At 58.4% G+C, this 115,343-nt stretch carries 84 protein-coding genes, 2 tRNA genes, 1 other RNA gene and 24 pseudogenes (2 of these 111 cut by a window edge); 55 read left to right on the top strand and 56 right to left on the bottom strand.

The window, feature by feature from the left end; genetic code table 11:
- Positions 1 to 2,615 (top strand): annotated as a pseudogene (gene rne, locus ABOC21_RS14955) (ribonuclease E); it begins 762 nt to the left of the window's first position.
- A 39-nt stretch (positions 2,616 to 2,654) separates the two neighbouring features.
- Here rne and ABOC21_RS14960 read toward each other — a convergent pair.
- Positions 2,655 to 3,684: pseudogene (locus ABOC21_RS14960) on the bottom strand (LysR family transcriptional regulator).
- A 16-nt stretch (positions 3,685 to 3,700) separates the two neighbouring features.
- On the opposite strand from ABOC21_RS14960, the gene ABOC21_RS14965 reads away from it, so the two are divergent.
- On the top strand, positions 3,701 to 4,915 hold the full coding sequence (locus ABOC21_RS14965) for an MFS transporter (protein ID WP_426815112.1): 1,215 nt from the start codon (positions 3,701 to 3,703) through the stop codon (positions 4,913 to 4,915).
- A gap of 53 nt (positions 4,916 to 4,968) precedes the next feature.
- Here the strand turns inward: ABOC21_RS14965 and murJ are convergent.
- The 4 genes and pseudogenes from murJ to rimJ all read right to left on the bottom strand — a co-directional run bounded on the left by murJ (position 4,969) and on the right by rimJ (position 8,785).
- Positions 4,969 to 6,506, bottom strand: a pseudogene (murJ, locus tag ABOC21_RS14970) (murein biosynthesis integral membrane protein MurJ).
- A 111-nt stretch (positions 6,507 to 6,617) separates the two neighbouring features.
- On the bottom strand, positions 6,618 to 7,541 hold the full coding sequence (locus tag ABOC21_RS14975; RefSeq protein WP_426815113.1) for a Gfo/Idh/MocA family protein: 924 nt from the start codon (positions 7,539 to 7,541) through the stop codon (positions 6,618 to 6,620).
- Between the two features lie 2 nt (positions 7,542 to 7,543).
- On the bottom strand, positions 7,544 to 8,191 hold the full coding sequence (locus tag ABOC21_RS14980; RefSeq protein ID WP_426815114.1) for a YceH family protein: 648 nt from the start codon (positions 8,189 to 8,191) through the stop codon (positions 7,544 to 7,546).
- Positions 8,192 to 8,200: 9 nt separating this feature from the next.
- Positions 8,201 to 8,785 carry a ribosomal protein S5-alanine N-acetyltransferase gene (rimJ, locus tag ABOC21_RS14985; protein ID WP_426815115.1) on the bottom strand — a complete coding sequence of 195 codons (585 nt, stop codon included), beginning with the start codon at positions 8,783 to 8,785 and terminating at the stop codon, positions 8,201 to 8,203.
- Positions 8,786 to 9,014: 229 nt separating this feature from the next.
- On the opposite strand from rimJ, the pseudogene mdtH reads away from it, so the two are divergent.
- The 7 genes and pseudogenes from mdtH to ABOC21_RS15020 all read left to right on the top strand — a co-directional run bounded on the left by mdtH (position 9,015) and on the right by ABOC21_RS15020 (position 14,469).
- Positions 9,015 to 10,224, top strand: a pseudogene (mdtH, locus tag ABOC21_RS14990) (multidrug efflux MFS transporter MdtH).
- A gap of 113 nt (positions 10,225 to 10,337) precedes the next feature.
- On the top strand, positions 10,338 to 10,898 hold the full coding sequence (locus ABOC21_RS14995; RefSeq protein WP_426815116.1) for a lipoprotein: 561 nt from the start codon (positions 10,338 to 10,340) through the stop codon (positions 10,896 to 10,898).
- A gap of 123 nt (positions 10,899 to 11,021) precedes the next feature.
- Positions 11,022 to 12,068: a dihydroorotase gene (gene pyrC / locus ABOC21_RS15000; RefSeq protein WP_426815117.1), complete on the top strand. Its 1,047-nt coding sequence runs from the start codon at positions 11,022 to 11,024 to the stop codon at positions 12,066 to 12,068.
- 71 nt (positions 12,069 to 12,139) lie between these two features.
- Positions 12,140 to 12,391 (top strand): DNA damage-inducible protein I, encoded by a 252-nt coding sequence (gene dinI, locus ABOC21_RS15005; RefSeq protein ID WP_426815118.1) that lies wholly within the window; start codon positions 12,140 to 12,142, stop codon positions 12,389 to 12,391.
- A gap of 390 nt (positions 12,392 to 12,781) precedes the next feature.
- Complete coding sequence (gene bssS, locus ABOC21_RS15010) at positions 12,782 to 13,036, top strand: biofilm formation regulator BssS (protein ID WP_041144949.1); 255 nt, start codon at positions 12,782 to 12,784, stop codon at positions 13,034 to 13,036.
- A 126-nt stretch (positions 13,037 to 13,162) separates the two neighbouring features.
- Positions 13,163 to 14,282, top strand: a pseudogene (gene solA, locus ABOC21_RS15015) (N-methyl-L-tryptophan oxidase).
- 73 nt (positions 14,283 to 14,355) lie between these two features.
- Positions 14,356 to 14,469 carry a YceO family protein gene (locus ABOC21_RS15020; protein ID WP_426815119.1) on the top strand — a complete coding sequence of 38 codons (114 nt, stop codon included), beginning with the start codon at positions 14,356 to 14,358 and terminating at the stop codon, positions 14,467 to 14,469.
- Here the strand turns inward: ABOC21_RS15020 and ABOC21_RS15025 are convergent.
- On the bottom strand, positions 14,455 to 15,519 hold the full coding sequence (locus tag ABOC21_RS15025; RefSeq protein WP_426815120.1) for an oxygen-dependent tRNA uridine(34) hydroxylase TrhO: 1,065 nt from the start codon (positions 15,517 to 15,519) through the stop codon (positions 14,455 to 14,457). The two genes, ABOC21_RS15020 and ABOC21_RS15025, sit on opposite strands and share 15 nt — an antisense overlap.
- Positions 15,520 to 15,728: 209 nt before the next feature.
- Here ABOC21_RS15025 and ABOC21_RS15030 point away from each other — a divergent pair, with 209 nt between their 5' ends.
- The 3 genes from ABOC21_RS15030 to ABOC21_RS15040 all read left to right on the top strand — a co-directional run bounded on the left by ABOC21_RS15030 (position 15,729) and on the right by ABOC21_RS15040 (position 18,519).
- Positions 15,729 to 16,652, top strand: coding sequence for a Kdo(2)-lipid IV(A) acyltransferase (locus ABOC21_RS15030; RefSeq protein WP_426815121.1), 924 nt, complete (start codon positions 15,729 to 15,731; stop codon positions 16,650 to 16,652).
- A gap of 138 nt (positions 16,653 to 16,790) precedes the next feature.
- Positions 16,791 to 18,041, top strand: a complete 1,251-nt coding sequence (gene mdtG, locus ABOC21_RS15035) for a multidrug efflux MFS transporter MdtG (RefSeq protein ID WP_426815122.1) — start codon at positions 16,791 to 16,793, stop codon at positions 18,039 to 18,041.
- Between the two features lie 91 nt (positions 18,042 to 18,132).
- Entirely contained in the window at positions 18,133 to 18,519 is a 387-nt protein-coding gene (locus ABOC21_RS15040; protein ID WP_426815123.1) for a MysB family protein, read from the top strand.
- Here the strand turns inward: ABOC21_RS15040 and ABOC21_RS15045 are convergent, their stop codons facing one another.
- From ABOC21_RS15045 to mdoG, 3 genes are all read right to left on the bottom strand, one after another.
- The gene (locus ABOC21_RS15045; RefSeq protein ID WP_426815124.1) at positions 18,520 to 18,747 is read right to left on the bottom strand and encodes a YceK/YidQ family lipoprotein; all 228 of its coding nucleotides are present in this window, start codon (positions 18,745 to 18,747) and stop codon (positions 18,520 to 18,522) included. It abuts the gene before it with no gap.
- A gap of 66 nt (positions 18,748 to 18,813) precedes the next feature.
- Entirely contained in the window at positions 18,814 to 21,342 is a 2,529-nt protein-coding gene (gene mdoH / locus ABOC21_RS15050; RefSeq protein WP_426815125.1) for a glucans biosynthesis glucosyltransferase MdoH, read from the bottom strand.
- Complete coding sequence (gene mdoG, locus ABOC21_RS15055; RefSeq protein ID WP_426815126.1) at positions 21,335 to 22,888, bottom strand: glucans biosynthesis protein MdoG; 1,554 nt, start codon at positions 22,886 to 22,888, stop codon at positions 21,335 to 21,337. The genes mdoH and mdoG overlap by 8 nt, the downstream gene beginning before the upstream one ends.
- Positions 22,889 to 23,140: 252 nt before the next feature.
- Between mdoG and mdoC the strand changes: the two genes are divergently transcribed.
- A complete protein-coding gene (gene mdoC / locus ABOC21_RS15060) occupies positions 23,141 to 24,304 on the top strand; it encodes a glucans biosynthesis protein MdoC (protein WP_426815127.1) in 1,164 nt (387 codons plus the stop codon).
- Between the two features lie 87 nt (positions 24,305 to 24,391).
- Here mdoC and ymdB read toward each other — a convergent pair whose 3' ends face one another.
- The 5 genes and pseudogenes from ymdB to ghrA form a co-directional block, all read right to left on the bottom strand.
- Entirely contained in the window at positions 24,392 to 24,916 is a 525-nt protein-coding gene (ymdB, locus tag ABOC21_RS15065; protein WP_426815128.1) for an O-acetyl-ADP-ribose deacetylase, read from the bottom strand.
- Between the two features lie 392 nt (positions 24,917 to 25,308).
- A complete protein-coding gene (locus ABOC21_RS15070) occupies positions 25,309 to 25,800 on the bottom strand; it encodes a DUF1097 domain-containing protein (RefSeq protein ID WP_426815129.1) in 492 nt (163 codons plus the stop codon).
- 102 nt (positions 25,801 to 25,902) lie between these two features.
- Positions 25,903 to 26,457, bottom strand: coding sequence for a TorD/DmsD family molecular chaperone (locus tag ABOC21_RS15075; protein ID WP_426815130.1), 555 nt, complete (start codon positions 26,455 to 26,457; stop codon positions 25,903 to 25,905).
- 22 nt (positions 26,458 to 26,479) lie between these two features.
- Entirely contained in the window at positions 26,480 to 27,217 is a 738-nt protein-coding gene (locus ABOC21_RS15080; RefSeq protein WP_426815131.1) for a phosphatase, read from the bottom strand.
- Positions 27,218 to 27,303: 86 nt separating this feature from the next.
- Positions 27,304 to 28,243, bottom strand: a pseudogene (gene ghrA, locus ABOC21_RS15085) (glyoxylate/hydroxypyruvate reductase GhrA).
- A 268-nt stretch (positions 28,244 to 28,511) separates the two neighbouring features.
- Between ghrA and ABOC21_RS15090 the strand changes: the two are divergent.
- Positions 28,512 to 28,599 (top strand) — tRNA-Ser (locus ABOC21_RS15090).
- 46 nt (positions 28,600 to 28,645) lie between these two features.
- A non-coding RNA gene (locus tag ABOC21_RS15095) (RtT sRNA) lies at positions 28,646 to 28,782 on the top strand.
- Positions 28,783 to 29,400: 618 nt separating this feature from the next.
- Here the strand turns inward: ABOC21_RS15095 and ABOC21_RS15100 are convergent.
- Positions 29,401 to 30,354: a LysR family transcriptional regulator gene (locus ABOC21_RS15100; RefSeq protein WP_426815132.1), complete on the bottom strand. Its 954-nt coding sequence runs from the start codon at positions 30,352 to 30,354 to the stop codon at positions 29,401 to 29,403.
- A gap of 396 nt (positions 30,355 to 30,750) precedes the next feature.
- Here ABOC21_RS15100 and ABOC21_RS15105 point away from each other — a divergent pair, with 396 nt between their 5' ends.
- Positions 30,751 to 31,590: an oxidoreductase gene (locus ABOC21_RS15105; protein ID WP_426815133.1), complete on the top strand. Its 840-nt coding sequence runs from the start codon at positions 30,751 to 30,753 to the stop codon at positions 31,588 to 31,590.
- 110 nt (positions 31,591 to 31,700) lie between these two features.
- On the opposite strand, the pseudogene ABOC21_RS15110 reads toward ABOC21_RS15105, so the two are convergent.
- Together ABOC21_RS15110 and ABOC21_RS15115 are read right to left on the bottom strand one after the other, a co-directional pair.
- Positions 31,701 to 31,895 (bottom strand): annotated as a pseudogene (locus ABOC21_RS15110) (transposase); the annotation flags it as partial.
- Positions 31,892 to 32,029 (bottom strand): annotated as a pseudogene (locus ABOC21_RS15115) (integrase); the annotation flags it as partial. The pseudogenes ABOC21_RS15110 and ABOC21_RS15115, both read right to left, overlap by 4 nt.
- Positions 32,030 to 32,504: 475 nt before the next feature.
- On the opposite strand from ABOC21_RS15115, the gene ABOC21_RS15120 reads away from it, so the two are divergent.
- The 9 genes and pseudogenes from ABOC21_RS15120 to ABOC21_RS15160 all read left to right on the top strand — a co-directional run.
- A complete protein-coding gene (locus ABOC21_RS15120) occupies positions 32,505 to 33,377 on the top strand; it encodes a MurR/RpiR family transcriptional regulator (RefSeq protein WP_426815134.1) in 873 nt (290 codons plus the stop codon).
- A gap of 26 nt (positions 33,378 to 33,403) precedes the next feature.
- Positions 33,404 to 34,390, top strand: a complete 987-nt coding sequence (locus tag ABOC21_RS15125; protein ID WP_426815135.1) for an agmatinase — start codon at positions 33,404 to 33,406, stop codon at positions 34,388 to 34,390.
- Positions 34,391 to 34,432: 42 nt separating this feature from the next.
- Positions 34,433 to 35,221 carry a transporter substrate-binding domain-containing protein gene (locus ABOC21_RS15130; protein ID WP_426815136.1) on the top strand — a complete coding sequence of 263 codons (789 nt, stop codon included), beginning with the start codon at positions 34,433 to 34,435 and terminating at the stop codon, positions 35,219 to 35,221.
- Positions 35,222 to 35,271: 50 nt separating this feature from the next.
- Positions 35,272 to 36,642 (top strand): MmgE/PrpD family protein, encoded by a 1,371-nt coding sequence (locus tag ABOC21_RS15135; protein ID WP_426815137.1) that lies wholly within the window; start codon positions 35,272 to 35,274, stop codon positions 36,640 to 36,642.
- The gene (locus tag ABOC21_RS15140; RefSeq protein WP_375215139.1) at positions 36,632 to 37,291 is read left to right on the top strand and encodes an amino acid ABC transporter permease; all 660 of its coding nucleotides are present in this window, start codon (positions 36,632 to 36,634) and stop codon (positions 37,289 to 37,291) included. Before ABOC21_RS15135 ends, ABOC21_RS15140 begins: the two co-directional genes overlap by 11 nt.
- 9 nt (positions 37,292 to 37,300) lie before the next feature.
- Positions 37,301 to 37,954 (top strand): amino acid ABC transporter permease, encoded by a 654-nt coding sequence (locus ABOC21_RS15145; protein ID WP_426815503.1) that lies wholly within the window; start codon positions 37,301 to 37,303, stop codon positions 37,952 to 37,954.
- A pseudogene (locus ABOC21_RS15150) lies at positions 37,954 to 38,695 on the top strand (amino acid ABC transporter ATP-binding protein). The gene ABOC21_RS15145 and the pseudogene ABOC21_RS15150 overlap by 1 nt, the downstream one beginning before the upstream one ends.
- Positions 38,696 to 38,722: 27 nt before the next feature.
- Complete coding sequence (locus ABOC21_RS15155; RefSeq protein WP_426815138.1) at positions 38,723 to 39,133, top strand: RidA family protein; 411 nt, start codon at positions 38,723 to 38,725, stop codon at positions 39,131 to 39,133.
- 381 nt (positions 39,134 to 39,514) lie between these two features.
- A pseudogene (locus ABOC21_RS15160) lies at positions 39,515 to 40,254 on the top strand (TonB-dependent receptor plug domain-containing protein); the annotation flags it as partial.
- 12 nt (positions 40,255 to 40,266) lie between these two features.
- Here the strand turns inward: ABOC21_RS15160 and ABOC21_RS15165 are convergent.
- Positions 40,267 to 41,111, bottom strand: a protein-coding gene (locus ABOC21_RS15165; protein ID WP_426815139.1) for an IS5 family transposase whose coding sequence is annotated in 2 segments (ribosomal slippage) — positions 40,267 to 40,766 and positions 40,766 to 41,111 — 846 coding nt in all. Because the reading frame shifts where the segments join, the coding sequence is not laid out codon by codon here.
- A 61-nt stretch (positions 41,112 to 41,172) separates the two neighbouring features.
- Here ABOC21_RS15165 and ABOC21_RS15170 point away from each other — a divergent pair.
- Positions 41,173 to 42,714 (top strand): annotated as a pseudogene (locus ABOC21_RS15170) (FepA family TonB-dependent siderophore receptor); the annotation flags it as partial.
- Positions 42,715 to 42,785: 71 nt separating this feature from the next.
- On the opposite strand, the gene ABOC21_RS15175 reads toward ABOC21_RS15170, so the two are convergent.
- The 7 genes and pseudogenes from ABOC21_RS15175 to dcuC all read right to left on the bottom strand — a co-directional run bounded on the left by ABOC21_RS15175 (position 42,786) and on the right by dcuC (position 54,130).
- On the bottom strand, positions 42,786 to 43,751 hold the full coding sequence (locus ABOC21_RS15175; protein WP_426815140.1) for an alpha/beta hydrolase: 966 nt from the start codon (positions 43,749 to 43,751) through the stop codon (positions 42,786 to 42,788).
- A gap of 80 nt (positions 43,752 to 43,831) precedes the next feature.
- Entirely contained in the window at positions 43,832 to 44,956 is a 1,125-nt protein-coding gene (locus tag ABOC21_RS15180) for an alpha/beta hydrolase-fold protein (protein WP_426815141.1), read from the bottom strand.
- Between the two features lie 248 nt (positions 44,957 to 45,204).
- Positions 45,205 to 48,874, bottom strand: a pseudogene (iroC, locus tag ABOC21_RS15185) (salmochelin/enterobactin export ABC transporter IroC).
- Positions 48,874 to 49,029, bottom strand: a complete 156-nt coding sequence (locus tag ABOC21_RS15190; protein ID WP_426815142.1) for a hypothetical protein — start codon at positions 49,027 to 49,029, stop codon at positions 48,874 to 48,876. The pseudogene iroC and the gene ABOC21_RS15190 overlap by 1 nt, the downstream one beginning before the upstream one ends.
- Before the next feature lie 13 nt (positions 49,030 to 49,042).
- Positions 49,043 to 50,158: a salmochelin biosynthesis C-glycosyltransferase IroB gene (gene iroB, locus ABOC21_RS15195; RefSeq protein ID WP_426815143.1), complete on the bottom strand. Its 1,116-nt coding sequence runs from the start codon at positions 50,156 to 50,158 to the stop codon at positions 49,043 to 49,045.
- Between the two features lie 865 nt (positions 50,159 to 51,023).
- Entirely contained in the window at positions 51,024 to 52,718 is a 1,695-nt protein-coding gene (locus ABOC21_RS15200; protein WP_426815144.1) for an NAD-dependent malic enzyme, read from the bottom strand.
- A gap of 38 nt (positions 52,719 to 52,756) precedes the next feature.
- The gene (gene dcuC, locus ABOC21_RS15205) at positions 52,757 to 54,130 is read right to left on the bottom strand and encodes a C4-dicarboxylate transporter DcuC (protein WP_426815145.1); all 1,374 of its coding nucleotides are present in this window, start codon (positions 54,128 to 54,130) and stop codon (positions 52,757 to 52,759) included.
- Between the two features lie 248 nt (positions 54,131 to 54,378).
- On the opposite strand from dcuC, the gene ABOC21_RS15210 reads away from it, so the two are divergent.
- Entirely contained in the window at positions 54,379 to 55,263 is an 885-nt protein-coding gene (locus ABOC21_RS15210) for a MurR/RpiR family transcriptional regulator (protein WP_426815146.1), read from the top strand.
- 29 nt (positions 55,264 to 55,292) lie between these two features.
- Here the strand turns inward: ABOC21_RS15210 and ABOC21_RS15215 are convergent.
- Positions 55,293 to 56,659 (bottom strand): annotated as a pseudogene (locus tag ABOC21_RS15215) (class-II fumarase/aspartase family protein).
- Between the two features lie 412 nt (positions 56,660 to 57,071).
- Here ABOC21_RS15215 and ABOC21_RS15220 point away from each other — a divergent pair.
- From ABOC21_RS15220 to ABOC21_RS15230, 3 genes are read left to right on the top strand one after another with little or no spacing between them, the layout of a single operon-like run.
- Entirely contained in the window at positions 57,072 to 57,863 is a 792-nt protein-coding gene (locus ABOC21_RS15220; protein ID WP_426815147.1) for a porin, read from the top strand.
- Positions 57,844 to 58,119, top strand: a complete 276-nt coding sequence (locus tag ABOC21_RS15225) for a hypothetical protein (protein ID WP_426815148.1) — start codon at positions 57,844 to 57,846, stop codon at positions 58,117 to 58,119. Before ABOC21_RS15220 ends, ABOC21_RS15225 begins: the two co-directional genes overlap by 20 nt.
- A gap of 11 nt (positions 58,120 to 58,130) precedes the next feature.
- The gene (locus ABOC21_RS15230; RefSeq protein ID WP_426815149.1) at positions 58,131 to 58,907 is read left to right on the top strand and encodes an SGNH/GDSL hydrolase family protein; all 777 of its coding nucleotides are present in this window, start codon (positions 58,131 to 58,133) and stop codon (positions 58,905 to 58,907) included.
- Positions 58,908 to 58,941: 34 nt separating this feature from the next.
- Here ABOC21_RS15230 and ABOC21_RS15235 read toward each other — a convergent pair whose 3' ends face one another.
- Positions 58,942 to 59,847, bottom strand: a complete 906-nt coding sequence (locus ABOC21_RS15235) for a LysR family transcriptional regulator (RefSeq protein WP_426815150.1) — start codon at positions 59,845 to 59,847, stop codon at positions 58,942 to 58,944.
- A 113-nt stretch (positions 59,848 to 59,960) separates the two neighbouring features.
- Between ABOC21_RS15235 and ABOC21_RS15240 the strand changes: the two are divergent.
- Positions 59,961 to 60,822, top strand: a pseudogene (locus ABOC21_RS15240) (pirin family protein).
- Positions 60,823 to 61,083: 261 nt separating this feature from the next.
- A tRNA-Ser gene (locus tag ABOC21_RS15245) sits at positions 61,084 to 61,171 on the top strand.
- A 403-nt stretch (positions 61,172 to 61,574) separates the two neighbouring features.
- Here the strand turns inward: ABOC21_RS15245 and ABOC21_RS15250 are convergent.
- From ABOC21_RS15250 to ABOC21_RS15290, 9 genes and pseudogenes are all read right to left on the bottom strand, one after another.
- Positions 61,575 to 63,724, bottom strand: a pseudogene (locus ABOC21_RS15250) (TonB-dependent receptor family protein).
- Positions 63,725 to 64,113: 389 nt separating this feature from the next.
- Complete coding sequence (locus tag ABOC21_RS15255; RefSeq protein ID WP_426815151.1) at positions 64,114 to 64,440, bottom strand: aromatic amino acid lyase; 327 nt, start codon at positions 64,438 to 64,440, stop codon at positions 64,114 to 64,116.
- A complete protein-coding gene (locus tag ABOC21_RS15260) occupies positions 64,397 to 65,779 on the bottom strand; it encodes an aromatic amino acid ammonia-lyase (protein ID WP_426815152.1) in 1,383 nt (460 codons plus the stop codon). Before ABOC21_RS15260 ends, ABOC21_RS15255 begins: the two co-directional genes overlap by 44 nt.
- Positions 65,780 to 65,865: 86 nt before the next feature.
- Positions 65,866 to 66,285: an MFS transporter gene (locus tag ABOC21_RS15265; protein WP_426815153.1), complete on the bottom strand. Its 420-nt coding sequence runs from the start codon at positions 66,283 to 66,285 to the stop codon at positions 65,866 to 65,868.
- A complete protein-coding gene (locus ABOC21_RS15270) occupies positions 66,236 to 67,267 on the bottom strand; it encodes an MFS transporter (RefSeq protein WP_426815154.1) in 1,032 nt (343 codons plus the stop codon). Before ABOC21_RS15270 ends, ABOC21_RS15265 begins: the two co-directional genes overlap by 50 nt.
- Before the next feature lie 19 nt (positions 67,268 to 67,286).
- Complete coding sequence (locus ABOC21_RS15275) at positions 67,287 to 67,988, bottom strand: hypothetical protein (protein WP_426815504.1); 702 nt, start codon at positions 67,986 to 67,988, stop codon at positions 67,287 to 67,289.
- Positions 67,980 to 68,938, bottom strand: a pseudogene (locus ABOC21_RS15280) (urocanate hydratase); the annotation flags it as partial. The gene ABOC21_RS15275 and the pseudogene ABOC21_RS15280, both read right to left, overlap by 9 nt.
- The gene (locus ABOC21_RS15285) at positions 68,935 to 70,035 is read right to left on the bottom strand and encodes a DUF917 domain-containing protein (protein WP_426815155.1); all 1,101 of its coding nucleotides are present in this window, start codon (positions 70,033 to 70,035) and stop codon (positions 68,935 to 68,937) included. The pseudogene ABOC21_RS15280 and the gene ABOC21_RS15285, both read right to left, overlap by 4 nt.
- A gap of 225 nt (positions 70,036 to 70,260) precedes the next feature.
- On the bottom strand, positions 70,261 to 71,157 hold the full coding sequence (locus tag ABOC21_RS15290; RefSeq protein WP_133597412.1) for a LysR family transcriptional regulator: 897 nt from the start codon (positions 71,155 to 71,157) through the stop codon (positions 70,261 to 70,263).
- Between the two features lie 174 nt (positions 71,158 to 71,331).
- On the opposite strand from ABOC21_RS15290, the gene ABOC21_RS15295 reads away from it, so the two are divergent.
- From ABOC21_RS15295 to ABOC21_RS15310, 4 genes are all read left to right on the top strand, one after another.
- On the top strand, positions 71,332 to 72,147 hold the full coding sequence (locus ABOC21_RS15295) for a hypothetical protein (protein WP_426815156.1): 816 nt from the start codon (positions 71,332 to 71,334) through the stop codon (positions 72,145 to 72,147).
- Entirely contained in the window at positions 72,093 to 72,701 is a 609-nt protein-coding gene (locus ABOC21_RS15300) for an amidohydrolase family protein (protein WP_426815157.1), read from the top strand. Before ABOC21_RS15295 ends, ABOC21_RS15300 begins: the two co-directional genes overlap by 55 nt.
- Positions 72,702 to 72,714: 13 nt before the next feature.
- Positions 72,715 to 73,998, top strand: coding sequence for a Zn-dependent hydrolase (locus ABOC21_RS15305; protein ID WP_426815158.1), 1,284 nt, complete (start codon positions 72,715 to 72,717; stop codon positions 73,996 to 73,998).
- 204 nt (positions 73,999 to 74,202) lie between these two features.
- Positions 74,203 to 75,444, top strand: coding sequence for an MFS transporter (locus ABOC21_RS15310; protein WP_426815159.1), 1,242 nt, complete (start codon positions 74,203 to 74,205; stop codon positions 75,442 to 75,444).
- Between the two features lie 74 nt (positions 75,445 to 75,518).
- Here ABOC21_RS15310 and phoH read toward each other — a convergent pair whose 3' ends face one another.
- The 4 genes and pseudogenes from phoH to efeU all read right to left on the bottom strand — a co-directional run bounded on the left by phoH (position 75,519) and on the right by efeU (position 80,126).
- The gene (gene phoH, locus ABOC21_RS15315) at positions 75,519 to 76,307 is read right to left on the bottom strand and encodes a phosphate starvation-inducible protein PhoH (protein ID WP_283825819.1); all 789 of its coding nucleotides are present in this window, start codon (positions 76,305 to 76,307) and stop codon (positions 75,519 to 75,521) included.
- A gap of 510 nt (positions 76,308 to 76,817) precedes the next feature.
- On the bottom strand, positions 76,818 to 78,104 hold the full coding sequence (efeB, locus tag ABOC21_RS15320; RefSeq protein ID WP_426815160.1) for an iron uptake transporter deferrochelatase/peroxidase subunit: 1,287 nt from the start codon (positions 78,102 to 78,104) through the stop codon (positions 76,818 to 76,820).
- A 4-nt stretch (positions 78,105 to 78,108) separates the two neighbouring features.
- Positions 78,109 to 79,237 (bottom strand): annotated as a pseudogene (efeO, locus tag ABOC21_RS15325) (iron uptake system protein EfeO).
- A 48-nt stretch (positions 79,238 to 79,285) separates the two neighbouring features.
- Positions 79,286 to 80,126: pseudogene (gene efeU, locus ABOC21_RS15330) on the bottom strand (iron uptake transporter permease EfeU).
- 274 nt (positions 80,127 to 80,400) lie between these two features.
- Between efeU and ABOC21_RS15335 the strand changes: the two are divergent.
- Entirely contained in the window at positions 80,401 to 81,585 is a 1,185-nt protein-coding gene (locus ABOC21_RS15335) for a NupC/NupG family nucleoside CNT transporter (RefSeq protein WP_426815161.1), read from the top strand.
- Positions 81,586 to 81,679: 94 nt separating this feature from the next.
- Here the strand turns inward: ABOC21_RS15335 and ABOC21_RS15340 are convergent, their stop codons facing one another.
- Both ABOC21_RS15340 and putP read right to left on the bottom strand, forming a co-directional pair.
- Positions 81,680 to 82,114, bottom strand: coding sequence for a DUF3574 domain-containing protein (locus ABOC21_RS15340; RefSeq protein WP_426815162.1), 435 nt, complete (start codon positions 82,112 to 82,114; stop codon positions 81,680 to 81,682).
- 146 nt (positions 82,115 to 82,260) lie between these two features.
- Positions 82,261 to 83,769 carry a sodium/proline symporter PutP gene (gene putP, locus ABOC21_RS15345; RefSeq protein WP_426815163.1) on the bottom strand — a complete coding sequence of 503 codons (1,509 nt, stop codon included), beginning with the start codon at positions 83,767 to 83,769 and terminating at the stop codon, positions 82,261 to 82,263.
- Between the two features lie 480 nt (positions 83,770 to 84,249).
- Here putP and putA point away from each other — a divergent pair.
- Both putA and ABOC21_RS15355 read left to right on the top strand, forming a co-directional pair.
- Positions 84,250 to 88,213: pseudogene (gene putA / locus ABOC21_RS15350) on the top strand (trifunctional transcriptional regulator/proline dehydrogenase/L-glutamate gamma-semialdehyde dehydrogenase).
- 146 nt (positions 88,214 to 88,359) lie between these two features.
- Positions 88,360 to 88,755, top strand: coding sequence for a lysozyme inhibitor LprI family protein (locus ABOC21_RS15355; RefSeq protein WP_426815164.1), 396 nt, complete (start codon positions 88,360 to 88,362; stop codon positions 88,753 to 88,755).
- On the opposite strand, the gene rutR is transcribed toward ABOC21_RS15355, so the two are convergent.
- Entirely contained in the window at positions 88,752 to 89,390 is a 639-nt protein-coding gene (gene rutR / locus ABOC21_RS15360; RefSeq protein WP_426815165.1) for an HTH-type transcriptional regulator RutR, read from the bottom strand. The two genes, ABOC21_RS15355 and rutR, sit on opposite strands and share 4 nt — an antisense overlap.
- A gap of 285 nt (positions 89,391 to 89,675) precedes the next feature.
- Between rutR and rutA the strand changes: the two genes are divergently transcribed.
- From rutA to rutG, 7 genes and pseudogenes are all read left to right on the top strand, one after another.
- Positions 89,676 to 90,767 (top strand): pyrimidine utilization protein A, encoded by a 1,092-nt coding sequence (rutA, locus tag ABOC21_RS15365; protein ID WP_180554079.1) that lies wholly within the window; start codon positions 89,676 to 89,678, stop codon positions 90,765 to 90,767.
- Positions 90,767 to 91,478, top strand: a pseudogene (rutB, locus tag ABOC21_RS15370) (pyrimidine utilization protein B). The gene rutA and the pseudogene rutB overlap by 1 nt, the downstream one beginning before the upstream one ends.
- Entirely contained in the window at positions 91,471 to 91,866 is a 396-nt protein-coding gene (gene rutC / locus ABOC21_RS15375) for a pyrimidine utilization protein C (RefSeq protein WP_180553986.1), read from the top strand. The pseudogene rutB and the gene rutC overlap by 8 nt, the downstream one beginning before the upstream one ends.
- Positions 91,863 to 92,663, top strand: a complete 801-nt coding sequence (rutD, locus tag ABOC21_RS15380) for a pyrimidine utilization protein D (RefSeq protein ID WP_180553987.1) — start codon at positions 91,863 to 91,865, stop codon at positions 92,661 to 92,663. Before rutC ends, rutD begins: the two co-directional genes overlap by 4 nt.
- Positions 92,660 to 93,250 (top strand): malonic semialdehyde reductase, encoded by a 591-nt coding sequence (locus ABOC21_RS15385; RefSeq protein WP_180553988.1) that lies wholly within the window; start codon positions 92,660 to 92,662, stop codon positions 93,248 to 93,250. Before rutD ends, ABOC21_RS15385 begins: the two co-directional genes overlap by 4 nt.
- Before the next feature lie 9 nt (positions 93,251 to 93,259).
- Positions 93,260 to 93,754 carry an NADH-dependent FMN reductase RutF gene (gene rutF / locus ABOC21_RS15390; RefSeq protein WP_180553989.1) on the top strand — a complete coding sequence of 165 codons (495 nt, stop codon included), beginning with the start codon at positions 93,260 to 93,262 and terminating at the stop codon, positions 93,752 to 93,754.
- 21 nt (positions 93,755 to 93,775) lie between these two features.
- Positions 93,776 to 95,095 carry a pyrimidine utilization transport protein G gene (gene rutG / locus ABOC21_RS15395; RefSeq protein ID WP_426815166.1) on the top strand — a complete coding sequence of 440 codons (1,320 nt, stop codon included), beginning with the start codon at positions 93,776 to 93,778 and terminating at the stop codon, positions 95,093 to 95,095.
- Between the two features lie 20 nt (positions 95,096 to 95,115).
- Here rutG and ABOC21_RS15400 read toward each other — a convergent pair whose 3' ends face one another.
- Positions 95,116 to 96,072: a DMT family transporter gene (locus tag ABOC21_RS15400; RefSeq protein ID WP_426815167.1), complete on the bottom strand. Its 957-nt coding sequence runs from the start codon at positions 96,070 to 96,072 to the stop codon at positions 95,116 to 95,118.
- Positions 96,073 to 96,244: 172 nt separating this feature from the next.
- Positions 96,245 to 96,418 (bottom strand): general stress protein, encoded by a 174-nt coding sequence (locus ABOC21_RS15405; protein WP_041144912.1) that lies wholly within the window; start codon positions 96,416 to 96,418, stop codon positions 96,245 to 96,247.
- Positions 96,419 to 96,800: 382 nt separating this feature from the next.
- Between ABOC21_RS15405 and wrbA the strand changes: the two genes are divergently transcribed.
- Entirely contained in the window at positions 96,801 to 97,397 is a 597-nt protein-coding gene (wrbA, locus tag ABOC21_RS15410; RefSeq protein ID WP_426815168.1) for an NAD(P)H:quinone oxidoreductase, read from the top strand.
- A gap of 20 nt (positions 97,398 to 97,417) precedes the next feature.
- On the top strand, positions 97,418 to 97,645 hold the full coding sequence (locus ABOC21_RS15415; protein ID WP_426815169.1) for a YccJ family protein: 228 nt from the start codon (positions 97,418 to 97,420) through the stop codon (positions 97,643 to 97,645).
- A 48-nt stretch (positions 97,646 to 97,693) separates the two neighbouring features.
- Here the strand turns inward: ABOC21_RS15415 and agp are convergent, their stop codons facing one another.
- Entirely contained in the window at positions 97,694 to 98,941 is a 1,248-nt protein-coding gene (agp, locus tag ABOC21_RS15420; RefSeq protein ID WP_426815170.1) for a bifunctional glucose-1-phosphatase/inositol phosphatase, read from the bottom strand.
- A gap of 133 nt (positions 98,942 to 99,074) precedes the next feature.
- A complete protein-coding gene (locus tag ABOC21_RS15425) occupies positions 99,075 to 99,299 on the bottom strand; it encodes a hypothetical protein (RefSeq protein WP_426815171.1) in 225 nt (74 codons plus the stop codon).
- A gap of 230 nt (positions 99,300 to 99,529) precedes the next feature.
- Here ABOC21_RS15425 and ABOC21_RS15430 point away from each other — a divergent pair.
- Positions 99,530 to 99,651 (top strand): annotated as a pseudogene (locus ABOC21_RS15430) (small membrane protein).
- Between the two features lie 87 nt (positions 99,652 to 99,738).
- On the opposite strand, the gene ABOC21_RS15435 reads toward ABOC21_RS15430, so the two are convergent.
- Both ABOC21_RS15435 and puuA read right to left on the bottom strand, forming a co-directional pair.
- Complete coding sequence (locus ABOC21_RS15435) at positions 99,739 to 101,130, bottom strand: APC family permease (RefSeq protein ID WP_426815172.1); 1,392 nt, start codon at positions 101,128 to 101,130, stop codon at positions 99,739 to 99,741.
- Between the two features lie 354 nt (positions 101,131 to 101,484).
- Complete coding sequence (gene puuA, locus ABOC21_RS15440; RefSeq protein ID WP_426815505.1) at positions 101,485 to 102,903, bottom strand: glutamate-putrescine ligase; 1,419 nt, start codon at positions 102,901 to 102,903, stop codon at positions 101,485 to 101,487.
- Positions 102,904 to 103,127: 224 nt separating this feature from the next.
- Here puuA and puuD point away from each other — a divergent pair, with 224 nt between their 5' ends.
- From puuD to puuE, 5 genes and pseudogenes are all read left to right on the top strand, one after another.
- Entirely contained in the window at positions 103,128 to 103,880 is a 753-nt protein-coding gene (gene puuD, locus ABOC21_RS15445; protein ID WP_426815173.1) for a gamma-glutamyl-gamma-aminobutyrate hydrolase, read from the top strand.
- A 25-nt stretch (positions 103,881 to 103,905) separates the two neighbouring features.
- Entirely contained in the window at positions 103,906 to 104,463 is a 558-nt protein-coding gene (gene puuR, locus ABOC21_RS15450; protein WP_426815174.1) for an HTH-type transcriptional regulator PuuR, read from the top strand.
- A 304-nt stretch (positions 104,464 to 104,767) separates the two neighbouring features.
- The gene (gene puuC, locus ABOC21_RS15455; RefSeq protein WP_426815175.1) at positions 104,768 to 106,255 is read left to right on the top strand and encodes an aldehyde dehydrogenase PuuC; all 1,488 of its coding nucleotides are present in this window, start codon (positions 104,768 to 104,770) and stop codon (positions 106,253 to 106,255) included.
- Positions 106,256 to 106,257: 2 nt separating this feature from the next.
- Positions 106,258 to 107,539, top strand: a pseudogene (locus tag ABOC21_RS15460) (NAD(P)/FAD-dependent oxidoreductase).
- Between the two features lie 49 nt (positions 107,540 to 107,588).
- Positions 107,589 to 108,854, top strand: a complete 1,266-nt coding sequence (gene puuE / locus ABOC21_RS15465; protein ID WP_426815176.1) for a 4-aminobutyrate transaminase — start codon at positions 107,589 to 107,591, stop codon at positions 108,852 to 108,854.
- 29 nt (positions 108,855 to 108,883) lie between these two features.
- Here the strand turns inward: puuE and ABOC21_RS15470 are convergent, their stop codons facing one another.
- A complete protein-coding gene (locus ABOC21_RS15470) occupies positions 108,884 to 109,837 on the bottom strand; it encodes a LysR substrate-binding domain-containing protein (RefSeq protein WP_426815177.1) in 954 nt (317 codons plus the stop codon).
- An 82-nt stretch (positions 109,838 to 109,919) separates the two neighbouring features.
- Here ABOC21_RS15470 and ABOC21_RS15475 point away from each other — a divergent pair, with 82 nt between their 5' ends.
- Positions 109,920 to 111,005, top strand: coding sequence for a tartrate dehydrogenase (locus ABOC21_RS15475; RefSeq protein WP_426815178.1), 1,086 nt, complete (start codon positions 109,920 to 109,922; stop codon positions 111,003 to 111,005).
- Between the two features lie 241 nt (positions 111,006 to 111,246).
- Here the strand turns inward: ABOC21_RS15475 and ABOC21_RS15480 are convergent.
- The 6 genes and pseudogenes from ABOC21_RS15480 to ABOC21_RS15505 all read right to left on the bottom strand — a co-directional run.
- Positions 111,247 to 111,453: pseudogene (locus tag ABOC21_RS15480) on the bottom strand (hypothetical protein); the annotation flags it as partial.
- Between the two features lie 171 nt (positions 111,454 to 111,624).
- Positions 111,625 to 111,873 carry a DUF2442 domain-containing protein gene (locus ABOC21_RS15485; RefSeq protein ID WP_426815179.1) on the bottom strand — a complete coding sequence of 83 codons (249 nt, stop codon included), beginning with the start codon at positions 111,871 to 111,873 and terminating at the stop codon, positions 111,625 to 111,627.
- Position 111,874: 1 nt separating this feature from the next.
- Positions 111,875 to 112,099, bottom strand: a pseudogene (locus tag ABOC21_RS15490) (DUF4160 domain-containing protein).
- 114 nt (positions 112,100 to 112,213) lie between these two features.
- The gene (locus ABOC21_RS15495) at positions 112,214 to 113,119 is read right to left on the bottom strand and encodes a diguanylate cyclase domain-containing protein (RefSeq protein ID WP_426815180.1); all 906 of its coding nucleotides are present in this window, start codon (positions 113,117 to 113,119) and stop codon (positions 112,214 to 112,216) included.
- Positions 113,120 to 113,412: 293 nt separating this feature from the next.
- A complete protein-coding gene (hpxK, locus tag ABOC21_RS15500) occupies positions 113,413 to 114,675 on the bottom strand; it encodes an allantoate amidohydrolase (protein ID WP_426815181.1) in 1,263 nt (420 codons plus the stop codon).
- A protein-coding gene (locus ABOC21_RS15505) for a pyridoxal-phosphate-dependent aminotransferase family protein (RefSeq protein ID WP_426815182.1) crosses the window boundary here: on the bottom strand, positions 114,672 to 115,343 show its 3' portion. The gene runs 570 nt beyond the window's last position; only the last 672 of its 1,242 coding nucleotides appear in the window; its start codon lies beyond the right edge, outside the window; it ends in the stop codon at positions 114,672 to 114,674. Before ABOC21_RS15505 ends, hpxK begins: the two co-directional genes overlap by 4 nt.

Genomic DNA, 115,343 nt, shown 5'->3' on the forward strand with positions numbered 1-115,343 from the left:
AAAATTAAGCTCTACACCGGTGAAATCCCGCTGTTCAGCCACTACCAAATCGAATCGCAGATCGAATCCGCTTTCCAGCGCGAAGTGCGCCTGCCGTCCGGCGGCTCTATCGTTATCGATAGCACCGAGGCGTTGACCGCAATCGATATCAACTCCGCGCGCGCAACCCGCGGCGGCGACATCGAAGAAACCGCCTTCAATACCAACCTGGAAGCGGCCGACGAGATTGCCCGTCAGCCTGCGCCTGCGTGACCTCGGCGGTCTGATCGTTATCGACTTTATCGATATGACCCCGGTACGCCACCAGCGTGCGGTAGAAAACCGCCTGCGCGAAGCCGTCCGTCAGGATCGCGCGCGCATCCAGATCAGCCATATTTCTCGCTTTGGCCTGCTCGAAATGTCGCGTCAGCGCCTGAGCCCATCGCTCGGAGAATCCAGCCATCACGTTTGTCCGCGCTGCAGCGGTACCGGCACCGTGCGCGATAACGAATCCCTGTCGCTCTCCATTCTGCGCCTGATTGAAGAAGAAGCGCTGAAAGAGAACACCAAAGAAGTTCACGCGATCGTTCCGGTGCCAATCGCCTCCTATCTGCTGAACGAGAAGCGCGCGGCGGTAAGTGCAATCGAGACCCGTCAGAGCGACGTGCGCGTCATCATCGTGCCAAACGATCAGATGGAAACCCCGCACTACTCCGTGCTGCGCGTGCGCAAAGGCGAAGAGACCTCGACCCTGAGCTATCTGCTGCCGAAGCTGCATGAAGAAGAGATGGCTCTGCCGACCGATGAAGAACCGGCGGAACGTAAACGTCAGGAACAGCCGGCCCTGGCGACCTTCGTGATGCCGGATGCTCCGCCGGCGCCGGCGCATGAAGTGCCTGCGGCCGTCGCCGCAGCCGCCAGCGCACCGACCGCGGTAGTTGCCTCTGCTCCGGCCCAGCCAGGCCTGCTCTCTCGCTTCTTTGGCGCGTTGAAAAACATCTTCTCTGGTGCGGAAGAAGCCAAACCGGCTGAAGTCCAGGAAGAGAAGAAAGCCGAAGAGAAGCCGGAACGTCCGCAGGAGCGCCGTAAACCGCGCGCGAATAACCGCCGCGATCGCAACGATCGTCGTGACAATCGCGAAGGCCGTGATAGTCGCGATAACCGCGAAAATCGTGACAACCGCGAAAATCGTGACAACCGCGCAGAACGCGATAACCGTGCCGACCGCGACAACCGCGTCGAAAATGGCGAAGGCCGTGAATCTCGTGAATCTCGCGAAGAGAACCGCCGTAACCGTCGTGAGAAACAGCAGCAGAACGCTGAGCAGCGCGAACCGCGCCAGGCGACCGGCGACGAAGCGGAGAAAGCGAAGTCCCGCGACGAGCAGCAGCCGCGCCGTGAGCGTAACCGTCGTCGTAATAATGACGATAAGCGTCAGGCGCCGCTGGAAGCCGTTAAGGCGCAGGATGAGCCGGTTGCTCTGCAGGAAACCGAGCAGGAAGAGCGCGTTCAGAACATGCCGCGTCGTAAACCTCGCCAGCTGGCCCAGAAGGTTCGCATCGAGTCCGGGGTAGCGGAAGTCGCCGTACAGGCCGCTGAAGCCGTGGTTGAGAAAGCGAAGCCTGAACCGCGTACTGAACTGGCGAAGGTTGACCTGCCGGCGGTGGTTGAGGCCCCGGTCGAGCAAGAAGAGAACAGCGAATCTCGCGATGCTAACGGGATGCCGCGTCGCTCCCGTCGCTCTCCGCGCCATCTGCGCGTAAGCGGCCAGCGTCGTCGTCGTTACCGCGACGAGCGTTATCCGACCCAATCGCCGATGCCGCTGGCCATAGCCTGCGCATCGCCGGAAATGGCTTCGGGTAAAGTGTGGATCCGTTACCCGGTAGTCCGTCCGCAGGAACAGCAGCAGGAAGAGCAACAGGTTCAGGCTTTCGTTGCCGAAGCCGCAGCGCCGGTTGCCGTCGCTGAGCCGGTAATTGCTGAGCAGACCGTTAGCGAACCGGCCGTTGCTGAAGCCAGCGCTCCGGTAGTGGCTGAAGTCGCCGCCAGCGAAGCTGAAGCGTCACAACCGGCTCCGCAGGCCGCTGCCAGCGAACCGCAGGCGGCCCCTGAGGAAGTCGTAGCTGAAACCGTAGCTGAACCCGAAACCGTAGCCGAGCCGGCTATCGCCGCTGAATCTGCAGCCGCAGACGAAGCCGCCGAGGTTGAGCAGGCTGCCGCCGAGCCTGAAGCCGCCGTCGTTGACGAAGCACCGGCAATCCAGACAGCCGCACCGGCTGAAGTGGAAGAAACCGTAGCAGCGCAGGGCGTTGACGAAGCGCCGACTGCAGCAGCGGTGGTTGAAGCGGAAGAAGCGGCAGCGCCGCAGGTTGTTGACGAAACGCCGGCAGCAGCAGCGCCGGCCCCTGTTGCCGCGGTGGCGCCAGACTCCCGTCGCCGCAGCGGTTATCGTTTCTGAGCGTCACGCGACCGCGCCGATGACCCGCGCCCCGGCTCCGGCTTACGAACCGGAAGCGCCGCGTCGCAGCGACTGGGTTCGTCCGTCGTTCGCGTTCGATGGCAAAGGTTCTGCCGGCGGCCATAGCGCAACGCATCAGGCGACTGCGGAACCTACCCGCCCACAGCCCGTCGAGTAAGCGTTAAGCCTAAAAAACCGGCCTCTCTGGCCGGTTTTTTTATTCCCTTTCCGGATGCTGCATGCCGGCAACCTGCGGCATGACCTCGCGCATCAGATCGAGAAACTTGCGTAAACGGGTCGGATAGTACCGCGCCCACGGATAGACCAGATGGACCGGCAGGGACGAGGCTCGCCACTGCGGGAAAAGCTCAACCAGCCGCCCGGCGGCGATATCCTCCCCCACAGCCCAGCTTGAAACGATAGCTACTCCCAATCCCGCCAGCGCGGTATTGCGCGCCACGTATACGCTGTCGGTGCTCAGGCACGGCACGATGCCGAAAACCTGCTGCTGATTACACTCCTGATGGAGTAACTTCACCTCATGCTGATAAAAGGTGCTGATCGCCACCCACGGCAGCTGCGACATCTCCTGCGGCGTTTCTAATGTCGGGTAGCGCGCCAGCAGCGAGGGAGCGGCAACCACGCTGCGCGGTACCTCAGCCAGCAGCACCGATACCGTCTCCGGGTCCACTTCGGCCCCCACGCGAATCGCACAATCGATATTATCGCTGAGAAAATCGACGTTTTTATCATTCAGCATCCACTCGACGGACAGCTGCGGATAGCGCTGCAGGAAGCTGACCAGCGGCCCCAGCAGTTGCTGCTGACCAAAAGCGTGCGGCGCGCGTACCCGCAGCACGCCGACGGGCCGGTCATCGGCAATGCGCAGATCGTCCTCCAGCGCCAGCCACGCATCGACCACCCGACGCGCATGCTGATAGCAGCGCTCGCCGTCGTCGGTCAGCTTCATCGCGTGGGTGGTGCGCAGAATCAGCTTACTGCCCAGCAGACCCTCCAGCGACTGCAGCCGCCGGCTTACCGTCGCCTGGGTCGTAGTCAGTCTGAAGCGCGGCGGCAGAAAGCGACCCGGCTTCGACGATTCGAATAAAGGTACGCATCAGTTCAATCCTGTCTATACGTTCCTGACGCTTCATATTTACTATGCCTATACGTTTTACGTATAACCGTTTTACCACCACGCTATCTACCGCGCCAGCCTGATTCAGGGAAAAATAGCGCCATCGCATCTACGAGGGCTTTACCATGGCACCGACAACACTATCCTCCCGCGAAGCCGGCTGGATTATCTTCATACTCGCGCTGGGCGCCGGCTTTAGCGTCGCCTCGATTTACTACGCCCAGCCGCTGCTGCCATTAATGGGTGCCAACCTGCATCTCAGCGTCGAAGGCATGGGGCTGGTTCCTACCCTGACTCAGGCGGGCTATGCGCTAGGCATTCTGTTTCTTCTGCCGCTGGGCGATCGTCATGACCGCCGTACGCTGATTTTACTGAAAAGCGCGGCGCTGGCCGTGCTCCTGCTGCTGTGTAGCCTGACGGGGCAGATCACTTCCCTGCTGATCGTCAGCCTGCTGATCGGCATGGCGGCGACGATGGCGCAGGATATCGTTCCGGCGGCCGCCATCCTCGCCCCGGCGGGGAAACAGGGGAAAATGGTGGGCACGGTCATGACCGGCCTGTTGCTGGGTATTCTGCTCTCAAGAACGGTGAGCGGCGTGGTCGGCGCGCTGTTTGGCTGGCGGGTCATGTACCAGGCCGCGGCGGTGAGTATCGCGCTGATTGGCCTGCTGATATGGCGCGTGGTGCCGCGGTTTGAAATTCACTCCGCGCTGAGCTATCCGCAGCTGATGAAGTCGATGGCGCATCTCTGGCAGCGTTATCCCGCTCTGCGCCGCGCCGCGCTGGCGCAGGGTTTCCTCTCCATCGCCTTCAGCGCCTTCTGGTCAACGCTGGCGGTGATGCTGTTCGAACGCTATCAGCTGGGCAGCGCGGTTGCCGGCAGCTTCGGCATCGCCGGGGCCGCGGGAGCGCTCGCCGCGCCGCTGGCCGGAGGACTGGCGGATAAATACGGCGCCGGGAAAGTCACCCAGTTGGGCGCCGCGCTGGTTACCCTCTCTTTTGCCCTGATGCTCCTGATGCCGGCGCTGCCGCCCCACGGCCAGCTGGTGCTGATCGCTATCGCGGCTATCGGCTTCGACCTTGGGCTGCAGTCAAGCCTCGTGGCGCACCAGAATCTGGTCTACGGCCTGGAACCGCAGGCCCGCGGCAGGCTCAACGCCCTGCTGTTCACCGGGGTCTTTATTGGCATGTCGCTCGGTTCCGTGCTCGGCAGCAAACTGTACGTGATAGCCGGCTGGAGCGGCGTAGTGATCCTCGCCGTGGCCGCGGGCGCAATCGCCCTTGCGATTCGCCTGCTGGAAAACGCGCGGATCGCGGCGCTGCAGCGCGCAGGAGAATAAAAAAACCCGCTCCGCGCTGCGGAACGGGTCTTTTTCTTACCCGGCGTTTAGCTTCAGGCCGTACGTCGGGCAAACTCTTTCACCCGGAAGCCCAGCAGCAGCAGGCTGGCAAAGTAGGCTACCACGCCCACCCCCACCACCGCCATCAGGCGCAGCAGACGGAACGGCATGGTCCCCTGGGACCACTCCGGCATGATAGACATCATCCCGAGCAGCGCCGCAGACATCACCAGCACCGCGATCACCAGACGTAGCAGGAAGGTAAACCAGCCCGGCTGCGGGGTGAATATTTTTTGCTTACGCAGTCTGCCAGTAAAGCAGCGCGGCGTTGAGGCAGGCGGCAAGCCCGATAGAGAGCGACAGACCGGCATGCTTCAGCGGGCCGATAAAAATCAGGTTCATCACCTGGGTCATAATCAGGGTGACGATAGCGATTTTAACCGGCGTTTTAATATCCTGGCGCGAGTAGAACCCCGGCGCCAGAACCTTAACGACAATCAGCCCCATCAGCCCGACCGAATAGGCCACCAGCGCGCGCTGGGTCATGGCCGCATCGAAGGCGTTAAACTTGCCGTACTGGAACAGGGCGACCGTCAGCGGCTTCGCGAGGATCCCCAGCGCCACCGCGCTCGGCAAGGCCAGCAGGAAGCAGAGACGCAGCCCCCAGTCCATCAGCCGGCAGTACTCGTCATGATTGCCGCTGGCGAAGCTTTTCGACAGCGACGGCAGCAGAATGGTCCCCAGCGCCACGCCCAGCACGCCGGAGGGAAACTCCATCAGACGATCGGCGTAGTACATCCAGGATACCGACCCGGAAACGAGGAAAGAGGCGAATATCGTATTGATAATCAGCGAAATCTGGCTAACGGATACGCCGAGGATCGCCGGCCCCATCTGTTTTACTACCCGCACCGCCCCGGCGTCTTTCAGATTGATACGCGGCAGCACCAGCATGCCGATTTTTTTCAGATGCGGCAGCTGATAGGCCAGTCTGCAGCACGCCGCCGACGGTAACCGCCCACGCCATGGCCAGCATCGGCGGGTGGAAATACGGCGCCGCAAATAGCGCAACGCCAATCATGCTGACGTTAAGAAAGGTGGGCGCAAAGGCGGGAACGGAAAAACGGTTCCAGGTATTGAGGATCGCGCCGACTAATGAGGCCAGCGAGATAAGCAAAATATAGGGGAAAGTGATGCGCAGCAGCTGCGTCGTCAGCGCAAACTTATCCGGGGAGTCGGCAAACCCCGGCGCGGTCACGGTGATGACCCAGGGCGCGGCCAGCATGCCGAGCACGGTCACTACCGCCAGAACCAGCGTCAGGAGACCCGAAACATAGGCCACGAATACGCGAGTGGCATCTTCGCCCTGCTTGCTTTTATATTCAGCCAGTATCGGCACAAACGCCTGAGAAAACGCGCCTTCGGCAAAAATGCGGCGCAGCAGATTGGGTAATTTGAACGCCACAAAAAAGGCGTCCGTCGCCATGCCTGCGCCAAAAATACGCGCGACGATAGCATCTCGCGCAAAGCCCAGCACGCGCGAAAACATGGTCATCGAACTGACTGCCGCCAGTGATTTTAAAAGGTTCATTAAGGTGTTTTCCACAACCCTGAAGTAAAACGCCCGCAATGGCGGGCGCTGGAAAGTGGCGATAGTCTACCGGGTTCGTCATGAAATACTACTGCCAGTTGTTACAACGAATTATTCGCTCATCGCCTCGTGCCACAGCTTTTCAACGATGCGCTGGGCCAGCAGCGCCTGTTCGCCAGCGGTTTCAGGAACCGTCTGATTTTGCACGCATTCGATAAAATGACGCGCGCAGCCGACAAATCCGCGCTGCTCAAGGGTGGTTTGCCAGCCGGGAACCGGCCGCTGAACCACGCCCTGGCCGCGCTCTTCCTGCCACTCGCGCATATCGCGAACCTCGTACAGGCCGCCGTCGGTAACCGCCTGCACCCACTCCCGCTGGCTGCCGGCGCGCCGGTGCATGCTGGTGGTGATCTCCAGCTGCGGCGAGCTGAAGCGGTGTTCGGCATAGAGCATTTCGCCCTGGGCGGTGGTTTGCAGCAGGCCGCCGCTCAGACGCGCCTTGCCGCCCGCCAGCCACAGCGCGGTATCGACCACGTGCAGATAGTCGTCAAGCAGGGTAAAGCGCAGATCGTGACCGACGCTGTCGCTGCGATGCTTATCCATGCGCAGCGAGGCGGCGTCATCCAGATGCGCCTTCAGTTCGCGGTAAAGCGGCGCAAAGCGGCGGTTAAAGCCGACCATCAGCGTCAGCCCGCGGCGGGCGGCCAGCTCGACCAGGGATTCGGCTTCGCTGAGCTTATCCGCCAGCGGTTTATCCACGCAGACGTGCACTCCGGCATTTAGCAGCCGGCTGACGACCTCAAAGTGCGAGGCCGTCGAGGTATGGACAAAGACCGCGTCGCACTGCGCCGCCAGCTGCTCCAGGGAATCGGCGTAGGGAATGCGCCAGGTTTCGCAGATGCGCAGCGCCTTCTCTTTACCCGGTGACCAGGCCGCCTGCAGCGTCCAGCCGTCCGCGGCGCCTAATACCGGCAGCCAGGCCTTCTGCGCAATGCCGCCCAGTCCCACCACTCCAACGCGTAGTTTAGCCGTCACGATTAATCCCCCAGATGGGCCAGCAGCGATGCCAGCCGCTCTTTTAGCTCCGCCACTTCGGCCTCCAGCGCCTCAACCCGAGCCTGGAGATCGTCTCCCGACGGCGATACCGTCTCTACCGCCGTAATCAGCGAATCCATATCATCGCAGAACAGATGCATGTAGCGGCATTCGCGTTTCCCCGGTTCGCGGGGCAAACGGGCGACGAACGGGCCGTCATCGCGGCCTGCCAGCTTCTCGAGTACGTTTTCGATCTCCGCCATATCGCTGAATTCGTACATTCTCTGCGCCCGGCTGCGCAGTTCGCCCGGCGTCTGCGCGCCGCGCAGCAGCAGCGTCGTGACCACCGCCACCTCCGCCGGCGTCAGCTTCAGATCGCCGAACTCGGAATTGCAAAAGCGCTGCTCATATTTGGTCACCCGGTTGCCAAATCCGCTCACCGTGCGCAGAAAGTGGCGCTTAACCAGCGTATCCAGCAGATCCTGAATGTCGCTTTCGCTGAGCGACATCACCGGCTCCCGGTTGGTTTTCTGGTTACAGGCGGTCACCACCGCGTTGACCGATAGAGGATACTGCTCCGGCGTCGTGATCTGTTTCTCCAGCAGGCAGCCAATAACGCGCGCTTCGTGCGCGCTTAACTGATATTTCATGCTCTCTCCTTAGCGACCCGGGATCCAGCCCGGTGTCGTCAACGCCGTCAGTACGTGGTCACGCCACTGGCCATCGATTAACAGATAATCTTTGGCGTAGCCCTCTTTTTCAAAGCCAAGACGCGCCAGCAAAGCGCCGCTGCGCTGATTGTGCGGCATATAGTTGGCCATAATGCGATGAATATGCTGCGTGCGCTGCATATAGCGAATTGCCGAGGTCAGCGCTTCAAACATCAGCCCCTGTCCCTGCCACTTCTCGCCGATGGAGTAGCCGAGGTAGCAGGCGTGAAACGAGCCGCGCACCACGTTCGAAAAATTCGCCACGCCGACTATCTCTTTCTCTTGCGGATCGAGGAGCGCAAAGTAGAACGCCGATCCCTGTTTATGAAACTCCGAAATCATCGACAAGCGCGCCTGCCAGCCGGAGGGGTAGCAGTGGCTGTCGTCGCGCACCGGCTCCCAGGGTTTTAAGAACCCTTTATTCTCCGCGTAGTAGTCGGCCAGACGCCAGGCGTCACGATCGTGGACCAGCCGCGTCACCAGCCTGTCCGTCGTCAAACGCACCTTTGGTACGTTACTGCGATAGCCAAACATTCCCCTCTCCTGTTCCCCAGACTGATTACCCTGCACCCTTCACTATACCTGTCCTGAACGACGGTGTGAAAACAGCAACATACCATTTTCTGCACCATCTCCCCTTTTCGATGAATAGCCTCTATCAAACTTGCTTTTTGATAAAAAAATATTGTCGCAAGTCCGCTGGGAAACGCCCGGGCTTCCCCGCACACTAGAAGGGCTAATCTCTATTTTCCCAAGAGGGGAAATGTCCCGCGTATCGCAGGCAAGGAGCCTGGGTAAATACTTCCTGTTGGTCGATAACATGCTGGTCGTTCTCGGCTTTTTTGTCGTCTTCCCGCTGATTTCCATTCGCTTTGTCGACCAGATGGGCTGGGCCGCGCTGATGGTCGGGATCGCCCTCGGCCTGCGCCAGCTGGTGCAGCAGGGGCTGGGAATTTTTGGCGGCGCGGTTGCCGACCGTTTCGGCGCCAAGCCGATGATCGTCACCGGCATGCTGATGCGCGCGGGCGGCTTTGCCGCGATGGCGGTGGCCCATGAACCGTGGGTGCTATGGTTCTCCTGCATTCTCTCGGGCCTCGGCGGTACGCTATTTGACCCGCCGCGCGCGGCGCTGGTGGTGAAGCTGGTGCGCCCGCATCAGCGCGGTCGCTTCTTTTCGCTCCTGATGATGCAGGACAGCGCCGGGGCGGTCATCGGCGCTCTGCTCGGCAGCTGGTTGTTACAGTACGATTTCCGCCTCGTCTGCAGCGTAGGCGCGGCGCTGTTTGTCGCCTGCGCCGGCTTCAACGCCTGGTATCTCCCGGCCTGGAAGCTGTCGACGGTGAAAACGCCGGTACGCGAGGGGCTGGGGCGCGTGCTGCGCGACAGGCGCTTCGTGATCTATGTCCTGACGCTCACCGGCTATTACATGCTGGCAGTGCAGGTAATGCTGATGCTGCCGATTATGGTCAACGACATCGCGGGCTCCCCTTCGGCGGTCAAATGGATGTATGCCATCGAAGCGACGATATCGCTGACGCTGCTGTATCCGATTGCCCGCTGGAGCGAAAAGCGCTATCGGCTGGAGCACCGGCTGATGGCCGGTCTGCTGGTCATGACGCTCGCCATGCTGCCGATTGGGTTAACCAGCAACCTGCAGCAGACTGTTTACGCTGATTTGCATTTTCTATATGGGTTCAATCATCGCGGAGCCGGCGCGTGAAACCCTGGGCGCCTCGCTGGCCGACGCCCGCGCGCGCGGCAGCTACATGGGTTTCAGTCGACTGGGGCTGGCCTTCGGCGGCGCCTTCGGCTACGCCGGCGGCGGGTGGCTGTTTGACGCCGGTAAAGCGGTCAATCAGCCGGAACTACCCTGGCTGATGCTGGGTATTATCGGCTTTATCACCTTTATCGCCCTGTGGTGGCAGTTCAGCGCGAAGCGTTCAGCCTCCGGTATGCTGGAGCCACGAACCTGAGTCGCTGCGTATAGCCAGGCTGATTTTCAGCATTTTCCGCTAGCGCCTACGATGCTGGCAGGCCATGCTGCTTTGTGTCAGGATGAGCCCATCGCATTACGTTAAGGAACCCAATGAAAAAGATGTTTATCGCGGCCGCGCTGATCGTAAGCGGCCTCCTGAGCGGCTGTAACCAGCTTACGCAGTATTCGGTAAGCGAACAGGAAATTAACCAGGCGCTGCAGAAACGTAATAACTTCGCCAAGGACATCGGCCTGCCGGGCGTGGCGGATGCGCATATTGAGCTGCACGATTTAACCAGCGCGATTGGCCGCGAGGAGCCGAATAAAGTGACTCTCAGCGGCGTTGCCAACCTCGATCTCAATTCGCTGTTCGGCAATCAAAAAGCCACTATTGACCTTAAGCTGAAAGCGCTGCCGGTATTCAATAAGGAAAAAGGGGCGATCTTCCTGCAGGAGATGGAAGTCGTCGATGCGAAAGTCGCGCCGGAGAAGCTGCAGTCGGTCGTGCAGACGCTGATCCCCTACCTGAACCAATCCCTGCGCAGCTATTTTAACCAGCAGCCCGCCTACGTTCTGCGCGAAGATGCCAGCACCGGCGAAGCGCTGGCGAAAAAGTACGCCAAAGGCATCGAGGTCAAGCCGGGAGAGATAATCATCCCCTTCACCAATTAACATCGCGGGCGCCAGGGCGCCCGTTTTTTTACGGAAGTTGATGCAAAGGAAAACGTTTACGCTTATCCTTTGTGCCCGGTGAAAAACAGCCCTGATGACTGAACCTATTAGCCGGAGCCTTCCATGACAGCACAACCCCAGGTACTGAAAATCCGTCGCCCTGACGACTGGCACATCCATCTGCGCGATGACGATATGCTGGAAACCGTCGTGCCTTACACCAGCGAGTTTTATGGTCGGGCGATCGTGATGCCGAATCTGGCGCCGCCTGTCACCACCGTTGAAGCCGCCGTCGCCTATCGTCAGCGGATCCTTAACGCCGTGCCCGCCGGGCATGACTTTACCCCGCTGATGACCTGCTACCTGACCGATACGCTCGATCCCGCCGAGCTGGAGCGCGGATTTGCGGCCGGCGTGTTCACCGCGGCTAAACTCTATCCGGCCAATGCCACCACTAACTCCAGCCACGGCGTAACCAGCATCGATACCATTATGCCGGTGCTTGAGCGCATGGAAAAACTCGGCATGCCGCTGCTGGTACACGGTGAAGTCACTCACGCGGAGATCGATATCTTCGATCGAGAGGCGCGCTTTATTGAAACGGTGATGGAGCCGCTGCGCCAGCGCCTGCCGGGCCTGAAGGTGGTATTCGAGCATATCACCACCAGGGATGCCGCAGAGTACGTTCGCGATGGCAACGAGCTGCTGGCCGCCACCATTACGCCGCAGCATCTGATGTTTAACCGCAACCACATGCTGGTCGGCGGTATTCGTCCGCACCTTTACTGCCTGCCGATCCTGAAACGTAATATTCACCAGCAGGCCCTGCGCGAGCTGGTGGCCAGCGGCTTTACCCGCGCGTTTCTCGGTACCGACTCCGCGCCGCACGCCCGTCACCGCAAGGAAACCAGCTGCGGATGCGCCGGCTGCTTTAATGCGCCAACCGCGCTGGGTAGCTACGCAACGGTGTTTGAAGAGATGAATGCGCTGCAGCACTTCGAGGCGTTTTGCTCGCTTAACGGCCCGCGCTTCTACGGTCTGCCGGTCAATGAGAGCTTTGTTGAGCTGGTGCGCGAAGAGAGCGTGGTGGCGGAGAGCATCGCTCTGCCCGACGATACGCTGGTCCCCTTCCTCGCCGGCGAAACCGTACGCTGGACGATGAAAAAATAAAACGCCGCCCTCTGTTGTAAATAGAGAAATTACACTGTATAAATAAACAGTATATTACACAGGGGGCAATCATGCGCATCGAAGTCTCTATCGCCAAAACTACCGCCTTACCGAGCGGCGCTTTAGAAGCGCTGAATAGCGAACTCTCCCGACGTATCGATCGGCAGTTCCCGGCCAAACCAAGCCAGGTAACCGTACGCTTCGCCACCGCTAACAATCTTTCCGTTATTGGTGGCCTTAAAGAAGATAAAGACCGGATAAGCGAAATCCTGCAGGAAACCTGGGAAAGCGCTGATGACTGGTTTATCCACGACGTACCCTGAGTCGTTTGGGCTGCATGACAGCGGCGGCGCAGAACGCCTCGGGCGATTAATCGAGGCTTTTGCCCGCGCAATGCTCATGCGGTTCGAAGTCTGACCGGGACAGCAAATTAATTTGCTCCCTCATTGTGCTTCTTTTGCCGGGTCGCCCCGGCTTTTTTTATTCCCTTCGCCAATACTCAGACTTTTCTTTAATTTGCTGATTATTTCCTTACAAAATAACGTACAGCGGGACATCATTTGCGCAAAAAAGCGACAAAAAGAGAAAAGCTCGCCCCGTTCGCGTTAATTTCTCGAGTTTATACTTAACTCCTGATATAATTAACTTGCTTCAGAAAACATGCATTAAACCTCGAGAATTGTTGTCTTTTAACATATGAATAAGGGGTTATGATGGAAAAGAATAATGAAGTCATCCAGACCCATCCCCTCGTCGGATGGGACATCAGCACCGTAGATAGCTACGACGCGCTGATGCTGCGCCTGCACTACCAGAACCCCACTCATGAAAGCAGTAATGAAGCTGAAATTGGCCAGACTTTATGGCTGACGACGGACGTCGCACGTCAATTTATTTCTATCCTTGAAGCCGGCATTGCGAAGATTGAAGCAGGTGAATACCAGGTCAATGAGTACCGCAGACATTAGTGATTCTGCTGTCATCCATATACTCTAACTAAACGGGCACCGAACTGGTGCCTGATTTATTTTCAGACTTGTATAAGTGTGGGTTGTTAATTACCCTGCTAATAAAGCAAAAACCCGGAACATACCATGCAATACGACCTCATCATTATCGGCAGCGGCTCAACCGGCGCCGCCGCAGGCTATTACGCTCGTCGCGCAGGACTCAACGTGCTGATGACCGACGCCCACCAGCCTCCGCATCAGGAAGGCAGCCATCATGGCAGCACGCGCCTTATCCGCCACGCCTATGGTGAAGGTGAACGCTATGTCCCGCTGGTGCTGCGGGCGCAGCAGTCTGTGGGACGAACTGGCCACCCTCAGCGGTGAAGCCGTTTTTGAGCGTACCGGGGTGATTAACCTCGGCCCGGCCGAATCCGCGTTTCTCACTAACGTCATGAACAGCGCGCGCGAATTTGCGCTCAACGTTGAGGAGATGGACGCCCGGGCTATTATGGCCCGCTGGCCGGAAATTCGCCTGCCAGAAGGCTATCGCGGGGTATTTGAACCGGCATCAGGCGTCCTGCGCAGCGAACTGGCCGTTGAAACCTGGATTCGCCTGGCCCGTGAAGCGGGCTGCGCGCAGCTGTTCAACTGTCCGGTCACCGCGATCCATCACCATCAGGATGGCGTCACTATCGACACCGCGGATGGCCAGTACAGTGCGAAAAAGCTGCTGATCAGCGCCGGTACCTGGGTAACCCGCCTGCTGCCGGATCTGCCGGTTCAGCCGGTGCGCAAAATCTTCGCCTGGTTCCAGGCCGATGGCCGCTACAGCAGCAAAAATAACTTTCCGGCGTTTACCGGCGAGCTGCCCAACGGCGATCAGTTCTACGGCTTCCCGGCGGAGGATAATGAACTGAAAATCGGCAAGCACAACGGCGGACAGCTCATCTCCACCGCGGAAGAGCGCACGCCGTTTGGCAGCGTAGCGACGGACGGTTCGGAATCATTCAATTTCCTGCGTAACGTCCTGCCCGGCATCGGCGGCTGCCTGCACGGCGCATCCTGCACCTACGACAATACGCCGGATGAGGACTTCATTATCGATACCCTCCCCGGTCATCCGCAGACGTTGCTGATTAGCGGATTAAGCGGTCATGGTTTTAAATTTGCTCCGGTTTTGGGCGAGATTGCCGTCCAGTTTGCCCGGGGAGAATCGCCGACCTTTGATCTGACCCCCTTCTCGCTGGCGCGCTTTCAGCAATAATAGCCACCCCGCGGTGCCAGCGCGCCGATAAAAAAACGGCCTCACCGGAGGCCGTTTATCACTGAGAGATCCTATGCGTCGCCTGTATGACTTACTGATCAACAACGTCCGCGAGCACTTTATGATTTATCTCGCGCTGTGGCTGCTGCTGGCGGTCATCGACCTTGTCTGGCTATGGTTTTTCTGAAGGCTCAGGATCCGGGATCCCCAGTTTGGTATTCAGACGCCCGCGAGATTTATTGAAGATCTTATTCCCGTTCTCACGCCCGGCCCGCAGCCTGCGCTGCTCCTCTTCCGGCAGCTTGTGCTCTTCCATGCAGGATTCGCTGCAGCAGCCGGCAAACTTCTCCGCGCAGCTCGGACACTGAATAAACAGCAGATGGCAGCCATCGTTCAGGCAGTTAGTGTGGCTATCGCAGGGCGCGCCGCACTGATGACAGTGTGCGATGATATCGTCAGAAATACGTTCGCCCATGCGCTCATCAAAAACAAAGTTTTTACCGATAAAGCGCACCGGCAGACCCTGCTCGCGCGCGCGACGCGCGTACTCAATGATGCCGCCTTCAATGTGCCAGACCTTACTGAAGCCGTTGTGCTTCATCCAGGCGCTGGCTTTTTCGCAGCGGATGCCGCCGGTACAGTACATAACGATTTTTTTATCCTTATGCTCCTGCATCATCTCAACCGCCTTCGGCAGCTGATCGCGGAAAGTATCGGCGGGAATCTCCATCGCCTTCTCGAAATGCCCCACTTCGTATTCGTAATGGTTGCGCATATCGATAAAGACCGCGTCGGGGTCATCCAGCATCGCGTTAACTTCCGCCGCCTTCAGGTAGTCACCGACGTTAGAGGCATCAAACGTCTCATCATCGATACCGTCGGCGACAATTCGGTCGCGCACCTTCAGGCGCAGCACCCAAAACGATTTCCCGTCGTCGTCAAGGGCGACGTTCATGCGCAGCCCTTCCAGCGCCGGGTCGAAGGCGTACAGATATTCGCGCAGGGCCTCGACGCGGCTTTGCGGGACGCTGATTTGCGCATTGATCCCTTCGTGGGCCAGGTAAATACGGCCAAACACGTTTAGCTTTGTGAGCGCAATCCACAGGGCGTCGCGCGTCGCTTTTGGGTCAACGATGGTGAAGTACTTATAGAAAGAGATCGTCGTGCGCGGCTCGGTCTCGGCCAACATCTGCGCTTTTAACGTCTCATTTGCAATGCGGTTATGTAACACTGGCATGGTGTACCTGCTCGACATAAAAATGAGTAAAACAAACGGCCGGCATCATATAGTAAACGGCATTAATTTACATCCCTACATTTCGCGCTACATTTTTTATAGCAACCTTAGCTATGATTTAACAATAAATGCCAACCGGGCCGCTCGTTTTGGCTGAACCATAAAAAAATGCGATAATAGAACGCGTTGCTTAATTGAACAGGTATGAGATGACCCATTTACCTAAATTTACCATGGCGTTACTACACCCACGCTATTGGCTACTTTGGCCAGGAATCGGCCTGCTGTGGTTAGTTGTCCAACTTCCCTATCCGCTGATTTATCGTCTGGGCACCGCGCTGGGCCGCCTTGCGATGCGCCTGATGACCCGGCGGGCGAAAATTGCCTACCGCAACCTGGAGCTCTGCTTTCCCGAGAAGAGCGAGCAGGAGCGCCATCAGCTAATCAGACAAAACTTTGAATCCGTTGGCATGGGCCTGATGGAAACCGGCATGGCCTGGTTTTGGCCTACGCGGCGCATTGCGCGCTGGACGGATTCTATTGGCGTCGAACATATCCGGGCCGTGCAGGCGCAAAAGCGCGGCATTCTGCTGATCGGTATCCACTTTCTCACTCTCGAGATGGGCGCCCGCATGTTCGGGATGAATGAGCCGGGGATTGGCGTCTATCGTCCGAACGATAATCCGGTCATCGACTGGCTGCAGACGTGGGGACGACTGCGCTCCAACAAGGATATGATCGACCGTAAGGATCTGAAAGGCATGGTGCGGGCGCTGAAAAAAGGCGATGTTATCTGGTACGCGCCGGATCACGACTACGGCCCGGCCTCCAGCGTCTTTGTGCCGTTTTTCGCCGTCGACCAGGCCGCCACCACCTCCGGTACCTGGATGCTGGCAAAAATGTCAAAGGCCTGCGTCGTTCCCTTCGTGCCGCGCCGTAAGCCCAATGGCAAAGGCTACGAGCTGATTATTCTGCCGCCGGAGTGCGATCCGCCGCTGGATGACCCGCAAACGACCGCCGTATGGATGAACCACATCGTCGAGAAGTGCATCCTGATGGCGCCGGAGCAATATATGTGGATGCATCGCCGCTTCAAGTCGCGCCCGCCCGGCGTCCCATCGCGCTACGAATAGGCGCCCAAAGCCCCCGTATCGGGGGCCACGACCTTAGCATTAAACGCGCTCTCCCATTGCGACAACCATTTCTCAGGCGCATAATTAGCAGGCTCATATTTTCAACTTTTGACCTGCGGCGCAGGCCAGTAGGATCCTATGTCGTCTGCCGATCAACCTGTTAACTGGAAACGCAATCTTACCGTCGCCTGGTTCGGCTGTTTTTTAACCGGCGCGGCGTTCAGCCTGGTAATGCCGTTCCTTCCGCTTTACGTTGAACAGCTCGGCGTCACCGGCCATGCCGCCCTTAATATGTGGTCGGGGCTGGTCTTCAGCATCACCTTTCTTTTCTCTGCCGTTGCCTCGCCGTTCTGGGGCGGACTTGCCGACCGCAAAGGCCGTAAAATCATGCTGCTTCGTTCCGCACTCGGCATGGCTATCGTCATGGTGCTGATGGGGCTGGCGCAAAATATCTGGCAATTTCTGCTGCTGCGCGCGCTGCTGGGATTATTAGGCGGGTTTGTACCGAACGCCAACGCCCTTATCGCCACCCAAATCCCGCGCCAGAAAAGCGGCTGGGCGCTGGGAACGCTCTCCACCGGGGCGGTCAGCGGCGCCCTGCTTGGCCCGCTGGCCGGCGGTTTTCTCGCCGATCTGTGGGGCCTGCGCCCGGTCTTCTTTCTCACCGCCGGCGTCCTGTTTACCTGCTTCCTCCTGACGCTGTTCTTTATTCGCGAACAGTTTGTGCCGGTGGCGAAAAAAGAGATGCTCAGCGCCAGAGAGGTGTTCTCCTCGCTAAAAAGCCCAAAACTGGTGCTCAGCCTGTTCGTCACCACCCTGATTATCCAGGTCGCTACCGGGTCGATTGCGCCGATCCTGACGCTGTACGTCCGGGATCTGAGCGGGGATATCAGCAATATTGCCTTTATCAGCGGGATGATCGCCTCCGTTCCCGGGGTTGCCGCCCTGATCAGCGCCCCGCGTCTCGGCAGACTGGGCGATCGCATCGGGCCGGAAAAAATCCTCATCGTGGCGCTGATCCTCTCCGTCCTGCTGCTCATCCCGATGTCGTTCGTCCAGACCCCGCTGCAGCTGGGCGTCCTGCGTTTTCTGCTCGGCGCTGCCGACGGTGCACTGCTGCCGGCCGTGCAAACGCTGCTGGTGTACAACTCCACCAGCCAGATCGCCGGCCGCATCTTCAGCTATAACCAGTCGTTTCGCGACATTGGCAACGTCACCGGCCCGCTCATCGGCGCCTCCGTCTCCGCCAACTATGGCTTCCGGGCGGTCTTTTTGGTCACCGCCTGCGTGGTGCTGTTTAACGCCATCTACTCGACTATCACCTTACGCCAGCCGCGAAGCAGCGAACCCTCTGACGGCCGGGGCTCCGGCGATCGTTCGGTAAATTAAGTCGGCAAGGCGCCCTTCCCCTTGACGCATCGCCCGCCGCCTTCTATAGATTGAATCGAGTCCATTTCTCATTCTTCTTAGGGGGTTAGCCATGCCAAAGGATTCCGTTTTCTATGCCACGCTCGAAGAAGCTATCGATGCGGCCCGCGAAGAGTACCTGGCCAATAATCCGGATAGCGACGAAGAGAGCGCCAACATCGAACAGCTAAATATCCAGAAGTACGTTTTGCAGGATGGCGATATCGCCTGGCAGGCCGAGTTCTTTGCCGATGATGAAGGAGAAGGAGAGTGCCTGCCGATACTCAGCGGCGAAGCGGCGCAGAGCGTTTTTGACGGCGACTACGATGAGATAGAGCTTCGCCAGGAGTGGCTGGAGGAGAATACGCTCCATGAATGGGACGAAGGCGAGTTTCAGCTTGAACCCTCTCTGGATACGGAAGAGGGTCAGACGGCGGCCGATGAGTGGGACGAGCGCTAGCTAATTGTAGGGTCCATGGCTCGCATCAAGCGGCAGCAGCAGCGTATCGAACACCAGCGAAAATGGCAGGTCGAGGATGGTGATATAGCGCCACGATGAATCGCGAACGTCCCACTGGACGCCGGGGTAATACTGATTGCCATGCCCCTGCCCCGGCACCGTGCGGCTAATAATACTGCCGCAGCCGCTGAGTAGCACGCTCATGACGATGACCAGCAAAATTCTCATCTGTAACCTCAACTCCTGGAGAAAAAAATACCGGCAAAATTGCCGGTATTTTTCTTAACGCGCGGCTTACTTCGTTTTTAGCGCCAGCGGATTCAGCGTTAGCTGGCCATAGGCGTCCACCCACGAAGAGTATTTCTCCGGCGCGGCCCATACCCGATAGTGCAGGCGCGACATCGTCACCGGATCGCTTAACAGCACCAGACGGCGGTCGCGGTTAAGCTTGTCCGGCGTCTCATTCAGCGCCTGCTCAACGTGACGCTCACGGGCGATCTCGAGGATCGGCCCGCGGCGGTGACGAGCGGTAGCCATTGCCGTTGCCAGCGCGTTAAACGATGGGTTAAACACGGCGTGCATAAAACCATCGTCCAGCGAACGCTGACGGTTCAGGGTCAGGTAAGCGTCGGTATCCTTCAGCACCTGCGGCGGGGAATACTCTTCCGGGATCAGGAACAGCTTCCAGCGTTTGGTACGCAGACCAACGGTCGCCCGGCTGGAAATCACCGACACGAACGGCGACAGAATCAGCGAGAAGACGATCGGCGCCAGCCAGAACAGGAAGCGCAGATCCAGCCACGCCATGCCGACGGCCCAAACCAGGCCCAGCAGCAGCTGGGAGCCGTGGCGCATAAACGCTTCGCCCCAAGGGGTGGAATCGTCATCACGCTGCGGCGAGTTCCAGACCACTTCCCAGCCGAGGAACGCGCTGACCACGAACACGGTGTGGAACAGCATGCGTACCGGAGCCAGCAGCACGGAGAACAGCACCTCCAGCAGCAGCGAGAGCGTCACGCGGATAAACCCGCCGTACTCCTTCGACCCTTTGCACCACACCAAAATGATGCTCAGCAGCTTCGGCAGGAACAGCAGCACCATCGTTGAGGCAAACAGGGCGATCGCCAGCTCCGGACGCCACTGCGGCCAGACCGGGAACAGCTGGCGCGGCTGCAGGAAGTACTGCGGCTCGGTGAGAGCGTGCACTACCTGCAGAGCGGTCGACAGGGCGAGGAACATAAACCACAGCGGCGCGGAGAGGTAGGACATGACGCCGGTCAGGAACACCGCCCGGTGTACCGGATGCATGCCTTTAACCAGGAACAGGCGGAAGTTCATCAGGTTACCGTGGCACCAGCGCCGGTCACGCTTCAGCTCATCCAGCAGGTTCGGCGGCAGCTCCTCATAGGAGCCCGGCAGGTCATAGGCAATCCATACGCCCCAGCCGGCGCGACGCATCAGCGCGGCTTCGACGAAGTCGTGCGACAGAATCGATCCGGCGAAGGAGCCTTCGCCCGGCAGCGGCGCCAGCGCGCAGTGCTCAATGAACGGTTTAACGCGGATAATTGCGTTATGGCCCCAGTAGTGCGACTCGCCAAGCTGCCAGAAGTGCAGGCCGGCGGTAAACAGCGGGCCGTATACGCGGGTCGCGAACTGCTGGCAGCGGGCGTAGAGGGTGTCCATTCCGGAGGCGCGCGGCGAGGACTGGATGATCCCGGCGTTCGGGTTCGCTTCCATCAGGCGCACCAGGCCGGTCAGACATTCACCGGTCATCACCGAGTCGGCGTCCAGCACCACCATGTAGCTATACTGGCTGCCCCAGCGGCGGCAGAAGTCGTCGATGTTGCCGCTTTTACGCTTCACGCGACGACGGCGGCGGCGATAGAAAATCTGCCCTTCGCCCTGCACTTCCGCAATCAGCTCCATCCACGCCTTTTGCTCCGCTACGCAGATATCCGGATTGTAGCTGTCGCTCAGGATATATACGTCGAAATGCTGCTGCTGGCCCGTCGCCTTCACCGATTCCCAGGTGGCGCGCAGACCGGCGAAAACGCGATCGACGTCTTCGTTGCAGATAGGCATGATCAGCGCCGTCCGATGCTCCGGATTCAACGGCTCATCGCCGACGGTGGAGGCGGAAATACTGTACTTATCGCGCCCCATCAGCAGCTGGAGAAAGCCCATCAGCGCCGTCCAGAATCCTGCGGATACCCAGCAGAAGAGGACCGCAAAGAGGATCAGAATGCCGGTTTGCAGCATATACGGCAGCAGTTGCATAAATGAAACCCACAGGTTCTGCCCTACCATGTCGGCCGGGTTAATTAACGCCCAGCCCTGATACGGCAGAATGGTTTTCATGTACCAGGTCGCGACGACCGTCTGCGCCAGCGTCAGCAGCAGCAGAATGTAGCGACGAATGGTACCGGCGGTACGCCATTTCTGTTCGTTTTCCTGCTCTTCTTTGGTCAGGCGAGAAAGATAGCGCGGGGTGACGTCACGTCCACGCAGCCGATCCCAGAAGCGGCCGACCGGGTTGGTCCGCCACGGATCCGGGAACATAGAGGAACGTTTCGCCTTCGGCATGGCGTGCAGCTGGGTGCGGCCTTCGTCATCTTTGGTAAGCTGGTCGCCCGCCAGCGAGTCTGGCCAGCTATGCTCCAGCCGCGATTTCACCGACCCGAGAGGGGAATCGTCTTCGCGGGAAAAATCGTGACGATCGGCGTCCAGCGCTTCATGTACCGCCTTCAGGCTGGTATCAGGAAGCGCAGACTTCTCCGTCCCCGGCAGCGGTAAGGCGTCAATGTACTTGGTTATGTTATTCATTAGCAGGCAGCTGATAGCTCCAGGTTTCGCTCAGCGTCTGGTCGGCATTGACCAGCGCAGCGCGCATTTCCGTGGTTTTCTTCGGATCTTTCACCTTCACGCGCAGAATCATACGCCAGCCCTTGGTGATCGGGTTATAACGCACCGCGTTCTCGACGATCTCCGCGTTATCGCCAATGCTCGCCTGCGCCGTGACCGGCGTATCTGACGGCATTTTTTTCATTTCAGCGCCGGTGAAATCAACGATGAAGGCGATGGTGCCATCCGGCTGGCGAATCAGGTTTGACTGCTTCACGTCGCCGGTGGAACGGCGGGTTTGCATAACGTAGGCGTTATCCGGGGCGTGGAGCTTGTCTTCGTCGCGGCTGAAGGTAATAGAGTATTTAAAGTTCATCTCTTTACCCGCATCCGGCAGCTGATCCGGCGTCCAGTAGGCTACGATGTTATCGTTAGTCTCATCGTTGGTGGGGATTTCAACCAGTTCGATTTTACCTTTACCCCAGTCGCCTTTCGGCGTGATCCAGGCGCTCGGACGCAGATCGTAGCGGTCGTCAAGGTCTTCAAAGCGGGAGAACTGACGCCCGCGCTGCAGCAGGCCAAACCCTTGCGGATTTTCCATCGCGTAGCTGCTGACCGCCAGATGCTTCGGATTGTTCAACGGACGCCAGATCCACTCCCCGTTGCCGGCGAGAATAGAGAGGCCGTTAGAGTCGTGCAGCGCCGGACGGTAGTTTGTCGCCGGAGAGGGCTGATTTGGCCCGAACAGGAACATGCTGGTCAGCGGCGCAACGCCTAGCTTGCCGACCTTGTCGCGCAGGTACACCTTCGACTGCACGTCAACCACGGTATCGCGACCCGGCATAATGACAAAACGGTATGCTCCGGTTGCACGCGGGGAATCGAGCAGAGCATAAATGGTCAGGCGCTTGTCGGTCGCTTTTGGACGTTCGATCCAGAATTCGCGAAAACGCGGGAACTCTTCGCCTGAAGGCAGCGCGGTATCGATAGCAAGGCCGCGGGCGGAGAGCCCGTAAACCTGGCCCTGGCCCAGTACGCGGAAGTAGCTGGCTCCGAGCATGCTGACAATTTCGTCATTCTTATCTTTGCTGTTGATCGGGTACAGCACTTTAAACCCGGCAAAGCCAAGGTCTTTTACCGTGTCTTTGTCATGCTGGACGCTGCCAAAATTGAAGTAGTCCGGACTATATTTGATCTTGTGCACGCTGCTTGCAGTCACTTCATTGATGGTGACCGGCGTGTCGAAGTACATGCCCTGGTGATAAAATTCAAGTTTGAACGGGGTCTTCTGGTTATTCCAGTATGCTTTATCGTGATTAAACTGGATTTGCTGGTAGTCCGCGTATTTCATGTCGCGGAAAGCGGAGGGCAGGTTGCTCTTCGGCGCTTCATAGCCCTTCCCGGCTAACGATTTTGCCTCTTTTGCAACGTCATCAATGCTAAACGCCCATGCAGATGAAGTACACAGGGACAACATTACGGCTGCGCTTAACCAGCGCATTTTCATCATCTGTGGTTTATGTTTCATATAAGTAAGCACTTCCCCCTTTGTGTGCTTAAATCGATCCGATCTATTTTAATGGCAATTCAGGCAATCCGACAACATAATCCCTGCATTGTTCAGCCTGGCAGTACAGGTAATGGGCAGTTCTCTGTCACTTTTGCATTTTGCGTGCTTATCCTGGAGACAGATATCCAGAGTTGCTGTAGGGTTGCCGGGAATTTAAACGTTATCACCTTGAGTGGTAAGACGAATTGTCTGAGAATGTAGTGAAACTGTATGAATAATGCGCCAGTAGAACGTGAATATTTCTTCGATAGCATCCGCGCGTGGTTAATGTTGCTGGGGATACCTTTTCACATATCGCTTATCTATTCCAGCCACAGCTGGCATGTTAATAGCGCCGAACCGTCGTGGTGGCTGACGCTGTTCAACGATTTTATTCATGCTTTCCGCATGCAGGTCTTCTTCGTCATTTCCGGCTATTTCTCCTACATGCTTTTTCTCCGCTACCCGCTTAAAAAATGGTGGAAAGTGCGGGTCGAGCGCGTGGGCATCCCCTTGTTAACCGCCATTCCGCTGCTAACCCTGCCGCAGTTTATTATGCTGCAGTACGTCAACGGTAAAGCCGATAGCTGGCACGCGCTCTCGGGATATGACAAATTCAACACCCTCGTCTGGGAGCTGATCTCGCATCTGTGGTTTTTACTGGTGCTGGTGGTGCTGACAACCCTCGGCGTGGTGCTGTTCAAATGGCTCACCGGACGCCGCGCGGGAAGCGGTCAGACCTTTGGTGACACCGTCACATTGTCTCAGCTATCGATGATTTTTCTCGCGCTCGGCGTGCTCTACGCGCTGATCCGCCGCACGCTGTTTATTCTCTACCCGCCGATCCTCAGCAACGGTCTGTTTAATTTTATCGTCATGCAGACGCTGTTCTACCTGCCCTTCTTCATTCTCGGCGCGCAGACCTTCATCAATCCGCGCCTAAAGGCGCTGTTTACCCGGCCCTCTCCGTGGTGCTTCGTCGGGGCGCTTCTGGGCTTTATCGCCTACCGCCTGAACCAGCAGTACGGCTCCGGAGACGCGTGGATGTTTGAAACCGAGTACGTCATTACCATGGTGCTCGGCCTGTGGATGGTTAACGTGGTGTTTTCCCTTGGGCACCGCCTGCTGAACTTCCAGTCGGCGCGGGTGACCTATTTTGTCAACGCATCGCTGTTTATTTATCTGGTGCACCATCCGCTCACCCTGCTGTACGGGGCGTGGATTGCCCCGGCCATCAAATCGAACGCCTTAGGATTTATTGCCGGGCTGATCTTTGTGGTGGGAATTGCGCTGATCCTCTACGAAATTCATCTGCGGATCCCGCTGCTGCGCTTCCTCTTTTCGGGCAAATTCGAGACTAAAACGGCAAAACCGCAGGTTTCGGCCAACGGATAGCTTGACCGAGGCGGCGCCAGACGCGCAGCCCCGGCGGATCGGCGAAGATTATTTGCGCGCGGACAGACCATCGGCGTCGCGCAGCGCCTATGGCTCCTGAAGCAGGCGGTTATAAATCTCAGCCGTTTCGGCATCAAAACAGACAAAGCAGACGCGCTCCAGCGGATTGTAGCGCGTGAGAAAGGCGTTCACCGTCCGCACGGCGATCTCCGCCGCGGCCTCTTTAGGGTAGCCGTACACGCCGGTGCTGATTGCCGGGAAGGCAATAGAGCGGTAGCTATTCGCCGCCGCCAGCTGCAGGCTGTTTTTATAGGCATCGGCCAGCAGTTCAGCCTCCTGCCGATCGCCTCCGTGCCAGATCGGCCCAACGGCGTGGATAACCGCGCTGGCCGGGAGCCGGCCGGCGGTGGTGATCACCGCATGACCGGGAGCGCACTCGCCCTGCTGCTGCCGCACTATTTTGCACGCCGCCAGCAGCTCCGGCCCGGCGGCCTGATGAATAGCGCCATCAACCCCACCGCCGCCGAGCAGCGAAGGGTTCGCAGCGTTGACGATAACATCGACTGCCAGCGTCGTGATGTCTCCGAGAATAACCTCAGGTTTAACAGCCATTTCGCCTCCTGTCGGCAAACGTCTTATATAAAGCTTAGCGGTAATATCGCATGACGGCCCCGGGGACGAAAGCCGGAGGCCCGGCCATGGCCGATATTCGATTGCCAGAATAGCAAGGGTATGTTGCGGATTAATATACTTTAATTGCACTGACCCGCGATTTTCATCATCCAGGCCCCCTTTTCCGGCCCGCCGGGCGAAAATCGGTTAACTTTTCGCCTCTCACTGGTCGTAACAATATGACGGTCCCGCGGATAACCGAGGTTAGTGAATTAAGTTCGGCGTATTACCCCGTCGTGGAGAGAAGGATCGCAGCGGAAGCAGGAAAAAGATGATTTACAGGAAAACAAAACAGGACCGAAGGTCCTGTCTGGCATGCGGGATAGCGCCGCTTAGGCTTCGTCGGGCGCTTCGTGGGCCAACGATTTACTCTTTTCCGCGCGCGCCGCCAGCCAGAGGCCGCTGTTTTTCATCGCATAGCCAAAAACCAGCCCCAGCGCCAGAGAAGGAACGATTAGCCGCCAGTTGCCGCCGCCGGCAAAGGTCGCGCAGGCGCCGATAAAGGTGCCAGGCACGAAGGAGAGCAGCGCCTGACGCGCCTGAACGCACATCAAAAACGCCACGATGCCGGTTATCACGTAGCCGAGAATTTCCAGATGCGGCGCCAGCGCGCTGCCGTAGACTATCGCCTGCGCCCACAGCACGCCGCTCATCACCGTACAGCCAGCGATCAGCAGCCCTTTCAGGCCGCCCTGCGGGCAGGCAAAATAGGCCGTGCAGCCGAGAAAGCCAGCCCAGCTCAGCAGGCCAAATGCGACCGCAACCCATCCCCAGATACCGGAGAGAATGCCCGTCGTTATTGCAATTGCGAGAAGTATGTTCATGGCGCGTATCATAGCAGATACGCCGCGTTCAAATGCGATCATGAGCACACTATCTTAAATCACGTTCTTTTTGTTGCATTAATAATGTGATTTAAATCACATTTACTCTTCGTTCTCTTCCTGCAGCTCATCCCACATGGCGGAGAGCGCCTCGCGCGTCAGCGGCGCCATTGTCCGCCAGAAAGGCGTCACCGCATGGGCTTCGACCTTGCCGAGGAAGATCCCGCACCACGGCAGAATATAGTCGGCAAACAGCGTTTCCAGCGTTTCGCTTTTGTCTTCCGCCGCATGATCCTCCAGCCACGAAGCCGCCAGCAGCAGGGAACCAATATGATCGGCCCGCCCCTCTCCGGTTGGGATCCCGTGTTCGCTCAGAAAACCGCGAACTTCGGCCTCCGTTGCTCCCTCAACCCATGCGCTGCGGTACGGCGGGACGCCGCACTCTTCACCGACGAACAGCGCGTTGTAATCGGCGGCCAGCGGCTGCACATCGCAGCTCTTTTGCAGGCGCTCCAGCAGCTCATCCTGCTCCAGCGGCCAGCTTGCCGCCAGCTTGCCTTCACGAATAAGGGTAAACAGCGGCACCAGCAGCGGGTCCTGAGGCTGACGATAGTAGAGGGAGCCCAGCACGCGGCAGAGGATTGAAAACTCGTTCATTCATTTATTCCAGTTATACAAATTAAAGATCGGCAAACTCAGCAATCGCCGGCATTCCGCGAGATTCAAGGAAGTTCAGCAGCCGACGCGGAGAAACGTTAAGGATCCTCTCCTCGGGGAAATTCACCTCATCAAGGATCTTACGACACTCTCTGAATTCGCCAAGCGTAAAGGCGGTATGCGAATCAGAGCCGAGGGCTACCCAGCCTCCGGCATCGCGCACCGCGGCGGCAATCGCCCGACAGTTATCCTCGCTGCCGACGCGTGAAGAGATAAATGAGGAGTTGTTGATCTCCAGCGCCACCTGGTATTTTGCCGCCGCCTCGGCGATTGCCGGGATATCAACCGGGAACTTAGGGTTGCCCGGGTGGCTAATAATGTGCACCGCATCGCTCGCCATCGCGGCGATCATCGCCTCGGTATGGGTTGCTTTGTCCTGCGGTGGAAAGACCGGTTCGTGGAAGCCGGCGATGAACAGGTCCAGGGAGGTGAGCATCGGGCCAGTGCAGTCAATTTCACCGTGAATATTTTTAATGTTGGCTTCGATACCGCGCAGAATGCCAACGCCGTCCACCAGCCGCGGCCAGATGCGCATATTCACGAAGTGCCAGTAGTGCGGCGCGTCGGCCATATCCGGGCCGTGGTCGGTGATCGCGAAGAGTTTGATCCCCTTGCGCTTCGCTTCGGCAATATAATCGTGCAGGGTGCTGTAGGCGTGGGTACTGGCGACGGTATGCATGTGCAGGTCAACAGGATACATCACAATCTCCTTCTCTGTTTGTGGCAAGAATAGCAGGAATCCGGACGCATGATTAGTAAAAACCCCGCCGCAGCGGGGGTTCTCTTTTAATAACCGCGCTGGCGATCGACCTGCCCGGTGACCGTTTCCCCTCGCTCCAGCTGGCTAATCGTCGCGGCTATATAGGTAATCGCTTCCTGAGGCCGCGTCACCGCGGCGATATGCGGCGTCATTGCCACTCGCGGATGCGCCCACAGCGGGCTTGCGGCCGGGAGCGGCTCGCGGCTGAAGACATCCAGCATGGCGCCTTTAAGTTTACCGCTTTCCAGCGCCGCCAGCAGATCGTCTTCAACGACGTGAACGCCGCGCGCCAGGTTGAGAACATAGCTGCCATCCGGAAGCTGCGCCAGTAGCTGCTGATTGATAATGCCGACGGTTTCCGCCGTGTTGGGCAGCAGGTTGATCAGCACCCGCGTTTCGCGCAGGAACTCATTCAGTTCCTCAGCCCCGGCAAAGCTTTGCACCTGCGGCCACGCCTTACGGCTGCGGCTCCAGTCTGCGCAACGGGAAGCCCCATCCCTGCAGACCTTGCGCAACCTTCGCGCCGAGCACGCCGGCGCCCATGATGCCGATGGTGAAATCTTCGCGCCGGTATTCATCCAGCGGCTGCCAGCGCGCCTGCTGTTTCAGCGCCTGATAATCGTCAAACCGGCGGAACCAGTGCAGCACCTGGCTGACCGCATACTCCTGCATCTGCAGCCCCATGCCGGTATCTTCGAGGCGGAACAGCGGAATCGATAGCGGCAGCATCTGCGGATGTTCGCGCAGTTTGCTGAGGATCGAGTCCACCCCTGCGCCGAGAGCAAAGACGGCTTTTAGGTCCCGTCCCTGGAGCATTTCCACCGGCGGGTGCCAGACCAGCGCATAGTCGGCGGGCCGATCGTCGCCTGGCCGCCACTCGCGTACACGAGAGCCGGGCAGCTGTTTTTCCAGCTCGGTAATCCAGTATGGGATATCAAACGTCGGGTGGTAAAAGATAATCTCCATTATGACTCCTGATAGCGAATGTCTTAAGCAGGTTTGCGTTAGCGCCGTATTTTACTTGTTGTTTTCTATTGGTTTGCCAGCATAGCAAATTTCGGCTGGCCGGCGGGTAAAAAGGGAGTGGCGACAAAAAAAACGATTGTCGCGCACTTCGCCAGCAAGTTGCGCGAAGTTTGGCTAAACGCGCGTTTTTTTTAAAAAGTTGATTGACGAGAGATAGGTATTTCCCTAAATTAGCGCCCGTTCCCGGCAGCAACGGGAATGACAATATGGTGAGGTGTCCGAGTGGCTGAAGGAGCACGCCTGGAAAGTGTGTATACGGCAACGTATCGAGGGTTCGAATCCCTCCCTCACCGCCATATTTGAAGAAGAGAGCTCGTACGCAAGTACGGGCTTTTTTTTCGCATATTGCACCCGCCGGGAGGGATGAGAAGCCTCGACCGGGGTTCGACAGCTGGCATCGCCGAGCTGGACAGACCGCGAGCACGCGAGCGGGCTGCCCGTAGGGCGAGCGAAGCGAGTCAATCCCTCCCTCACCGCCATATTTAAGAAAGAGACTCGTACGCAAGTACGGGCTTTTTTTCGCATATTGCACCCCACCAGGGGGGATGAGAAACCCCGACCGGGGTTCGACAACTGGCAAAGCCAGGCCTGGACAGACCGCGAGCACGCGAGCGGGCTGCCCGTAGGGCGAGCGAAGCGAGTCAATCCCCCCCTCACCGCCATATTTAAGAAAGAGCTCGTACGCAAGTACGGGCTTTTTTTCGCATATTGCACCCCACCAGGGGGGATGAGAAGCCCCGACCGGGGTTCGACAGCTGGCATCGCCGAGCTGGACAGACCGCGAGCCTGCGAGTGGGCTGCCCTTCAGGGCGAGCGAAGCGAGTCAATCCCCCCCTCACCGCCATCTTTAAGAAAGAGACTCGTACGCAAATACGGTTTTTTTTCTCATATTGCACCCAGCCGGGGGGGGATGAGAAGCCCCGACCGGGGTTCGACAGACTGGCATCGCCAGCTGGACAGACCGCGAGCCTGCGAGCGGGCTACCCGTGGCAGCGCGGTGCGAAATCAGAGATCCTCGTCTTTCCGGAGACTTCGGATAGTGAAGAAGTCAGGGAGACAGAACCGGCCCCTGGAGGTGACTATGCCCTACCGCATGCTCAAACAGGAACGACAGGACATTCATCCGAACCATCCTGGATATCAGTTTTTTTCGTCTGACGCTCCAGTTCAGACCTTATAAAATCAATAAAGGCTCTGAGCGTGGAAGGTAGTTGCCGACGCCCCGAATAATAAAGAAAATATCCAGGATACGTTGGACACCAGTCGTCTAAAATGCGGACAAGTTTCCCTTCCGCTATTAGTTCAGTAACCTGCGGTTCAAAAGTAAATGCAATACCCGCCCCATCTAGCGCTGCAGGAATAGCCAGCCCCTGTTCACTGACAATTAATCGTCCTGGCACATCAATAGATTTTTTAACCCCCTTCGACTCAAATTCCCAATGATAGAAACGACCGCTTTCAAAACGTAATCGTATACAGGGAAGTTCACGCAATTGTTCCGGCATCGTGGGGATTGGATAGCGCCTGAAGAAATCCGGGGAAGCGACATAGGCCGTACGCATAGCTGGGGTGAGTGGAACAGCGATCATATCCTGGGCCAGAGACTCACCAAGCCGGACACCAGCATCAAACCCAGCAGTAACCATATCAATCAGTGCGTTTGATACAACAATTTCAACGCTGACGCCCGGATAAGCAGACAGAAAACGTGTAACAATCGGCAATAACACCATCTTTGAAGAAGAGTGTGCCGCATTAATTCGCAGCAACCCGGAGGGTGTATCCCGGAAAACGTTCAGGTCATCCAACGCATCGTCGACATCACGAAATGCAGGGGCTATTCGCGAGAATAGCCGCTCTCCGGCTTCAGTCAGTGCCACACTACGAGTTGTACGATTGAACAAGCGCAATTTCAGGCGCTCTTCAATGACGCGCAAAGAATGACTGAGCGCAGAAGGAGTACAGCCAAGCTCATCAGCAGCACGGCGTAAGCTTTTATGCCGGGCAATCATCAGAAACACGCCTAATTCATGATAATTAATCTGACTCATTAATGAATTCTCTTCAGTACTCCATGGAAAAAACTGCGCTTATCTCAATAAAAAGATAGTGGCATACTTCTTCCAACAAATGAAGGCATCCATGAGTGTCTGGTTTGTAATATGGCGATATTGATGAAATTTCAAAGTAACGCTGCCGATTTAGTCTTTCATGACAGTGACTTAAGTCGCTATTTCTCTGTAAACCGCAAATAGTTCTGGTTGCAAGCAGACGCCAACGACGTGACAACCGGTTTGGACAGTACTTACTGTTACTCCGCAGAGTCAGTCTCTGGCTCATCATTCCCGGTCGCTTACAGAATTACCGGAATGAACGAAGGAAGTTAGTAAGCTTGCAGCTTGAATAATACCGGGTATAAAAACCCATTAAATTTAAAGGAAATAGAAATGAGCAAAGTATGGTTTATCACCGGAGTGAGCAGCGGGCTTGGCCAGGCTTTTGCAAAAGCTGCATTAGATGCGGGCAATCGTGTGGTGGGTACATTGCGTACCGAAGAGCAACGTCAGGCATTTGCCGATCTTGCCCCTGGCCGTTCTTACGGCATGCTGCTCGACGTCACTGATGATGAAGCAATCAAAACAACAGTGGCCCGAATCGAACGTGAAGTGGGACCCATTGACGTCCTGGTTAATAATGCCGGCTACGGAATCGAAGGTGCGGTTGAAGAAACCAGCCTGACTCAGGCTCGCCACCAGTTCGATGTTAACTTCTTCGGTCTGCTGGCTGTTACTCAGGCCGTATTACCCGGCATGCGCGCACGTCGCAAAGGTCATATTTTTAATATTTCCTCTACTGGAGGCCTGATGGCCTTCCCGGGACTGGGGATTTATAACGCCAGCAAACACGCCGTCGAGGCGTTGACGGAATCTCTGGCGCAAGAAGTTAAAGAACTGGGTATTAAAGTCACCTCCATCGAGCCTGGTCCATTCCGTACCGACTGGGCTGGTCGTTCGATGTTACGTGCTGAAACCCGAATTGATGACTATCAATCCACCGCTGGCGCGATGCGTGAAGCACTGGCGCAACGTAACGGTAAACAGACCGGTGATCCGGTTCGCGCAGGTATTGTACTGGTTAACCTGAGTAATCACGATAACCCACCGCGCCGTCTGTTACTGGGGACGATGGGCTATAAGCAAATCGGTAACCACCTCAGCGGCCGTCTGGCAGAAATGATTAACTGGGCTGATGTCACAATGAGTACTGATTTCCCGGCTGGGGAATAATACTCAGCGACTCTGTTAAAAACAGACTCACGTAAAAAAACCTGCATAGAAGGTGGCATTGATTTCGCCCCAGAGGGGCGTGCTCTGTCCAGACTCAGAGAGCCTTCCCTTCACGCCTCTTCTGGTGAAAGCTGGCTCTCTTCAACCTCATTTTTTTCCTGATACTTCACGTACTTTCTGATCATCCCTTCGTTTATACCTACGGTATTCACGCAGTAACCTCACGCTCAGAAATGATTTCCCAAAAGCTTTTTCATTCTCTGATGGGGGAATTTACTGCACAGGCGAAGCGCTGTTTTTCCTTCCTCCAGGGTATTGCAGGCTGATGTTCCGTACGTACGTGAAAGCTTGCCTGTACCGGTAGCAAATGCTCAACGACATCGACAGGATTCGCAACACAATGCCCGTGAGCCCACCCCCACTGCCTGACAGCACGAATTCACTATTTCATCCGGCTGGCCGATTACAGATGATACAATTAAAGTACATGGTATCCGTACATTGCGGTCCCCTCACCGCCATATTTAAAGAAGAGTTCGTACTTGCGTACGAGCCTCTTTTCGCATATTGCACCCCACCGGGGGGATGAGAAGCCCCGACCGAGGTTCGACAGACTGGCATCGCCAGCAGTTTGCTCCATGAACGCCCCTTTGCCCTGGCAGCATGCAGTCGATGCTCTATGCTGGCGCGCAAAAAACGCACAGCCTCAGGCCGCTAACGGCCTGGAAAAATAACGCCCGCCACTTTTTTCACGCCGTTTTGAATCAGACTAATCATTCCTGGAATCAGCGTTCCCCCCTGTACCGTAAGTGGGCCCTACAGCGGGTTTAATTTTGATTCATTCCAATCAACGATAATCATCTTTGGCACAGCCGTTGCAATTGTGATTGAGTCAAACCGAAAGGGAATCACATATGGAACAGGCTGAAGTTATTTCCAGACTAAAAGCGATGTACGAACAGCTTCCCCGTCAGGAACGGCTGGCTGCCAGCTTTGTGTTAGACCACGCCCAGGAAGTGGCGGTGATGTCAATGCGCGAGCAGTCGCGTCTTGCCGGCGTTCCGCCTTCCACGATGACCCGCCTGGCAAAACGCCTCGGGCTCGGCGGCTACGATGCGCTGCGCGAAGTGTTTATCGCCACCGTACGCGCCAAGAGCAGCATCTATGAATCACGGGTGCCGGGGCTGGTTGCGATGAATAAGCAGGGAGAAGACTCTTTGCTGCGCGATCTGGCCGCCACCACGCAGGCCCATATTGAAACCCTGTGTCGTCAGGAGAATCTTGAGGCGATGATCCGAGCCAGCAGGCTGCTGGCAGACGCGCGGACCATTTACTGTCTGGGGCTTCGCTCATCGTTTCCTGTCGCCTTCCATTTTCAACACGTCAGCGCCTGGTTCGCCAACAATGTGCGCCTGATTGATGGCGCAGGCGAAAGCGGCATGATGACGCTGATGGGGGAGATTAATGCCAAAGATGTGCTGCTGGTGGTCAGTCTGGCCCCCTATTCCCGGCGGGCCGTCACGCTGGCCCGCTACTTAGCGCAACGGAAAATCCGCGTTGTCGCCATTACCGATAATGCCAGCTCCCCTGTCGCAAGACTGGCGGCGGAATCAATATTGGTACAAAAGAAAACGGCGTCGTTTTTCGACACCATTACGCCAGCCTTATTAGTCAGTGAATTACTGGTGGCATTATTTGCCGCCAACGCCCGGGTCGATATTCACTCAGCAGTAAAAAGAACCGAAGAGCAATTATGGGCCACCGGAGAGTGGTGGAGTCTTAATTAGTTATTCACAACAGACCAGAGGATAACATGATATATAAACCCGAAATGACCACCGCACCGAAACATGGTCATAAGAGCCTGCTTTATTCCGAAGTAGTCAATGATTTAAATACGTTGGATCGCGTAGATATCGCCGTATTAGGGATTCCTTATGGCTCGCCTTATTCCATTGATGAAGTCACCAACGATCAAACCAATGGACCAACGGCAGTGCGTCAGGCAACCGATCGCGCGGTGCGCAGCATTGAGCGTTACGATTTCGATATTGGCGGCCCGCTGATGGATAATCAGGATATTCGCATGATCGATTGCGGCGATATCGCAGGCGATGCGCGTGCCCTGGGCCAACATTATGAAGCGGCCGAAGCGGTGGTACGTAAAATTCTGCAGCTGGGCGGCATGCCGCTGGTGATTGGCGGCGACCATGGTATTCCGATTCCGGTGCTGCGCGCGTTGGATGAGCTGAATGAAACCATCACCCTGATTCATGTCGATGCTCATCTGGACTGGCGTCAGGATGTCAACGGCGTGACCGATGGTTACTCCAGCCCCATCCGCCGGGCCTCGGAAATGAAACATATCGGCGAAATCTGGCAAATTGGCCTGCGCGCCAACGGTTCGGCCCGCCAGGAAGAGGTGGACGCTGCGCTGGAATATGGTGCGAAATTGATCCCGGCCCATCAGCTGCATGATGAAGGTATCGACAGCCTGTTAGCACGTATTCCTGATGGCGGTCATTATTATATTACCTGTGATGCCGATGGTATTGACCCAACGATTATGCCCGCGGTCAACGGCCCGGCATTAGGCGGAGTAACCTACCACCAAATGCGTAAATTAATTCACGGTCTGGTGGCCAAAGGCAAAGTCGTGGGCATGGATCTGGTTGAAATCACGCCGAAGAAAGATCTTAACCAAATTACCGCCATTACCGCCTGCCGGTTCTTTGTCAATTTAATTGGCACCGCGGTGCGCGCGGGTTATTTCAATAAAAATAGTCAATCCGCCTCATGACCGCATATTTACGTAACAATAACCTGAACGGGAAATAATGAGATGAAAAGACAGTTTGCATTTGCAGCAATGCTGGGGCTCGCTTGCGCTTTCTCCAGCCTCTCCGCCAGCGCCGCCGATTTGCTGGATACCATTATGCAACAAAAAGTGGTGCGTATTGCGGTCCCGCAGGATTACGCCCCCTATGGCTTTGTGGGGAGCGATATGCAGCCGCAGGGCATTGATATCGACACCGCCAGGCTGATCGCCGACAAACTGGGCGTGAAGCTGCAGCTGGTGCCGGTCACCGGCCCAAATCGCGTCCCCTATCTGCAAAGCGGCAAAGCGGATATGACTATCTCCTCCCTGGGCAAAACCGCGGAGCGCGCCAAAGTGATCGACTACAGCATCGCCTATGCGCCTTTCTTTGATGCGGTATTTGGCAAGGCTGGGGTGAAAGCCAGCAACGCCGACGAACTGGCGGGCAAAACGGTCTCGGTAACCCGCGGCTCGATGCAGGATGAAGAGTTAACGACCCTGGCACCGAAGGCTAACGTCAAACGCTTCGAAGATAACAACAGCACTATCGCTTCGTTCCTGTCCGGCCAAACGCAATTAGTGGCAATCGGTACCACCGTCGCCGGCGCGCTGAAGCAGAAAAACCCCGACCTGGATATCCAGTTAAAAGTGATTTTGGCTAACGCCCCGTGCTACGTCGGCCTGCCGAAAGGTAACCCTGCGCTGGTTGCCAAAGTGAATGAAATTCTGCGCGCCGCGAAAGCCGACGGCACTATCAATCGGATCTCGCAGAAGTGGCTGGGCGCGCCAGCGGGCGATCTGCCTGAATCCTGAGCATAGCGGCTCCCTGTGGACGGGGAGTCTTTTCTCTGGCGAGGAATAGCATGAACCATTACGCAACCCATATTTTGGCCCGCCAGGCAACGGCCATGACGCTGTCATCGATCCCAGGTGACGTACGGCGGATCGCCTGTCGCGCGCTGATCGACACGCTGGGCGTGGCGCTGGCTGGCAGCACAATGCCGATAGTGCAGCGTCTGAAACGGACGCTAATGAGCGAAGGTAAGGCCAGCACATTGGGCGGCGCGCTGCGCGTCAACCCGCTGGACGCCGCGCGGATTAACGGCTGCGCCGCGCACGCGCTGGATTTCGATGATAACTGCTACGCCGGATTCGTCCATGGCTCCGCGGTCATCATCCCGGCCGCACTGGCAGTTGCTCAGCAGTATGACCGCGACGGCGCCAGTCTGCTGACGGCCATTGTCTCGGGCAGCGAATGCCAATACCGGCTCGGCGAAGCGCTGGGCCAGCAGCTGTATCAACGCGGATGGTGGACAACCGGGGTTCTGGGCGTGGTGGGCGCCGCCGTTGCCGCCGCCCACCTGCTACGCCTGGATACGCCTCAGGTTGCGCACGCCATTGCGTTAGCTCTCGCCGCCGCCGGCGGTAGTAAAAGCGCCTTTGGCAGCGATGCAAAAGCCGTGATGGCCGGACTGGCCGCCGAGCGAGGCGTTCAGGCGGCGCTGATGGCGCAAGCGGGAATCACTGGTCCGCTCAATACGCTGGAGCATCATTACGGATTGCCGGCCTTGATGAACGATGCCCAATGGCAGCCGAAGCGGTTAACCGCTCCCGGCTGGCGCTTGCTGCAGCCGGGGCTGGACGTTAAACGCATCCCGGTATGCCTGTCTGCTCACGCGGCCGTCGATGCGGTTGTCGCCCTGGTACAACGGCATACGCTTGCGGTGGATGAAATAGAGCAGATCCGCTGCGATGTGCCGCAGATCGTGCTCGCCAACCTGATTTACGCCGATCCGCTGACTCCGCAACAGGCGCAATTCAGCCTGCCCTATGCCATCGCCGCCACGCTATTTTATGGCGAGTTAACCCTGAATCAGTTGACGCAGGCGTCGCTGGAACCGGCGGAGCTCCATGCGCTGATGGCGAAAGTCACGATCGCAAGCAGCCCGCAGTGGCAACACCCGCAGAGTTTGCAAACCGCCCCGGAAGGCGCCTGCGTCACCCTGAATCTGAGATCGGGGCGGCAGCTCAGCTGTCGTGTCGATCGCGCGCTGGGCAATGCCGCCCATCCTTTGAGCGATGAAGCGCTGGATGACAAATTCCTGTCATGCGCCCGGCGTGCTCTACCCGCAGCCACGAGTCGTCACCTTCTGGCCCAGCTGCGCCAGGTTATCGCCCTGCCCTCCGTGGCGCGGCTGTCACAACTACTGGAGAAACCAGACCATGAGCTTTGATTTTTCGCCGGTATTGAGCCAGTGGCCGATGTTGCTTAACGGCATCGCTATCACTCTCATGATGACGCTGGTAGCCACGTTGCTGGGCATTGCCCTGGGGATTGCCTGCGGCTGGGGCCGCGCCAACGGCCCACGCCCGCTGCGGTGGCTCATTGCCAGCTATGTCGAGCTGGTTCGCAATACGCCCTATATCATCCAGCTGTTTTTTATCTTTTTCGGCCTGCCGGCGGTAGGCGTACAGATGTCGGCGCTGACGGCCAGCGTGCTGTCGCTGATCCTCAACCTTGGCGCGTACGCCAGTGAGATCGCCCGCGCCGGTATTGAGAACACGCCGCGCAGCCAAATCGAAGCGGCGCAGAGCCTTGCGTTGAACCGCTGGCACATTTTTACCCGCGTGGTGCTGCCTCCGGCTCTTGGCAGAGTCTGGCCCGCGTTGGTCAGTCAGGTCATTATCATCATGCTGGGTTCGGCGGTATGCAGCCAGATCTCAACCGAGGAGCTGTCGTTCAGCGCCAACCTGATTGCCAGCCGCACCTTCCGTAATTTCGAAGCCTACATTATCGCCGCCGCAGCCTATCTGGTATTAGCCATCGCCGTGCGCCAAATCCTGAACTGGATAGGCCCGCGCTTTATTTACCGTCGACCTTGAGGAACCATGATGAGCGACTTTTCCTTATGGGATATCTATCGCAACCTGCTGCTGGCGCTGCGCTGGACGGTTGGATTGTCCGCTATCGCATTTATTGGCGGGGGCGTCGTCGGTGGGTTACTGCTGGTACTGCGCCTCTCTGGTTCACGTATCGCCGGCTATTTCGTCCGCGGCTATGTGCAGCTTTTTCAGGGAACGCCGCTGCTGCTGCAACTCTTTCTGGTCTATTTCGGCCTGGCGATCGCCGGTATTAATACTTCACCGTTATTTACCGCCAGTTTCTGCCTGACGCTATACGCCAGCGCCTATTTAAGCGAAATCTGGCGCGGCAGCGTGGAAGCCATTCCGCGCCAGCAGTGGGAGGCGGCGCAAAGCCTGGCGCTCAACTTTCGCGAGCAGTTGCGCTACATCATTCTGCCCCAGGCCCTGCGTGTGGCCATCGCCCCTACCGTCGGCTTTTTGGTGCAGGCCATTAAAAACACGGCGCTGGCGTCGGTGATTGGTTTTGTCGAACTGACGCGCGCCGGGCAGGTCATCTCGAACGCCACGTTTTCCCCCTTCCTGATTTACGGCAGCGTGGCCCTGTTTTACTTCTTTCTGTGCTTTCCGCTCTCCATATGGAGCCGGCATCTTGAACAACGTTTGTCACGGAGAACCAACTGATGACCCAGAAGGCCGATTTTTCCCTGGTGGATATACGCGCGCTGCGTAAGCGTTTTGGTGAAAACGAGGTGCTGAAAGGCATTGATTTGCAGATCAAGCGTCAGGAAGTGGTGTGCATTATCGGCAAAAGCGGCTCGGGGAAAAGCACCTTATTACGCTGCATTAATGGCCTGGATGCCTATCAGGCGGGAGAGGCTGCTGGTGGACGGGCAGCCGGTGCAGCAGGACAACGGCGCCGCTCTGCGCGAACTGCGGCAGAACGTCGGCATGATTTTTCAGAGCTTTAATCTTTTTCCTCATCTTACCGTGGGTAAGAACGTAATGCTGGCCCCGACGCTGGTGAAAAAGATGGCCAGGGGTGAAGCCGAGCGCACGGCCAGACGGTTACTGGAACGCGTCGGCCTGGCCGATAAATTTGATGCCTGGCCGGATAGCCTCTCCGGCGGTCAGCAGCAGCGCGTCGCGATTGCCCGCTCGCTGGCGATGAATCCGGAAATCTTGCTGTGCGATGAAATAACCTCCGCGCTGGATCCGGAACTGGTCGGCGAAGTGCTGCAGGTGATTGAGTCGCTGGCGCAGGACGGCATGACCATCATCATGGTCACGCACGAAATGAACTTCGCGCGCAAAGTCAGCGACCGGGTAGTGTTTATGCATCAAGGACGCGTCCACGAAGTGGGCACCCCGGACGCACTGTTTACTCAGCCGCAAACGGCAGAACTTCGTCAATTCCTGGCCTGAGGGCCGCTTATCCATCTGGAGTAAAAAATGATACATACGCGTATTCGTCCGTTTAACACCAAAGAGACCTATCCGGAGCAAAATCTCGATAACGACCTGTGTCAGGCCGTGGTCGCCGGGAATATGGTCTTTCTACGCGGGCAAATTGGGCAAAACTTAGACACCCGTGAATCAGTGGGCATTGGCGATATTGCGGCGCAAACCGAGCAGGCGATGTACAACATCAACATGCTGCTGGAAGAGAGCGGCAGCAACCTGCAAGAGATCTGCAAAATCACCGTTTATCTGACCGACGTTCGCCACCGCGAAACGGTGTACAACATCATGGGCCGCTGGCTGAAAGGCGTGTTCCCGGTCTCTACCGGACTGATGATTTCACATCTGGCGCGTCCGGAATGGCAAGTTGAGATCGACGTGATTGCTGTGAAGGCGGGTTGATAAAACGTCAGCGATACGCCCACGCAGGAGCGAACGTGTGAATTAAGAGAGCGGGATAAACGAACAACAGGATTTCCCGCCTCTCTCTTATATTTGTGGAACAGTAAATTTGGCCGCCTGGTTACAGTTTTCACGCTTAAGTAGACATCGGCTCCCCGGTATACGCATGTCGTTTCTCATCCGCAAACATCGGGCACTGAAAAATAATCCTTATAACAGACGCCTTTTTGTACGTTTCTAATCATATGAAATAGCTAACCTATTTTGTTCTGCGCCCAATTCAAATAAGAATAATACTCATTACGTTGTTGCAAATGATAACCATTAGCAATAAATTACTTTGCGCATCTCTCTTTTTAACAATGGCAAGTGGCTAATTTTATGATAAAAAACGTCTATAAATACTCACTTCTGAGTTCACTCATCTCGGGTTGTCTGGCGATTCCGGCGGTACAGGCTGCAGACGCCAATATAACGACAAACCAGAAAACAGAACAAACAAGCGGCAGTGACCAAAGTGCAAAAAAGTTACCAGCGATGAAACCATGGTCGTCACCGCCAAAGAGCAAACGCTGCAGGCGCCGGGGGTCTCGATCATTGACAGCGAGGCCATCAAAAAGCACCCAATACAGCGCGACGTCGCTGAGATAATCCGCACCATGCCGGGGGTTAACCTCACGGGTAACTCAAATAGCGGGCAGCGCGGGAATAACCGCCAGATTGATATCCGCGGCATGGGACCGGAAAACACCCTGATTCTGGTTGACGGCATGCCGGTCTCCAGCCGCAATTCCGTGCGCTACGGCTGGAGCGATGAACGCGATACCCGCGGCGACACCAACTGGGTCCCCCCCGAAATGATCGAGCGCATTGAGGTCATTCGCGGCCCGGCCGCGGCGATGTACGGCAGCGGCGCAATGGGCGGAGTGGTGAATATCATCACTAAGCGCGCCACGAATGAATGGCACGGCAGCTTCAACACCTATTACAACGTTCCGCAGCATAAATCTGAAGGCAGCACCAAACGCTACAACGGCAGTTTAAGCGGTGCGCTGGCTGATAACCTGACCCTGCGTCTCTACGGGAACTGGAATAAAACCCAGGCGGATGCCCAGGATATTAGGCTGTGTCCCTTAATTACATAACCTCTTGTAAAACAATCGGATGCAACCCAGTTTCACCATCGCCAGATAATTCCTCGCCGTTTTGTCGTAACGTGTGGCAATGCGGCGGTATTCTTTCAGGCGACCAAAGCACCTCTCAACAACATTGCGATTGCGGTAGGCTTCACGATCGAGTGGTGAACGACCATCTGTGGCCATTTTTTCATTGGATTTACGCGGGATGACAACTTTTATCCCTCTTCTTTTCAGTTCGTTACGTAACGCATGTCCGGAGTAGGCTTTATCAGCCAGTACTGCATGACCACGGCGCTTGATACTTCCGTTCTGGCGCTGAACACCGATACCGTCCAGAAGACGTTGTGCAAACTGGCTTTCGTGAGCCTGACCGGGACTCAGTACGATGTTTAACGGCAGACCACTTCCGTCTGTCGCCAGATGAATTTTGGTGCCAAAACCACCGCGAGAGCGACCCAGCCCATTATCTCCGGTGATATCGGGTTGTTTTTTTGCGCACCGGCAGCACATTTCAGCGCCCGGATATTGCTGCCATCCAGTGCAGTGGCCGACCAGTCCACGAGGCCATGTGCATCCAGAGCTGAAAGTAACTTGTTGAAAATAATGTTAATCACACCCGTTTTTGACCATCGGTTAAAGCGGTTATAAACGGTCTTCCATGGGCCGTACCGTTCAGGTAAATCACGCCATGGTGCACCTGAACACAGCACCCAGAACATGCCGTTGATGATCATACGATGCTCCGCCCACGGACGCCCGGCCTGTGGAGAGGCAGACGCTGCTGGCAGAAAGGGTTGGATGATAGTCCATGCTTCATCGGGAATGTCGTAGCGAGCCATAGTTTAATATGTTGTGGAAACAGACAGTTACTATAGCTCAGGTGATTACGGGACACAGCCTAATGAAAGCCATACCACCCCGCGTATCGGCTCCTACGCCGGCTCCTACCCCTCCGGCCGTGAAGGTTTTATCAATAAGGACATCAATTCGGTTCTGCGCTGGGAATTTATGCCAATGCAGGCACTGGAGCTGGGGGCCGGCTACAGCCGCCAGGGCAACCTGTACGCCGGTGACACGCAAAATACCAACAGTAATGCGCTGGTGAAAAAGTATTACGGCAAAGAAACCAACGTTCTCTATCGCCAGACCCTCAACCTGAAATATACCGGTGCCTGGGATAGTGGTGTGACCACCAACAACTACGTGCAGTTTGAAAAAACGCGTAATACCCGACTCAATGAGGGCCTGTCCGGCGGTATCGCGGGGATTTTCAGCCCTTCCAATGAAGGGTTTTCGACCATTACGCTGTATGACACCAATCTGCACTCGGATGTGAATATTCCGTTTGACCTGTGGGTCAACCAGACCCTGACCCTCGGCGCGGAGTTTAATCACCAGGCGATGAAAGATCCCGCGTCGAATACCGAATCCACCAGCGGCGGCGGCTCGGTTCCCGGGATTGCCGACACCGGACGGAGCAAATACAGCTCAGCGGATATTTATGGCATCTTTGCCGAAGATAACATTGAGCTGACCGACACGACCCGTCTGACCCCAGGCATCCGCTTCAACCACCAGAGCATCAGCGGCAGTAACTGGAGCCCGGCGCTGAACCTCTCCCAGGAATTGGGCAGCGACTTCACCCTCAAGCTGGGCATCGCCCGGGCGTGGAAAGCGCCGAACCTGTATCAGACCAACCCCAACTACCTGCTCTACAGTAAAGGCCAGGGCTGCTCCGGCGCTCAGGCCTGCTACCTGCAGGGCAACAACGACCTGAAAGCGGAAACCAGCGTCAATAAAGAGGTCGGGATTGAGTACAACCATGATGACGTGCAGGCGGGGCTGACCTGGTACCGTAACGACTACCATGACAAAATCGAAGCCGGCGACACATTAGCGGGCACAACCACTTCTGCGAATATCTACCAATGGGAAAATGTGCCCAAAGCGGTCGTACAGGGGCTGGAAGGAACCTTCAACTTCCCGATCACCGACACGCTGAAGATGAACAACAACTTCACCTATATCATCGAGAACAAAAATAAAAAGACCGGCGATTATCTGTCGGTTATCCCCAAATACACCATCAACTCGACGCTGGAGTGGCAGGCCACCAACGATCTCTCGGTGCAAGGGATGCTGACCTGGTACGGCCGACAGAAACCGAAAAAATATAATTATAAGGGTGAACCCACTTCAGGTAGCGAAATCCGTCAGGTATCGCCTTATGCGCTGGTAGGGATGAGCGCAACCTATGCCGTGACGAAAAACCTCGACGTGACGGCAGGGATCGATAACCTGTTCGACAAACGCCACTTCCGCGAAGGCAACGCCCAGAGTACCGGCAACGCCACCACGGGCGCCTATTTGTGGGGCGCGGGGGCGAACACGTATAACGAATCAGGTCGTACCTACTACATGCAGGTGGGGCTGCATTTCTGATAACAACCTGTCGCGCACTATCGCGTGATAAATAAGGGCGGCGGACAGGTCTGACCTTACGCCGCTCTCCTTCAACGCCCGTCGGACTCATCACATTGCGATGGTCCGCGCCCCTTATCCGTACTCATATGTACTAACGCGCTCTGAAAAGAGGCGTTAAACATCGGTCCGTGCGTCACCCCCGGATAATCCCAATATTCCGCCGTGAGCCCATTTTGCTGCAGGGAGGAAACGCTGTTGTGGATTTTATTCAGAATATCGTGGGATTGAGTTTGCGTATTTTTCCCCGGAGATGCGGAGCCCTCCATAAAAAATAAACTCTTATGACAATATTGCGCCTTATCGATCGTCGTTAAGCGGGTCAATAACGAGACATAATCTCTTCCCAAAGACGGGCTGGCGCTGTAGTAAACCCGAAAGAAAGCGGACGACAACCATGAATCCAGGGCGAATAAACCACCGTAGGAATGCCCCCAGAGGCCGCGCCGCTCAGGATCGATTTTAATCCCTCGTTCTGCGTTCGGCGAAATACGCGCCTCCAGCAGCTGACGGAAACCCTCGCTCCCGCCGCCCTTGCGACGGTTGCGCCCGCTCACATCCCCTACGTCGCCGCTCTTCATATCCGGCGCGGGCGTATAATCGTAAGCCCGGCCGTTCAGATCAAAAGGTAAATTAGTCTGATAACCAACGGCGACAATCACGGGAGGCGATTTTTCCGCAAGCTGCTTAAGCAATGGCTCCGACAGACGATCCATCACCGCATTGCCATCCAGCATATAAAGAATGGGGTAACCTGACGCCGGTGGGGTTTTATCCGGAATACCGATCCAGATCCTATAGTGTCTCTTTCCATCGGCGGAGTCGAAATTGTCGGCCCTAAAATGGTAAAACGCGGAGCCCCGATCGGCAATATTCGGCCCCAGCGGCGCCATATCGGGTTTAGCATCCCCTTGCACGGCATAGAGGAGAGTCATACAAGAGATCGCTGAAAACAGCGCCCGGTGACGGCCCCGGTTTCGATGCTTGCGGCCATACATCTGTTCGTTATTCCTTATTACAGGTGAAAGTTGAATTTTTACTACATAACATACAGTTAACTGAAATGGCTATCGAACCGTTACAGCAGCGCCAGGCCGTCGATAAGCGCTCCGCGCCACCACGCATAATCATGACCGCCGGTATAAATGGCGCAGCGGCTATCGACTCCCGCGGCGAGCAGCCGCTGGTGCAGCTGCTGCACGTGCGGAACCGTCGAACCCTCTAACGATCCTACGCATAGCCGAACGCGTACCGTCTGCGGTGGCATAGAGAGCAGGTGCTCGCTTACCCACGAGGTATCGCTGGCGGAAAACAGGAAAGGACGGCCATTGCCGTCCGGCGTCCACCACATCGACGGAGAGTGGCACAGCACCAGACCGAAGGTATCCGGCGCATCCCGGGCCGCTATCAGCGCGGTCACGCCACCGAGGCTCTGCCCCGCCAGCACGGTCTGCGAACGACCCACCCAGCGCCGGTGCGCCTGTTCCGCCAGAATCTCCGGCAGCAGGCGCCCGGCAATATCGAGTACCAGTTCACGGCGTCCGCCGAGAATGGCGGTACGATCGCGCTCATCGATGTTATCCACGCCAAAGATGGCTACGGGCGGGATACGACCATTGCTGATGGCGGCGTCAATCGCCGGCGCAACCCCGACGTGATCAAACCAGGTTTCGGCATCCGGCAGCACCAGCAGCCCGAGAGGCTGCGATAGGGGCACATCCGGGAGGTAGAAGCGCACGCGGCGCTGTTTCCCGGCAATAAGCCGTTGGGAAACGCTCAGGCTGCCGGAAAAAATATGCGGCTCCCCCGCCCATTCATCTTGCGCCGGAGCCATGTCGAGCGCCAGAACCGACTCCTGCGCGCTCCCCCGCACGTTAATCCCCGGCGTCTTATTCAGCGGATCGGCCTGCCCACTCAGCGTCGAGAAGCGACCTCCCAGCTGGGAAAGCACCTCGTCCGGAGTCTCCTGCGGAATTTCAACGATCGCGTACGAGCCGCAGTAGGTTGCCGGCAGGCGCAGAGTTAAGGTCCAGATATCGCTGGACGGAAGGCGGCGCATGAGGCCCTTATCGACGTTGGTTTTATCCGTCACGCGGTTGAGGCGCACGTAAACCCCCTGCAGCGGTTTTTCCGCACGCCACATGAACGTCACCTCGCGCTCATCGCGGTCGTCCGTCGCCCTGGTGACCAGCGGGATATTCATCGCGGCAACCTCGCGCCAGAACCGAGAGACATCCGCCAGGGAGCCCTCGGCCAGTCTGTCTGAGAAGAGTGGTCGCGGTGCGGATATCGGTTGGCGCTTCGGGCGGGGTATGTCTCATTTTCAGCATTCCATATCATTGAAAAGATGTGTTTTTTCTTAACTATCGTTAACTACTGCGGCCGTTCAGAGAACGGCCGCAGTAGTTTATTCACGCGCAAGGGGCGGAATCATCGCTCCGCACGCAACGGTTATCCCACAATTTCCCCCGCGGTCTGGCGCGCTGCGCTGCCCGCGCCGGCGTTGCCAACGCTATCATGCCATAAACGGGCGTAGAGGCCATCCGCCGCAAGCAGTTGGTCATGCGTGCCATATTCCGCAATCCGCCCCTTGTCCAGGACGGCAATCCGGTCGCAGCGGCACGCGGTGGTGAGCCGATGCGCAACCACCAGCGCCGTTCTTCCTTCGGCGCGCGCGCCCTCCGTCAACGACATCATTAAGGTCTCTTCGGCGGTCCGATCCAGCCGCGAAGTGGCCTCGTCGAGCAGCAGAACGTGCGCACTGGCAAGCTGGGCGCGAGCTAACGCGATCAGCTGGCGCTGACCGGCGGAAAGATCGGCGCCGCCGTTATTCACCGGAGTACGGAAACCCTGCGGCAGCGAGCTTACCATATCAAACAAACCTGCCCGCCGCGCCGCGTTTTCCACCTCGGCATCGCTGCCAGATGGCCGCGCATAGCGGATATTCTCCGCGATATCGCCGCTGAACAGCGCGACATCCTGATCGACCAGCCCCACCTGCATGCGGTAATCCGCCAGGGACATCTCATCGACGCCGCGTTCGCCTATGCGGATCCGCCCGCCGGTGGGAACATAGAGGCCGGCAATCAGCTTGATCAGCGTTGACTTGCCCGCGCCGCTGCGCCCTACCACCGCCACCACCGTTCCTGGCGGAATGGAAAGGGTGAGCTTATCCAGCGCGGGCTCATCGCTGCCCGGATAGCTAAACGTTACCTCCTCCAGATTCAGCGCGCCTCTGACCGACGCCGCCGCTGACGGCTCGACCGCCTCCGCCCCTTCGGTCGCCAGCAGTTCATCAATATGTTTACCGCTGGCCGTCGCCTGCTGCCAGGAGTCCACAATACCCGACAGCTGCTGGACCGGACCATAGAACTGCCCCAGCAGCAGGAAGAACGCCGCCATCACGCCGGCGGTCATCTCGCCGTCGGCGACGCGGGTAGCTCCCACCAGCAGCACGGCGGCGTAGGACGCCTCGGTACAAAACGTGAGGAAGGGAAAGTAGACGGCAAGGTATTTTTGCGCCCGTGCGCGGGTGGCGCGAAAGCGGTCCGACAGCGCGTGCAGCTTTGCCGACTCCTGCGCCTGCTGACCGTGAGACTGCACGACCCGCAGACCGGACACCTTCTCCTGCAACGTGCTGTTGACTTTCCCAATCTCAAGGCGAGCCTGGGCATACGCGGGGGAGCTCAGGCGGCGATAAATCCACGTCGCCAGCACGACGACCGGCACCGCGCTTAGCGCCGTCAGCGCCAGGATCGGATCGAGCCAGAACATTGCCGCGGCAATGGCGACGATCGTCACCAGGCTGGTTGCCGCGCCGGCGAGACCATTTTGCAGGAACCGGGCCAGCGCATCGACATCGACCGTCATACGGGTAAGCCGGGAGTCGACATTTTTCTCGTGGTAAGGCAGGCCAAGCCGCAGCAAATGCCCGAAGCTACGTAAGCGTACCGTATGCTGCACCGATTCCGCCGCCCGCGCCGCAAACACCGTCTGCAGGGCGTAGCAGCACCAGCTAACGCTCACCAGACAGAGCGCGAGCAGGGCGCAAATGCCGATCGTGGACAGATCGCCGGCGGCCACGCCGGAGTCAATGCCGCGCTGAAGCAGCACAAGGACGCCGACGCCCGCCGCTGAATCCAGCGCGATCAGCAGCGCGGCAATGGCAAACATCCATGCGACAGGCGACAGAAGCGACGACACGCGTTTTCCCTGGCCTGCCAACGCCAGCCTGCACCGCCTTATCCGGCACGCGGGTCATGCGGGCAGCAAAACCTTTCTCCTCGGCCGCCGGTCTCTCCGCCGCCTCGTCCTCCGCAGCGGACGGAGTCGGCCACAGTTCGACATGCGAGGCCACAGGCTGTTCCAGGGAATCGCCCGCCCCTGACATCAGCGCGCGAAACGCCGGGCAGCGAGCCTCAAGCTCCGCCTGCGTTCCCATATCCACCACCTCTCCTTTATCCAGCACCACAATCCGGCTGGCCAGCTGCAGCGTTGAGCGGCGGCGCGCAATCACCAGCAGCATATGCCGCTCGTCCGCATAGCGCCCCAGGGCAGCATTGATCTCCGCTTCGGTGCCGGCATCCACCGCCGAGGTGGTATCGTCTAGAACCAGGACTTCCGGCGCGGCGATCAGCGCCCGGGCCAGCGCAATACGCTGCCTTTGTCCGCCGGAGAGATTGGTGCCGCGCTCGCTGAGGCGGGTTTTAAAGCCCTGCGGCAGCGCCGAGATAAAGCCGGTGGCGCCGGCCGCATCGGCGGCCCGTCGGATGTCTTCATCCGTCGCCTGCGGGTGACCGTAGGCAATATTCTCCGCCACCGTCCCGGCAAACAGAAAAGCGTCCTCAAACACCACGCCAACGGCGCGGCGCAGCTCTTCCAGTTTGAGATCGCGGATGTTCTGTCTGCCGTCTGCCGTTTTGAGCCACAGGTTGCCGGCGGTGGCATCGTAAAAGCGCGCGAGCAGCATCAACAGCGTTGATTTGCCCGACCCTGACGCCCCAACTACCGCCACCGTTTCACCGGCGCGTAGGGAAAACGAAACGTCCTGCAGAACGCCCGCGCCGCTGCCGTAGCGAAAGCTCACCTGCTCCAGCTCCAGGCCGACGACCTGCCCGTTGACCGACTGCGTCCCATCCACCATCTGCGACCGGGTGTCGATCAGTGAGAAGACGCGCTCTACCGACGCCTGGGTGCGCTGGGCGATGACCAGAAACGAAGCCAGCACGCGGGTCGGCCCGGTGAGCATCGCCAGGAAGCTGGCGAAAGCAACGAAGGTCCCGAGGTCGATTCGGCCGTTCATCACCGACCAGCCGCCGCAACAGAGCAGCACGATCTGCCCCAGCACCGGCAGCGCCAGCATAGTCGCTCCCGGCATCGCCTGTGAGATAGCGGCGCCGATGCGTACGCGAACCATCTGCCGCGACTGACGATCCAGCCAGCGCGTCTCGCGCAGCTCCGCGACGCATGACTTCACCACCGAGATCTGGGTCAGCACCTCGCGCATATGTTCCGTCAGATGAGCCAGCCTGTCGGAAGCCAGCCCGGTCTGAGCAAAAACGCGACGGCGGGCGCGTAGCGCGGTAACGGCAAGACAGGCCAGCACGCCGACGACAATCAGCGTCATCGCCGGCGACATCCACAGCATCACCGCGATGCCGGCGACGTAGTAGGTGAAAACCGCAAGGGGAACGGGACACATCTGCAGCAGGTTATGCATCTGCTGCAGATCGCTGTTGGTGCGTGAAATCACCTGCCCGGTGCGCAGGGCGTCCTGTCCGGCGCCATCCAGTTTCTGGATACTGTCGAAGGCCCTTCCCCGCAGGGTATGCTGAACCCAAAGCGAAAGTTCCCCGGCGTATCCGCGCCGCACGTAGTTGCCGATAAAATCAAAAAGCCCAATCAGCAGCAGGCCGCAGGCAAGCCACGGCAGCCGGGTCGGGTTACCCGCCAGCGCATCGTTAACCGCCTGGCGGGTCAGCAGCGGCGTCAGGGCGGCGAGAACGATCGTCGCCACCGATGCCACCACCACAATAAGGCTAAGTTTCTTACGTTCCCAACACACGCCGGCGAGGCGAACTATCCATGAGCGGGCGGGCATGGGAGAGTGAGATGCAGGCATCAAGCCTCCTTCATCGGTAAAAATTGGGATCCCTCAATACGACGACGACCAACCGCCGCCGGAAAGATCCGCGCAAAAAATTGCGCCAGCGCGGCATTCTGCGGCCCCGCAGCGGGAGAAAAACAGAAGCGTTCGCCCTGACGCAGCGTCATCATCAGCAGGCAGCGATCAGCCGCGTTGCAGCCAGGCGACCAGGTTATTCGCCACCTCGGACGGAGTGGCTTGCGCCGCCATTTCCGCGGCGACCTCCTCTGACGCGGTACGAAGCGCGCGGTTGCCGAGGAAATCGTTAATCATTGCGCTGGTCAGCCCGCTATCGCCGGGGATGATCCCGCATCCGCGTTCCACAACCGCGCGGGCGTTGACCGGACGATCGGCCCCCTGGCCAAACACGATCTGCGGTATTCCGGCGTGCAGGGCCGTCAGAGTGTTTCCCGCCCCGCCGTGGTGAATGAAGCCATCGGCGCCGTTGAGGAAGACCCCCATCGGGATCCAGTCGACAAGACGTACATTTGGCGGTAGCGTTCGCAAATCCGATCGCGCATTCGCGGACAGATGCAGAATAATATCGGCATCCACATCGCCGGCGGAGTCCATGACCCATGCAATCAGATCCAGGCCATCGACCATCGGTTTGACGGTCCCCAGGCTCACCAACAGGCGTTTGCGATCCGGCGTCCTGTCCCACCATTTTTCCCAGACGGCGCCCCCGTTGTAGGGGACGTACTGCATGGAAATAATCGGCTCCCCTTCATTTTCCAGAATGCTCATACTCGGCGGCGTCACGTCGATCCACGCCATATCCCGCGGTGGCTGGTCGACGCCGTGGCGCCGATAGGCGTCCGCCAGCGATCGCGTCACGCCTTTGATATGCCACGGGGTATGACCGAAGCCTACGGTTTGCATCACCACCGGAATGCCATATTTGGCGGCAATTAACGGCCCGACAACCCCCAGCGGCGGGTAGACAATCAGGTCGGGTCGCCAGTGTCCGGCGAACTCCACCAGCTGGTCGGCCATCTCCTCGCTGAAGAAAGAAAAGTTCCCCATTTTGGTACCGATGTTGCTTTCCTTTCGTAACGCTTCCCGGCGGCGATAGTCGGCTTCGGAATCAAAACCAGGCGCGGCGTCAAACACCACCAGCCCTGCTTCTGCCGCTTTCTGCGCAAATTTTCCGCCGCTGGCGATCAACACTTCGTGACCATCGACGCGAAAAGCCTGAGCAAGAGACAACACCGGGTACAGCAGCCCATATAAAGGTGGGCCCACAAACAGAATACGCATGAGAAAATCCCTCTCCGCTTGACTAACTGAAGTCTGGAAATTGACGCAGCCGCTCTGCGTCCAGGACGGCGATATATTTTTCATCAGGCCGCCGCCGGCGTTAGAACCTGCGTCAGAGTAGGTTTCGCCAGAGGCAGGCCGCCGGCCTCCCGATGCCGCAGCCAGTGCGGACCTTCGGTTCCCGGTGACCTCCGCCGGCGAATCGGGCTTTCCGTGTCCCGACTACCGGTAACGCCTGAGCGTCATTGTCCTCGAACAACCAGAAACGGCGCCGTGCTGCCTGGCGCCGATCTGGCCTTGCGCATTCGCCGGGCGCAGAGATCGGTCAACGAGTTTTTGCTGTGTCGGTTATTCCTGCTGACAAAACCTGTTGCCATCATCCTGATGGCGTCAGCATGCGCTCGCCGGCGAGAGAAGAGGTGTCGTTGATCAATCGCCCCGCTTCCCTTGCGACCTCTGTTATAACCTTGCCAGATAAAGCCCAAACAACGAATGCTGATGATAATGATTACCAATATCATTATCATTAGCAATAATAATCAGGGCTTAATGGTTTTGAGCGCTGAATATTAGGAATAATCCCCCCGATTAAAAATAAGGGAATGCGCAGTTTCTTCAGGGTGTCAGGAGGAGCAGACGCGGAATGTCATCCGAGGAGTATGGTAGTGATAACAAAATCAGCAGGTTGATTTTCTGAGGGCTAATTTTTCGCGTTCCTCTCTGCCATTTTGACGCAACGAGGGTCATTAGCCTGAGCTCTCGGGAGATATACGCCCGTCACTATAGAACAGGCTTCCGCAACAAGGGATGGGGAGCGTCGACCAGGCTCGCCGTCTGCCCTCCCCCTCCAGGATAATCAGCTGGTTCAGAACGGCGTGCGCCGGTACTGTCGATATACCGGACGCCAAAAGCTGTCCGCAATGCGCGTCCGCAGCGTCTCTTCCGGCAGCACGGGGGCAACGCCGTCCTGCTGCGCCGCCTGGGCTACGCGAATCGCGATATGTTTGGTGATCGACTGAATGTCCGAGATGTCAGGCAGCAGCGGCCCCGTACCGTGAAGCGCCAGGGGAGAGTGCTCCGCCAGCGTTCGACTTGCCGCCATCAGCATTCCTTGCGTCACCCTCCGGGCCTCACCGATCGCAACCCCAAGCCCGATGCCGGGAAAGATATAGACGTTATTGCATTGCGCAATGGGGTAGCTTTTCCCCTGCCGCTGCACGGGCTTAAAGGGACTACCGGTCGCAACGATCGCCTGCCCGTCGGTCCAGGCCAGAATATCTTCCGGCCGCGCCTCGACCCGGGAGTCCGGATTAGAGAGCGGCATAATAATCGGCTGCCGGCAATGACGATACATCTCGGCTATCACGGCTTCGTTGAACAGACCGGGCTGGCCGCTGACACCAATCAACACCGTCGGCCGCGCGCGGCGAATCACCTCCAGCAGGCCGTAATTACCGTCCTTGCCCTCCCACGCCCCCAGACGGCTGCGCGGCTGGCCGAGGCGTACCTGGAAGTCGAGGAGACCCGCCAGATCCTCCGTAAGCAGGCCAGCGCGATCGACCATATAGATCCGCTCACGGGCCTGGGCATCGCTTAAACCTTCGGCAACCATCTGCGTCACAATCTGTTCGGCAATCCCGCACCCCGCCGAGCCGGCGCCGAGGAACACCACCGTCTGTTCGCACAGCGCCCGTCCGGTTGCCCGGCTCGCCGCCAGCAGCGCTCCCAGCGTCACCGCGGCGGTTCCCTGGATATCATCGTTGAAACAGCACAGCTCATCGCGGTAGCACTCCAGCAGAGGCATCGCCGCCTGTTGAGCAAAATCTTCAAACTGCAGCAGCACCTCCGGCCAGCGGCGCTTCACCGCGCGAATAAAGCGGTCGATAAACTCAAAATAGTCTTCACCGGTAATGCGCGGATGGCGGCGCCCCATGTACAGCGGATCGTTTAGCAAGCGGGAGTTATTGGTTCCGACGTCGAGAAAAATGGGTAACGTATGTTCCGGACTGATGCCTCCGCAGACCGTATACAGGGACAATTTGCCGATTGGGATCCCCATCCCGCCCATCCCCTGATCGCCGAGGCCTAAAATACGCTCGCCGTCGGTAACCACGATAACCCGAATATTCTGGCGGGAGGCGTTGTGCAGAATATCATCGATACGATCGCGATCTTCCCATGCAATGAACACCCCGCGCGGGCGGCGGAACATCGCCGAGAAATGCTCGCAGGCTTGCCCGACTACCGGGGTATAAATAATCGGCATCATCTCCGGTAAATAGCGCTCGATAAGATGATAAAACAGCGTCTCATTAATATCCTGGATATTGCGTAAATAGATATGGCGGGCAATATCCGATTCAATATCCTGAAACTGTTGCCAGGCGCGCTGCATCTGCTCTTCGATAGATTCGACCGCCGCCGGAATCAAACCATGCAGATTAAAATTATCGCGCTCGGCCTGGGTAAAACCGCTGCCTTTATTTAATAAAGGCGCTTCAAGCAGCAGCGAACCGGCGTACGGAATATACAGCGGATGTTCCCTTAGTTCATTTTCCATAACAAGATCCCGTGGCTAAAGTGACGCAATATTGATATTCAAAACAGGAGATAGTTGGCCGCCAGCATGGCGATAATACCGCCCACTGCGGGAATTAACGTCCGGCGGACGATAGCAAAGGGCGAACACTCCCCCGCCTTACTGACGGCGATGATAATCCCGGCCACCGGAGAGATAGAGCGTCCCATACCGGCCATCATCTGCATTGGCAGGATCATTTTTACCGCGCTTTCACCAAAGGTCTTTGCAATAGAAGGAGCCATACCGGAGAAGGAGAAGAAGGCCGCGACGCCGGAGCCGGTGAGCACCGCGGTCACGCCGACCAGGGCGGTCATGACCAGCGTCATGCTGGCAAAACCAAAACCGGCGTTGCGTACGGCGTCGAGTAAATAGTCGATAGCGCCAATTTTTTGCATTCCCTGGGCATAAATATCGGCGCACACCAGCAGCGAAACGATGCTGGTAAACATGCTGCCCATCCCTTTAAAAAAGCTCTGCACGCCTTTACAGCTGGCGCGAAAATCCCGCGTCACCGCCAGCTCGCAGACAAAGGCCAGCAGCGTACCGACGATCATCGCGGTAACCACATCGACCTTAACCGAGGTGATGACTAACGGGCTGAATACCAGCACCAGTATCACGGGAAAGACCGGAAGAATGGCGTAAAACGTTGGCGCCCGCGGCCCGGCTTCGCTGACGCTCTCCTGCGCCACCAGCGCCTCGCCTGGGTTATGCCCCTCTTTTTTATCGTAATATTTCGCCGTGAAGAAAATCAGCACCGCTACCGCCAGCATCACGGCCAGCGCTACCGGCATCTGGTAGTGGGCAAAATAGACCGCCGCCTCCATGCCGGCATGCTTAGCCGCAAGGTTCGCGGTGCCAACCGCCGGGCCCAAATCCATAAACGCGCACAGGCCGATCATCGAGGCCGCAGCCGCTTTACTCACGCCCAGACGCACCAGCACCGGGAAAAAGGTCACCAGCAGCAGCATCGCCAGCCCCGCGGCGCTGGAGATCGCCACGTGCAATAGCTGAGCGCAAATATATCCCAGCGCAAGAATCACGTACGGGGCTTTAATTACCTGTAAAGGGCGAATGCAAACATTCACCATCGCATTCGACGCCTTGATATGATCCATGTAGCTGGCAAAGCCCCCGGCCGCCATGATGATAAGCCCTATCCCCGCAACCTGGGTGGCCAGGGACTCTTTGGCAAAAGCGAAAATATCGAGCCATATCGAACCTGTCGATTTCGCTTTCCCGTAAAGAATGCTCTGTTGCGGATAAAACAGCGCCGTGACGGTCAGCAGCGTCAGACCGGCCAGCAGCAGAACCGTCTGGGGCTGAACGTTTTTGATGATTAACCATGCAGCAATAATGGTAATCACAATGGCGATTATAAATGCGATCATGGATGATATCCTTGTATGAAGCCGGGTAAGATACGGAGTGCTTCGTTTCTGGTCGTGGGTTGTTTTTAGATGGCAACAGAGTAAATTTCGCGGACGGCGTAAAAAATGAGAAAATGGTTTTCCCGCAGCAAATTGTGCGCCCGATCCCATAACCTGCAGCGTCCCTGCTGATGGCATTAGCGTAATACTTACTTATCTCTCTAACTATGAGATATTTCACAGAGAAATAAGTCTTCGGGGTCAATGAAATGCCGATTAAATCACCCTTAACGCTGGATGAATATAAAGCCAACACCGCGCATTTATCCGCTTTAACCGAGTCAGAACAGCGCCTGGATAACTATATCCGCGATCATTTTAATGAAATTCCCTACCACGGCATTGTCGATATCGCAAACAACGCGGCGGTCAGTAAAGCGACCATTGGGCGGTTTTTAAATAAACTCGGTTTCACCGGTTATGCGGCGTTCCGGCGCGTCGTTGAGGAGTCGCTGTCGGCACAAAAGATGATTTCCCCCTATGAGCTGGCCGCGCGCTCGTCGGCCAGAGACCACGTGGCAACCGAACAGGTGGTCACGGAGTTCAATAATAACGTGGCGGGCCTTTTTGCCAGCTTCAAAGAGAGTATCGAGATCAACAGCCTGAATCATTTTATCGATATTATCCTCAACGATGAGCGTAAATTATATGTCGTCGGTCCTTCATCATCCCATGCGATGGCAACGCACTTCGTCACGCTCATCAAGTATTTTCGCGATCGCGTCACGCTATTAACGCTGGATGCCGGAGAATTACCAAAATCGCTGCTAAACCTGACCGATAACGACGTTTTGATCGTTTTCTCATACTATCGATTTAATAATATGGCGCTACGCATCGCCGAATGGTTTCGCAGTAAAAAAGCGCTGGTGGTGCTGATCACCAATTCTGAATCCAACCCCTACGGGAAATTTAGCAATCTGCAATTCGTGTTACCAAGCGATACTCATTCGGTATTTAAAAGTCGGATCATTGGTTTTTTCTTTATTGAGCTGACGCTGCATCTGGCCTATGAAAAAGGCGCCGGGGAAGGCAATTTTGAACAGCTGGAAGAACTTTTCGGCTTTTTTGAAACCTTCTCATCCGGTACCTGAAGGGCCACCGGATGAGCAGAAATCGCCGATCAGAGCGGGGGAGATAGCTGACGATCGAAAGCCTCGATCGCTTCATCGATTAACGCATCGTTGCTGCCAAGCCAGTGGTCGGTTCGCAGGCCGCGCGGATCTCCTCCTCGGACAGGCGATCGACGATCGCCGGACATCCCATGAGGGTCTCGAACAGATTCTGCGATCCGTCCGCCTGGTTCAGCAGGTTTTTCAGCATGTTGTACCCCTCGCTGCGGCCAACCTTTTCTGCCAGCTTCATGGAGACGGATTCAGACATAATAAAGTGATGCGAGGCGCTGAAGTTCTCGCGCATCTTAGCGGTATCCACTACCAGATGACGAATCAGGCGTTCGCCGCGCTCAAGGCTGGTCGCAAGACATAGCGCCGCTTCCGGCACCAGCGTCCAGTTCAGCACCCGGGCGGAGGCGGATCGGACGTCATGCTGATCGAGCAGGTTTGGCGCGCCTGAGGAGTACATCCAGCCCATGCGGGCCAGCGTCTGTATCATATTGCTGGAGCGCGGGTTGGTTTTATGCGGCATCGCGCTGGAACCGCCGCCGCCTTCCCCCTCCCGCAGCTCGGCAATCGGCGTGCGCCCCAGCGTCTCGACGTCATTGGCGATCCGGCATAGCGTGCCGTGCACAAGGGCGAAAAACTGCACCACTTCAACGACGTTATCCTGGCTGGCGTTCATGGCGCCTGATGGACAGCTTAATCCCAGCTCGCTCATTAAACGGTTGCGCATAGCCAGCCCCTGCGCGCCGACCGACGCCAGGTTACCCACCGCCCCGCCAAATAAACCGGTTGTCGCCGTCGCGAACAGATTATCCAGACGCCGTAAATGCCGGGTCAGCTCTCCCAGATAGCCGCTCACGTGTAGCCCCCACGTGGTAGCCGATGCGTCTATCGAATTGGTGCGCGCCACCATGACGCTGTACTTATGCTCTACTGCCATCTCCTTTAGCGCATTTCCCAGCCCGATCGTCAGGCGCCGCAGCAGCGTCAGCGTCTGATGAAGACGCATCGCCAGTCCGGTATCCAGCAGGTCCTGGGTGGTGCAGCCCCAGTGCAGATATTTTTTCACCCGCGGGGTCCCGGCATCGGCAATCTGATCGATCAGCGGCTTGATTGGCATACCCACGCTGCGGGTCTCCCGGGCAAGGCGGCTCCAGTCAAGGGAAAGCGTCCGGCAGGTTTCGCCAATATCATCCGCCGCCTGCTGCGGAATAACCCCCAGCTCCGCCTGAACGCGCGCCACGGTCGATTCGAACGTTAGCCAACAGCGAATCAGATTTTCATCCGACCAGATAACCTTCATCTCCGATTGGGTAAACAGAGAGGAATAGAGTTCTGAATCAAATACCGAACTTTGACTACCTCGCATCATTAACTCCTGTATGGATTGCGCCCTTACCAACAGCGTGGCGCCATTTTGCTACAACCGAATGGTTTTCTCTATCCGGGCTGATTGTGCGTTAAATAATTAAGCGGAAAAATGGGAAAGTTTATTTCCCGCAGTCGCGCCCGGATCCCCCTGCTGGAATGTGAGCGGCTTAACAAATTCGCCCTGATTTACGCCATCACGGCGGTTAAAATAATTATCCCCCGCGCCGTCGCGGGGTTTATTTGCAGCAAAAGGAGGCGAGTTTATGACAATTTGTGTTTAAGCTCACAATTGGTCATGAGAAAAAATGTTTCCCCTATTTCCCGCCGCCGTTCAGGTTTAAAAAAAACGCGTACTCCCAACAATAGAACATAACCCGTTACTACGCCCTTTTCTCTGGCCCGAGGATTCTATGAATATTACAACAAAAGCCATCGTCATTGGCGCACTGATCGCCGTCAGCTATTCCGCGTCGGCAATGAACGTTTATAAAGATAACAAGAGCACCCTGGATATATACGGCCGGCTGGAATGGCAGCTCGCCCACGGCGACGCCTCATTTGCCGAAGACGATTCGCGCAGCCAGCTCGGCGGCCGCCTGGGGCTCTATTTAACGCATAAATTAGATCTATTTGATGAGACCAAAATAGTCGGTCGGGTTGAATGGCAGGTGCGAACTGAAAAAAAAGATAATAAGACCGGAGATAAAGATCTGGACGCCCGCTATGCCTACCTCGGTCTTTCCCACAAGCGCTACGGTGAATTAATTGGCGGGCGTACCAAAAACCCGCTCTATCAGGTGATGAAAATGACCGACCGCTATAAAAACTTTACCCCCAATGTCTATAGCTACGGGATCACGACGATAGATAGCTCGTACCAGTTTAACCGCCAGGACGGCACCGTTCAGTGGAACGGCGAGTTTGCCGGACATCAACTCCAGCTGGCATACGTGATGGGCAACGGTAATAGCGATACCGACGCCCTCGATGACGGAATGATGGCCAGCTATCGCAAAACCTGGTCGTTGGCCGATCTGCAAATAACGCCGGCCATCGCCGCCAGCGAATATAAGCGTAAGGACGGCGTCAAAACCACGGATGGGCGGAAAAAGCATACGCAATATCTCGGCGGGCTGCAGACTGGACTATGGCGATATTTCGCTCGCTACCACGGTAGGCCGCGTGGCTATCGCCCGCGATAATAATAACGATAATGATTATACCAGCTTCGACTCTTTAGCCTCATGGAAATTTCAAAAGGTCAGATTCTTAGGAGGATATAGCACGCTGAATGAAGATGGCAAAAAATATGCCGAACGCCGGGGCTGGCGTGCCGAAACGCAATTAACCCTGGCGAAAGATACCTGGCTGTCTCTGAGCTATGTGAAGGAATTAGCCAATAAAAATAAGCCAGCCCATGACGATGCATTTATCGCCGGGCTGCGCTACGACTTTTAAGGATAAGCAAGATGAAAAAAGCACGTTATTTGCTGGCCGGCTACCTGTGCCTGTCAAGCCTCGCATTGGCTGATACCGTTATTGCGCCCTCTCCACGGGCGATAATGGATGGCGAAAATAAAACCGTCGCAATATATGGCAACTCGTACACCCATTACAATAACAATGTAAATACTCGCCTGCGCGACCTCGCCCGCTCGCTGCTGTCCGAACGCGGCAAAGGCTATGCGTATCGCGGTATTACCATCTCGACCGGACACCTGGGCTGGCATATCCCCAACCTGCAGTTCCAGAACGGGCTGCAAAAATGGGACGTGGTCATCTTCCAGGGAAACTCAACCGAAGCCATCAGCAAAAAGGCCGCCACCCGGGAGTATTTCACGCAGTCGGCGATAACCATGGCGGACATTGCGCATAAAGCGAATGAAAAGGTCGTCTGGTTCATGACCTGGGCCAGCAAAAATAAACCGGAGCAGACGGATAAACTGGAACAGGCCTATCTTGATATCGCCCGCCAGACGCACGGCTACGTAGCCCCGGTCGGCCTCGCTTTTGCGCGCGCCATTGAGCAGCATCCGGAGATAAATTTATACCACAGCGATGGCAACCACCCGTCGCTGGCTGGCACCTACCTGACGGCCTGCGTACTGTTTGCTACCCTCTATAATCAATCTCCGGTAGGCGGCGCCCTCCCCGTCGACAGCGATATGACCGAACAGACGGCCCGCGCTCTGCAGCAAACCGCATGGGATACGGTCGTCGCCTTCAGAGAGCAAAAGTCATCATAGACCTCTGGCCAGGGCCGGCGCATCCGGCCCTGCATCAATCCTCTTCCATCCGCTGATACTCTGCGCTGAGAAAATCCACCAGCGCGCGCACCGACGGCAATAGCCCGCGGCGGGAGGCAAAGACCGCATGGATCACTTCCCGCCGCGGCTGCCACTCATCAAGTACCACCACCAGCTCACCCGCCGCCAGCTTATCGCGCGCCATTAATAGCGGCAACTGGACAACTCCGACGCCGGCAATCGCCGCCTCACGCAGCGCCAGCATGTCGGTGGTCACCATTCGCGGCGTAAAGTAGACCTCCGCCCGCGCGCCCTGCGGACCGGTCAGCTGCCATTTATGCTGATGCTTGCCGGCGTCGAGGCTCAGTCCCGGCCACCCGCTTAGCTCAGACGGCGCCTGCGGCTGTCCCATGCGCGCCACCAGCGCCGGGCTGGCAAACAGCCGGTGCCCGCGATCGGCCAGCACCCGCATCACCAGATCGCTATCATCGAAGGGCCGCGGCCGCACGCGAATAGCCACGTCAACCCCTTCGCCGACCACATCGACCCGCCGGTTGGTGGCCTCCAGCAGGATATTGACGCTCGGGTAGCGCAGCATAAACCGCGCCAGCATCGGCCCAACGTGGGCATGCAACAAGGTGACAGGACAGGTCAGCCTGAGGCTTCCACAGGGTTCGACCCTCAGCGTTTCAACCGCCTGCTGCGCCGCTTCCGCCTCAATCAGCATCGCTTTACAGTGCTGGTAAAACGTCTGCCCCACTTCGGTGACCGCGAACTGCCGCGTGGTGCGATGGATCAGGCGCACGCCGAGCCGCTCTTCGAGCTGGGCAATGCGGCGGCTCAGCTTTGATTTAGGCTGATCGAGCGCCCTTCCCGCAGCGGCGAATCCGCCATGATCCACCACCTGCACAAACCAGGCTAAGTCGTTGAGATCCTGCATCCTTCCCCCATTGTTCCATTTTCAGAACAGTATAGGTCATTTTTGCTATCTACCGGGCTACAGACCGCGCATCTAAGCTTATCGCCATCGCAGCATCTGCACAGGAGAGAACAATGAAACAGATTACAGGCGTCTATACCGCGCCACCTCAGCACTGGGTCGGTGACGGTTTCCCGGTGCGCTCGCTGTTTTCTTATCAAACCCACGGCGAGCAGCTGAGCCCCTTCCTGCTGCTGGATTACGCAGGACCGCATAGCTTCCCGGCGGGGAGCGGCAAACGCGGCGTCGGCGAGCATCCGCATCGCGGGTTTGAAACCGTAACCGTTGTTTATTCAGGCGAAGTTGAGCACCGCGACTCAACCGGCCGCGGCGGCGTGATTGGCCCCGGCGATGTGCAGTGGATGACGGCGGGCGCCGGGATCCTGCACGAAGAGTTCCACTCGGCGGAATTTACCCGTACCGGAGGCGAGCTGAAGATGATCCAGCTGTGGGTCAACCTGCCGGCCAAAGATAAAATGGCCGCGCCGGGATACCAGAGCATCACCGCTGACCTGATTCCCCGCGTCGCGTTGCCGAATAGCGCAGGCCACGTGCGGGTCATCGCCGGCCATTACGCCGACGCTTCCGGTCCGGCGCATACCTTCTCGCCGCTGAACGTCTGGGATATGCAGGCTGACGCAGGGCCACGAGGTCTCGTTACGTCAGCCTGCCGGCTGGAGCACTGCGCTGGTTGTGCTTGAAGGTGAAGTCCGCGTTAACGACGCTGAAAACGCGCGCGAAGGCCAGCTGGTAGTGCTGAGCCAGCAGGGTGAAACGCTGCACCTCAGCGCTACCGCTGATGCCAAAGTCCTGCTGCTGGCCGGCGAACCGCTGGGTGAGCCTGTCGTCGGCTATGGCCCATTTGTGATGAACAGCAAAACGCAAATCGCGCAGGCGGTACGCGATTTTAATAGCGGCCGCTTTGGCCAAATCTGAAGCGGCGGAGGGGAATAATATGTTTGCTCCTGCCAGCATTAGCGATTCTCTTGCGGCGATGCCGGCACGCTCGGGAAGCGATAAGCGTTAGCAAACGGCTTGATTCACAGCGTTAAAGTCACCGCCCTGGCGTTTTTTGCCGGGGCGGTGTTCATTGCTTGAGCGAACGGTAAGGAAAGAATAAATACTGCTTGACCGTTTTAGCGCAACTCCCTATAGTACCGCCCCGTTGCCCACCCAAGGTGTGCAGCGAAACAATATGGTGAGGTGTCCGAGTGGCTGAAGGAGCACGCCTGGAAAGTGTGTATACGGCAACGTATCGGGGGTTCGAATCCCCCCCTCACCGCCATATTTAAGAAAGAGCTCGTACGCAAGTACGGGCTTTTTTTCGCATATTGCACCCCACCGGGGGGATGAGAAGCCCCGACCGGGGTTCGACAGCTGGCATCGCCAGCTGGACAGACCGCGAGCACGCGCGCGGGCTGCCTGCACAAAAATGCCGGGAGCATTTTTGAACAACGCCGGCGTTGGCCCCGAAGGGGCGAGGCCCAGGACGGGCCGAGTAACGGCGAGCGAAGCGAGTCAATCCCCCCCTCACCGCCATATTTAAGAAAGAGCTCGTACCTGCGTACGAGCTTTTTTTCGCATATTGCACCCAGCCGGAGGTATGGCCTTATCGCTCCTCCGCCAAACCCCCGCTCTTTGACCTGACCGCTGCGCGGTGCATCCCTGCCCCGCGAAGCGTCACACCTTTAGAAAGCCAGCGACGCCTGAACAAAGAAGGTTCGCGGCTCGCCGACATATTTGCCGTAGTTATTATCCGTTGAACGCGTGTAGTAGCGCTGATCGAAAAGGTTTTTAACCCCGGCGCCCAGTTTCAGATTTGACCACGACGGCCCCATGTCATATTCGCCGCGCATATTCCACACCATATAGCCGGCAATATTACCGTACTGGCCATCATCGCTCTCCCGGGTGATATAACCGTTCCCGGCATCAGACGACCCCGGAGAATGCTGGCGCGATTGCGAATAGCCATCGACGTTCCACACCCAGTTGCCCGTCGCGTAGCGGGAGCCCACCGTCAGCACCTGGCGAGAATAGAAGGGCAGATCTTTACCCGAAAACTCGCCGCTGACGGATACGGCGCGGGTATAGGTATAGGTGGAATAGAGGCTGAGCCCATCCAGGCTATGCGCCAGTTCGCTGAGATCGTAGTTCAGCGCCAGCTCGACGCCCTGATGTTTGGTGGCGCCCAGCGTGGTCCAGCCGATGGTGTTGTTGATGTACTGCAGCTGATTATCAAAATCAATGTAGAAAGCCGTCAGCTCCGCTTTGAGTAAGGAGTCGTCATAGCGGGTACCCACTTCATAGGTGTGCGCTTTCTCAGGCTGCAGGCCCGGAGCCGGCTGCCCGTGGTTGCCGCCGCGGGTAAGCTGGAAATACTGCAAACTGCCGAAAGAGGTATTGGCGTTAGCAAACAGCTTCCAGCCTGTCGGACAGGTGGTACATCACGTTGATCGATGGCAGCGGTTCGCTGTACGATTTTTCCCGCGCAATATCGGCAAACGCGTCATTCACATGCGTGCGGATGCTTTCATAACGCAGCCCCGGGGTAATGGTCCAGTTACCAACGTTGACGGCATCATCAATATAAAACGCGTTAGCTTCTGTACCGCCGGAGGTATGCTGATAGTAGTTTTCTTTAGAATTCGGGGCGGAGGTCGTGGTCGTCGGATCGTACCAGTCAGAGCGATACCCTTTTTCATCCGACGTTTCATTGAGATAACGATAGCCCAGGGTTATCTCATGAGCCATATCCCAGAAGCGGAACAGATGCGAATAGGTTGGCTCGATAGCCCAGGTCGTATAGTGACGCGGCGCTGCCGCCAGGCGACTCTGCCCGGTCTGCGCCCCGGTGCCGTTGGTCTGAATATCGCTGGTGCGGAAACTTTTGGTGAAATAGGTCAGCACTTCAAACTGGCTATCCTCTTCCTGATGGCGATATTTGAAAGACATATCCTGGCGGCGCCCGGCAAACTGATCGAACGGGCGCACGGACTGGAAGGGATTTTGCTGGTATTGCTCTTTCGTCAGGCCGCCGGGCATACCCGCGGAGGCGTTATAATAATGGAAGTTACCGGTCAGTTCGTCCTGCGGAGTGAAACGATAACGCGTTTTCAGCATAAAATCGTCAATATCGGTATTGTCATTATTTTCCCGGTATCCCTGGCCGTGCAGACCCGAGTACAGCAGCTCCGCCCCCAGACCGTTCTCCGCCGTGCCGCCAACGGAAGCGCTGGTCAGCGTTTTCAATCCGCCGTGTGAGGCCCCTTCCGTTTGCGCGCTCACCGCGCCGCCGAACGTTTCCGGGATATCCTTCGAGACAAAGTTGATCACTCCGCCGACGTTCTGCGGTCCGTAACGAACGGCGCTGCCGCCGCGGATGACGTCAATGGACTGAATATTCCCCATTGACAGCGGAGCTATTGACAGCTCGAGGCTGGCCGTAAGGCGCGACGGAGAGCGGTACGCCGTCCATCATGATGGTAGAGCGAGGCGACAGGCGCGATGTCAGGCCGCGTACGCCGACGTTCAGTGACACATCGCTCCCGCCGGTGCCGTTATTCTCCTGAACCTGAACGCCGGGAATACCGCGCAGCGCTTCTGAAATCGTCTCGCCGCCTTTTTCCTTAACCTGTTGCTCCGTCACGATAGTTCTGGCGCCGGGGTGATCGAGCACGACGGTGCTGTAATCCGGCGAATCAAGCCAGTTACCCACGACCGTCAGGGTATCCGTGCGATCGGTTGACGAAGAGTTATCATTTTTATCAGCAGCCCAGGCCGGGAACGCTAAAACAATAGCGGTAGCAAGCAGCGAGTGCCGGAAGTGACCAGACATGAGAAGATCCCCTGTAAAATAAATATATTAATTATTAATGAGTTAAGTTATGAATGATTTGCATTATGAGAAGCGGAATGATAATAATTAGCAATACATAACAATGTAAACTATTTTTTGAACCGACGATTGTTTTACACGCCAGCCAGCTGGCCGGGTTGTGTCGCTGCTATTTGGATTGGGAAAATGAGAGAGAAACGTTGGTGGCAGCTGGCGTTAACCGGCCGTATTTACTCTTTGCAGCAAATCTGCAGGCATCCCCCGTCACGGTGACGGATATTGCCGGAATCGGGCTACGGGCCAAATAGTCGTCGCATTTTACTCTTTAGCCGGCGCCTCCGGAGAGGCTGCCGGCTCCCGATCATACTGACCGGTCCGCAAGGCGAGCGCTACTTCGCCGCCACATCCCGCACATCGAATGTTTTCAGGACCTGGGCCGCGGCGGCGAAATCCGGGCTAAGCGGACGATCGGTATCCATAAATTTCACCTGGCGCCTGAGCGCATCGTACAGGGCGCCGGTCGGCGCCGACAGCGTAAAGCCGTTGTTCTTCTGCTTACGCAGATCGATCGCCTGTGCGTCATGCACCAGCAAAATCCCCAAAAGCTGATAGCTGTTATCGATCTGCTGCTGCAGGCGCTGTGCGACCTGCGGCGCATTCGTCGCGATATCCTCAATATCGCCAGCCACCGGCATAAAGTCCATCGACACCGGCATGGCCAGACTCTTTGTTGCGCATCGCCAGCGACATCACCGGCTTTTCCATCGCCCCAAAGGCGTGAACGGTATTGTCCGTGCCGAGGAAGCGCGTCAGCCCGGTAAACGACGGGTTGTTGAGCTTCACGACCTGTTGCGCGTTGGCCAAGGAGCTGTGGGCCAGCGCCAGGCTCAGCTGTTCAAAGGAGAGCACCCACGGCAGAGGTTCAAAGTTGGCCGTCGGCAAGACGGCGCCTTTCACCCCGTTTTGATCCACATAGCCCAGACGATCCTGCGGCCGATCCGACGGAGCGGCAACGCCGATCGCGACGCCGGGGTTATCGTCAGAGCTGTCGAGCTGCATCAGCAGCTGCTCCCTGGCCTGCTGATAGCTACGCTGCAGCTCGGCCAGCAGATAGACGCCGGAGCGGAAGCTCAGCGGGTCCTGCAGCGGACGGCCGTCGTCATGTTCCCACAGGCTGGAACCGGCAAGCAGCGTGCGCAGGTGCTGGCCCATCGCCACCACTTCCGGGTAAGGACGCAGCGCCAGCGTATTTTCGAGGAAAGGTGAAACGTTGCCGTTTAACGCCTCGAGGCTGGTGGCATACATCACGGCATTAAGCGGCAGGAGATGGGCCAGCGAATTCAGCGCCAGCGCGCCTCTGGCTGCGGAACTGGCGCTGGAGCTCAGAATGGATAGCGCATCTTTGGCATAAGGCACCACCGCCGGCGTTTTGCTGCGGTCCAGCGCGGCCCGGGCCGGGATCTTTTTCCCCTGATAGTAGACATCGCCTTCGCCAATCATCGCCAGGCCGATATGGCTGATAACGGTGATATCCCCCTCGCCAATAGAGCCCTCGCCCGGGATAACCGGCGTGATCCCTTTATTGAGAAAATCGACGTACGCGTCAATCACCTCCGGCTGCACGCCTCCGCCGCCGGTTAGCAGCGTGTTGAGGCGGGTTACCATCGTCGCGCGGGCGATGCGCTGGCTCATCGGCTCACCGATGCCGCCGGAATGGGCGTGCAGCAGGCCGATGTTAAATTTCTTCGACGCCGCGATCACCTCATCGGTCAGCTTACCGTGGACGTCGACCATAGGCCGGTCTTTATTAAGACCGACGCCGACCGTCAAGCCGTAGATTTTTTGCCCATTCTGCGCCGCCGCAATCAGCACCCGGTGAGCCTTTTCCACCCGCGCGGTGGCCGCAGGCGAGATCGCCACGGCTTCGCCATCCGCCACGCTGGCAATCATCGCCGGGGTAATCGAGTGCCCGTCCAGCGTGACCGTAGATAAACCTACCTTGCTGTAGCTCAGAGTGAGTAGTGCAATCATCAAAAGCGACAACTTTGCTGACATAGATACAACCCTCTTATTATTTATGCTGTGATGTTAATAAGGAAATCTTATTGAAATTAAATAACTTTTTTATAGCCGTTCGTTGATCAGCGTTTTTTCGCCTTTTGCCGATCGATCCTGAGCAACGCAATCATCGCCAGCACGCTGGCGATCATCACGTACCATGCCGGCGCAAAGCGCGTCCCGGTATTTTCGGTCAGCCAGGTCAGCACCGCCGGCGCAAAACCGCCAAACAGGGTTACCGCGAGGTTATAAGAAACGGACATCCCGCTGGCGCGAACGTCGGTGGGGAAAAGCTCGGACAGCGCCAGGGGAGCCACGCCGACGAACAGCGAAACCAGGATGCAGAACAGGCTTTGCACCACAATCAGCGTCAGCGTGGTATGCGAAGCGTCGAGCAGCAGCAGCAGCGGATAGCTGCAGATAAGCAACAGCCCGGCGCCGATCATCAGCAGCTTATGGGTGCCGATCCGATCGGAATAAGTGCCAGCGGCGACGCAGCACACCACCATAAAGCAGTTGCCAATCAGCGCCGCGAGGATCGGAATAAGTGCCAGCGGCGACGCAGCACACCACCATAAAGCAGTTGCCAATCAGCGCCGCGAGGAACGCCTGGTGGCTCTCAAAATGCAGCTGACGCTGAACGTAAATCGGCATGTAGATAATCAGCGCGTAGACGCTAACGGCCCACAGTATCGATAGCCCGGTACCGAGCAACACCGCGTTGCCGTGCGCTTTAAAAAGCTGCAGCAGGGGCATTTCCGGCCCGATCTTCTCCCCCCTGCGGCGGGCCTGCTCCTCGATAAAGAGCGGCGTTTCCTCCAGCGTTTTACGCATCCACAAACCGATGGGCGCGATGGAAAGTCCAATAATGAACGGAATACGCCAGCCCCAGTCGCCAATCTGCTCGTGGCTGAGGGTCAGAGTCACCACCGTAGCCACCAGCGCGCCAAAGATATTGGAGATCCCCATGCTGGCCTGCAGCCAGGAGGCGTACTGGCCCTTTTTTTCGGCTGGCGCATGTTCGACCAAAAAGGCCGCCGCGCCGCCCACCTCGCCCCCGGCGGAGAAGCCCTGCAGCACCCGACCGCACAGAATCAGCAGCGGCGCGCCAATACCGATCGCACTGTAGGGGGGAGCAAAGGCGATAATGGCCGTACCCACGGCCATCGTCATAATGGTCAGAGTCAGGGCGGCCTTGCGCCCTACCCTGTCGCCATAGACGCCGATAACCAGGGCCCCCAGAGGCCGAATCACAAAACCGAGACCAAAGGCTAAAAACGCCTCAAACAGCTGCGCCCCGGCATCTTGCTGATGGAAAAAGTTCTGCGCGATATAGACCGCGAAAAAGGCATAGATTGAAAAGTCATACCATTCCAGCGCATTACCGATTGAGGCCGCAGCAATCGCTTTATAGCCCTTGCTGCGCGACTCCGGTACGGACCGGAGAGCCTCGGCGCTCAGGGGGGAAGTGGTGGTTTTTGTCATAATGACCTCATACGCAGGGCTAGCCGGCCGCAGATAAATTGATGTAAGAAATTGATTTTTCTTTTACTTCATCCAGGGACTCCTGATAACCCGCGTCGGCATAGCGCATCACGCCGGTGCTGGTATCATTGGTCATGGAGAGCTGCAGGCGCTGCGCCGCGGCGTCTGAACCGTCGGCAACCACCGTCACGCCGGAGCTGGTCATATAGCCGCTATACCCGCCGCCGCCGGAGTGAATCGCCACCAGATCGGCCATCGACGCGCAGTTCACCAGGGCGTTGAGCAGCGGCCAGTCGGCGATAGCGTCCGAGCCATCTTTCATCTTCTCGGTCATGATGTTGGGATGAGCCATCGCCCCGGCATCGAGGTGGTCGCGGGTGAAGGCAATCGGCCCGCTCAGGCGACCATCGGCCACCATGCGGTTCACCTCCAGCGCCAGCTCCGTTCGTTCGCCGTGGCCGAGCCAGGCAATTCGCGCGGGCAGACCTTCGAACGGCACCTTCTCGCGGGCCAGGCGGATCCAGTTGCTGACGATTTGATTGTCGGCAAAGCGCGTCAGCAGATAATCGTCGATGACCCTGATGTCATCGCTATTATTGGACAGCGCGATCCAGCGGAAGGGGCCGATAGCGCGGCAGAACAGCGGGCGCAGGAAGGCCTCGGTAAAAATTGGGATCTCAAAGGCGCGCGCAACGCCCCCCTGATGGGCATGGGTACGAATAAGGTTGCCGTTATCAAACACCACGGCGCCGCGATCCATAAATCCGAGCATGGCGGTGACGTGCCGGACGATCGAGCGGCGGCTGGCATCCATCAGAACGTCGATATCCTTTCGCGCTGGGCGACAACCTGCTCCAGGGAGTAGCCGGAAGGCACGTAGCCGTAGACCAAATCATGAGCCGCGGTCTGGTCGGTAACGATATCGGGAATAATCCCTTTGGCTAAAATAGCCGGAAAAACGTCGGCGGCATTGCCCAGTAAGCCCACGGAGACAGGCTGCCGGTCGTTCTGCGCATTGCGAATAAGGGTGAGCGCATGCTCAAGGTCCCGCGCCTGATATTGCAGAAAGCCGTTTTTCAGCCGCTTATCGATGCTCTTTTGGCTGACCTCAACCGTAAGGATCGCGGCCCTGGCCATGGTGCCGGCCAGCGGCTGCGCCCCGCCCATGCCCCCTAAACCGGCGGTCAGAATAAAGCGCCCGCGCAGATCGTTATCAAAGTAGCGTTCGGCAATGCGGGAAAAAATCTCATAGGTCCCCTGAATGACGCCCTGCGAGCCGATGTACTGCCAGTCGCCGGCGGTTAGCCCGCCCCAGCAGATCAGATTGTCCTTCTCCCAGCGATAGAAGTTGTCCGCCTTTGCCCACTGACCGACCATATTGCAGTTTGCCATGATCACCAGCGGGGCATTGGCGTGGGTTTGCAGCAGGCCAATCGGCTTGCCGGACTGGACCAGCAGGGTTTGGTCTTCGCGCATGGTTTTCAACGCCTGCACAATAGCGTCGTGCGACGGCCAGTCGCGCGCGGCGCGGCCTAGCGCGGCGTAGACCACCAGCTCGTCAGGGTTTTCCCCCACCGCCAGCACGTTTTCCAGAAGGCGAAGCAGGGCTTCCTGGCGCCAGCCCAGGCAGCGAAGCTGGGTACCCGAGGTCACGCTGTAGCTCTTTTTCATTTTGCGGCTCCCTGCTGAATATGGCTGAACAACTCGATCCCCAGCGTCTTCTCAACGGCGGGATAAACCGCCGGATCGGTAACGGATGAAGAGAGCGGAATTTGGCTATGGTGTTGGTGAAAAATAACGATTTCGAGGCCCGGCTTCAGCTGCCCGGCGCTGACCGGGTTGCCCTGCATATCCAGCGTGGTGATGACGTCCGGATAGGTGGCAATGCGCTGGCCGTGGCGATCCTCCACCGCCATATGTTCATTCATCACGTGGATGCGGCGCAGGTTTTCGCCCTGGCCGACGTCGATAATGCCGACGTCAAAGGCTTCACTGGTATATTGCAGCGTGGTTTGCGTCACTTTCCCGCTGCCGACGATCTGCCCGCCGGTGTGGTTGCATATCGCATCGATGACCGCGCTGCCGCCCTTTTTAGCGGCGGCGATAATGGTTTCGCCGAGAGAAATGGCGCGGCTGATACCGCCATGCGCGGCGTGCTGGCGCACGTAAGCGCCGCGAATCGGGTTGCGACAGCTGGCGATAAAGCCTCCGGACATATCCGAGGCTTTACGCAATATGGGGGAGACTTTGGCGGTGGCGCCTTTCACGACCAGCTCAATATAGGCATGATTCTTTCGATTACCGCCCACCGCCGCCTGAATCATCGGCGCGCTGCTGGAGGCAAGGCCCAGCGAGCCCATATCGCCGGTGGGATGGGCGCGCAGATCCCCCACCGCATCGACCACTTTGGTGCCGAGAATGGCGGATGGCAGCCAGCCGTTTAGCGTACTGGACATCCCGTTTTGCCCGATAATCAGGCCATAAAGGGGTTCACCCAGCTCTTTTTGCACCAGCTGGACGGCCTTAACATAATCGATCCCGAGCATTTCCCAGTCGGTCAGCCCGCCGGGCGCGCCAATCGCCGCGGCGGTGGCAATCCAGGCGCTGTCGTCAACCTCGTCCATGGTAACCAGCTCGGGGCGGCCAATGGTGACCGACATTTTGCCTAACTCCAGCCCGTGTTCAACCCAACCGCCGCCGCCGCAGGCAAACACTGAACCACCCTTAACGGCGGCTTCGACGTCAGCCAGTGTTAAAATTCGACCCATTGCTATTCCTCCAGAAGTACAGAACTCGTAAGCAGGCGCTAAAGTGCATAATTAATGAATAATCATCACGGCCTTGGTTCGATACTAGAGGGCGGAATGTCAAAATGTCATATTACTTTTTGGCCACAGCGTATAACACAATGTTAACGATCGGAAAAACGCCAGCGCGCGGTAATTTGCGCGAAGAGAAGCCGCTCCCTGGCGGGCGCCGATGGCGGCGACGGGCTATCTCGACCAGTGAACCTGAATCGACTCCAGGGTGCTGATAAATTCCTGGGCCAGCCGCGAAAGCGGTTCGTACATGCCGTAAATGATGCTGATTGGCGTTTTAGCCGTCGGTGAAAGAGGACGAAAGACGACGTTGGTCCATACCGGGCCGCTGGCGGTAATCTCATCGATCAGCGCGATGCCCACCCCCGCCTGAACCAGGGCGCAGGCCACGTGAATCTGTTGCGATTCAACGATTGGCCGCACAACAATGCCTTCATCATTAAAGAGCTGCCTGACTATCTGCCCGATAGGGATATCGGAGCCGTAGCCAATAAACGGCTGGCCAACCAGATCTTCGACATTGATCGTATTTTTGGCGGTCAGCGGATGGGTCGCCGGGAGCGCAACGACCAGATGATTTTCATATAACACCCGGGACTGTACGTTTGGATGGCCCTCATGGAGGAAGGCGATCCCTAGCTCAACCTGCTGAGTCAGCACCGCCTGCAGCAGCACGTCGGGGATCATGGTATGCAGAATCACCCGGGTATCGGGCAGCGTACGGTGAAATTTAGCAATGGCGTTGGGTATTAATCCCTGACCGAGGCTGGGGCTACAGGCGATCCGCAGATGACCCATGCGGTTTTGAATCAAATCCTCCGCCACTTCATTAACGCGCTGCACGCCGAGATAGACCGAGTTGACCTCAATAAAGAGGTGCCGCGCCTCAGGCGTTGGATAAAGCCGCCCTTTTATCCGCTCAAATAGCGATAGCCCCAGCCGCTGTTCGGTATAGCCGATGAGCCGGGAAACGGCCGGCTGCGAAACGTGCAGCAGCTTTGCCGCGCCGCTGATGGAACCCGTCAGCATAATGGCGCGAAAAACTTCAATTTGTTTGAGATTTAAACGCATCCCACCCTCTCCAAGGTTAACATAATGTTATGCAAGAGTGATAAATAAGCATAAGACATAATACCTACAGCCACCCTACACTAGACGCAGACTTTGGAAAAGAGGCCGATTACGCATCGGCCACATATGCATTTTTATGCAAAATTTTCGGTAAAAGTTATAAGGGCGTACGTTATGAGTGTGCAGAAGAGATGGGAGATCGTGGTAAAGGGCAATCTGGTTGATGCCGACGGCATCACGCTCGATGGATGGCTGGCTATCGAACAGGGAAAAATCGCTGCCACCGGCAGCGGCCCGCTGCCTCAGGCGGAAAAAGTGATCGATGCCAGCGGCCGGTGGGTTATTCCCGGAGTGATTGACGGCCAGGTCCATTCAGGAAGCCAGGCCAACCAGGAGGGCCTCGGCTGGGCCTCACGCGCCGCCGCCGCCGGCGGCGTGACGGTAATGGTTGATATGCCCTATGACGACCCTGAGCCGGTCGCCAGCCGCGGCCAGCTGGAGAATAAAATTGCGGAGGTCGAACGCGACTGCCACGTCGACGTGGCCCTGTTCGGCACGCTAAACCAAAAGCACGGCTTCGAGGCGGCGGCGGGACTCATCGAGGGAGGCGTCTGCGCGTTTAAATTCTCGACGTTCGAAGCCACTCCCGGCCGCTTCCCGCGGGTCGAGGAGGACGATCTGCTGCACGCGTTCCAGTCTGATCGCCCCGAGCGGCTTAGCCTGCGCGGTGCACAATCAGATGCAGGAGATGACGCGCAAAAACATCCAGCGCATGGTTGCCGAAAACGATACCGGCTGGGACGCGTTCATGCGCGCGCATACTCCCCTGATCGAAGATCTGGCCACCGCGCAGACTGTATGAAATCGGCGCGCTTACCGGCGCCCGCGCCCATGCGGTCCACGTTTCAACCTCGCGCGGGTTTGAGATCTATAAAATGTACAAAAACGCCGGCTATCCGGTCTCCATCGAAACCTGCGTTCAGTATCTGATCCTGAACCATGAAGAGCACTCGTTCCGGCTAGGGGCCAAAACCAAACACTACCCGCCAATCCGGCCCAAATCTGAGTCCGAACGGCTGTGGGTGCATATTGCGCAGGGGGATTGCACGTTCGTCTCTTCCGACCACGTCAGCTGGGGGCTGGAGCGCAAAGGGGATGAGAACATTTTCAAAAACGCCTCCGGCGGCCCGGGCCTCGAAACCTTACTGCCGGCGCTATGGACCGGCTGCGAACAGCATGGCATCACGCCGACAATGGTCGTTCAGCTGCTATGCCGCAATCCGGCGCAGCACTTTCTTCTCGATGACCGCAAAGGGTCGTTTGCCGCGGGTAAAGACGCCGACTTCGTGATCCTGAATCCCGAAACCTATCGCTTCGATCCCTCCGCCAGCCTGTCGGCGGTGACCTGGAGCTCATTCGCCGACATGGAGTTTACGGTACGGGTTGAGCAGACGTGGTGCCGCGGCATGCCGGTATTTAACCACGGAAAGATCGTCAACCAGCCGGGCGACGGTCGGTTCCTGCGCCCGCGCAGCGCCGCATAAGAGAGACCACATTATGACGAAAATCAACGCAGAAATACGCAACAACGGCCCTCTCATCAACGCTTCCCGCCTGTGGGAAAACGCCAACACTTTAGCGACCATGACGCTACCGGGTACGCCCTGGACGCGCCGCGCCTTCACGCCGCTGTTCAGCGAAGGCCGTCAGTGGCTGCAGCAGAAAATGGAGCAGGCCGGGCTTAGCGTCACCCTCGACGCGGGCGGCAACCTGATCGGACGGCGGGCCGGACGGCGCATGGATTTGGCGCCGATAACGATCGGTTCCCACAGCGATACGGTGGTTGGCGGCGGACGCTATGACGGCATTATCGGCGTCCTGGCCGGCATCGAAATCGCCTTAAGCCTACAGGAGCGCGATATCACGCTTGAGCATCCGCTGGAGGTGATCGACTTCCTCTCTGAAGAGCCGAGCGACTACGGCATCTCCTGCGTGGGCAGCCGCGCCTTTTCCGGCTCGCTCGATAGCGGCATGCTGGCGGCTAAAAACCATGCCGGGGAGACGCTGGCCGAGGCGATGCTGCGGGTTGGCGCTAAGCCGCAGCTATTAACCGCGCCGCTGCGCGGTCCGGGCAGCACGGCGGCCTATATTGAACTGCACATTGAGCAAGGCCCGGTACTGGAAAACGCGGGCTTACCCATTGGCATCGTGACGCATATCGTGGGGATCCGCCGCGTGCGGATTATGGTTCACGGCCAGCCGGACCACTCCGGCACCACGCCGATGGATATCCGCCGCGACGCGCTGGTGGGCGCCGCGCAGGTGATAACCCGCGTCCATCAGCTGGCCAGCGCGCAAAGCGGTAACCCGCATTACGTGGTGGCGACGATTGGCCGCATCGCGATGACGCCGAACGTGCCCAACGCGGTGCCGGGCTGGGTTGAGCTGATGCTTGAGGTCCGCAGCGACAGCCAGCAGGTTCTCGACGCGTTCCCGGAAGAGATTATGCAGCTGTGCGCATCAGAGCTGGCGGCCCTGGGACTGTCCGCGACGTTGGAGCACGTAAGCCGCGCCAGCCCAACTCCCTGCTCGGACGTCGTGATGCGGGCGATCGCCGAAGCCGCGGGGCATCTGCAGCTGGAATACCAGCGTCTGCCAAGCGGAGCCGGGCACGACGCGGTCTACGTCTCCCCGACGGGCCCGGTGGGGATGGTCTTTATTCCGTGCCTGGGCGGGCGCAGCCACTGCCCCGAAGAGTCGATTACCGAACGACAGCTGGCGGATGGCGCGGCGGTGATGGCGCAAACCCTGCTCAACCTGGACCGCCAGCTGGCGGGCTAGCCCATCCGCGATCCCGCGCAAAGGAGCGGCGCCGGTCGCTCCTCCCGCTATCCATAACTATTTAGTCTCGTTTCTCGGGACGGCGGGGCATCTGACGATGCTCCGGCTTTGCTCGCCTCCCCCGACCCACAGCCCCTCTTTGAGGTAGATTGCGGCCGCTGACAAATCTATACTTGGCGCACAATTTAACCCTAAGGCCTGGACATGACCTTCTCTTCCCCACATAACAAACGCGGCGTGACGCCGGCTAAAGCCATGGTCGCGGCGATCAGCGGCTACGCAATGGATGGTTTCGATCTGCTGATCCTCGGCTTCATGCTGCCGGCAATCAGCGCTTCTCTGGCGCTCAGTACCTCTCAGGCGGGTTCCCTGGTGACCTGGACGCTCATTGGCGCGGTGCTGGGCGGGATTTTATTTGGCCATCTCAGCGATCGCCTCGGACGCATTCGCGTGCTGACCTTCACGATTCTGATGTTCTCCGTTTTTACCGGCCTTTGCGCGGTCGCCCAGGGCTATTGGGATCTGCTGGCCTATCGCACCCTTGCGGGTATGGGGCTTGGCGGCGAATTCGGTATCGGCATGGCGCTGATTGCCGAAGTCTGGCCGGCCCATAAGCGCAACCGCGCCTCGGCGTGGGTCGGCATCGGCTGGCAGCTTGGCGTGCTGCTTGCCGCCTTTATCACCCCGCTGCTGCTGGATATCATCGGCTGGCGCGGGATGTTTCTGGTCGGCCTTCTGCCGGCGCTGGTCTCATTTGCCATCCGCCGCGGGATGGGGGAACCGGAGGCGTTTACTAAAGATAGCCGCGTCGCGCAGGAAATATCGTTCACGGCGCGGATCGGGATGCTGTTTGCCGACCGCGCCACCTCGAAGGCCAGCATCGGCATCCTGATCCTGTGTTCGGTGCAGAATTTTGGCTACTACGGCCTGATGATCTGGATGCCCAGCTATCTCTCCTCCAGCTTTGGCTTCTCGCTGACCAAATCGGGGCTGTGGACGGCGGTCACGGTGGTAGGAATGACCTTCGGCATCTGGCTATTTGGCGTGCTGGCGGATCGCTTCCCGCGCTGGAAAATCTTCCTTATTTACCAGGTCGGCGCCGTGGTGATGGTCATTATCTACGCCCAGCTGCGCGACCCCACCGTCATGCTGTTTACCGGGGCGTTGATGGGGATGTTCGTCAACGGGATGATCGGCGGCTACGGGGCGCTGATCTCCGATACCTATCCGCTAAAAGTGCTCGCCACCGCGCAGAACGTCCTGTTTAACCTCGGGCGCGGCGTCGGCGGCTTTGGACCGCTGGTGATTGGCCTGTTCGTCAGCCACTGGTCGTTTACCGCGGCGATCACCCTGCTGGCCCTGCTCTATCTGCTGGATATTTTCGCCACCCTGTTCCTGCTGCCAAAAAAACAGGGCAGCGAAGATGCGCTGGGGGCGATTGGCTAATCCTCGAACCGCGCCGGCGGGCCGCAGAAAAAACAAAGCCCGGGTTTCCCCGGGCTTTGCACACCATGTAACTGCTAGTAGTAGGCTTTCAGCGCCCGCTGACAGAGCATCGAGCGGACGCAGTCGTCGGTCGTAAAGCGAACGATACCAACCATCTCGTCTTCTTCAAAACGCGCCAGCGCATCGACCAGGCCAGACCTTACGCCAGAGGGTAAATCACACTGGGTAACGTCGCCGTTGACGATAACCGTCACGTTCTCCCCGAGGCGGGTCAAAAACATTTTCATTTGCGCAGCGGTCACGTTCTGAGCCTCATCCAGAATCACAACCGCATTTTCAAATGTACGTCCGCGCATATAGGCGAACGGCGCGATTTCCACCTTGCCAATTTCAGGCCGCAGGCAGTATTGCATAAAGGAAGCGCCCAGCCTTCTCACCAGCACGTCATACACCGGGCGGAAATAGGGGGCGAATTTCTCGGCGATATCTCCCGGTAAGAAGCCGAGGTCTTCATCGGCTTGCAGAACGGGACGGGTAACAATAATTCTGTCCACGTCCTTATGGATCAGGGCTTCAGCTGCTTTCGCCGCGCTGATCCAGGTCTTCCCGCACCCGGCTTCGCCGGTGGCAAAGATCAGCTGTTTATTGTCAATGGCATTCAAATAATGCACCTGAGCGTCATTACGCGCTTCAATTGGCGACAAATCGCGGCTGTCCCGCGCCATACCAATCGCTTCTACGCCACTCATTTGCACAAGCGATGTGACCGATTCTTCTTCGCGCTGCTTATGGCTGCGCGAATCCTGTCTCAGCACACGTTTGGCCTCACGACGAGCTTTGGTCACTGCTTTTTGTCTTCCCATGGATAGCACCTTGCGTTGTTGGTTTACATCACACGCGTCAATATCGACGCGATTATGCGCACGAACGATTGAGGTTTGGCTTCCTTGTAAGCCATTGCTTGCCTGTCGAATTGACAACGGGTCGCGGCTACGCGCACCGCGTACCCGGTCTGGGTTTAGGTTATCTGTGGTGACTGGAGAAAAAGTCGAGGTGTGGGAATCGCGGCCGGAAGTGTGGCCCCCGTGCTGATGAGTACGGTAAGAAGATTTACATTTTCCGTTACAGCAATCGGGCATTCGCGATCTCCATAGTGAAACGACATCACTGCCGGGAACTACCGCGTCTGTTAATAAGTACATCAAAAATAATTCTCAATGCAACTTATTTTTCACATACAGACAACAAATAATTCTCATCGCAGCTCAGGAGAGTTTCCGACAAATAGATTACAGAAAAATAACACAAGGCAGGAAATACAAAAAAAGAATGGAAAAACAGCAGAAAACGCCCTGCCCTTACGGGCAGGAACGTCAGGCTTCAATCAGCGACTGCGCCAGGTAGTGCTGGCTATCCACCACGCCCGGCAGCGCAAAGAAGTAGCCGCCGCCGATCGGCTTAATGTACTCCTCCAGCGCTTCGCCGTTGAGCCGCTTTTGCACCGTCAGGAAACCTTTTTCCAGATCGTGCTGATAGCAGACAAACAGCAGCCCCATATCCAGCTGTCCGGAGTTGGTCACCCCCAGCGAATAGCTGTAGCCGCGGCGCATCATCAGGTTCGACTGCGTCTGCGGCGTGCGCGGGTTAGCGAGGCGGATGTGGCTATCGAGGGCGATAATATCGCCATCGGGATCCTTAGCGTAATCCGGCACATCGTGCTCGTGCTGCATCCCCAGCGGCGCGCCGCTGTGCTTGTCGCGACCGAAAATGGTCTGCTGCTCTTTCAGCGGCGTGCGATCCCAGAACTCGACGTGGAACTGGATAATCCGCGCCGCCTGATAGCTGCCGCCCGTCGCCCACGCCGGCTCACCCTGGCCGGCGGTGACCCATACCACCTCATCCATCAGCGCGCTGTCGGTGCTGACCGGGTTCGCCGTACCGTCCTTAAAGCCCAGCAGGTTAACCGGCGTCTCTTTGCCTTTGCTGCGCGCGGCGCTATCGGAGATAAAGCCCTCGCGCTTCCAGCGGACGCTGAGCAGATCCGGGGTATGCTTAATCACATCGCGCAGGGCGTGGATCACCGTATCCTGGGTGTTGGCGCAAATTTGCAGCAGCAGATCGCCGTGGCAAAGCGCGGCATCCAGCGAATCGTTAGGAAAACGCGTCATCTTCTGCAGCTTCTTCGGCGCGTGTTCCGCGAGCCCATAGCGCTCGTCAAACAGCGAGTGGCCGACCGATACGGTCATCGTCAGGTTATCCGGGGAGATCCACGGCCCGAGAATGCCCGAGTCCATCGGCGGCAGGCGCGGATTCGGCGTGTCCGGCGCCGGCCCGCCTTTGGTCAGAAAGGCAATCCGCTGGGTCAGCAGACGGAACAGGCGCTCGAGGTCGGCCTTATCATCGCTGGCCAGCACGTCGAAGGCCACCAGCATCATCGCGGCTTGCTGCGGGGTGAGGATCCCCGCCTGATGCGGCCCATAAAAAGGCTGCTCCTCCATACGCGCGTTGGGCGATAGCGTTCCCGGCGAGCTGGTACTTTTGGCCGCATGGGCAACCGGACAGCCGCCGGCGATAGCCAGCGCGCCGCCTAGCGCGCCGATCCCTTTTAATAACCGCCGACGTGAAGGCTCATTCACGTCGGATTGCTTCTGTTCTGCCATCGGTTTAGTCCAGACCCAGGATCCCGCGCAGCTCGAGCCAGATCTTCCGCCAGAGTGGTGATTGGGCCTTTCAGCGCATTACGATCCGCATCGGTCAGCTTGTCATAGGTTTCATAGCCGTCTTTGGTGCGGTATTTCGCGAGAATCGTGTCAACTTTCTTGAAGTTAGCGTCAACTTTCGCCAGCAGCGCGCCGTTCTCTTTTTGCAGCTGTGGACGCAGCAGGTCGACAATTTTCTGCGCGCCGTCGACGTTGGCCTGGAAGTCCCACAGGTCGGTGTGGCTGTAGCGATCTTCTTCGCCGCTGATTTTGCTGGCGGCCACTTCTTCAATCAGGTCGGCAGCGCCGCCCACCACTTTAGACGGCGGGAACGCCAGCTCGCTGATGCGTTTTTGCAGCTCCAGCACATCGGTATTCAGACGGTCGGCGTAGCTCTCCATGCCCTTGGTGCTGTTGTCGCCATACAGGGCTTTCTCCAGGCGGTGGAAGCCGGTGAACTTCGGATCTTCCGCTTTCTTCTCGTAGTCGTCTTCACGGGCGTCGATGCTGCCGTCAAGATCGGAGAACAGCTCGGCGATCGGCTCGATGCGCTCGTAGTGCTGACGCGTCGGGGCGTACAGCGCTTTCGCTTTTTCGATATCGCCCGCTTTCACCGCATCGGTGAAGGCTTTGGTGCCGGAAACCAGCTCGGCGGTTTGTGCCGTAACGTAGGTTTTATAGGCGGTGATCGCATCGCCGAGGCTCAGCAGCGCTTCGGCTTTCGCCGCATCTTTGGTGGCCGTACCGGTGACAATTAGCTTGCCTTTCGGGTTGGTCAGCAGGCCGCAGGTCATATCGTATTCGCCCGGCTGCAGGTTAGCGGTCAGCTTTTGCGTAAAGCCCGGAGCGATGTTTTCGCGCTCTTCCACCACCATCACGCCCTTGAGGATCTCCCACTCCAGCGCCTTCTGGCTATGGTTCTGAATGATGAACTGCGTTTTACCCGCCTTCACGGTTACGTTCATCGGTTCACACTGCTTGTCATTAACGGTCACTTTTACCTGCGGAATATCCGCAGCCTGGGCGCAAAAGGCGGAGCTGAACAACGCTGCGACGGCAAGCTGCAGCGCACTACGGCGAAAATGAGTCATCATGATCATCCCTTTCGGTAAGTATGTGGTAACGATATATCCTGCGGCGCCCTACTTAAGCGGGGCGGTACGCGAGGCTGCTGGATTGCTACGCGGCGGCAGCGCAAACAGCACCAGCGCCGGAATCAAATAGATAAAGTACACCGCCACTTCGCTGACGGTCGGCGCTTCCTGATAGCCGAAGATCCCTTCGAGCAGCGTGCCGAACAGGCTGTGCGTTGACAGCACGCCGCTCAGATCGAACGCCACGTCCTGGAAGTGGTTCCACAGCCCGGCCTCGTGAAGGGCGCGAATGGCGCCGGCGGCGAGGCCCGCGGCGACCAGCAGGATAAACAGGCTGGTCCACTTGAAAAACACGCCGAGGTTAAGGCGGATGCCGCCCCAGTACAGCAGGAAGCCAAGGACGATTGCGGTGGCGAGGCCAAGCATCGCGCCCAGCGGCGGCCAGATGCCGACATCCTGCTGGAACGCCGCCAGCAGGAAAAATACCGACTCCAGTCCTTCTCGCGCCACGGCAAAAAAGACCATCATCACCAGCGCCCAGCCGTGGTTATTGCCGCGCTGCAGGGCGTTATCCACCGCCTGCTCCAGTCTGCTGCTTCACGTTGCGCGACACTTTGCGCATCCAGAACACCATCCAGGTCAGGATAAAGACCGCGACCAGCGCCACGATGCCCTCAAACAGCTCCTGTTCACTCTGCGGAAATTCGCCGGTGGTTTCGTTGATAAAGATCCCCAGCCCGAGGCACAGCGCCGCCGCGAGGATCACCCCAACCCACATTACGCCAATCAAATTTCCGCGCTGAGTGCGCTTCAGGTAGCTGGCGATCAGGCTGACAATCAGCGCTGCTTCCAGGCCTTCACGTAACATGATGAGAAATGGAACAAACATGCCGACATCCTTAAATGTGAGCCGCCGTCAACGGATGCAAAGATAGGTAAATATTTCTGATAGTGATTATCATTACAATAATCAGAAACACAAGTGAAATGTGTAGAGAATAGTGACGAGTTGTAAATTAATTGCTGGAAAATAATTACTTAGGCAAGCATTCGCCTGCACCCGCGGCGGCGGGCGGGAGCGGCGGTTTTTTCGCAGCAGAATATTTACCGGGCGTAGCGGCTGTGGCTAAATAGCGGCCTTATTTACCTGCGAAAAGAACAATATGACACAGTTTTTACACTTCCTGCTGGCGCTGGCGGTTATCCTCGGCCTTGCCTGGCTCGCCAGCTACGACCGACAAAAAATCCGCATTCGCTATATTATCCAGTTAATTGTTATTGAAATTGCGCTGGCTTTCTTTTTTCTCCACGCCGAAAGCGGCCTGTGGATAGTTAAAAATATCTCCGGCTTTTTCACCTCGTTACTCGGCTTTGCCGCCGAGGGCACCAATTTTGTATTTGGCGGTATGGGTGAAAAAGGGCTGGCCTTTATTTTCCTCGGCGTGCTCTGTCCGATTGTCTTTATCTCGGCGCTGATTGGTATTCTTCAGCACTGGCGCATTCTGCCCATTTTTATTCGCGTCATCGGCACCCTGCTGTCAAAAGTCAACGGCATGGGCAAGCTCGAGTCCTTTAACGCCGTCAGCTCGCTGATCCTCGGGCAGTCGGAAAACTTCATCGCCTATAAAGGCGTGCTCGGCGATCTCTCCTCTCGCCGCCTGTTCACCATGGCCGCCACCGCGATGTCGACGGTATCGCTGTCGATTGTCGGCGCCTATATGAGCATGCTGGAGGCGAAATACGTCGTCGCGGCGCTGATCCTCAATATGTTCAGCACCTTTATTGTGCTGTCGATTATTAACCCGACGCGCCCAGGCAGCGAAGAGGAGATTAAGCTGGAGAAGCTACATGAGTCGCAGAGCTTCTTTGAAATGCTCGGCGAATATATTCTGGCCGGCTTTAAAGTGGCGATGATTATTCTGGCGATGCTGATCGGCTTTATTGCCTTAATCAGCGCCGTTAACGCCCTCTTCGCCACGCTATTTGGCCTCAGCTTCCAGCAGATTCTGGGCTACGTCTTTTACCCGCTGGCGTGGCTGATTGGCATTCCGCTCAGCGACGCGCTGAACGCGGGCAGCATTATGGCAACCAAGCTGGTGGCCAACGAATTTGTCGCGATGATCGAGCTGCAGAAAATTGCCGCCGGCATGACGCCGCGCGGGCTGGGCATTCTGTCGGTCTTCCTGGTCTCTTTTGCCAACTTTGCATCAATTGGCATTATCGCCGGCGCCATTAAAGGGCTTAACGAGCCGCAGGGCAACATCGTTTCCCGCTTCGGCCTGCGCCTGGTCTACGGCGCGACGCTGGTCAGCCTGCTCTCCGCCAGCTTTGCCGGGCTGGTGCTGTAAGCGAGGCGCGCGCTGCTGAACTCTGCCGCCATAAAGGCGGGGCCTCGCCCCGCCTCTTCTTTAGCAATAAACCTTATTTAGCAATCAACGTTATTTAGAAATGAACGCAAACCTGGCGATCGACGCGCATCACTGACTCCTGGGCGAAGCGCGACTTATAGAGCGTGCGCAGCGCTTCAATCCCCTCTTCGCTCTTCGCATCTTTAGCGTGGATCAGCATCAGCGCCTTGCTCTGCTCGCGGGCAACGCTACCGTCATTCCCCAGCCACTGGCCGCGGGCGTCAAACACCGTCAAACCATCGCGAAAGCGCGGGGTGACATCGCGATCGACAAACTGCTGCCACTCCGCGGGGGTGACATCCTTACCCGCCGGGCGGCTGAGACCGAAGTACAGCGTGGTCTGCTCCATGGTATTGTCCGCCGGGCAGGCGCCGGCTGCCGGCGCTGAAACGGTCGTGTCGGCCGGCGCCACGCAGCCGCCAAGCAGCCCTGCCAGCACCAACGCCATCGCACCCTGTCTGAAACTCATATCGCTATCCTCATTGTTATTTGTGCTGAGATATCAGCGTATTTTCAGAGAATTAGCAAGAGGACGCCAGCCCACATCGGCCGGCGGAGGCGAGCCGCGGGCACAAAAAAGCCCGCCGGAGGCGGGCTGTAGCAGAAGGCCGATGGTTACTCTGCGGTCGCAGGTACCGGCGGCGCGGAGTGATAGTGCGCGTCGGCCTCGGCAAAACGCTGCTGCATCGCAGCCGAAGGCGCCTTGCCCAGCAGGCTGAAGACCACGATCCCGAGGCTGCCGAAGATAAAGCCGGGGATAATTTCGTACAGGCCCAGCCAGCCAAACTGCTTCCAGACGATGACGGTCAGCGCGCCGATCACCATCCCGGCCAGCGCGCCGTTGCGGGTCATGCGCGACCACATCACCGAGAACAGCACCACCGGACCGAAGGCCGCGCCGAATCCCGCCCACGCGTAGCTCACCAGGCCCAGCACGCGGTTATCCGGATTTGCCGCCAGCGCGATGGCAATCAGCGCCACCACCAGCACCATCATCCGGCCCACCCACACCAGCTCTTTCTGCCCGGCGTTCTTACGCAGGAAGGCCTTATACAAATCTTCGGTGATCGCGCTGGAGCAGACCAGCAGCTGGCAGCTCAGGGTTGACATCACCGCCGCCAGAATCGCCGACAGCAGGATCCCGGCAATCCACGGGTTAAACAGGATTTGCGCCAGTTCGATAAAGACCCGCTCGGAGTTCTGATTGACCGCCCCGGCCAGCGCCGGATTGTTGTTAAACCACGCGATGCCAAAGAAACCGACCGCTACGGCGCCCGCCAGGCAGAAGATCATCCAGGTCATGCTGATGCGGCGCGCGTGCACGATGCTGTGATGGGAGTCTGCCGCCATAAAGCGGGCCAGAATATGCGGTTGCCCAAAGTAGCCCAGCCCCCAGCCCATCAGCGAGATAATGGCGACAAAATTAAGCCCTTTCAGCATATCGACGTTTTCAATGCTCTTTTGCTTAATCACCTCCAGCGAATCGCCGAAGCCGCCGACGGAAATAATCACCATCACCGGCGTCAGGATCAGCGCGAAGATCATCAGGCTGGCCTGCACGGTATCGGTCCAGCTTACCGCGAGGAATCCGCCGACAAAGGTATAAATAATTGTCGCGGCGGCACCGGCCCACAGCGCCGTTTCGTAGCTCATGCCGAAGGTGCTTTCAAACAGACGCGCGCCGGCAACGATGCCGGAGGCGCAATAAATAGTGAAGAACAGCAAAATAACCAGTGCGGAGATAATACGCAGCACCCGGCTGTTATCTTCGAAGCGGCCGGTGAAATAGTCCGGCAGGGTCAGGGCGTTATTATTCGCCTCGGTATGAACGCGCAGGCGCCCGGCCACCAGCTTCCAGTTAATCCACGCCCCGAGGGTCAGGCCGATGGCAATCCAGCTCTCGGAAATACCGGAAAGAAATATGGCTCCCGGCAGCCCCATCAGCAGCCAGCCGCTCATATCCGAGGCCCCGGCGGACAGCGCGGTCACGAATGGCCCGAGGCTGCGGCCGCCAAGAATATAATCATCGAAGTTCTTCGTCGATCGCCAGGCAATAAACCCGATCAGTACCATGCCAAATATATAAACTGTAAAAGTCACCAACATCGGGGTGCTAATAGCCATGCAAATCTCCAGATTTTTTTGTCGACAGCGTCCAAATTTGTCGTTTATTCCACTACCGGAACGGGGTAATGGCACAATAGTTGTATTGGGCGACCGTATCCTGACGGAAGCTTCGGTTTTTCACAAACGATTTAACACAGCATTTACACTAATTCCGCCAATGGCCAAACCTCATTTTTTTATAGGTTGCACTCCCTCACGTTTTTATCGGTTGCACCGGGTAAAACTGTTAACTGACGCAGATAAATACACCATTTAATAAAGGTTATACCGCCACCAGTTCTGCGATTAAATTTAACAACAAGCGCCTTTTTCAACCTGGGCCACAAGTTGTGATTAACAAGGTTGCACAAAGTTGCAACATAGTAGATATTCCTACGCAACCGCATAACCGCACAGAGGCCAAATTCGCCGCAGCATGCCGCGCCAGCAGGGTCGGGCAATGAATGCAGCGAATGACCAATAACAGGAGTTCCTGACATGGGCACCACCACCATGGGCGTTAAACTTGACGAAGCCACGCGCGACCGTATCAAGTCCGCCGCCAGCCGTATCGACCGCACGCCGCACTGGCTGATTAAGCAGGCGATTTTCAACTATCTGGAAAAGCTGGAGAGTGACGAATCGCTGCCCGAGCTGCCGGCGCTGCTTTCCGGCGCGGCCAACGAAAGCGACGAATCGGGTCCTTTGACCGAAGAGCCGTACCAGCCGTTCCTTGAATTTGCCGAGCAGATCCTGCCCCAATCGGTGGCGCGGGCGGACATTACCGCAGCCTATCGCCGCGCCGAAACCGATGCCGTGCCGATGCTCCTCGAACAGGCCCGTCTGCCGCAGGCGCTGGGCGAACAGGCGCATAAGCTGGCCTGGACGCTGGCGGAAAAGCTGCGCAATCAAAAAACCGCCAGCGGGCGCGCCGGCATGGTGCAGAGCCTGCTGCAGGAGTTCTCCCTCTCCTCACAGGAGGGCGTGGCGCTGATGTGTCTCGCGGAGGCGCTGCTGCGTATTCCGGATAAAGCCACCCGCGACGCCCTTATTCGCGACAAGATCAGCAACGGTAACTGGCAGTCGCATATCGGCCGCAGCCCGTCGCTGTTCGTAAACGCCGCCACCTGGGGACTGCTGTTTACCGGCAAACTGGTCTCCACCCACAATGAAACCAGCCTGTCGCGCTCGCTGAACCGCATCATAGGCAAAAGCGGCGAACCGCTGATCCGCAAAGGCGTCGATATGGCGATGCGCCTGATGGGCGAGCAGTTCGTCACCGGCGAGACCATCGCCGAAGCGCTGGCCAACGCCCGCAAGCTGGAAGAGAAAGGCTTCCGCTACTCCTACGATATGCTCGGGGAAGCGGCGCTGACCGCCGCCGACGCCCAGGCCTATATGGTCTCCTACCAGCAGGCTATCCACGCGATCGGCAAAGCCTCCAACGGCCGCGGCATCTATGAAGGCCCGGGGATCTCCATCAAGCTCTCCGCCCTGCACCCGCGCTACAGCCGCGCGCAGTACGATCGGGTAATGGAAGAGCTCTATCCGCGCCTGAAGTCGTTAACCCTGCTGGCGCGCCAGTACGATATCGGCATCAACATCGACGCCGAAGAAGCCGATCGCCTGGAGATCTCTCTCGACCTGCTGGAGAAGCTGTGCTTTGAGCCGGAGGCTGGCGGGCTGGAACGGGATCGGCTTCGTCATTCAGGCCTATCAGAAGCGCTGTCCGTTCGTCATTGACTCGCTGATCGATCTCGCCACCCGCAGCCGCCGTCGTCTGATGATCCGCCTGGTGAAGGGCGCCTACTGGGATAGCGAAATCAAGCGCGCGCAGATGGACGGCCTCGAAGGCTACCCGGTTTATACCCGCAAGGTGTATACCGACGTCTCCTATCTCGCCTGCGCGAAAAAGCTGCTGACGGTGCCGAACCTGATCTACCCGCAGTTCGCCACCCATAACGCCCACACCCTGGCGGCTATTTACCAGCTGGCGGGGCAAAACTATTATCCGGGTCAGTACGAATTCCAGTGCCTGCACGGCATGGGTGAGCCGCTGTATGAGCAGGTGGTAGGCAAAGTGGCCGACGGTAAGCTCAACCGACCGTGCCGAATCTACGCCCCGGTCGGCACCCACGAAACCCTGCTGGCCTACCTGGTGCGCCGCCTGCTGGAGAACGGCGCCAACACCTCCTTCGTCAACCGCATCGCCGATACCAGCCTGCCGCTTGACGAGCTGGTCGCCGACCCAGTCTGCGCGGTGGAGAAGCTGGCGCAGCAGGAGGGCCAGGCCGGCCTGCCGCATCCGAAAATTCCGCTGCCGCGCGACCTCTATGGTCAGGACCGCAGCAACTCGGCGGGGCTGGATCTGGCGAACGAACACCGCCTCGCCTCCCTCTCCTCCTCTTTACTCAACAGCGCCCTGCATAAGTGGCAGGCCCTGCCGATGCTGGAGCATCCGGTTGCCGAAGGCGAGCTGCAGGCGATCGTCAACCCTGCGGAGCCGAAAGATATCGTCGGCCACGTGCGCGAAGCCAGCGACGAAGAGGTGCAGCAGGCGCTGACCAGCGCGGTCAACTGCGCGCCGATCTGGTTCGCCACCCCGCCGCAGGAGCGCGCGGCCATCCTTGAGCGCGCGGCGATCTTAATGGAAGGCCAAACGCAGACGCTGATCGGGATTCTGGTACGCGAAGCGGGTAAAACCTTCAGCAACGCCATCGCCGAAGTTCGCGAAGCGGTGGACTTCCTGCACTACTACGCCGGCCAGGTCCGCGACGACTTTGATAATGAAACCCACCGTCCGCTGGGTCCGGTGGTGTGCATCAGCCCGTGGAACTTCCCGCTGGCGATCTTCACCGGCCAGATTGCCGCCGCGCTGGCCGCGGGCAACAGCGTGCTGGCGAAACCCGCCGAACAGACGCCGCTGATCGCCGCTCAGGGCGTGGCGATTCTGCTGGAGGCCGGCGTCCCGCCGGGCGTTATCCAGCTGCTGCCGGGTCGAGGAGAAACCGTCGGCGCCGCGCTCACCGGCGACCAACGCGTGCGCGGGGTGATGTTTACCGGCTCAACCGAGGTCGCGACTTTACTGCAGCGCAATATCGCCAGCCGCCTTGACGCCCAGGGGCGCCCGACGCCGCTGATCGCCGAAACCGGCGGCATGAACGCGATGATCGTCGACTCGTCGGCGCTGACCGAACAGGTGGTGGTTGACGTACTGGCTTCCGCCTTCGATAGCGCCGGCCAGCGCTGCTCCGCGCTGCGGGTGCTGTGCCTGCAGGAGGAGATCGCCGACCATACGCTGACCATGCTGCGCGGCGCGATGGGCGAATGTCGGATGGGCAACCCCGGCCGCCTGACCACCGATATCGGGCCGGTGATTGATGCCGAAGCGAAAGAGAATATCGAGCGTCACATTCAGACGCTGCGCGCCAAGGGGCGCAACGTCTTCCAGGCGGTACGCGAGAACGGCGAGGACGCCCGCGAATGGCAGAGCGGGACCTTCGTTCCGCCGACGCTTATCGAACTCGACAGCTTTGACGAGCTGAAAAAAGAGGTCTTTGGCCCGGTCCTGCACGTGGTGCGCTACAACCGCAATGAGCTGGATCGGCTGGTTGAGCAGATCAACGCTTCCGGCTACGGCCTGACGCTCGGGGTCCATACCCGCATCGACGAAACCATCGCCCAGGTCACCGGCAGCGCAAAAGTCGGCAACCTGTACGTCAACCGTAATATGGTGGGCGCGGTGGTTGGCGTCCAGCCGTTCGGCGGCGAAGGGCTATCGGGCACCGGCCCGAAAGCCGGCGGTCCGCTGTATCTGTACCGTCTGCTCTCAAGCCGTCCGCACAACGCCGTCGGCGCCACCCTCGCCCGCCAGGACGCGGAACGTCCGCTGGACGCCCAGCTGAAGACCCTGTTGGAAAAACCGCTGCTCGCCCTGCAGCAGTGGGCCGCCGGCCGGCCGGAGCTGCAGGCGCTGTGCCAGCAGTATAGCGAACAGGCGCAGGCCGGCACCCAGCGTCTGCTGCCGGGGCCGACCGGCGAGCGCAACACCCTGACCTTCATTCCCCGCGACCGCGTGCTGTGCGTGGCGGATAATGAACAGGATGCGCTGACCCAGCTGGCGGCGGTGACCGCCGTCGGCTGCGAGATCCTGTGGCCGGATAACGCCCTGCATCTCGAACTGGCGAAGAAGCTGCCGCGCGAAGTCAGCGAGCGCATCCGCTTTGCCAAAGAGGCCGAACTGACCGCCCAGGCCTTCGACGCGGTGATTTACCACGGCGATTCCGATCAGCTACGCGCGCTGTGCGAGCAGGTGGCGGCGCGGGACGGGGCGATCGTTTCGGTACAGGGATTCGCCCGCGGCGAGAGCAATCTGCTGCTGGAGCGCCTCTATATCGAGCGCTCGCTGAGCGTCAATACCGCCGCGGCGGGCGGCAACGCCAGCCTGATGACCATCGGCTAGGACCGATCCCCGAGGCGGCGTCCGGCAGCGGTTCGGGCAAAACCGTAGCCCGCCGCCGGGGGATCGCGGACCGGATGACAGCAGGCCAAAGCTGTGGTTAATTAAGGCTCCCGGACGGGGGCCTTTTTATGTATGGGAGTGGAACAATGAAACGCACTTTACTCGCGCTTGCCGCCCTGCTGGCAAGCGGGCAGGCGCTGGCGGACGAATGCGCTAACGCCAACAATCAGATGGAGATGAACCAGTGCACGGCGGCGCAGTATCAGGCGGCCGACGGCAAGCTCAACCAGACCTATCAGCAGGCGCTGAAGCGCGCCTCAGGCGGCCAGCAGGCGCTGTTGAAAAAATCCCAGCTGGCGTGGATCGCGCTGCGCGACGCCGACTGCGCGTTTTTGGCCTCCGGAGCCGAAGGCGGCAGCATCCAGCCGATGCTGATCAACCAGTGCATGGCGGACAAAACCGTGGAGCGTGAATCGTACCTCTCTTCGCTGCTGCAGTGCGAAGATGGCGATCAGAGCTGCCCGCTGCCGCCGGCCAACTAGCGCACCCGGATCCCTTCAACGATCATCCGCTGCACGTTTTCCACGGTTTGCTGGAAGAACGCCTCATCGCGCAGCGTTGCGCCGGTCACCGCCTCAATCTGGGTGGCAAAATCGGCGTAATGCTGCGTGGTAGCCCAGATCATAAAGATCAGGTGCTGGGGGTCGACCGGCGCCAGCTTGCCGCTTTCGACCCAGCCGGAGACGATCGCCGACTTTTCATCCACCAGCGTTTTCAGATCGCCGGTCAGCTCCCCCATCAGCAGCGGCGCGCCCTGCAGCATCTCGAGGCAGAACAGCTTTGACGCCTGCGGATGGTCGCGGGAGACCTCCAGCTTCAGGCGGATATACTCGCGGATCGCCACCAGCGGGCTGATATCTTCGCGAAAGGCCTTCAGCGGCGCCAGCCAGATGGTGAGGATCTGCTGCAAAACGGCAACGTACAGCGCCTCTTTCGACGGATAGTAGTAGAGCAAATTGGTTTTCGAGACCCCGGACAGCTCAGCAACCTGCTCGAGCCGCGTGCCATGAATGCCAAATTGCGAAAACGCGTCCAGCGCGGCGGCGAGGATAGCCTCTTTTTTTGCGCTCACCGCCAGCGAACGCTTGCCGCTTTTCTTCCCGGCGCCCTGTGCCATCTATTATCTCCTTCATTCAACGCCATCAGCATAGCAAAAGCCCATCGCCGACACGACCTCCTGCACCCCAATTGCGCATGACTGCCGTTTTTTCGTGCACTGATTTTGACCATTTAGTCTACTTTTTCAGACCTCACTTCCGGCAACTATTAAGCAACACATTAATAACATTGGCTTTTGCAAAACTGGCATCGTCTTTGCTTTATCAGATTAGCGAGGTGGCTCAGGAAGATGCAGGATGCAGCGCCGCACGCCTTCTTGTTTAACGACCGCAAAGAGGTGCATATGAAAATTGGTGTCTTCGTTCCGATCGGCAATAACGGCTGGCTGATTTCCACCCATGCCCCGCAGTACATGCCGACGTTTGAGCTGAATAAAGCGATTGTGCAGAAAGCCGAGCATTACAACTTTGACTTCGCGCTGTCGATGATCAAGCTGCGCGGCTTTGGCGGTAAAACCGAATTCTGGGATCACAATCTCGAATCCTTCACCCTGATGGCAGGCCTCGCGGCGGTGACTTCGCGGATCCAAATCTACGCCACCGCCGCCACCCTGACCCTGCCGCCGGCCATCGTCGCCCGCATGGCCTCCACCATTGACTCGATTTCCGGCGGCCGCTTCGGCGTGAATCTGGTGACCGGCTGGCAAAAACCGGAGTACGAGCAGATGGGGATCTGGCCCGGGGATGACTATTTCGCCAGCCGCTACGACTATCTCAGCGAATATGTCCAGGTACTGCGCGACCTGTGGGGCACCGGGCAGAGCGACTTTAAGGGCGACTACTTCACGATGAACGACTGCCGCGTCAGCCCGCAGCCGTCGCAGCCAATGAAGGTGATCTGCGCCGGGCAGAGCGATGCCGGTATGGCCTTCTCCGCCCAGTACGCCGACTACAACTTCTGCTTCGGCAAAGGGGTCAACACTCCGGCCGCCTTCGCCCCGACCGCCGCGCGCATGATGCAGGCGGCGGAAAAAACCGGCCGCGACGTCGGCTCGTACGTGCTGTTTATGGTTATTGCCGACGAAACGGATGAAGCCGCGCGCGCCAAATGGGAGCACTACAAGGCCGGCGCCGACGAAGAGGCGCTGGCGTGGCTGACCGAGCAGAGCCAGAAGGATACCCGCTCCGGCAGCGATACCAACGTCCGCCAGATGGCCGACCCCACCTCAGCGGTCAATATCAACATGGGCACCCTCGTCGGCTCTTACGCCAGCGTCGCCCGCATGCTCGATGAGGTCGCTGCGGTCCCCGGTACCGACGGCGTGCTGCTGACCTTTGATGATTTCCTCTCCGGCATTGACGCCTTCGGCGAGCGCATTCAGCCGCTGATGCGCTGCCGCGACCACATTGCCACCGCTACTCGCGAGGTTGCCTGATGATTACCCTTCCCGCTCGCCCGGAATCCTTAACCTTCGCGGCGCAAAACAGCGCGCTGATCGTGGTGGATATGCAAAACGCCTATGCCAGCCAGGGCGGCTATCTCGACCTCGCCGGGTTTGACGTCTCCGCCACCCGGCCGGTTATCGACAACATCAACATCGCCGTCGCCGCCGCTCGCGCCGCCGGGATGCTAATTATCTGGTTCCAGAACGGCTGGGACGACCAGTACATAGAGGCCGGCGGCCCCGGCTCGCCGAACTACCATAAATCCAACGCCCTGAAGACCATGCGCCGCCGTCCTGAGCTGCAGGGCAAGCTGCTGGCTAAAGGGGGCTGGGACTACCAGCTGGTTGATGAGCTTAAGCCGCAGCCGGGCGACGTAGTGCTGCCAAAACCGCGCTACAGCGGCTTCTACAACACCCAGCCTGGACAGCATTTTGCGCAGCCGCGGCGTTCGCCACCTGGTATTCACCGGTATCGCCACCAACGTCTGCGTGGAGTCGACGCTGCGCGACGGCTTCTTCCTCGAATATTTCGGCATCGTGCTGGAGGACGCCACCCATCAGGCCGGACCGGCCTTCGCCCAGCAGGCGGCGCTGTTCAATATTGAGACCTTCTTTGGCTGGGTCAGCGACGTCGCCAGCTTCTGCGACGCCCTGCAGCCCGCCAGTCCAATCCCGTTCCCGGAGGAGAAACGTTATGCCTAAACAGGTCATTATTCCACCCGGCACCACCACGCCGATCGCCCCTTTCGTACCCGGCACGCTGGCCGATGGCGTGGTCTACGTCTCCGGTACGCTGCCGTTCGATAAGCAAAACAACGTGGTCTATATCGGCGACCCAAAGGCGCAAACCCGCCACGTTCTGGAGACTATCCGCAGCGTTATCGAAACGGCGGGGGGCAGTATGGCGGATGTGACCTTCAACAGCATTTTTATCACCGACTGGAAAAACTACGCCGCGATTAACGAAGTCTACGCCGAGTTTTTCCCCGGCGATAAGCCGGCGCGGTTCTGCATTCAGTGCGGCCTGGTGAAGCCCGAGGCGCTGGTGGAGATCGCTACGGTGGCGCATATCGGGAAACCGGCGCCATGAAGCTCAATATCGCCCCTGCGCCTTACGAGGGCGCCCCGGTTGTGGTGCTGAGCGCCGGACTGGGCGGCGCGGGCAGCTACTGGACCGCCCAGCGCGCGCCGCTGGCCGCGCGATACCAGCTGGTGACCTATGACCAGAACGGCACCGGCGAAAACGCCGGCCCGCTGCCCGCCGCCTACAGCATGGCGACTATGGCCCAGGAGCTGTGGCAGGCGCTGGAGAAGGCCGGAATTACGCGCTTCGCGCTGGTGGGCCATGCGCTGGGAGGATTGATCGGCCTGCAGCTGGCGCTGGACAAACCCCGGGCGGTCAGCGCGCTGGTGCTGGTCAACGCCTGGCTGACCCTGTCGACCCACACCCGCCGCTGCTTCCAGGTACGCGAGCGCCTGCTGCATACCGGCGGCGCCCAGGCGTGGGTGGAAGCGCAGCCGCTGTTCCTCTACCCGGCGGAGTGGATGGCCGCGCGCGCGCCGCGGCTGGAGGCGGAGGAGGCCCTCGCGCTCAGCCATTTTCAGGGTAAGGACAATCTGCTGAAACGGCTACAGGCGCTGAAGCAGGCGGACTTCTCCCGGCGGGCCGCGGCGGTGACCTGTCCGACCCTGATGATCAGCGCCCGTGACGATCTGCTGGTGCCCGCCTCCTGTTCGCGCTCGCTGCAGGCCGCAATCCCCGGCAGTCAGCTGGTGGAGATGGCCTGGGGCGGCCATGCTTGTAACGTCACCGATACCGAGACCTTCAACCCCATTTTATGCGACGGGCTGGCCGCGATGCTGCCCGCCGGCCAGGAGAGTTTATGAGTGAGAGTATTAGCCAAAGCGCCTGCGAAACGCTGTTCAGCCACGCCAGGACCCACAGCGGCTGGCTGGATAAGCCGGTAGCCGACAGCCTGCTGGAGGAAATTTACGCGCTGCTGAAAATGGGCCCGACCTCGGCCAACTGCTCCCCGGCGCGGATCGTTTTTGTCCGCACCCCGGAGGGCAAAGAGAAGCTGCGCCCCACGCTCTCCAGCGGCAACGTCGAAAAAACCCTCCGCGCGCCGGTCACCGCCATCGTGGCGTGGGACAGCGCCTTTTACGATCGCCTGCCGGAGCTGTTTCCCCACGGCGACGCCCGCAGCTGGTTTACCTCCAGCCCCCAGCTCGCCGAGGAGACCGCGTTCCGCAACAGCTCGCTGCAGGCGGCCTATCTGATTTTCGCCTGCCGCGCCCTCGGCCTGGATACCGGGCCGATGTCGGGATTCGATCGGGAAAAGGTCGACGCGGCGTTCTTTGCCGACAGCGGCTGGAAAAGCAACCTGTTGATTAACATCGGCTACGGCGATGAAACAAAGCTCTACGATCGCCTGCCGCGCCTCTCCTTTGACGACGCCTGCCGGCTGGCATAAGGAGCCTCCATGCCTATAGCGGATAAACAAAGCTTTCGCGACGCCATGGCCCAGGTCGGCGCCGCGGTGAACATTATTACCACCGACGGTCCGGCGGGCCGGGCCGGCTTTACCGCCAGCGCGGTGTGCAGCGTGACCGACGAGCCGCCGACGCTGCTGGTCTGCCTGAACCGCTCCGCCTCGGTGTGGCCGACCTTCAGCCAGCATCAGGCGCTGTGCGTCAATACGCTGGCGGCGGGACAGGAGCCGCTCTCCAATCTGTTTGGCGGTAAAACGCCGATGGCGGAGCGCTTCGCCGCCGCCGAATGGCAGCCCGGCGTCACCGGCTGCCCGCGCCTACACGACGCGCTGGCGAGCTTCGACTGCCGCATCAGCCAGGTCGTCAGCGTCGGCAGCCACGACATTCTGTTTTGCGAGGTCGCCGCCATCGTCAAGCATCCGCAGCCGCGCGGGCTGATGTGGTTCGACCGCGGCTATCACACGCTTATGCGCCCAGCCTGTTAACCTTGAACCCGGGATATCATCATGGCACTTTTCGATTTTCCTCGCTGGCAGTTAACCTCCCCCTCCGCCGCTTCCGGCGTGGTGGCCCCCGATGAACGCCTCTCCGTCGGACAGACCGCGGTTATGGGCGTGCAGCACGCGGTCGCGATGTTCGGCGCCACCGTGCTAATGCCGATACTGATGGGGCTCGACCCCAACCTGTCGATATTGATGTCGGGCATCGGCACCCTGCTGTTCTTCCTGGTGACCGGCGGCCGGGTGCCGAGCTATCTGGGTTCCAGCGCGGCCTTTGTCGGGGTGGTCATCGCCGTCACCGGCTTTAACGGCCAGGGGCTGAACCCACATCTGGACGTCGCCCTCGGCGGGATTATCGTCTGCGGCCTGCTCTATACCCTGATTGGCCTGGTGGTGATGAAGGCCGGCACCCGCTGGATTGAGCGCCTGATGCCGCCGGTGGTGACCGGCGCGGTGGTGATGGCGATTGGCCTGAACCTCGCGCCGATTGCGGTACGCAGCGTTTCTGCGACGCCGTTTGACGGCTGGATGGCGGTGCTGACCGTGCTGTGCATCGGCCTCGTGGCGGTCTTTACCCGCGGCATGCTGCAGCGGCTGCTGATCCTCGTCGGCCTGATTGCGGCCTGCGTGCTCTACGCGCTGCTGGCAAACGGCCTCGGGCTGGGCAAGCCGCTCGATTTCTCCCTGCTGGAACAGGCGGCGTGGTTTGGTCTTCCCCACTTCACCTCTCCGACCTTTAACGGCCAGGCGATGATGCTGATTGCGCCCGTGGCGGTGATTCTGGTCGCTGAGAACCTCGGCCATCTGAAGGCGGTGGCCGGAATGACCGGGCGCAATATGGACCCGTACATGGGCCGGGCGTTCGTCGGCGACGGGCTGGCGACGATGCTTTCCGGCGCCGTCGGCGGCAGCGGCGTGACCACCTATGCGGAGAATATAGGGGTGATGGCGGTAACCAAAGTCTACTCGACGCTGGTGTTCGTTGCCGCCGCGCTGATTGCCGTCCTGCTAGGGTTTTCGCCCAAGTTTGGCGCGCTGATCCACACCATTCCCGGGCCGGTCATCGGCGGGGCCTCGATTGTGGTATTCGGGCTGATTGCGGTGGCCGGAGCGCGGATCTGGGTACAGAACCGGGTCGATCTGAGCCAGAACGGCAACCTGATTATGGTGGCGGTAACCCTGGTGCTCGGCGCCGGTGATTTTGCCCTCTCGCTGGGCGGCTTCACCCTCGGCGGGATCGGCACCGCCACCTTTGGCGCCATTCTTCTGCACGCGCTGCTTAGCCGCCGCGCGCGGGTCGCGGAAGCGCCTAACGCTACGGTGTAAACGGGAGTTTCCCGGTCGCGCTAAGCCGACCGGGATTCCGGGTCCGGGCGCTCGGCAAGATCGGACAGCGCCGCGACGTCTGCCGGAACCGCCTGTACATCGGAGGCCTTTTTCCGCTTCAGCTTCAGTTCGCTCACCAGAACGCCGGCCACGATAAAGGCGCAGCCCACCAGCGCCAGCAGCGGCAGACGCTCGCCGGCAATACGGCCAAAAATCCCCGCCCATACCGGCTCACCGGTATAAATAAGCGTCGCTCTGGTCGGCGACACGCTGCGCTGCGCCCAGTTCATGGTGACCTGAATAATGGCGCTGAAAATACCCAACCCCAGCGCGACGCCCAGCAGCCCCGGCGACATCGGGGGAATCGCTTCCCCTGCCGGCACCATCGCCGCGAAAGCCACCAGCGAGGCGGTGGCCAGCTGCACCACCGTCACCCGCCGGACGTCCACCTTCCCGGCCCAGGCGCTGATTAAGATAATCTCCGCGGCGATCGCCAGCGCGCTGGCGAGGGTGATCGCTTCGCCAACGCCGAGCGCCAGCAGATTATTTTCCGGCCCGGCCAGCAGGATCAGCCCCGTAAACGCCAGCACCACTCCCAGGCAGGACATCACTCCCGGCATTTTCCCGAGGCACAGCCACTGCAGCAGCGGCACCAGCGGAACGTACATGGCGGTAATAAAAGCCGACTTGCTGCTGGAGATCGACTGCAGGCCCCAGGTTTGCAGGCTGTACCCCAGCGCGATCGAGACGCCAATCGCGACCCCGGCCTTCAGCTCAAGCCACGTCAGCCCGCGCATGACGCGCAGTGATAGCAGGGCAACCGCCAGCGCCGCGGTCGCAAAACGCACGCCGACAAAAAAGAACGGCCCGCTGAGCGTCACGGCATACTGCACGGCGAGGAAAGTACCGCCCCAGAACATGGTGATCGCGATGAGGATCGCTTCCTGGGGTTTAATAGAGAATTTACATGCAGACATAGCGCGGCCGGTAACGAGTGGTAGCCGGCTAGTGTGCAATTAGCCGACCGCGATCGCAACCATCGGCGATAAAAAAACCGCCGGCGGCTGCCGGCGGCGAGGGCGATGCGGAGGGTGCCGGGGGAGATTAACCCTGCATCATCAACGGTCGATCAACGTCATTGGCGATACATCAGCTATGACGATTGCCGTGACTGTTTTTGCCCCCTTTTTTGCCCGCATCCGAGGCGCGCTGGGGATCGTTTTTAAAGTTCCCCCCGCTATGCTGACCACCTTTACGACCTGCTTCTGATGCTCTTTCACGATCCTCGGCGAAGTTGCCGGAACCGCCACGATGGTTTGCCATCACTGACCTCCACTTGGTTAGACATCATACTGCATTACGCGCGATACGCGGCCGCAGCGTCCGCGGCCTATGGCATCACCACTATCGTATCGCGTGCCTTTAAGCGTAGCGAACGAAACTCATTCATTTCGCCAATAGTAACATCCTGCAACAGCTTTCGACTTTGCGGACATATTCTCGCCCCTGCCGTGCGCTAAGCCTCTCTTAAGGCGGACGAAAACAGCGCAGCGCAAAATGTATCTTTTTGCGACAAAAGTAATTTTTGCAATTTTGTTATAAATCAAATAAATGATTGTTAGATTTGCACTCTCCGCCAGACGCCTTATCTTTAAAGATAGCCAGTCGTCTGGCTGGCCTATAACGCAACCGAGGAGTGATGCAAATGGCTAAAATTCTGGTGCTTTATTATTCAATGTATGGACACATCGAGACCATGGCTCATGCCGTCGCCGAAGGGGCGAACAGAGTAGACGGCGTGGACGTGGTGGTGAAGCGCGTGCCGGAAACTATGCATGCTGAGGCGTTCGCCAAAGCGGGCGGGAAAACGCAAAATGCGCCCGTCGCCACGCCGCAGGAGCTGGCAGAGTATGACGCCATCATCTTTGGTACCCCGACCCGCTTCGGCAACATGTCCGGACAGATGCGCACCTTCCTCGATCAGACGGGCGGTCTGTGGGCCTCCGGCGCGCTGTACGGCAAGCTGGCCAGCGTATTCAGCTCCACCGGCACCGGCGGTGGACAGGAGCAGACCATTACCTCGACCTGGACCACCCTCGCCCATCATGGGATGGTGATCGTGCCGATTGGCTACGGCGCGCAGGAATTATTTGATATCTCGGTGGTTCGCGGCGGCACGCCGTATGGCGCAACCACCATCGCCGGCGGCGACGGTTCTCGTCAGCCAAGCGAGGAAGAGCTGGCGATCGCCCGCTACCAGGGTGAACACGTCGCCGGCCTGGCGGTTAAATTACACGGTTAACCCTTAGCAGGAGGATTTGCATGCCAACTCAAGAAGCAAAAGCTCACCACGTCGGTGAATGGGCGAGTTTACGCAATACCTCGGTGGAGATTGCCGAAGCGATTTTTGAATTAGCTAAATACGATGAAAAGTTAGCGGAAAAAATCTGGGAAGAAGGCAGCGACGACGTGCTGTCGCTGGCCTTTACCAAAACCGATAAGGATTCGCTGTTCTGGGGCGAGCAAACCATCGAGCGTAAAAACGTGTAGCCGCAACGCGGCAGAATAAAAAAACCCGGATTGCTCCGGGTTTTTGGTTTATTTTGCGGCCTGGTTCATCACCGTTTTAAAGGTCTCCATCGGGCAGAAGCCGTTGGCGTCTACCGGACAGCCGTTCAGCGCCAGGGTCACCCGCTGCGGCGGCGACTGCAGCGTCAGCGCCTCGGCGTTGCGCAGCTGCGCGGTGCTTTGATAGACGTACTCAATCTTCATCAGCTCGCGGTTGCTGCCGGTATCGTGCCAGCGCTGGAAGACAATTTTTCCGCCAATCGGCGTGCGCTCGTTCTGATCGTGCAGCTGATAGGGTTTAAAATCGAGCGCCGTCAGCAGCGAAGCGATATTGGAGTCATGCCCCACCAGCAGCGTGACCTTCGCCGCCTGCGCCACATCGCCCACCAGCGCCTTGTCGATATACTTCACCAGCGGCTTAGCGACGTTGCGCGCCACTTCCGTTGAGGTAAACAGGCTATCCTGATAGCCGTTTTTCAGCTTCGACAGCACTTGCCACTGCTTATCGGTTTTGATTTCGCCCCACGCCACCTGCTCCTGCGGGAAGCCTTCGTAATACTGCAGGGTGAACGCGTCCACCAGCGAGTTGCCGACCTTCAGCGGCCCGGAAACGCCCGGCTCCTGCTGATTTTTGGCGCTGAAGGTGTCTTTGCCGTCGCTCAGCGAACACTGCTGCTTCTCTTTGCAGGAGGGCGAATTGCGATAGTCGGTCATCTCTTCGAGCAGCTTGTAGCTGTCGGTGAGCTGCATTTTTTGCCGCTCTTTTTCCATTGCCTGCACCGCTTTCTCACCGAACGCCGTGGAGTCATCAGTGATAACCGGGTTAAAGGTTGGGTCCATGGTGCCCATTTGCGGCTGATGATGAACGGTTACGCCGCAGCCGGGAAAGGCGCCGGTGATAAAGAACTGAGCGGTGGCGACGGTGCGCTGCAGGCTATTGGCATAGGCATATACCGCGTTGTCCGGCGGGCACTCGCCGCTGGTCACCAGCCCCTGCTGCGCCAGCCACTCCCGCATATAGTGCCCCATATAGACTTCCAGCACCCCACCCTTGGTGGTCAGCTGCCCGCCGGGAACGTCCCACTCCGGCCAGGATTTCGGCGTTGACTGCTCCAGCACGCTGCCGTTATTCGCCAGCGGCGCGCGCAGATTATGGCGGCTCATGATCAGCACCTGCTGAAGCTGATAGCCCTGCGGAGCCGCTGGCTCCTGCGCCTGGACGCCCGCAGATAGCAAAACTCCGGCGGCGATCGCGCCGGCGAGTAGACTTTTTCTCATCCCTTTACCCTCAGTCAGTTATTATCATCGCTCTGATTGTGACAAATTTATGACATTTTGCCAGACAGCAGCGCGCAAACTGAGGCAGCGGGCATCCTTTTCTGCGGTTTCTCGGCGCCGGCGGCGACAGCGGTTACTCCGGCAGCGGTACCGCCGCCAGGGTACAGATAGCCTCATGCTCTCCGCCGCGGCGATCGACCATCACCACTTTATCTCCGGCCTTTTTGCCTTCGCAGGGTTTGAGCACCTGATCGACGATCCGTTCCCGGGTTTGCTGACGTTCGGACTCCGCCTGCGCAGCCAACGAGGTCAGAATAAGTGTCACTCCTAACAGGCTGACGAGATGTTTATTACGCATTCAATATTATTCTCAGACAATTCGTACTCGCCCGCAGGGTAGCAGCCTCAAGGCCGCGCGTCTGTAAAATCGCTTAACGGAGTGTTACTCCGGCCGACAAAACAACAAATTTAGCCCGCGCGCTTGTTAGGTTTTACCGATGGAAGATTCATCTTTCAGACACATCCCGATGCTATCTTAGCCGCGTATTTATAGAGTGCATCGTTTTCAACCAGGACCCAGGATTGTGTATGTCCGGTATTATTCTTCTTCTCGCTGCGGTCATTTTGCTGGGGGTTGCGCTTTACAGTTTGGTGTCATACGTCAAAGAGCGTCGCGCCAGCCAGTGCCTTTTCACAAGAAGAAAAAATAACCCCCGTTCCGCTATTAGAGACGCTATAGCGACAAAAGAAAAGCAGGCACTATGCCTGCTTTTCTTTATTCAGCGCCCGGCTGCGCGCTACGACTCCCAGGCCTGCTCCGCCTTCGCGCCGTCAAACTGCGGCGGCGGCTTGCGAAAGCGCCGGGTCAGCCAGGTCAGGTAAAGAAGACCGACCGCGGCCCACACCAGGCCCAGGGTCAGGGACGTCGCCTCGAGGTTCACCCACAGCACGCCGACCGTCACCGCGCCAATCAGCGGCAGCAGCAGATAGTGGAAGCGGTCCTTCCAGGTTTTGTTATAGCCCTTGCGTCGCCAGAAGTGGTTGAACACCGACAGGTTGACAAAGGTAAAGGCCACCAGCGCGCCGAAGTTGATCAGCGCCGTGGCGGTGACCAGGTCGAAGAACAGCGCCGACAGGGCGACAATCCCGACCATAATCACGTTCAGCGCCGGCGTCCGCCATTTCGGGTGGATATAGCCAAAAAAGCGCTCCGGGAAAACGTTGTCGCGCCCCATCACGTACAGCAGACGCGAGACGCTGGCGTGCGAAGCCAGGCCCGACGCCAGGGTGTTGACGAAGGTGGTGCAGAGGAAAATCGACTGGAACAGCTTGCCGCCAACGTAGAGCGCGATCTCCGGCAGCGCCGCGTCGGGGTCCTTAAAGCGGCTGATATCGGGGAAAAAGAGCTGCATAAAGAACGAGGCGGCGATAAAGATAATGCCGCCGTACATGGCGGTGAGGAAAATCGCCTTCGGGATCACCCGCGCGGCGTCCGGAGTCTCCTCCGACAGGGTGGTCACCGCGTCAAAGCCGAGGAACGAGAAGCAGACGATCGTCGCCCCGGTGATGATCGGGATCAGATGGGCGTTCTGGCTGATAAACGGCTGCAGCGACCAGACGGTCCCCACTCCTTCACCTTTATGCAGCCCCTGCACCACCAGCGCGATAAAGACCAGCATGATCGCGATCTGCACCAGCACAAACAGGGTATTGAAGTTGGCGACCAGGCTGACGCTCTTGAGGTTGGCGGCGGTGAGGATCGCCACAAACGACACCACCCACACCCACGGCGGCACCTCAGGGAACAGGGCGGAAAGATAGATTTTCGCCAGCAGAACGTTGATCATCGGCAGGAACAGATAGTCCAGCAGCGACGACCAGCCGACCATAAAGCCGACGTGGGGGCTGATCGATTTCTGGGCGTAGGTATACGCCGATCCCGCTTCCGGGAACTGGCGCACCAGCTTGCCGTAGCTAATGGCGGTAAACAGCACCCCCGCCAGCGCCAGTAAATAGGAGGCGGGCACGTGGCCGTTGCTGATGCCGGAGACAATGCCGAAGGTATCAAACACCGTCATCGGCGTCAGGTAGGCGAGGCCCATCATCACCACCTGCCAGAGCTTGAGCGACTTGCGCAGCCGGGGCTTTCCCGCCTCGGCCGGGAGATCAAGAGAAGTATTAGCAGCCATAGACGCTCTCCCCCATGCAGGCACAGGTTTGTGGGTACAGCGACCGGGTTACAAACCTGCTTAGCAAGGGGGTTAAGCGTAAATAACAGATTAAAACATACCGGCGAGCGGCGGCGGGTTCACATTCATAGCGGCCCTCGTGGCCCCCTTCTCCCTGCGGATATTTGAACATCTGCATCATCTCCTACCTCGTCACACACTGTGTCGTTAACTGAAGCCCCGCTGTCGCCTGCGCTCCTTAACGCGACATTCGGGAAACGGCTGGATCCCCAGCAAAAATATTCGGCCAGGCTCCGCTCAGGCCGTATGATGCTACCGGTGGTTCTCACCCCTCGCGCCCCTGCGGGGCGGCGATCAGGCGTTTTTCAACATCCACTCAATCTCGGTTTCGGTGATCAGGCGCTCAAACTGCAGCAGCTCATCATGCTTACAGGCATGGTAAACGTGGCAGAAGCGCTCGCCGAGCAGCTCTCGCAGGGTGTCGTTTTGCATAAATTCCCACAGCGCATCGCTTTGGCGAATCGGGAACGGCAGCCCCTCCTGCTCGAGCCCGTTACCCTCCACCTCTTCCTGCAGCGGCAGCGTGTTGTCCAGCCCGTGTAAAATCCCGGCGAATATTGCCGCCATCACCAGATACGGGTTGGCATCCGCCCCCGCCACCCGATACTCGACGCGGTGGTTATGGCGATCGCCGCAGGGAATGCGCAGCGCCACGGTGCGGTTGTTGTGTCCCCACGATGCCTGGGTCGGGACGTACATTCCCGGCTGAAAGCGACGGTACGAGTTAACGTTCGGCGCCAGCAGCGCCATCGACGCCGGCATCAGGTCAATCATCCCGGCCAGCGCGCGCTTGAGCAGCGCGGAATCTTCGCCCTGCGCGTCCGCCAGCACGTTTTCACCTTTATTGTTCTGCATGCTGATATGGATATGCATCCCGCTGCCGGCGTGCTCTTCATAGGGCTTAGCCATAAAAGTGGCGTGCATCTTATGCTTCTCCGCCATTAAACGCACGAGGCGTTTTAACGCCAGCGCATCATCGCAGGCATCGAGCACGTTATCGGTATGGTAAAGGTTGATTTCAAACTGTCCCGGCGAGGCTTCCGCTACCGCGCCATCGGCCGGGATCAGCTGCAGCTGGGCCAGCTCGTCGATATCATTCAGCACGTCGGCGAAGTGGTTGAGGTTATCAACCGAGTAAACCTGGCTTTGGGTGTTGCGCACGTCGGTGCCCGGCGCGCAGGGCGGCTGGAGATAGCCTTCGGCATCGCGCTGACGATCGAGTAAATAGAACTCCAGCTCTACCGCTACCACGGGGAACAGCCCGCGCTGGCGCAGCTGCTGCCAGAGACGGTTCAGTACGTTCCGCGGCTCAACGTCAAAGGGAGCGCCATCTTCATCAACCATGGTCAGCAGCACCTGGCCGATGTACTGCGGATCGGCGGCGGAAGGCGTTAAGGTGCCCGGCACCGGCACGCAGGTGCAGTCCGGCTCGCCCATATCCTGGCCGAGGCCCGCCTCTTCCACCACGTTGCCCAGAATATCCATCGCAAAAACCGAGGCCGGGAAGTAGCACCCTTTTTCCAGTTTGCTCAGGCTGGAGACCGGGATGCGCTTGCCGCGGAAGCAGCCGTTAAGGTCGGTTAACAGCACATCGACGTACTGGGTATCAGGGTAGCGTTCAAGGTAGCGCTTTACTTCAGCAGTAAATGCGCTGCCCCGTCTCTCTTCTGACTGCTGAACAAAATTCTCAACTTCTACGATATTGGTTTCCATCATTCACCGCCGTTGTGTTGGTTTCGGACTTCGGCCTGCTGCCGTCAAATATAATGCCCACCATTCGAATGTGTATGCAAACAAAATGTTTGTCAAATGTTAAATTAAGTTTGCAAACGGCTATTCCCACTGCTAGATTGAGAAAATATTGAACGATATGGCCTTTTAACACCCTAAATGGTCATAATTTAGTCCACTTTGTGAGGGCGATCATGGAAAATATAATGTACAAGCCAGTTATTGGCGTCGTGATGTGCAGAAACAGACTGAAGGGTCACCAGACCCAGACCCTGCAAGAAAAGTACCTGAATGCGATTATTCACGCCGGCGGGCTGCCGATTGCCCTGCCGCACGCGCTGGCCGAGCCGGAGCTGCTTGCCGATCTGCTCCCCAAACTGGACGGCATCTATCTGCCAGGCAGCCCCAGCAACGTTCAGCCGCACCTTTATGGTGAAAACGGCGATGAGCCTGACGCCGATCCCGGGCGTGATCTTCTGAGCATGGCATTAATTGCCGCCGCACTCGAAAGGCGCATCCCCATTTTCGCCATCTGCCGTGGGTTGCAGGAACTGGTTGTCGCCACCGGCGGGACTCTGTATCGTCGTCTTTTCGAGCAGCCGGAACTGCTTGAACATCGCGAAGATCCCGAGCTTCCGGTAGAGCAGCAGTACGCTCCCTCTCACGAAGTTCAGGTTCAGGAAGGAGGATTACTTTCTCAGTTAATACCGGGCTGCAACACGTTTTGGGTAAACTCACTACACGGCCAGGGAGCAAAAACGTTAGGCCCACGCCTGCGCGTGGAGGCCCGCTCTTCGGACGGGCTGGCGGAAGCGGTCAGCGTTAGCGACCACCCTTTCGCGCTGGGCGTACAGTGGCATCCTGAATGGAACAGTAGCGAATACGCCCTGTCGCGTATGTTGTTTGCAGGTTTTATCACCGCCTGTCAGAACCACGTTGCTGAAAAGCAGCGGCTCTGACCACTACAGTTAAGGAAATGCAAATATGAGCGATGACGGACTGGCGCCAGGGAAACGTCTGTCAGAGATCCGCCAACAGCTGGGTCTCTCACAGCGTCGTGCCGCCGAACTGTCTGGGTTAACACATAGTGCCATCAGTACCATAGAGCAGGATAAAGTCAGTCCTGCCATCAGTACGCTGCAAAAGCTGCTGAAAGTCTATGGGCTGTCGCTCTCGGAATTCTTTTCTGAACCAGAAAAACCTGATGAACCGCAGGTGGTTATTAATCAGGATGATCTTATCGAAATGGGCAGTCAGGGCGTTTCGATGAAGCTGGTCCACAACGGAAATCCGAACCGTACGCTGGCGATGATTTTTGAAACTTACCAGCCTGGAACCACCACCGGGGAGAGGATCAAACATCAGGGTGAGGAGATAGGCACCGTACTGGAAGGTGAGGTCGTGCTGATTATTAACGGTCAGTCGTATCATCTGGTTGCCGGACAGAGCTATGCCATTAATACCGGCATACCGCACAGCTTCAGCAACACCTCGGCAGGCGTTTGCCGAATTATCAGTGCCCATACCCCCACCACGTTCTAATTTTTAGCCTGAGCTGGTTTCAGGTTTTCTTCAGGCCCGCGCCGGTGGCTGAAATATTTCCGCCGGCGCGCAGAGTACGCAAATAGTTTATTTGCGTAGCGCGGAAATATAACTCTCCGCCGGCCGCAATACGATGCGCAAATAAATAGCGCTGAACGGTATTTGACTCCGGGGATCTTGCGTATCCCAACGCATCGGCTGAGCTCTGGCCGAAGCCGCCCCGCGCTGTCTGAAAATACCTGAGATTATTATCCGATTAGCTTATGAATACTCTTACCCGCTTATATTATGATGGAGTCTATATATGGATTTTCAGCATCTAACCTACTGGCAGGAACAAGCAAAGAACCTGCAACCGGAAACCCGTTTATTTATTAACGGAGAATATTGCTCCGCCGCCGATAATAGCACCTTTGAAACCATCGACCCCGCCGCTCAGCAGACGCTGGCCCACGTGGCGCGCGGTAAAAAAGCCGACGTCGAACGCGCCGTTCAGGCCGCGCGCAGCGTCTTCGATCGCGGCGACTGGTCCCAGGCCTCGCCGGCCCGGCGCAAGGCGGTGCTGCATAAATTTGCCGACCTGATGGAAGCCCATCGCGAAGAGCTGGCGCTGCTGGAAACCCTCGACACCGGCAAACCGATCCGCCACAGCCTGCGCGACGACATTCCCGGCGCGGCGCGGGCGATCCGCTGGTACGCCGAGGCCATCGATAAAGTCTATGGCGAAGTTGCCCCGACCGGGGCGAACGAGCTGGCGCTGATCGTTCGCGAACCGATTGGCGTCGTCGCCGCGGTTGTGCCGTGGAACTTCCCCCTGCTGCTGGCCTGCTGGAAGCTGGGCCCGGTGCTGGCGGCCGGCAACAGCGTGATCCTTAAGCCGTCAGAAAAATCGCCGCTCAGCGCGCTGCGCCTTGCCGGACTGGCAAAAGAGGCCGGGCTGCCGGACGGCGTGCTCAACGTCATCAGCGGCTTCGGCCACGAGGCGGGCCAGGCCCTCTCCCTGCACCCGGATGTTGAAGTCATCACCTTTACCGGCTCGACCCGCACCGGCAAGCAGCTGTTAAAAGATGCCGGCGACAGCAATATGAAGCGCGTGTGGCTGGAGGCCGGCGGCAAAAGCGCCAACATCGTCTTCGCCGACTGCCCCGATCTGCAAAAAGCGGTGAACGCCACCGCCGGCGGCATCTTCTACAACCAGGGCCAGGTGTGCATCGCCGGCACTCGTCTGCTGGTCGAAGAGAGCATCGCCGACGAGTTTCTCGCGCGTCTGCAGGAGCAGGCGAGCCTCTGGCAGCCGGGCAACCCGCTCGATCCCAACACCACGATGGGCATGCTTATCGATAACACCCACGCCGACAGCGTTCATAGCTTTATTCGCGCCGGAGAGAGTAACAGCACCCTGCTGCTCGACGGGCGCAAAAACCCGTGGCCGGCGGCCATTGGGCCAACCATTTTTGTCGACGTCGATCCCGCCTCGCCCATTAGCCGGGAAGAGATCTTTGGCCCGGTGCTGGTGGTGACCCGCTTTAAAACCGAGGAACAGGCGCTGCAGTTGGCCAACGACAGCAGCTATGGCCTCGGCGCCGCGGTGTGGACCCGCGATCTCTCCCGCGCCCACCGCCTGAGCCGCCGCCTGAAGGCCGGCTCGGTCTTCGTCAACAACTATAACGATGGCGATATGACCGTACCTTTTGGCGGCTACAAGCAGAGCGGAAACGGACGCGATAAGTCCCTGCATGCGCTGGAAAAATTCACCGAACTGAAAACCATCTGGATTGCTCTGGAGTCCTAATCATGACCGAACATACCACCAGCTATTACGCCGCCAGCGCCAACGCCTATGAGCCGTTCCCGACGCTGGATGAATCCATCAGCTGCGACGTCTGCGTCGTCGGCGGCGGCTATACCGGCCTCTCCTCGGCCCTGCATCTTGCGGAACTGGGCTACGACGTGGTGCTGCTGGAAGGCGCGCGCATCGGCTTCGGCGCCAGCGGCCGCAACGGCGGCCAGCTGGTTAACTCCTACAGCCGCGACATCGACGTGATTGAACGCACCTACGGCCCGGATGCGGCAAAAATGCTGGGCAGCATGATGTTTGAAGGCGGCGATATTATCCGCGAACGCATCGCGCGCTATCAGATTGCCTGCGACTACCGCCCCGGCGGCCTGTTCGTGGCGATGAACCATAAGCAGCTGGAGACGCTGGAGGAGCAAAAAGAGAACTGGGAGCGCTACGGCAATAACCAGCTGGAGCTGCTGGACGCCGCCGCTATCCGTCGCGAAGTCAACAGCGACCGCTACACCGGCGCGCTGCTCGACCACAGCGGCGGTCATATTCATCCCCTGAATCTGGCCATCGGTGAAGCGGACGCTATCCGCCTCAACGGCGGCCGGGTGTACGAGCGCTCGCCGGTCACGCAGATCCAGCACACCAGCCCGGCGGTGGTCAGCACCGCCCGCGGTCAGGTCACCGCGCGCTACGTTATCGTCGCCGGTAACGCCTATCTCGGCGATAAGCTCGAGCCGGAGCTGGCGAAGCGCAGCATGCCCTGCGGCACCCAGGTGGTCACCACCGAGCCGCTCTCCGACGAGGTGGCGCGTTCGCTGATCCCACAGAACTACTGCGTGGAGGACTGCAACTACCTGCTGGATTACTACCGCTTAACCGGCGATAACCGCCTGCTCTACGGCGGCGGCGTGGTGTACGGCGCCCGGGACCCGGACGACGTCGAGCGCCTGATTATGCCCAAGCTGCTGAAAACCTTCCCGCAGGCTGAAGGGGGTGAAGATCGACTATCGCTGGACCGGCAACTTCCTGCTGACCCTGTCGCGGATGCCGCAGTTCGGCCGTCTCGATAAGAACATTTATTACATGCAGGGCTACAGCGGCCACGGCGTGACCTGTACGCATCTCGCCGGCAGGCTAATTTCCGAACTGCTGCGCGGCGACGCCGAGCGCTTCGACGCCTTCGCCAAACTGCCGCACTATCCGTTCCCGGGCGGGCGCAGCCTGCGCATTCCGTTCACCGCGATGGGTGCCGCCTACTACAGCCTGCGCGATCGCCTCGGGGTGTAATCCCCCGCGCCGGTCAACGTCATTAATTTTTGCTAAAAAGGTGTGAAACATGAACAACAGCGAATTTCATCAGCGTCGTCTTGCAGCAACCCCGCGCGGCGTGGGCGTGATGTGCAACTTCTTTGCCCAATCGGCGCAAAACGCCACCCTGACCGACGTCGAAGGTCGGGATTACATCGACTTTGCCGCCGGCATCGCCGTGCTGAATACCGGGCATCGCCATCCGGAGCTGGTCGCCGCCGTACAGCAGCAGCTGCAGCAGTTTACCCATACCGCCTACCAGATTGTGCCCTACGAGAGCTACGTCGCGCTGGCCGAGAAGCTTAACGAGCTGGCGCCGGTGCGCGGTCCGGCCAAGACCGCCTTCTTTTCTACCGGCGCCGAAGCGGTAGAAAACGCGATTAAAATTGCCCGCGCCCATACCGGACGGCCCGGGGTGATCGCTTTTGGCGGCGGCTTCCACGGCCGCACCTACATGACGATGGCGCTGACCGGTAAAGTAGCCCCCTATAAGCTGGGCTTCGGGCCGTTCCCCGGCTCCGTCTACCACGTCCCCTATCCGTCAGCCCTGCACGGCGTTACCACTCAGGATGCGATAACCGCCATCGAGCGTCTGTTTAAGGCCGATATTGAAGCCAAACAGGTGGCGGCGATTATTTTTGAACCGGTACAGGGCGAAGGTGGTTTTAACGTCGCGCCTAAAGAGCTGGTCGCCGCCGTGCGCCGCCTCTGCGACGAGCACGGCATCGTGATGATCGCCGATGAGGTACAGAGCGGTTTTGCCCGTACCGGCAAGCTGTTCGCGATGGATCACTATGCCGACAAGCCGGATCTGATGACCATGGCGAAGAGCCTGGCGGGCGGCATGCCGCTCTCCGGGGTGGTCGGCAACGCGCAGATTATGGACGCGCCGGCGCCGGGCGGATTAGGCGGCACCTATGCCGGTAACCCGCTGGCGGTGGCCGCCGCCCACGCGGTGCTGAATATTATTGATAAAGAGGGTCTGTGCGCCCGCGCGCAGGCTCTCGGCGAACGCCTGGCTGCAACGCTGGAAGAGGCAAAAGCCTGGTGTCCGGGGCTGGCGGAAGTGCGCGGCGTGGGTTCGATGATTGCCGCCGAGTTCGTTGACCCGGCGAGCGGCGAACCTTCGGCAGCGCTGGCGCAGGCGATCCAGCGCCGGGCGCTGGAGCAGGGCCTGCTGCTGCTGACCTGCGGCCAGTACGGCAACGTGATCCGCTTCCTCTATCCGCTGACCATCCCGGACCCGCAGTTCGCCAGCGCGCTGGCTATTTTGCAAAACGTGACTCGCCCGTAGCGCTCTCGGCCGGCGGCCTGCGCCGCCGGCTATTTCGCCTCGTCGCTGACGATACGCTGCTGCGGATAGTGCTGCTGAAAATAGTGGCGCAAAAACTCCACGGTAGCGCGAATTTTAGCTGAGGTCGCCAGCCGCGACACGTATACCGCCCAGACGTTGGCGGGCTGGTAATAGTCCGGCAGCAGGTGAACCAAATGACCGCTGGCGATATTTTCATTCACGTCCCACCAGGAGCGTAAAGCGATCCCCTGACCGTCAAGGCACCACTGATGCACAATTTCGCCGTGGTTCGACGACAGCGGGCCGGTGACCTTAATCGCCCTTTCCCCCTCTTTACCCTGCAGCTGCCACACGCCGAAGGGCCGATCGCGCTCTTTAATCACCAGGCACGGCAAGGCCGCCAGATCGCTGAGCTGTTTAGGCTGCGGATAACGCGCCAGAAAGCCCGGCGAGGCGCAGAGAATGCGGTGATTGCTCGTCAGCTTGCGGGCAATCAGGTTCGGAGCAATATCGTCCCCCACCCGAATATCTAAATCCACGCCTTCGTTGACCAGATCCACCAGCCGGTCTTCGACATCAAAGCGCAGCTCCATCTGAGGGTACTGCGAGGCCAGCGCCGACAGGGCGGGAGCCACCACCCGTCGGCCAAAGCCAAAGCTGCTGATAATGCGCAGCGTACCCTGCGGGACCTGACGGACGTCGGAGAGTTCGTCCATCATCTGATCGACATCCTGCAAAATGCGCTGCGCCCATTCGTAGATGCGCTCCCCCTCCTCGGTGATGGTGACCCGCCGCGTGGTGCGGTGTAAAAGCACCACGTTCAGGGTCTGCTCAAGCAGGGAAATTCGCTTGCTGACGAAGGCCGGAGAGACCCCCAGCTCTTCGGCGACGGCGGCAAAACCGGCGCGGCGGGCAACCAGCATAAACACGCGTAAATCATTTAGCAGCGGCAGATTATTCATGATCTGTGTTTTATGTTTCACCAGTTAGCGTGATTAATTATGAACCAGTCAATTATAGGATAAGGGGGAAGTCAATTCCGAACGCTAATAAGTGAGAACCGATATGAAGAAAACCTGGCGCATTGCCGCCATCCCCGGTGACGGTATTGGTAAAGAAGTTTTGCCTGAAGGTATTCGCGTCTTACAGGCCGCGGCCGAACGCTGGGATCTGGCGCTGAGTTTTGAGCAGATTGAGTGGGCGAGCTGCGAATATTATACCCACCACGGCAAAATGATGCCGGACGACTGGCATGCTCAACTCAAAGAGTTCGATGCCATCTATTTCGGCGCCGTCGGCTGGCCCGATACCGTACCGGATCACGTCTCCCTGTGGGGATCGCTGCTGAAGTTTCGCCGCGAGTTCGATCAGTACGTCAACCTGCGCCCGGTGCGCCTGTTCCCCGGCGTGCCCTGCCCGCTGGCGGGGAAAAAGGCCGGTGATATCGATTTCTACGTGGTGCGTGAGAATACCGAAGGCGAATACTCGTCCCTTGGCGGGCGCGTGAATCCGGGCACCGAGCACGAGGTGGTGATTCAGGAGTCGGTGTTCACCCGCCGCGGCGTCGACCGCATTCTGCGCTACGCCTTTGAGCTGGCGCAAAGCCGGCCGCGCAAAATCCTCACCTCGGCGACCAAGTCCAACGGTCTCGCCATCAGCATGCCTTACTGGGACGAGCGGGTTGAGGCGATGGCGCAGAACTACCCGGAGATCCGCTGGGACAAGCAGCATATCGATATCCTCTGCGCCCGCTTCGTGCTACAGCCCGAGCGCTTTGACGTGGTGGTCGGCTCCAACCTGTTTGGCGACATTCTCTCCGACCTCGGCCCGGCCTGTACCGGCACCATCGGTATCGCCCCTTCGGCGAACCTTAATCCCGAGCGCACCTTCCCGTCGCTATTTGAGCCGGTCCACGGCTCGGCCCCGGATATTTACGGCAAAAATATCGCCAACCCGATAGCGACTATCTGGGCCGGGGCGATGATGCTTGATTTCCTCGGCGCGGGCGACGCGCGCTACGAAGCGGCACATAACGGTATTCTGGCAGCGATTGAGCAGGTTATCGCCATCGGGCCCAAAACGCCGGATATGCAAGGCGCAGCCTCGACTCAGCAGGTCAGCGAGGCGATTTGTCAGGCTATTCTGCGTTAAGTGGGAGTCCGCTGCCGAATGGGCAGCACGCCCGACGCCCGGGACTACCGCGATGAACGGTAGCCCCGGGCGAACCGTAGGCACGCAGTGACGATATCTGCTGCCAAAGGTGCACAGCTACCGCATTTGTAAGTATCCCGCCTGAACGAACTATTCACTTATGGATATATTCCATCATACCAATTACGTCTCCTGAGAAGAGCGCTATGCGTAAGCTCCGATTCACCGAACGCCAGCTTAAATCCGTGCTGACCAGCAGGTAACGGTCATAACGAACCACCTCCGGCGTTCGGACATATTCATCAGGAGCGAGGGCCTAAACATTGAGAGTGACGGTGACAGAAGGCGTGGGTACAGCGGCATCGCGCGGCTGTAGTTTCTGGGGTGAAGAGGAACAGCCGGACAGCAAAAACAGCAGTAGAACAGCAGTAGAACAGCAGTAGAACAGCAGTAAGGGTCTTACAACGAGGTTGAAATTTCATCCGGAAATTTCCCGTATGGTGATAGAACAGGCCTCACTGTGCGAAATTCCCCCACATTCGCTCAATTAACAACTGATTTTCCTCAAATGAAAAATAACGCCGACCGGAAGGTCAGCGTTTCGGCGTGATAATAAGCGTCAAGCCACTTTGTGAGGCCGGTGAGTCACATCACCACGACCATCAAGCAGACCTGCGACAGAAATATCTTCATCCAGCGCATCCCAGTGAATACCGCGAGGGCTCAGCTCATAGTTATTCAACTGTTCCACAGAAGCATGAAGCAGACGAGGAAACCATGCCAGCGGCACCCCGATTATCCTGGCATCGCTGAGTTTCACCCACATAGTGGATTCATCGAAGCTGACGCTCTTAGCTGAAATAGTCATTTCAGGCCTCCAGAAACAACGTTTGGTTATCTTCAACAACCCCAGCCAGCTCTTTTAATACTCTGGCGTCAAATCCATCATTGCTGGCCAGATCAACAGAAGGAGCCAGTCAGAACTTTGCTTCATTACCTGCTTTCATCACATGAATAGGTGCAGGTTCGAGCGGATTGCCCTCATTTGAGTAAAAAAAGAACCTGAAACCGTTGACCCTGAGTATAACAGGCATACAAAAATCCTTAAGTTATCCTTTGGATAATGATGCGGGGAGCTTTCTATATTAAGGCTATTTTCCCGCCAGCCGCTATCGCTGGCGAGAGCGCTGTTTATGCGACCGCACGTCTCACTCAGCGGCCCACTCCACCCGGCCGCGGCCGTTGTTTTTCGCCTTGTACAGCGCTTCATCCACTTTCTTGATAAACGCGTCCTGCGGCTCATCGCGGCCGCGCATGCCGACGCCGATGCTTACCGACAGCGGGTAGTCGCTGTTAATCAGAATGGTGCGCACGTTCTCCAGAATCGACTGCGCCAGGCTCCGCACCTCGTCAGGCGACATCCCGTCAACGATAATGGCGAACTCCTCGCCGCCAATCCTCGCCGGCTGTATTTTATCGCTGGTTAATTTTGCCAGCTGCTTGCCGAGCGCAAACAGCACCTCGTCGCCCGCCAGGTGACCGTAGGTGTCGTTTATTTTCTTGAAGAAATCGATATCGAGAATCATCAGCGCCAGCTGATGGCCCTGCTTTTCGCGAATGCTATCGATAAAGAAGCGTCGGTTCGGCAGCTGGGTTAATTCATCTTTAAGCGATTGCGATCGCGCGTCGACGTAGAGAATGTTAATGCGATCGATAATTTTGTAGATCCCGATCGTGGTCAGAAGCATACCCAACAGACGCAGCAGGTCTTCACAGTAGTAGCCCATCCATCGCGGCTGGACGAAAATCTCATCCATTAAGTCGAAGGTGCCGCCGGCGATCCACAGCAGCAGCCCGTAGCGCACCCAGTTAATCGCCACGTGGCTCATTCTGACTTTTGCCGAATTCCACAGCATAAACACCAGAAACAGCAGGGCCAGCAGATCGATATAGAGTCCGGAGTTGGCAAATATCACGCGCCAGGGGCCTAAGGGTTGCGAGATGAAAATACAGAGCGCCGAAACGGCGATAATCACCAATAGCGCGGGCAGCAGGTTAAACCGGGAGGTGGCCAGCGCGGCTCTGGGAGGCAAATGTTTTTGTAAATCAGGCATTGGCATGTCTCTCAAACAACGTTGTCTCTCGCAAAACGCAGCATAGCAGCCCGATGAGATTCGGCGCAGCAAAAAGCCGCGTTGCAGGCGCATAAATAAGGTGGCGTGAAGTGGCTATAACGGCGGATAAAGAGAGTGGACTGACCCCGCGGAATGTTTCCAACTGACTACCAATCCATGGCGACGAGGTCAGTGCCGCGGATGGTATAGCGATCGCCTGCGGCATTTTTAGCATTTAGTGCTAATTTTATTGCAAATCCCCATTGCTTCTACTGTCGAAGCGGGAAAGAGCGTCAGGTCATATCGCTCAACGCCAGGGTTGCCTGGCTAAACGCGGCGATCGCCAGGGCAACGTCCACCGCCGTCACCGACTCCGCCGGATGATGGCTGACGCCGCCCTTGCAGCGAACAAACAGCATCCCTACCGGCCAGCGTTCGGCCATCGCGATGGCGTCGTGCCCGGCGCCGCTCGGCAGCGCCAGGGAACGATCCTGTACCCGGCACACGGCCGCGCTCAGCACCTGCTGCAGCCGCTCATCGCAGGCGGTGGCCGCAATCCGGTAGAACTCCTCGGAGCCAAACTGCAGGCCGCGGCGGCCGGCAATCGTCCGCGCATCGTCGAGCAGCGTGCCCAGCAGCGCCTCTAACGGCCCCTCCTGCGGGCCGCGAATATCAAGGCTCAACGTCACCTCGCCGGGGATCACGTTGACCGCCCCCGGCGCGCAGTGCAGGGTGCCTACCGTGGCCACGAGGTTGCCTCCCCGCTGGCGGGTGCGGCTCTCAATCAGCGTCATCCATTCGGCGGCGGCGGCCAGCGCATCCCGGCGATGGCTCATCGGCACCGTCCCCGCGTGGCCCGCCTCGCCGGTAAAGCGGCAATTCAGGCGGCGCGCGCCGTTGATGGCCTCAACCACGCCCAGCGCCAGCCCCTCCTGTTCGAGGCACGGCCCCTGCTCGATATGCAGCTCGAGGTAGGCGGCAATCTCCTCTACCCGGCGGGCGGCGAGCGCGATCCGCGTCGGATCGAGCCCGGCCTGGACCATCGCCTGCGCCACGCTGGCGCCTTCGGCATCGGTCTGCGCCAGCCAGCCCTCGGGCCAGGTGCCGGTCAAACCCCGGCTGCCGAGCAGAGTAATGCCGAAGCGCGTCCCCTCCTCATCGCCGAAGCCGACAATCTCAACGGCTTTCGCCAGACGACGGCCCTGCTGATGGAGGCGGTGTACGACCTCGATCGCCGTCAGCACTCCCAGCATGCCGTCGTAGCGCCCGGCGTTGCGCACGGTATCGAGATGCGAACCTAACAGAATGGCCGCGGCTCCTTCCCGCTCCCCTTCGTAGCGTCCGCAAATATTGCCGACGCTATCCTGCCAGACGCGCATCCCGGCCTCGGTCATCCAGCGGGCGACCTGCTGGTTGGCCTGCAGATGCTGCGGCGACAGATAAACCCGGGTCAGGGCATCCGCGCTTTCGCTGATCGCCGCCAGCTCGTCGGCCCGCGCCATCACCCGCGCCGCGGCCTGCGCCCACTCCGCCTGCTGGCGTACCGCCTGGCTCATTGCGGCGTCTCGCTGCGGTAGTGGTCCCACGCCGCCTGCATCGCGGCGCCCTGAGTGGTGGCAAATTTGAGGTGATTCAGCACCGACTCCAGAGCGCTGAGGGTGGTCATCACGCAATCTTTGCGCGCGTTATAGCCCATCGTGCCGATACGCCATACCTTGCCGTGCAGCGGGCCGAACGAGGTGCCGATCTCGATGGCGAAATCGTCGAGCATGATTTTACGCAGCTGGTCGCCGTTGATCCCCTGCGGGATAACCACCCCCAGCACGTTGTTCATCTTGTGCCGCAGGTCGCCGAAGGTCTCCAGCCCCATCGCCTGGATCCCCTTCAGCAGCGCATCGCCGTGCAGCTTGTGCCGGGCAATGCCGTTGTCCAACCCCTCCTCAAGGATCAGGCGGGCGCATTCGCGGGCGGCGAACAGCGCCGAAGTGGCCTCGGTATGGTGATTCAGGCGCTCCGGCCCCCAGTAATCCATGATCATGCCGAGATCGAAGTAGTTGGAGTAGATCGCCTCATCAACGCCGTCGAGATGGGCGTCGGTGCGAATCCCCTCCTCCACGCATTTGCGGCGGCGTATCACCTCTTCCATTCGTGCGCTGAGGGTGACGGGCGAGGTGCCGGACGGGCCGCCCAGGCACTTCTGCATCCCCGCCGATACCGCATCCAG

This window comes from Klebsiella sp. WOUb02, from assembly GCF_050058015.1.
Classification (GTDB): Bacteria; Pseudomonadota; Gammaproteobacteria; order Enterobacterales; family Enterobacteriaceae; genus Klebsiella.

Coding starts and splice junctions, on each gene's coding strand:
- ABOC21_RS14965 (WP_426815112.1), top strand. CDS start 3,701: ATGGCACCGACAACACTATCCTCCCGCGAAGCCGGCTGGATTATCTTC.
- ABOC21_RS14980 (WP_426815114.1), bottom strand. CDS start 8,191: ATGAAATATCAGTTAAGCGCGCACGAAGCGCGCGTTATTGGCTGCCTG.
- rimJ (WP_426815115.1), bottom strand. CDS start 8,785: ATGTTTGGCTATCGCAGTAACGTACCAAAGGTGCGTTTGACGACGGAC.
- ABOC21_RS14995 (WP_426815116.1), top strand. CDS start 10,338: ATGAAAAAGATGTTTATCGCGGCCGCGCTGATCGTAAGCGGCCTCCTG.
- pyrC (WP_426815117.1), top strand. CDS start 11,022: ATGACAGCACAACCCCAGGTACTGAAAATCCGTCGCCCTGACGACTGG.
- dinI (WP_426815118.1), top strand. CDS start 12,140: ATGCGCATCGAAGTCTCTATCGCCAAAACTACCGCCTTACCGAGCGGC.
- bssS (WP_041144949.1), top strand. CDS start 12,782: ATGGAAAAGAATAATGAAGTCATCCAGACCCATCCCCTCGTCGGATGG.
- ABOC21_RS15020 (WP_426815119.1), top strand. CDS start 14,356: ATGCGTCGCCTGTATGACTTACTGATCAACAACGTCCGCGAGCACTTT.
- ABOC21_RS15025 (WP_426815120.1), bottom strand. CDS start 15,519: ATGCCAGTGTTACATAACCGCATTGCAAATGAGACGTTAAAAGCGCAG.
- ABOC21_RS15030 (WP_426815121.1), top strand. CDS start 15,729: ATGACCCATTTACCTAAATTTACCATGGCGTTACTACACCCACGCTAT.
- mdtG (WP_426815122.1), top strand. CDS start 16,791: ATGTCGTCTGCCGATCAACCTGTTAACTGGAAACGCAATCTTACCGTC.
- ABOC21_RS15040 (WP_426815123.1), top strand. CDS start 18,133: ATGCCAAAGGATTCCGTTTTCTATGCCACGCTCGAAGAAGCTATCGAT.
- ABOC21_RS15045 (WP_426815124.1), bottom strand. CDS start 18,747: ATGAGAATTTTGCTGGTCATCGTCATGAGCGTGCTACTCAGCGGCTGC.
- mdoH (WP_426815125.1), bottom strand. CDS start 21,342: ATGAATAACATAACCAAGTACATTGACGCCTTACCGCTGCCGGGGACG.
- mdoG (WP_426815126.1), bottom strand. CDS start 22,888: ATGAAACATAAACCACAGATGATGAAAATGCGCTGGTTAAGCGCAGCC.
- mdoC (WP_426815127.1), top strand. CDS start 23,141: ATGAATAATGCGCCAGTAGAACGTGAATATTTCTTCGATAGCATCCGC.
- ymdB (WP_426815128.1), bottom strand. CDS start 24,916: ATGGCTGTTAAACCTGAGGTTATTCTCGGAGACATCACGACGCTGGCA.
- ABOC21_RS15070 (WP_426815129.1), bottom strand. CDS start 25,800: ATGAACATACTTCTCGCAATTGCAATAACGACGGGCATTCTCTCCGGT.
- ABOC21_RS15075 (WP_426815130.1), bottom strand. CDS start 26,457: ATGAACGAGTTTTCAATCCTCTGCCGCGTGCTGGGCTCCCTCTACTAT.
- ABOC21_RS15080 (WP_426815131.1), bottom strand. CDS start 27,217: ATGTATCCTGTTGACCTGCACATGCATACCGTCGCCAGTACCCACGCC.
- ABOC21_RS15100 (WP_426815132.1), bottom strand. CDS start 30,354: ATGAGTCAGATTAATTATCATGAATTAGGCGTGTTTCTGATGATTGCC.
- ABOC21_RS15105 (WP_426815133.1), top strand. CDS start 30,751: ATGAGCAAAGTATGGTTTATCACCGGAGTGAGCAGCGGGCTTGGCCAG.
- ABOC21_RS15120 (WP_426815134.1), top strand. CDS start 32,505: ATGGAACAGGCTGAAGTTATTTCCAGACTAAAAGCGATGTACGAACAG.
- ABOC21_RS15125 (WP_426815135.1), top strand. CDS start 33,404: ATGATATATAAACCCGAAATGACCACCGCACCGAAACATGGTCATAAG.
- ABOC21_RS15130 (WP_426815136.1), top strand. CDS start 34,433: ATGAAAAGACAGTTTGCATTTGCAGCAATGCTGGGGCTCGCTTGCGCT.
- ABOC21_RS15135 (WP_426815137.1), top strand. CDS start 35,272: ATGAACCATTACGCAACCCATATTTTGGCCCGCCAGGCAACGGCCATG.
- ABOC21_RS15140 (WP_375215139.1), top strand. CDS start 36,632: ATGAGCTTTGATTTTTCGCCGGTATTGAGCCAGTGGCCGATGTTGCTT.
- ABOC21_RS15145 (WP_426815503.1), top strand. CDS start 37,301: ATGAGCGACTTTTCCTTATGGGATATCTATCGCAACCTGCTGCTGGCG.
- ABOC21_RS15155 (WP_426815138.1), top strand. CDS start 38,723: ATGATACATACGCGTATTCGTCCGTTTAACACCAAAGAGACCTATCCG.
- ABOC21_RS15175 (WP_426815140.1), bottom strand. CDS start 43,751: ATGTATGGCCGCAAGCATCGAAACCGGGGCCGTCACCGGGCGCTGTTT.
- ABOC21_RS15180 (WP_426815141.1), bottom strand. CDS start 44,956: ATGAATATCCCGCTGGTCACCAGGGCGACGGACGACCGCGATGAGCGC.
- ABOC21_RS15190 (WP_426815142.1), bottom strand. CDS start 49,029: ATGATGACGCTGCGTCAGGGCGAACGCTTCTGTTTTTCTCCCGCTGCG.
- iroB (WP_426815143.1), bottom strand. CDS start 50,158: ATGCGTATTCTGTTTGTGGGCCCACCTTTATATGGGCTGCTGTACCCG.
- ABOC21_RS15200 (WP_426815144.1), bottom strand. CDS start 52,718: ATGGAAAATGAACTAAGGGAACATCCGCTGTATATTCCGTACGCCGGT.
- dcuC (WP_426815145.1), bottom strand. CDS start 54,130: ATGATCGCATTTATAATCGCCATTGTGATTACCATTATTGCTGCATGG.
- ABOC21_RS15210 (WP_426815146.1), top strand. CDS start 54,379: ATGCCGATTAAATCACCCTTAACGCTGGATGAATATAAAGCCAACACC.
- ABOC21_RS15220 (WP_426815147.1), top strand. CDS start 57,072: ATGAATATTACAACAAAAGCCATCGTCATTGGCGCACTGATCGCCGTC.
- ABOC21_RS15230 (WP_426815149.1), top strand. CDS start 58,131: ATGAAAAAAGCACGTTATTTGCTGGCCGGCTACCTGTGCCTGTCAAGC.
- ABOC21_RS15235 (WP_426815150.1), bottom strand. CDS start 59,847: ATGCAGGATCTCAACGACTTAGCCTGGTTTGTGCAGGTGGTGGATCAT.
- ABOC21_RS15255 (WP_426815151.1), bottom strand. CDS start 64,440: ATGCCGGTGTCGATGGACTTTATGCCGGTGGCTGGCGATATTGAGGAT.
- ABOC21_RS15260 (WP_426815152.1), bottom strand. CDS start 65,779: ATGTCAGCAAAGTTGTCGCTTTTGATGATTGCACTACTCACTCTGAGC.
- ABOC21_RS15270 (WP_426815154.1), bottom strand. CDS start 67,267: ATGACAAAAACCACCACTTCCCCCCTGAGCGCCGAGGCTCTCCGGTCC.
- ABOC21_RS15285 (WP_426815155.1), bottom strand. CDS start 70,035: ATGGGTCGAATTTTAACACTGGCTGACGTCGAAGCCGCCGTTAAGGGT.
- ABOC21_RS15290 (WP_133597412.1), bottom strand. CDS start 71,157: ATGCGTTTAAATCTCAAACAAATTGAAGTTTTTCGCGCCATTATGCTG.
- ABOC21_RS15295 (WP_426815156.1), top strand. CDS start 71,332: ATGAGTGTGCAGAAGAGATGGGAGATCGTGGTAAAGGGCAATCTGGTT.
- ABOC21_RS15300 (WP_426815157.1), top strand. CDS start 72,093: ATGTACAAAAACGCCGGCTATCCGGTCTCCATCGAAACCTGCGTTCAG.
- ABOC21_RS15305 (WP_426815158.1), top strand. CDS start 72,715: ATGACGAAAATCAACGCAGAAATACGCAACAACGGCCCTCTCATCAAC.
- ABOC21_RS15310 (WP_426815159.1), top strand. CDS start 74,203: ATGACCTTCTCTTCCCCACATAACAAACGCGGCGTGACGCCGGCTAAA.
- phoH (WP_283825819.1), bottom strand. CDS start 76,307: ATGGGAAGACAAAAAGCAGTGACCAAAGCTCGTCGTGAGGCCAAACGT.
- efeB (WP_426815160.1), bottom strand. CDS start 78,104: ATGGCAGAACAGAAGCAATCCGACGTGAATGAGCCTTCACGTCGGCGG.
- ABOC21_RS15335 (WP_426815161.1), top strand. CDS start 80,401: ATGACACAGTTTTTACACTTCCTGCTGGCGCTGGCGGTTATCCTCGGC.
- ABOC21_RS15340 (WP_426815162.1), bottom strand. CDS start 82,114: ATGAGTTTCAGACAGGGTGCGATGGCGTTGGTGCTGGCAGGGCTGCTT.
- putP (WP_426815163.1), bottom strand. CDS start 83,769: ATGGCTATTAGCACCCCGATGTTGGTGACTTTTACAGTTTATATATTT.
- ABOC21_RS15355 (WP_426815164.1), top strand. CDS start 88,360: ATGAAACGCACTTTACTCGCGCTTGCCGCCCTGCTGGCAAGCGGGCAG.
- rutR (WP_426815165.1), bottom strand. CDS start 89,390: ATGGCACAGGGCGCCGGGAAGAAAAGCGGCAAGCGTTCGCTGGCGGTG.
- rutA (WP_180554079.1), top strand. CDS start 89,676: ATGAAAATTGGTGTCTTCGTTCCGATCGGCAATAACGGCTGGCTGATT.
- rutC (WP_180553986.1), top strand. CDS start 91,471: ATGCCTAAACAGGTCATTATTCCACCCGGCACCACCACGCCGATCGCC.
- rutD (WP_180553987.1), top strand. CDS start 91,863: ATGAAGCTCAATATCGCCCCTGCGCCTTACGAGGGCGCCCCGGTTGTG.
- ABOC21_RS15385 (WP_180553988.1), top strand. CDS start 92,660: ATGAGTGAGAGTATTAGCCAAAGCGCCTGCGAAACGCTGTTCAGCCAC.
- rutF (WP_180553989.1), top strand. CDS start 93,260: ATGCCTATAGCGGATAAACAAAGCTTTCGCGACGCCATGGCCCAGGTC.
- rutG (WP_426815166.1), top strand. CDS start 93,776: ATGGCACTTTTCGATTTTCCTCGCTGGCAGTTAACCTCCCCCTCCGCC.
- ABOC21_RS15400 (WP_426815167.1), bottom strand. CDS start 96,072: ATGTCTGCATGTAAATTCTCTATTAAACCCCAGGAAGCGATCCTCATC.
- ABOC21_RS15405 (WP_041144912.1), bottom strand. CDS start 96,418: ATGGCAAACCATCGTGGCGGTTCCGGCAACTTCGCCGAGGATCGTGAA.
- wrbA (WP_426815168.1), top strand. CDS start 96,801: ATGGCTAAAATTCTGGTGCTTTATTATTCAATGTATGGACACATCGAG.
- ABOC21_RS15415 (WP_426815169.1), top strand. CDS start 97,418: ATGCCAACTCAAGAAGCAAAAGCTCACCACGTCGGTGAATGGGCGAGT.
- agp (WP_426815170.1), bottom strand. CDS start 98,941: ATGAGAAAAAGTCTACTCGCCGGCGCGATCGCCGCCGGAGTTTTGCTA.
- ABOC21_RS15425 (WP_426815171.1), bottom strand. CDS start 99,299: ATGCGTAATAAACATCTCGTCAGCCTGTTAGGAGTGACACTTATTCTG.
- ABOC21_RS15435 (WP_426815172.1), bottom strand. CDS start 101,130: ATGGCTGCTAATACTTCTCTTGATCTCCCGGCCGAGGCGGGAAAGCCC.
- puuA (WP_426815505.1), bottom strand. CDS start 102,903: ATGGAAACCAATATCGTAGAAGTTGAGAATTTTGTTCAGCAGTCAGAA.
- puuD (WP_426815173.1), top strand. CDS start 103,128: ATGTACAAGCCAGTTATTGGCGTCGTGATGTGCAGAAACAGACTGAAG.
- puuR (WP_426815174.1), top strand. CDS start 103,906: ATGAGCGATGACGGACTGGCGCCAGGGAAACGTCTGTCAGAGATCCGC.
- puuC (WP_426815175.1), top strand. CDS start 104,768: ATGGATTTTCAGCATCTAACCTACTGGCAGGAACAAGCAAAGAACCTG.
- puuE (WP_426815176.1), top strand. CDS start 107,589: ATGAACAACAGCGAATTTCATCAGCGTCGTCTTGCAGCAACCCCGCGC.
- ABOC21_RS15475 (WP_426815178.1), top strand. CDS start 109,920: ATGAAGAAAACCTGGCGCATTGCCGCCATCCCCGGTGACGGTATTGGT.
- ABOC21_RS15485 (WP_426815179.1), bottom strand. CDS start 111,873: ATGACTATTTCAGCTAAGAGCGTCAGCTTCGATGAATCCACTATGTGG.
- ABOC21_RS15495 (WP_426815180.1), bottom strand. CDS start 113,119: ATGCCTGATTTACAAAAACATTTGCCTCCCAGAGCCGCGCTGGCCACC.
- hpxK (WP_426815181.1), bottom strand. CDS start 114,675: ATGAGCCAGGCGGTACGCCAGCAGGCGGAGTGGGCGCAGGCCGCGGCG.